General features: G+C 49.7%; 89 protein-coding genes and 1 tRNA gene (1 of these 90 only partly in view). 44 read left to right on the top strand and 46 right to left on the bottom strand.

The annotated features are described in order from the left end of the window. From lipB to AC0KH7_RS08450, 9 genes are all read right to left on the bottom strand, one after another. Positions 1 to 580, bottom strand: the 5' portion of a protein-coding gene (gene lipB / locus AC0KH7_RS08490) for a lipoyl(octanoyl) transferase LipB (RefSeq protein WP_472372513.1). The gene continues 83 nt to the left of window position 1, outside the view; only the first 580 of its 663 coding nucleotides appear in the window; its start codon is at positions 578 to 580; its stop codon lies beyond the left edge, outside the window. 6 nt (positions 581 to 586) lie between these two features. After that, positions 587 to 871 (bottom strand): YbeD family protein, encoded by a 285-nt coding sequence (locus AC0KH7_RS08485; RefSeq protein ID WP_472372511.1) that lies wholly within the window; start codon positions 869 to 871, stop codon positions 587 to 589. A 51-nt stretch (positions 872 to 922) separates the two neighbouring features. Beyond that, entirely contained in the window at positions 923 to 1,804 is an 882-nt protein-coding gene (locus AC0KH7_RS08480) for a D-amino acid aminotransferase (RefSeq protein WP_472372509.1), read from the bottom strand. 14 nt (positions 1,805 to 1,818) lie between these two features. Then, positions 1,819 to 3,012 (bottom strand): D-alanyl-D-alanine carboxypeptidase family protein, encoded by a 1,194-nt coding sequence (locus AC0KH7_RS08475; protein WP_472372507.1) that lies wholly within the window; start codon positions 3,010 to 3,012, stop codon positions 1,819 to 1,821. Between the two features lie 136 nt (positions 3,013 to 3,148). Further along, positions 3,149 to 4,279 carry a rod shape-determining protein RodA gene (gene rodA, locus AC0KH7_RS08470; RefSeq protein ID WP_472372505.1) on the bottom strand — a complete coding sequence of 377 codons (1,131 nt, stop codon included), beginning with the start codon at positions 4,277 to 4,279 and terminating at the stop codon, positions 3,149 to 3,151. After that, positions 4,269 to 6,086 (bottom strand): penicillin-binding protein 2, encoded by a 1,818-nt coding sequence (gene mrdA, locus AC0KH7_RS08465; protein ID WP_472372503.1) that lies wholly within the window; start codon positions 6,084 to 6,086, stop codon positions 4,269 to 4,271. The genes rodA and mrdA overlap by 11 nt, the downstream gene beginning before the upstream one ends. Positions 6,087 to 6,092: 6 nt before the next feature. Further along, complete coding sequence (gene mreD, locus AC0KH7_RS08460; RefSeq protein ID WP_472372501.1) at positions 6,093 to 6,596, bottom strand: rod shape-determining protein MreD; 504 nt, start codon at positions 6,594 to 6,596, stop codon at positions 6,093 to 6,095. Continuing rightward, a complete protein-coding gene (gene mreC / locus AC0KH7_RS08455; protein ID WP_472373794.1) occupies positions 6,586 to 7,425 on the bottom strand; it encodes a rod shape-determining protein MreC in 840 nt (279 codons plus the stop codon). The genes mreD and mreC overlap by 11 nt, the downstream gene beginning before the upstream one ends. Before the next feature lie 69 nt (positions 7,426 to 7,494). Beyond that, on the bottom strand, positions 7,495 to 8,541 hold the full coding sequence (locus AC0KH7_RS08450; RefSeq protein ID WP_029938512.1) for a rod shape-determining protein: 1,047 nt from the start codon (positions 8,539 to 8,541) through the stop codon (positions 7,495 to 7,497). A 376-nt stretch (positions 8,542 to 8,917) separates the two neighbouring features. Here AC0KH7_RS08450 and gatC point away from each other — a divergent pair, with 376 nt between their 5' ends. The 5 genes from gatC to AC0KH7_RS08425 all read left to right on the top strand — a co-directional run bounded on the left by gatC (position 8,918) and on the right by AC0KH7_RS08425 (position 26,424). Continuing rightward, a complete protein-coding gene (gene gatC, locus AC0KH7_RS08445; protein WP_472372499.1) occupies positions 8,918 to 9,205 on the top strand; it encodes an Asp-tRNA(Asn)/Glu-tRNA(Gln) amidotransferase subunit GatC in 288 nt (95 codons plus the stop codon). A 17-nt stretch (positions 9,206 to 9,222) separates the two neighbouring features. Continuing rightward, positions 9,223 to 10,677: an Asp-tRNA(Asn)/Glu-tRNA(Gln) amidotransferase subunit GatA gene (gatA, locus tag AC0KH7_RS08440; RefSeq protein WP_472372497.1), complete on the top strand. Its 1,455-nt coding sequence runs from the start codon at positions 9,223 to 9,225 to the stop codon at positions 10,675 to 10,677. Positions 10,678 to 10,691: 14 nt separating this feature from the next. Continuing rightward, positions 10,692 to 12,122: an Asp-tRNA(Asn)/Glu-tRNA(Gln) amidotransferase subunit GatB gene (gatB, locus tag AC0KH7_RS08435; RefSeq protein WP_472372495.1), complete on the top strand. Its 1,431-nt coding sequence runs from the start codon at positions 10,692 to 10,694 to the stop codon at positions 12,120 to 12,122. 202 nt (positions 12,123 to 12,324) lie between these two features. Beyond that, positions 12,325 to 13,221, top strand: a complete 897-nt coding sequence (gene htpX, locus AC0KH7_RS08430) for a protease HtpX (protein ID WP_472372493.1) — start codon at positions 12,325 to 12,327, stop codon at positions 13,219 to 13,221. A 183-nt stretch (positions 13,222 to 13,404) separates the two neighbouring features. Beyond that, positions 13,405 to 26,424 (top strand): Calx-beta domain-containing protein, encoded by a 13,020-nt coding sequence (locus tag AC0KH7_RS08425; protein WP_472372491.1) that lies wholly within the window; start codon positions 13,405 to 13,407, stop codon positions 26,422 to 26,424. A 128-nt stretch (positions 26,425 to 26,552) separates the two neighbouring features. On the opposite strand, the gene AC0KH7_RS08420 is transcribed toward AC0KH7_RS08425, so the two are convergent. From AC0KH7_RS08420 to exbB, 4 genes are all read right to left on the bottom strand, one after another. Further along, the gene (locus AC0KH7_RS08420) at positions 26,553 to 26,984 is read right to left on the bottom strand and encodes a SufE family protein (RefSeq protein ID WP_472372489.1); all 432 of its coding nucleotides are present in this window, start codon (positions 26,982 to 26,984) and stop codon (positions 26,553 to 26,555) included. An 80-nt stretch (positions 26,985 to 27,064) separates the two neighbouring features. Then, positions 27,065 to 27,856, bottom strand: a complete 792-nt coding sequence (locus AC0KH7_RS08415) for an energy transducer TonB (RefSeq protein WP_472372487.1) — start codon at positions 27,854 to 27,856, stop codon at positions 27,065 to 27,067. Next, entirely contained in the window at positions 27,849 to 28,235 is a 387-nt protein-coding gene (locus AC0KH7_RS08410) for an ExbD/TolR family protein (RefSeq protein WP_472357019.1), read from the bottom strand. The genes AC0KH7_RS08415 and AC0KH7_RS08410 overlap by 8 nt, the downstream gene beginning before the upstream one ends. 17 nt (positions 28,236 to 28,252) lie before the next feature. After that, positions 28,253 to 28,690 carry a TonB-system energizer ExbB gene (gene exbB, locus AC0KH7_RS08405; RefSeq protein WP_472357020.1) on the bottom strand — a complete coding sequence of 146 codons (438 nt, stop codon included), beginning with the start codon at positions 28,688 to 28,690 and terminating at the stop codon, positions 28,253 to 28,255. A gap of 227 nt (positions 28,691 to 28,917) precedes the next feature. Here exbB and AC0KH7_RS08400 point away from each other — a divergent pair, with 227 nt between their 5' ends. Then, complete coding sequence (locus tag AC0KH7_RS08400) at positions 28,918 to 29,922, top strand: MBL fold metallo-hydrolase (RefSeq protein ID WP_472372485.1); 1,005 nt, start codon at positions 28,918 to 28,920, stop codon at positions 29,920 to 29,922. A 90-nt stretch (positions 29,923 to 30,012) separates the two neighbouring features. Here the strand turns inward: AC0KH7_RS08400 and serB are convergent, their stop codons facing one another. Further along, the gene (serB, locus tag AC0KH7_RS08395; protein WP_472372484.1) at positions 30,013 to 30,837 is read right to left on the bottom strand and encodes a phosphoserine phosphatase SerB; all 825 of its coding nucleotides are present in this window, start codon (positions 30,835 to 30,837) and stop codon (positions 30,013 to 30,015) included. After that, positions 30,834 to 31,247 (bottom strand): RDD family protein, encoded by a 414-nt coding sequence (locus AC0KH7_RS08390; RefSeq protein WP_472372482.1) that lies wholly within the window; start codon positions 31,245 to 31,247, stop codon positions 30,834 to 30,836. The genes serB and AC0KH7_RS08390 overlap by 4 nt, the downstream gene beginning before the upstream one ends. Before the next feature lie 122 nt (positions 31,248 to 31,369). Between AC0KH7_RS08390 and AC0KH7_RS08385 the strand changes: the two genes are divergently transcribed. After that, positions 31,370 to 32,035, top strand: a complete 666-nt coding sequence (locus AC0KH7_RS08385; RefSeq protein ID WP_472372480.1) for an energy-coupling factor ABC transporter permease — start codon at positions 31,370 to 31,372, stop codon at positions 32,033 to 32,035. Positions 32,036 to 32,115: 80 nt separating this feature from the next. Here the strand turns inward: AC0KH7_RS08385 and AC0KH7_RS08380 are convergent, their stop codons facing one another. Then, positions 32,116 to 32,451, bottom strand: a complete 336-nt coding sequence (locus AC0KH7_RS08380; RefSeq protein WP_472372478.1) for a putative periplasmic lipoprotein — start codon at positions 32,449 to 32,451, stop codon at positions 32,116 to 32,118. 341 nt (positions 32,452 to 32,792) lie between these two features. Here AC0KH7_RS08380 and guaB point away from each other — a divergent pair, with 341 nt between their 5' ends. From guaB to htpG, 8 genes are all read left to right on the top strand, one after another. Further along, entirely contained in the window at positions 32,793 to 34,253 is a 1,461-nt protein-coding gene (gene guaB, locus AC0KH7_RS08375) for an IMP dehydrogenase (protein ID WP_472372476.1), read from the top strand. Between the two features lie 79 nt (positions 34,254 to 34,332). Beyond that, positions 34,333 to 35,913: a glutamine-hydrolyzing GMP synthase gene (guaA, locus tag AC0KH7_RS08370; protein WP_472372474.1), complete on the top strand. Its 1,581-nt coding sequence runs from the start codon at positions 34,333 to 34,335 to the stop codon at positions 35,911 to 35,913. Between the two features lie 18 nt (positions 35,914 to 35,931). Further along, a complete protein-coding gene (tadA, locus tag AC0KH7_RS08365; RefSeq protein ID WP_472372472.1) occupies positions 35,932 to 36,447 on the top strand; it encodes a tRNA adenosine(34) deaminase TadA in 516 nt (171 codons plus the stop codon). Positions 36,448 to 36,703: 256 nt separating this feature from the next. Then, complete coding sequence (cheD, locus tag AC0KH7_RS08360; RefSeq protein WP_472372471.1) at positions 36,704 to 37,279, top strand: chemoreceptor glutamine deamidase CheD; 576 nt, start codon at positions 36,704 to 36,706, stop codon at positions 37,277 to 37,279. Between the two features lie 10 nt (positions 37,280 to 37,289). Further along, complete coding sequence (locus AC0KH7_RS08355; protein WP_472372469.1) at positions 37,290 to 39,377, top strand: chemotaxis protein CheA; 2,088 nt, start codon at positions 37,290 to 37,292, stop codon at positions 39,375 to 39,377. Positions 39,378 to 39,436: 59 nt separating this feature from the next. Beyond that, on the top strand, positions 39,437 to 40,003 hold the full coding sequence (locus AC0KH7_RS08350; RefSeq protein ID WP_472372467.1) for a hypothetical protein: 567 nt from the start codon (positions 39,437 to 39,439) through the stop codon (positions 40,001 to 40,003). Positions 40,004 to 40,209: 206 nt separating this feature from the next. Next, complete coding sequence (locus AC0KH7_RS08345; protein ID WP_472372465.1) at positions 40,210 to 41,103, top strand: hypothetical protein; 894 nt, start codon at positions 40,210 to 40,212, stop codon at positions 41,101 to 41,103. Positions 41,104 to 41,447: 344 nt separating this feature from the next. Beyond that, a complete protein-coding gene (gene htpG / locus AC0KH7_RS08340) occupies positions 41,448 to 43,340 on the top strand; it encodes a molecular chaperone HtpG (protein WP_472372463.1) in 1,893 nt (630 codons plus the stop codon). Positions 43,341 to 43,437: 97 nt separating this feature from the next. Here the strand turns inward: htpG and AC0KH7_RS08335 are convergent, their stop codons facing one another. Continuing rightward, entirely contained in the window at positions 43,438 to 44,439 is a 1,002-nt protein-coding gene (locus tag AC0KH7_RS08335; RefSeq protein WP_472372461.1) for a 2-hydroxyacid dehydrogenase, read from the bottom strand. A gap of 207 nt (positions 44,440 to 44,646) precedes the next feature. Here AC0KH7_RS08335 and AC0KH7_RS08330 point away from each other — a divergent pair, with 207 nt between their 5' ends. Further along, positions 44,647 to 46,233, top strand: a complete 1,587-nt coding sequence (locus AC0KH7_RS08330) for an ABC-F family ATPase (protein ID WP_472372459.1) — start codon at positions 44,647 to 44,649, stop codon at positions 46,231 to 46,233. Positions 46,234 to 46,329: 96 nt separating this feature from the next. On the opposite strand, the gene AC0KH7_RS08325 is transcribed toward AC0KH7_RS08330, so the two are convergent. The 5 genes from AC0KH7_RS08325 to AC0KH7_RS08305 all read right to left on the bottom strand — a co-directional run bounded on the left by AC0KH7_RS08325 (position 46,330) and on the right by AC0KH7_RS08305 (position 50,765). Then, the gene (locus AC0KH7_RS08325; protein ID WP_472372457.1) at positions 46,330 to 46,896 is read right to left on the bottom strand and encodes a DUF4136 domain-containing protein; all 567 of its coding nucleotides are present in this window, start codon (positions 46,894 to 46,896) and stop codon (positions 46,330 to 46,332) included. A gap of 108 nt (positions 46,897 to 47,004) precedes the next feature. Continuing rightward, positions 47,005 to 47,913 (bottom strand): DMT family transporter, encoded by a 909-nt coding sequence (locus tag AC0KH7_RS08320; protein ID WP_472372455.1) that lies wholly within the window; start codon positions 47,911 to 47,913, stop codon positions 47,005 to 47,007. A 33-nt stretch (positions 47,914 to 47,946) separates the two neighbouring features. Next, positions 47,947 to 49,092, bottom strand: a complete 1,146-nt coding sequence (locus tag AC0KH7_RS08315) for a glycosyltransferase (RefSeq protein WP_472372453.1) — start codon at positions 49,090 to 49,092, stop codon at positions 47,947 to 47,949. Positions 49,093 to 49,273: 181 nt separating this feature from the next. Next, complete coding sequence (locus AC0KH7_RS08310; RefSeq protein WP_472372451.1) at positions 49,274 to 49,600, bottom strand: hypothetical protein; 327 nt, start codon at positions 49,598 to 49,600, stop codon at positions 49,274 to 49,276. A gap of 46 nt (positions 49,601 to 49,646) precedes the next feature. After that, a complete protein-coding gene (locus AC0KH7_RS08305; RefSeq protein ID WP_472372450.1) occupies positions 49,647 to 50,765 on the bottom strand; it encodes a glycosyltransferase family 4 protein in 1,119 nt (372 codons plus the stop codon). Positions 50,766 to 50,966: 201 nt separating this feature from the next. On the opposite strand from AC0KH7_RS08305, the gene AC0KH7_RS08300 reads away from it, so the two are divergent. Together AC0KH7_RS08300 and AC0KH7_RS08295 are read left to right on the top strand one after the other, a co-directional pair. Beyond that, positions 50,967 to 51,809, top strand: coding sequence for a UDP-2,3-diacylglucosamine diphosphatase (locus tag AC0KH7_RS08300; protein WP_472372448.1), 843 nt, complete (start codon positions 50,967 to 50,969; stop codon positions 51,807 to 51,809). A 25-nt stretch (positions 51,810 to 51,834) separates the two neighbouring features. Beyond that, on the top strand, positions 51,835 to 52,215 hold the full coding sequence (locus AC0KH7_RS08295; RefSeq protein ID WP_472372446.1) for a diacylglycerol kinase: 381 nt from the start codon (positions 51,835 to 51,837) through the stop codon (positions 52,213 to 52,215). 62 nt (positions 52,216 to 52,277) lie between these two features. Here AC0KH7_RS08295 and gshB read toward each other — a convergent pair whose 3' ends face one another. The 4 genes from gshB to mutS all read right to left on the bottom strand — a co-directional run bounded on the left by gshB (position 52,278) and on the right by mutS (position 57,915). Beyond that, complete coding sequence (gshB, locus tag AC0KH7_RS08290; protein ID WP_472372444.1) at positions 52,278 to 53,324, bottom strand: glutathione synthase; 1,047 nt, start codon at positions 53,322 to 53,324, stop codon at positions 52,278 to 52,280. A 216-nt stretch (positions 53,325 to 53,540) separates the two neighbouring features. After that, positions 53,541 to 54,395, bottom strand: coding sequence for a DUF5718 family protein (locus AC0KH7_RS08285; protein ID WP_472372442.1), 855 nt, complete (start codon positions 54,393 to 54,395; stop codon positions 53,541 to 53,543). Positions 54,396 to 54,409: 14 nt separating this feature from the next. Then, positions 54,410 to 55,273 (bottom strand): thioredoxin, encoded by an 864-nt coding sequence (gene trxA, locus AC0KH7_RS08280; RefSeq protein WP_472372440.1) that lies wholly within the window; start codon positions 55,271 to 55,273, stop codon positions 54,410 to 54,412. A 20-nt stretch (positions 55,274 to 55,293) separates the two neighbouring features. Continuing rightward, complete coding sequence (gene mutS, locus AC0KH7_RS08275; protein ID WP_472372438.1) at positions 55,294 to 57,915, bottom strand: DNA mismatch repair protein MutS; 2,622 nt, start codon at positions 57,913 to 57,915, stop codon at positions 55,294 to 55,296. Positions 57,916 to 58,100: 185 nt separating this feature from the next. Between mutS and AC0KH7_RS08270 the strand changes: the two genes are divergently transcribed. From AC0KH7_RS08270 to AC0KH7_RS08240, 7 genes are all read left to right on the top strand, one after another. After that, positions 58,101 to 58,601, top strand: a complete 501-nt coding sequence (locus tag AC0KH7_RS08270; protein ID WP_472372436.1) for a CinA family protein — start codon at positions 58,101 to 58,103, stop codon at positions 58,599 to 58,601. 275 nt (positions 58,602 to 58,876) lie between these two features. Continuing rightward, positions 58,877 to 59,914 (top strand): recombinase RecA, encoded by a 1,038-nt coding sequence (recA, locus tag AC0KH7_RS08265; RefSeq protein ID WP_472373793.1) that lies wholly within the window; start codon positions 58,877 to 58,879, stop codon positions 59,912 to 59,914. A 25-nt stretch (positions 59,915 to 59,939) separates the two neighbouring features. Continuing rightward, positions 59,940 to 60,425, top strand: a complete 486-nt coding sequence (locus AC0KH7_RS08260) for a regulatory protein RecX (RefSeq protein ID WP_472372434.1) — start codon at positions 59,940 to 59,942, stop codon at positions 60,423 to 60,425. Positions 60,426 to 60,636: 211 nt separating this feature from the next. After that, on the top strand, positions 60,637 to 63,231 hold the full coding sequence (gene alaS, locus AC0KH7_RS08255) for an alanine--tRNA ligase (protein ID WP_472372432.1): 2,595 nt from the start codon (positions 60,637 to 60,639) through the stop codon (positions 63,229 to 63,231). A gap of 373 nt (positions 63,232 to 63,604) precedes the next feature. Then, positions 63,605 to 64,831: an aspartate kinase gene (locus AC0KH7_RS08250; RefSeq protein ID WP_472372430.1), complete on the top strand. Its 1,227-nt coding sequence runs from the start codon at positions 63,605 to 63,607 to the stop codon at positions 64,829 to 64,831. A 168-nt stretch (positions 64,832 to 64,999) separates the two neighbouring features. Next, entirely contained in the window at positions 65,000 to 65,221 is a 222-nt protein-coding gene (gene csrA, locus AC0KH7_RS08245) for a carbon storage regulator CsrA (RefSeq protein ID WP_472372428.1), read from the top strand. Between the two features lie 120 nt (positions 65,222 to 65,341). Beyond that, positions 65,342 to 65,433: transfer RNA gene (locus AC0KH7_RS08240), tRNA-Ser, on the top strand. 76 nt (positions 65,434 to 65,509) lie between these two features. Here the strand turns inward: AC0KH7_RS08240 and AC0KH7_RS08235 are convergent. The 5 genes from AC0KH7_RS08235 to AC0KH7_RS08215 form a co-directional block, all read right to left on the bottom strand. Beyond that, positions 65,510 to 67,084, bottom strand: a complete 1,575-nt coding sequence (locus AC0KH7_RS08235) for an ABC transporter substrate-binding protein (protein ID WP_472372426.1) — start codon at positions 67,082 to 67,084, stop codon at positions 65,510 to 65,512. A 179-nt stretch (positions 67,085 to 67,263) separates the two neighbouring features. Continuing rightward, on the bottom strand, positions 67,264 to 68,001 hold the full coding sequence (locus AC0KH7_RS08230; protein WP_472372424.1) for a DUF481 domain-containing protein: 738 nt from the start codon (positions 67,999 to 68,001) through the stop codon (positions 67,264 to 67,266). 48 nt (positions 68,002 to 68,049) lie between these two features. Further along, positions 68,050 to 68,883, bottom strand: coding sequence for a mechanosensitive ion channel family protein (locus tag AC0KH7_RS08225; RefSeq protein WP_472372422.1), 834 nt, complete (start codon positions 68,881 to 68,883; stop codon positions 68,050 to 68,052). 120 nt (positions 68,884 to 69,003) lie between these two features. Next, positions 69,004 to 70,278 (bottom strand): 6-phosphofructokinase, encoded by a 1,275-nt coding sequence (locus AC0KH7_RS08220; RefSeq protein WP_472372420.1) that lies wholly within the window; start codon positions 70,276 to 70,278, stop codon positions 69,004 to 69,006. A 57-nt stretch (positions 70,279 to 70,335) separates the two neighbouring features. Further along, entirely contained in the window at positions 70,336 to 71,484 is a 1,149-nt protein-coding gene (locus AC0KH7_RS08215) for a ribonuclease D (RefSeq protein ID WP_472372418.1), read from the bottom strand. Positions 71,485 to 71,654: 170 nt separating this feature from the next. Between AC0KH7_RS08215 and mpl the strand changes: the two genes are divergently transcribed. Together mpl and AC0KH7_RS08205 are read left to right on the top strand one after the other, a co-directional pair. Then, positions 71,655 to 73,031 carry a UDP-N-acetylmuramate:L-alanyl-gamma-D-glutamyl-meso-diaminopimelate ligase gene (mpl, locus tag AC0KH7_RS08210; protein WP_472372416.1) on the top strand — a complete coding sequence of 459 codons (1,377 nt, stop codon included), beginning with the start codon at positions 71,655 to 71,657 and terminating at the stop codon, positions 73,029 to 73,031. Between the two features lie 55 nt (positions 73,032 to 73,086). Beyond that, positions 73,087 to 74,106 (top strand): GGDEF domain-containing protein, encoded by a 1,020-nt coding sequence (locus AC0KH7_RS08205; RefSeq protein WP_472372414.1) that lies wholly within the window; start codon positions 73,087 to 73,089, stop codon positions 74,104 to 74,106. A gap of 109 nt (positions 74,107 to 74,215) precedes the next feature. Here the strand turns inward: AC0KH7_RS08205 and AC0KH7_RS08200 are convergent, their stop codons facing one another. The 8 genes from AC0KH7_RS08200 to AC0KH7_RS08165 all read right to left on the bottom strand — a co-directional run bounded on the left by AC0KH7_RS08200 (position 74,216) and on the right by AC0KH7_RS08165 (position 81,440). After that, positions 74,216 to 74,761, bottom strand: coding sequence for an elongation factor P hydroxylase (locus tag AC0KH7_RS08200; protein WP_472372412.1), 546 nt, complete (start codon positions 74,759 to 74,761; stop codon positions 74,216 to 74,218). A gap of 75 nt (positions 74,762 to 74,836) precedes the next feature. Further along, positions 74,837 to 76,117, bottom strand: a complete 1,281-nt coding sequence (gene hemL, locus AC0KH7_RS08195) for a glutamate-1-semialdehyde 2,1-aminomutase (protein WP_472372410.1) — start codon at positions 76,115 to 76,117, stop codon at positions 74,837 to 74,839. A gap of 51 nt (positions 76,118 to 76,168) precedes the next feature. Further along, entirely contained in the window at positions 76,169 to 76,672 is a 504-nt protein-coding gene (locus AC0KH7_RS08190; protein ID WP_472372409.1) for a peroxiredoxin family protein, read from the bottom strand. A gap of 35 nt (positions 76,673 to 76,707) precedes the next feature. Further along, positions 76,708 to 77,373 (bottom strand): ribose-5-phosphate isomerase RpiA, encoded by a 666-nt coding sequence (gene rpiA, locus AC0KH7_RS08185; RefSeq protein WP_472372407.1) that lies wholly within the window; start codon positions 77,371 to 77,373, stop codon positions 76,708 to 76,710. Between the two features lie 156 nt (positions 77,374 to 77,529). Continuing rightward, on the bottom strand, positions 77,530 to 78,024 hold the full coding sequence (locus tag AC0KH7_RS08180; RefSeq protein ID WP_472372406.1) for a hypothetical protein: 495 nt from the start codon (positions 78,022 to 78,024) through the stop codon (positions 77,530 to 77,532). Positions 78,025 to 78,178: 154 nt separating this feature from the next. After that, positions 78,179 to 78,646 (bottom strand): copper chaperone PCu(A)C, encoded by a 468-nt coding sequence (locus AC0KH7_RS08175; RefSeq protein WP_472372404.1) that lies wholly within the window; start codon positions 78,644 to 78,646, stop codon positions 78,179 to 78,181. Positions 78,647 to 78,654: 8 nt separating this feature from the next. Further along, complete coding sequence (locus tag AC0KH7_RS08170) at positions 78,655 to 79,272, bottom strand: SCO family protein (RefSeq protein ID WP_472372402.1); 618 nt, start codon at positions 79,270 to 79,272, stop codon at positions 78,655 to 78,657. A 59-nt stretch (positions 79,273 to 79,331) separates the two neighbouring features. Then, positions 79,332 to 81,440 carry a TonB-dependent receptor domain-containing protein gene (locus tag AC0KH7_RS08165; RefSeq protein ID WP_472372401.1) on the bottom strand — a complete coding sequence of 703 codons (2,109 nt, stop codon included), beginning with the start codon at positions 81,438 to 81,440 and terminating at the stop codon, positions 79,332 to 79,334. 354 nt (positions 81,441 to 81,794) lie between these two features. On the opposite strand from AC0KH7_RS08165, the gene ilvA reads away from it, so the two are divergent. Further along, positions 81,795 to 83,318: a threonine ammonia-lyase, biosynthetic gene (gene ilvA, locus AC0KH7_RS08160; RefSeq protein WP_472372399.1), complete on the top strand. Its 1,524-nt coding sequence runs from the start codon at positions 81,795 to 81,797 to the stop codon at positions 83,316 to 83,318. A gap of 104 nt (positions 83,319 to 83,422) precedes the next feature. On the opposite strand, the gene AC0KH7_RS08155 is transcribed toward ilvA, so the two are convergent. The 3 genes from AC0KH7_RS08155 to AC0KH7_RS08145 all read right to left on the bottom strand — a co-directional run bounded on the left by AC0KH7_RS08155 (position 83,423) and on the right by AC0KH7_RS08145 (position 84,915). Beyond that, entirely contained in the window at positions 83,423 to 84,004 is a 582-nt protein-coding gene (locus AC0KH7_RS08155; RefSeq protein WP_472372397.1) for a 5-formyltetrahydrofolate cyclo-ligase, read from the bottom strand. Positions 84,005 to 84,348: 344 nt separating this feature from the next. Continuing rightward, positions 84,349 to 84,621, bottom strand: a complete 273-nt coding sequence (locus tag AC0KH7_RS08150) for a cell division protein ZapA (RefSeq protein WP_068649734.1) — start codon at positions 84,619 to 84,621, stop codon at positions 84,349 to 84,351. Between the two features lie 114 nt (positions 84,622 to 84,735). Next, on the bottom strand, positions 84,736 to 84,915 hold the full coding sequence (locus AC0KH7_RS08145; RefSeq protein ID WP_472372395.1) for a hypothetical protein: 180 nt from the start codon (positions 84,913 to 84,915) through the stop codon (positions 84,736 to 84,738). Here AC0KH7_RS08145 and AC0KH7_RS08140 point away from each other — a divergent pair. The 6 genes from AC0KH7_RS08140 (at position 84,914) to AC0KH7_RS08115 (ending at position 91,349) form a co-directional block, all read left to right on the top strand. After that, complete coding sequence (locus AC0KH7_RS08140) at positions 84,914 to 85,483, top strand: UPF0149 family protein (protein ID WP_472372393.1); 570 nt, start codon at positions 84,914 to 84,916, stop codon at positions 85,481 to 85,483. The genes AC0KH7_RS08145 and AC0KH7_RS08140 overlap by 2 nt on opposite strands. Next, entirely contained in the window at positions 85,483 to 86,799 is a 1,317-nt protein-coding gene (gene pepP, locus AC0KH7_RS08135; RefSeq protein WP_472372391.1) for a Xaa-Pro aminopeptidase, read from the top strand. The genes AC0KH7_RS08140 and pepP overlap by 1 nt, the downstream gene beginning before the upstream one ends. 38 nt (positions 86,800 to 86,837) lie before the next feature. After that, positions 86,838 to 88,028, top strand: coding sequence for an FAD-dependent monooxygenase (locus tag AC0KH7_RS08130; protein WP_472372389.1), 1,191 nt, complete (start codon positions 86,838 to 86,840; stop codon positions 88,026 to 88,028). Then, positions 88,025 to 89,263, top strand: coding sequence for a UbiH/UbiF/VisC/COQ6 family ubiquinone biosynthesis hydroxylase (locus AC0KH7_RS08125; RefSeq protein WP_472372387.1), 1,239 nt, complete (start codon positions 88,025 to 88,027; stop codon positions 89,261 to 89,263). The genes AC0KH7_RS08130 and AC0KH7_RS08125 overlap by 4 nt, the downstream gene beginning before the upstream one ends. A 15-nt stretch (positions 89,264 to 89,278) precedes the next feature. Further along, the gene (locus tag AC0KH7_RS08120; RefSeq protein ID WP_472372385.1) at positions 89,279 to 90,247 is read left to right on the top strand and encodes a potassium channel family protein; all 969 of its coding nucleotides are present in this window, start codon (positions 89,279 to 89,281) and stop codon (positions 90,245 to 90,247) included. 142 nt (positions 90,248 to 90,389) lie between these two features. Beyond that, complete coding sequence (locus AC0KH7_RS08115) at positions 90,390 to 91,349, top strand: LysR family transcriptional regulator (RefSeq protein ID WP_472372384.1); 960 nt, start codon at positions 90,390 to 90,392, stop codon at positions 91,347 to 91,349. Positions 91,350 to 91,499: 150 nt separating this feature from the next. Here the strand turns inward: AC0KH7_RS08115 and AC0KH7_RS08110 are convergent, their stop codons facing one another. Both AC0KH7_RS08110 and AC0KH7_RS08105 read right to left on the bottom strand, forming a co-directional pair. Next, the gene (locus AC0KH7_RS08110; RefSeq protein ID WP_472372382.1) at positions 91,500 to 92,912 is read right to left on the bottom strand and encodes a PhoH family protein; all 1,413 of its coding nucleotides are present in this window, start codon (positions 92,910 to 92,912) and stop codon (positions 91,500 to 91,502) included. A 40-nt stretch (positions 92,913 to 92,952) separates the two neighbouring features. Beyond that, a complete protein-coding gene (locus AC0KH7_RS08105; RefSeq protein WP_472372380.1) occupies positions 92,953 to 93,429 on the bottom strand; it encodes a peroxiredoxin in 477 nt (158 codons plus the stop codon). Positions 93,430 to 93,623: 194 nt separating this feature from the next. Here AC0KH7_RS08105 and dapA point away from each other — a divergent pair, with 194 nt between their 5' ends. The 4 genes from dapA (at position 93,624) to soxB (ending at position 101,788) form a co-directional block, all read left to right on the top strand. Next, the gene (gene dapA / locus AC0KH7_RS08100) at positions 93,624 to 94,484 is read left to right on the top strand and encodes a 4-hydroxy-tetrahydrodipicolinate synthase (RefSeq protein ID WP_472372378.1); all 861 of its coding nucleotides are present in this window, start codon (positions 93,624 to 93,626) and stop codon (positions 94,482 to 94,484) included. Between the two features lie 4 nt (positions 94,485 to 94,488). Then, positions 94,489 to 95,679: a hypothetical protein gene (locus AC0KH7_RS08095; RefSeq protein ID WP_472372376.1), complete on the top strand. Its 1,191-nt coding sequence runs from the start codon at positions 94,489 to 94,491 to the stop codon at positions 95,677 to 95,679. A 121-nt stretch (positions 95,680 to 95,800) separates the two neighbouring features. After that, the gene (gene purL, locus AC0KH7_RS08090) at positions 95,801 to 99,676 is read left to right on the top strand and encodes a phosphoribosylformylglycinamidine synthase (protein ID WP_472372374.1); all 3,876 of its coding nucleotides are present in this window, start codon (positions 95,801 to 95,803) and stop codon (positions 99,674 to 99,676) included. 204 nt (positions 99,677 to 99,880) lie between these two features. Then, positions 99,881 to 101,788 carry a thiosulfohydrolase SoxB gene (gene soxB, locus AC0KH7_RS08085; protein WP_472372372.1) on the top strand — a complete coding sequence of 636 codons (1,908 nt, stop codon included), beginning with the start codon at positions 99,881 to 99,883 and terminating at the stop codon, positions 101,786 to 101,788. Between the two features lie 153 nt (positions 101,789 to 101,941). Here soxB and lon read toward each other — a convergent pair whose 3' ends face one another. Next, positions 101,942 to 104,587: an endopeptidase La gene (gene lon / locus AC0KH7_RS08080; RefSeq protein ID WP_472372370.1), complete on the bottom strand. Its 2,646-nt coding sequence runs from the start codon at positions 104,585 to 104,587 to the stop codon at positions 101,942 to 101,944. A 227-nt stretch (positions 104,588 to 104,814) separates the two neighbouring features. Here lon and mog point away from each other — a divergent pair, with 227 nt between their 5' ends. The 6 genes from mog (at position 104,815) to AC0KH7_RS08050 (ending at position 114,450) form a co-directional block, all read left to right on the top strand. Next, complete coding sequence (gene mog / locus AC0KH7_RS08075) at positions 104,815 to 105,363, top strand: molybdopterin adenylyltransferase (protein ID WP_472372368.1); 549 nt, start codon at positions 104,815 to 104,817, stop codon at positions 105,361 to 105,363. 56 nt (positions 105,364 to 105,419) lie between these two features. Next, positions 105,420 to 106,352, top strand: a complete 933-nt coding sequence (gene prmB / locus AC0KH7_RS08070) for a 50S ribosomal protein L3 N(5)-glutamine methyltransferase (RefSeq protein ID WP_472372366.1) — start codon at positions 105,420 to 105,422, stop codon at positions 106,350 to 106,352. 126 nt (positions 106,353 to 106,478) lie between these two features. Further along, positions 106,479 to 107,468 carry a carbonic anhydrase gene (locus AC0KH7_RS08065; RefSeq protein WP_472372364.1) on the top strand — a complete coding sequence of 330 codons (990 nt, stop codon included), beginning with the start codon at positions 106,479 to 106,481 and terminating at the stop codon, positions 107,466 to 107,468. Positions 107,469 to 107,619: 151 nt separating this feature from the next. Beyond that, a complete protein-coding gene (locus AC0KH7_RS08060) occupies positions 107,620 to 111,033 on the top strand; it encodes a DUF748 domain-containing protein (protein ID WP_472372362.1) in 3,414 nt (1,137 codons plus the stop codon). 61 nt (positions 111,034 to 111,094) lie between these two features. Beyond that, entirely contained in the window at positions 111,095 to 113,224 is a 2,130-nt protein-coding gene (gene ovoA / locus AC0KH7_RS08055; RefSeq protein ID WP_472372361.1) for a 5-histidylcysteine sulfoxide synthase, read from the top strand. 32 nt (positions 113,225 to 113,256) lie between these two features. Continuing rightward, entirely contained in the window at positions 113,257 to 114,450 is a 1,194-nt protein-coding gene (locus AC0KH7_RS08050) for a PatB family C-S lyase (protein WP_472372359.1), read from the top strand. A gap of 9 nt (positions 114,451 to 114,459) precedes the next feature. Here the strand turns inward: AC0KH7_RS08050 and AC0KH7_RS08045 are convergent, their stop codons facing one another. Further along, positions 114,460 to 115,164, bottom strand: coding sequence for an AbiU2 domain-containing protein (locus AC0KH7_RS08045; protein WP_472372357.1), 705 nt, complete (start codon positions 115,162 to 115,164; stop codon positions 114,460 to 114,462). Between the last annotated feature and the right edge of the window lie 179 nt (positions 115,165 to 115,343).

The following is a 115,343-nucleotide window of genomic DNA, read 5'->3' as shown; positions in this document are numbered from 1 at the left end:
CGTTCATGTCGGGAACGGCCGTCGCATCTTCTAATTCATCGGCAATTTGAGTCATTTGAATGCCTTCCAAGCCACAGGGGGTGATCCAGTGAAAAGGCGTCATGTCCATCGCGAGATTGAGTGCTAAGCCATGATAGGTGCGTTGTTTTCGGATTTTTAAGCCTAGGGAGGCGATTTTGTCACCGTTAACGTAAACACCAGGCGCATCGGAGCGAGCTGTTGCTTCTATGTGGAGGGTGTCCAGGTAGGCGATAATGGCGTTTTCCATTCGACTGATCAGGTCACGAACGCCAAGTTTGGCACGTTTGAGATCCAACAATAAATAGACGACCGCTTGTCCGGGGCCGTGGTAGGTGACTTGACCGCCCCGGTCGGTTTGGATAATAGGGATGTCGTTTTCGAGGGCGTGTCCGAGCAAGTGTTTGGCATCACCGTTCAAGCCTTGGGTAAAGACCGGCGGGTGGTTGACCAGCCAGATTTGATCGTCCGTGTCATCGGTACGTTCGTTGGTAAAATTTTGCATGGCCTGCCAGGTTTCATTATAAGGTTGCAGGCCGAGTACTCGAATGTGAACGGGCATAACGGATCAGAGCGTCATTAATATTTCAGGGTGCTGTTTCAGTTCACCGTAAACGCCGTGCAACTGTTCGAGGCTGGTGGCGTGAAAGGTAATGTTGACGGAAATAAACCGACTGCCTTTGGAGTCTTTGATGCGGATATTGTCTCGTGAGACATCCGGGGCGTATTTTTGCGTGATTTCAAATACGGTTTCCACCAGTGTGCCGTTATTTCGCCCCATGGCTTTCAGTTCGAAGTCGCAAGGGAACTCAATTAGGGATTCATTGTCGGGAGTGTGTAAATCGACCGTCATATTCAGTGTCTCATGTTGTTTGCTTTTTATCGGCGTTATTGTTCGAGAGGGTTACGCGTTCAATTTTTTATTTATATGGGCTTGTTTGGCTTTTTCAAAGTGTTGTTGCATTTTTTGCCAGGCCTGGCCGGGATGGCCGTTGCCGACAGGACGCCCATTAAGCGATGTAACCGGCAGGGCGTATTTGGTTGAGCTGGTTAACCAAATTTCGTCAGCGGCTTCCAAATTTGAAAGGGTTAATGGGGCTTCGCGATACGCCATATCATGCTCTTTCGCCAACGACAAAATGACTTCTCGGGTAATGCCGGACAGCAAAGAGGAGCTTTGAGGGGGGGTTGCCAGTTTTCCGTCGTGAACAATAAACAGATTACTGGAGGTGCCTTCGGTGACGAAACCGTCTTGTCCGATCAGAATGGCATCGTCTGCCCCTTGTTGTTTGGCGGTCATTTTCATCAGAATATTGGGCAAGAGGGTAATCGCTTTTATGTCGCAGTGCTGCCAGCGCAGGTCGTCCAGTGTGACGGCTTTGATGCCATGTGTTTTGATGTCATCTGAAACCGGTTTCAGTTCATTGGAATAGGCATAGAGTGTCGGACTTAAGTCATCGGCTGGCAAATGGTCGCGCTGCATTTGAATGCCGCGAGTCACTTGAAGATAAATAAATTGATCGGGCCAGGGGTGGATGTCGACTAGTTTTTGCAGCAGTTTGAGCCAGCCTTCATCATTCAGCGGGTTCATGATCCCGGTAGCGGTAAGACTGTTTTTTAAGCGTTTTAGGTGGGGCTCAAATGTGAAGAGTTGCTTTTGGTAGACGGGAATGACCTCATAGACCCCGTCACCAAATAAAAACCCCCTGTCTTGGGGGGAAATTTGAGCTTTTTCAATGGGAATAAAATCGCCGTTTAAATAGGCGATTTGTTGTGATTTTCCCATAGGTTATCCTTTAATTAAAGGCCGAGGAACCCGAGTAAGCTTTGAAACATCAGCTTAATCTGATCCAGGATTTTTTTGAAGAAAGAACCTTCTTCTACCGGCGAGAGGCTGATTAATGGTTTCTGCGTAATCGGTTCGTCATTTAATGAGACACTCAGTTCGCCAAGCGGTTGTTCTTTGCCGACTGGCGCCGTGATTTTTGAGTCAATGGTGGATTCGATTTTTAAGTTTTTATATTGACCTCGTGGAATCGTGACATAAAGGTCATTTGCCAAACCGAGTCCGACGGTATCCTGTTGGCCTTCCCAAACGCGTGCATCGTTCAAACGCTGTCCGGCCTGATACAGTTTATGGGTTTCGAAGAAGCGGAAACCGTAATTCAGTAATTTTTGACTTTCTTGAATACGTTGTTTGGCACTGTTGGTGCCCAGTACGACAGAAATTAGACGCATATCGTCACGTTTGGCGGAGGTGACTAGGCAATAACCGGCGGATTCTGTATGACCGGTTTTCAAACCGTCCACGGAAGGGTCTTGCCAAAGTAACTTGTTACGGTTGTATTGAGTGATACCGTTAAAGGTAAATTTCTTTTGTGCGTACCACTTATACTCTTCCGGGAATTTGGTGATGAGTGCGCGTGCCAGAATGGACAGGTCTTCAGCCGTGGTGTAATGGTCCGGGTTCGGAAGGCCGGTGGCATTCATGTAATGGGTATGATTCATGCCAAGCGATTGGGCGTATTTGTTCATCAGTTCGGCGAACACTTCTTCACTACCAGCAATGTGTTCGGCCAGAGCCACACTGGCATCGTTGCCGGATTGGATGACCATGCCTTTCACTAAGTCGCGGACGGAAACCTTTTTTCCGACTTCGATAAACATTTTAGAACCGGGCATTTTCCAGGCTTTTGGAGAGATGGTGACCATATCGTCTAAACTGATATTGCCGTTGCTCAACTCATTAATCACGACATAGCCAGTCATGATTTTGGTTAAGCTAGCCGGCTCAACGCGCATGTCGGCATTGTCGCTGGCAATGATTTTACCACTGTTGTAGTCAATGAGAATATAGGCTTCAGCCGCTGTTTTGGGCGGTGACGGCACGACGTGCGGAACCGGTTGGGCCGGTGGGGCCGTCTGAATTGTGTCGGCCCAAGCCGGGTTGAGGAATGCGAAACATGCGAAAATAAAACCAAGCGTCTTAACCATGGGATATCAGTATCTTTTTAGCAATTAATAATCACGGTAATTTAACACAAAGCGGGAGAAACCGAAAGAGAGTCCCTTCCGTTATCCCGTTTAAAAGCATGGAAAAACAATGGAGGTGAAACCGTTTTTAGAGCTGTTATGAGGTAAGCAATCTTTTATGGGTGTGGATCGACATGAGAATGCCGAAGCTGACCATTAACGTGACCAGCGAGCTTCCGCCATAACTCAGTAGGGGTAAAGGCAGGCCAACAACGGGGAGGAGGCCACTGACCATGCCGATATTCACGAACACGTAAACGAAGAGGGTCATCACCAGACTGGCGGCCGCCAAACGTGCGAAGTTTTCTTGGGCTTGGTAAGCGATGTAGAGTCCGCGGGCGATGACCAGTAAATAAAGCAGTAGCAAGATGGCGACGCCGATTAAACCGAATTCCTCAGCCAGTACTGAAAAAATGAAATCGGTGGTGCTTTCGGGCAGGAATTCCAGGTGGGCTTGTGTACTGCCCATAAACCCTTTGCCTTCAATGCCGCCGGAGCCGATGGCGATTTTGGATTGGATAATGTGGTAGCCGGTACCCAGCGGGTCGGATTCTGGGTTGAGGAAGGTTAAAACCCGTTGTTTTTGGTAATCGTACATATAAAAGTTCCAGATGATCGGTAAGCTCGCGGCGACCAAGGCCATGGCCGATAAAATGAACTTCCAGGACAGACCGGCAAAGAACAAGACAAATAAACCACTCATGGCAATCAGGATAGACGTTCCTAAATCCGGTTGAACGATAATCAACCCCGAAATCAAACCAACCAATCCAATGCCGACCAGCATTTTTTTGTTGGAGGGCGGTAAGGTGTCGTGCGCGAATAGCCAGGCAATCATCATGGGAAGGGCGAGTTTCATGATTTCCGACGGCTGGAATCGGAAAAAGCCTAAGTCCAGCCAGCGTTTGGCCCCTTTACCGAAGTCCCCAAACAGCAGAACGCTGATCAGCATGAGGGTGCCAATGGCGAAAACCCAAGGGGTGTAAACCATTAGGAGGTTGGGCGGGATTTGGGCAAACAGAATCATGAGTGCGAAGGCAAAGCCGACTCGTACCATATGACGTGAGAGTACTTCTATATCCGCACCGGAAGCACTGAATACAACGAGGCTACCAATCACAATCAAACCGAGAATACCAAGTAGCAACCAACCATCAATGTGCAAAGAAACCAAAAGCCCTTTGTTTTGGCGATAGACTTTTTCCTTGGCGGGTAAATCAATTCTCATCGTGTAGCTCGGTCAGGTAGTATTTAATGATGTCCACAGCCACGGGAGCAGCCTTTAATGTGGAATTTTCTATGATAACACTGATGGCGATTTTCGGCTTTTCAACCGGAGCGAAGCCGATAAAAAGGGAGTGGTCACGTAGGCTTTTTTTGATGTTTTCTTCGTCGTATTCCGCTTCGTTAAGGCTGAATACTTGAGCGGTTCCGGTTTTGCCGGCCATTTTGAATGGCAAGTCACGTGCGTATCGTCTTGCGGTCCCACGTGAGCCGTGCATGACATCGACCATCGCCTGAATGACTTCTTCCCAGTTTTTGATTTTTTGAATTGGAATTTGTTCTTTCTCGGGTTCGGCCATGCCTTTCAGTAGATGGGGCTCGACCACTTCGCCACGGTTGGCCATGATGGAGACGGCTTTGGCTAACTGTAAAGGGGTGGCCAAAAAATATCCCTGGCCGATGGCGGCAATAATGGTTTCGCCCTTATACCAGGATTCGCCTTTGGTGTTTTTCTTCCAGGCCTTGGAGGGCAGGATGCCGATGGATTCATTGTAAAGGTCAATGCCGGTGTGATGCCCAAACCCAAAAGGGTAAAGGGAGTCGTGAATCAGGTCGATTCCCATGTCTAGGCTCAGTTCATAAAAATAGGTGTCGCAAGACTGGGCAATGGCGGTGTTCATGTCGACCAATCCATGGCCTTGTCGCTTCCAATCGCGATAACGATGGTCTTTAAACTCGAAAAAACCGGGGTCGTAGATTTGTTTTTCGGGCGAAATGATGTTGTTTTCAATGGCGGCCAAGGCGACAAAGGGTTTAATGGTAGAACCTGGCGGATATTGTCCGTTTAATACCCGATTGATCAGCGGCCGGTTGTGATTTGTAAGCAGTTTCTGGTAGTTGGTTTGGCTGATGCCGTCTACGAACAGGTTGGGGTCATAGCCCGGTGAGCTGACATAAGCGAGAATATCGCCTGTTTTCGGGTCGGTCACCACCACGGCGGCTTTTTTGCCATCCAGATAGTTTTCAATGTATTTCTGTAAGCGAATGTCGATGGTGAGTTGAATGTCTTTACCTGGTTTGGCGGGCACGGTTTCCAGTTTTCGAATGACTCGACCGCGCGCATTGGTTTCAACCTGCTGTAGACCGGGAAACCCGTGCAGAATCGGTTCATAGAATTTTTCCACGCCCAGTTTACCGATGACATCGGTGCCGGCATAACGGGATTCGTTCAAGCCGGTGTATTCCTTTTGGTTGATTTTGCCGACATACCCCAAGGCGTGAACGGCGGCGGAACCAAAGGGGTAGGTACGTTTTAGTTTTGCGACCAGCGTAATGCCGGGAAACTGATAACTGTTGCCGGCAAAGCGAGCGGCTTCGTTTTCGGAAAGGGTGTAGGGCAAATAAATCGGACGATATTTGCTGGAAACTTTCAGGCGTTTTTCGAATTTGGTTAGTTTCTGTTCCGGCAGGTCTGGCAAAACATCATGCAGTCGATTAATAGTGTCGGAAATACTTTGAATTTTGTCTTTGGAAAACCTAAGCACAAAGACCGGCTGGTTGTCGGCCAGCAATATGTGGTTGCGATCATATATCCGGCCGCGTACAGCAGGAATCGGTTCCACGGAAATGCGATTGCCTTCCGCCATGGAGTGGTAATGGCTGTAGCCAACCCATTGCAGATACGTCATGCGTCCCAATAATACTAAAAAGAAAACAATCGCAAAGGCCAGTGCAAAATAGATGCGCGCACGGAAAAGACGTTTTTGCTGACTGATTTCGTTTTCGGTTTGAAAGTGGTGTCGGCTTCTCATGGCGAATCAGCTGAATACAAATCGTTGTGTTAGACGTTGCATTACCGTTGAGAAAAATGGCCAGATGAGGGCGGCAATAAACGGCTCGGACCAGAAATAAAGGAGATCATGTCCAACAAGAACCGGGTGAAACAGAAACCAATTCATGACTTGAAATAATGCGATATAAGTACCGATGATTAAGGATTGTTGCCAGAGTGGGTAGCCCTTGAATCGCAATCGGGAGCGTAACATTAAAAACGTCAAGGTGATGAAAATTAAGCTGTGTGCGCCCAACGGTGTATTGAGTGAGGCGTCAAAAATCAAGCCGAGCAGAAAAGCCGACAGTAAATGCGTTTTGTCGAGTATTTGCGTGGTCCAGAACAGTAGCATCAACACTGTTAGATAGGGGATGAAGTTAATTTTAAAACTTAAAATCATCATGTTGTCGAGCACGATGCTCAGCAGGTAACTGAACAGCAAAAGCCATTTGATGTCGGATACACGAAGGGAAAACACTTTATCGGACATCGATTTCTCCAATCTGGTTCGACAAGATCAACACCTTTTGAGAGCGGTTTAAATCGGCCATGGGGTCTGCCGCTATTTCATAATAGGGTTCATCTTTGAGATTGCTGATTTTCGAAATTTTCGCCACAGGATACCCTTCAGGGAAAATATTGCCCAGGCCTGAGGTTTCCAGCAGGTCGCCTTCATGAACCGAACTGGAGTTGGGGATGAACATTAACGATAGGCGGTCGTGTCCTAATCCGCTGAGAATGCCGCGTTGTCCGGTGCGTTGAATGCGTACTGGAACTTGAATGTCCGGGTCGGTAATCAATTGCACTCGGCTGGAGGTCGGGGTTAAGTGGGTGATGAGTCCTATAAGCCCCTTAGCGTCGATGACGGTCTGGTTAATGTCGACGTCGTCCAAAGCCCCTTTGTTGAGCGTATAAAATTGCGCATAAGGCGTTTGGCTATAAGCGGTGACGGTGGCGATTTGAATTTTTGAGGCATCCAATTGGCTGGCGGTGCCGAGTAAGCGATTTAAACGATCGATTTCCAGTTTGAGTTTCGCCATTTGCTGTTGTTGGGCTTTAAGCAACAGGTTTTCCGTTTGAAGCTGTTGGTTTTCCAAACGCAACTGGTTGATGGTGGTGTAATCCTTTTGCATCCAGTTGTAGATGTCGAGTGGCAGCGTGGCGGTGCGTTCGATCGGCTCAATGGTTGTGAGCAAAAGATTACGAAAATTAGACAGCAGATGACTGTAATGGTCCATAACCATTAGTGCGATGCAGAGGATGAAAAAGACAACGAATTGAGTGCCTTCTTTTTGGGGTGACGTGGAACTTAGATTGATGATAGCCTCCTTGCGACAAGAAGGCTATTTGAAAAAGCTGAATTGAGGTTGAGGCAGGGCAAAAGCATTTTAATCAAATGAAAAAACGTCAATTCCTTTTTCATCCATGAGCTCCAACGCACGACCACCGCCACGGGCTACGCAGGTTAGAGGGTCGTCTGCGATGATGACCGGAACACCGGTTTCTTCGGACAGCATGGTGTTGATGTTGCGCAACAAAGCGCCGCCGCCGGTTAGAACAATACCATGTTCGGCGATATCGGCGCCCAGCTCCGGTGGGGTATGTTCCAGTGCGGTACGCACTGCGCTGACGATGGCGGAAAGCGGTTCTTGAAGCGCTTCCAAAATTTCATTGCTGTTCAAGGTGAAACGTCGAGGAACCGATTCGGCAATATTAGCGCCGTGCACTTCTAAGGTATCCGGCTCAATTTCATGGTAAGCCGTGCCGATTTCTTTTTTGATTTTCTCGGCGGTGGCTTCCCCAATCACCATACCGTAGTTACGACGCACGTATTTGATAATGGCGTCATCGAAGCGGTCGCCGCCGACCTTGACCGAGTCCGACCAGACAATGCCGTTCAAAGATAAGGTGGCGACTTCAGTGGTGCCGCCGCCGATATCCACGACCATGGAGCCGGTGGCTTCACTGACCGGCATGCCGGCACCGATGGCCGCGGCCATCGGCTCTTCAATCAGGTAGACTTCACGCGCGCCGGCTCCGGCGGCGGATTCACGAATCGCGCGGCGTTCAACTTGTGTGGAGCCACAAGGCACACAAACCAAAACACGCGGGCTTGGTTGAAAGAAGCGAGCTTCGTGTACTTTACGTATAAAGGATTGCAACATCTTTTCGGTGACTTCAAAGTCGGCAATGACGCCATCCTTCATCGGACGAACCGTTTGGATTTTTTGGTTTTCTTTGCCGAGCATTTGTTTTGCGCCTTCACCGACGGCGACAATGGAGCGCGAGTTGGACCCTTGGCGGTTGTTCATGATTGCTACGACGGAGGGTTCGTTCAGAACCATGCCTTTTCCTCTGACATAAATTAGGGTGTTGGCGGTACCGAGGTCGATGGAAAGGTCGTTAGAAAAGAGTCCGATGATTTTACGCAACATTGAGGCAAATCCTTAAAATAGCTTGTTTCGTTGGTTTCAATTTTTATGGGTTTTTCGTCGCCGGGTGGGCGCTTTGTCAAAGTGATTGGTTTTGGTGAAAGCCACTTTTTCAATCGTCTTTGATTGAGCTGGAAAATGAACCCAGAAATAACCCAAACATTTTATATCAAACTCGTTATGAAAAGTCATTTATTTGTCATAGAAATTCGTATAAAACCTTAAATTACCATTTATAAGCATGGGGCTCGGCAAGTTGTGTTTTGTTGAGTGTTTCTTTGCCGGGTTTTATTGGAGTTTTTGTTGCTTGTCTCTTTTTGAAAAGTTCGAAATGTGGTAACTTAATAAGGTTTTAATTTTTGGTTTATGGAGAGTCGATGTGTCCTTGAATAAAACTGATGTCGAGTCAATTTCGCGTTTGGCAGCCATTTCGGTGGAAGCGTCTGAAGTTGAGCCTTTGGCGAATAAATTGTCCAGCATCCTGGATATTTTCACACAAATGCAGGCGGTGGACACCGAAGGGGTTGAACCTATGTCGCACCCGTTGGACCAGGTGCAGCGTTTGCGTGACGATGTGGTCACCGAAGTAGACCAGCATGAAAAATATCAAGCGTTGGCGCCGGCCGCAGAAAATGGCATGTACCTCGTGCCGCAAGTAATCGACTAAAAGAGACAGACATTCAGATGCACACTTTATCTGTTAAAGAAATGAGCGACAAGCTCAAAAAACGTGAGATCACCAGTGTTGAGCTTATCCAACACTATTTGGACCGCATTGAGCGCTATGACGCGGATTTGAACGCTTATGTGACCGTGACGCCGGAATTGGCGATGGAAATGGCCAAGGCGGCGGATGTGATGCTGGACGAGGGCAAAGGCGGACCCTTGACGGGCATTCCGGTGGCGCATAAAGATATTTTTTGTACCGACGGCGTCAAGACGACGTGCGGCTCGAAAATGCTCTATAACTTTATTGCGCCTTATGATGCAACCATTGTGGATAAGCTGAAAGCGGAAGGCATGCCGATTTTGGGTAAAACCAATATGGATGAATTTGCGATGGGGTCGTCTTCCGAAAGCAGTTATTACGGGCCAACGAAAAACCCTTGGAATTTGCAAACCGTGCCGGGCGGGTCGTCCGGTGGTTCAGCCTCTGCGGTCGCAGCAGGCCTGGCGCCTTTGGCAACGGGTTCCGATACCGGTGGGTCGATTCGTCAACCGGCCTCTTTCTGTGGCGTGACCGGGATTAAACCGACTTATGGAGCGGTTTCGCGTTACGGGATGATCGCTTATGCCTCCAGTTTTGACCAAGCCGGACCGATGGCGCGTTCCGCTGAAGAAACCGCTTGGTTATTGAATGCTATGGCCGGTTTTGACGAGAAAGACTCCACCAGTATTGAAATGACCAGGCCTGACTTTGAAGCCGAATTGGGGCAAAACATCAAAGGCCTGAAAGTGGGTGTCCCGGCGGAATATTTCGGTGATGGTTTGGACGCGGGTGTGGAAAAAGTCATTCGAGACGCCATTGCCCAGTTGGAAGCCTTGGGAGCGGAAATTGTCGAGGTGAGTCTGCCGAACAAAGATTTGGCGGTGCCATCTTATTATGTGCTGGCGCCGGCGGAAGCCTCGTCCAATTTGTCGCGCTTTGACGGTGTGCGTTATGGTTACCGTTGCGAGAATCCGCAGGATTTGGAGGACTTGTATAAGCGTTCCCGTTCTGAAGGGTTTGGTGCGGAAGTGAAACGCCGTATTATGGTGGGCGCTTATGCCTTGTCGGCCGGTTATTACGATGCTTATTATTTGAAAGCCCAGAAGCTGCGCCGCATGGTACGTGACGATTTTGTCAAAGCGTTTGAGCAATGTGACGTGATTGTTGGACCAGTGGCCCCATCGCCGGCCTTTAATATCGGTGAAAAATCCGATGATCCGGTCAGTATGTATCTGGCGGATCTTTACACCATTCCTGTCAACTTGGCCGGCATGCCGGCCATGTCCGTTCCGGCCGGTTTTTCTGGCGGTTTGCCGGTTGGTTTGCACTTGGTTGGTCCGTATCACAGCGAACCGATGCTGTTGAAAGTGGCACACCAATATCAACAAAATACCGATTGGCATCAACAAATGCCTGCGGATTATCAATGAGGAAGGAATGGACAATGACTTGGGAAGTTGTGATTGGTTTAGAGATTCACGCTCAATTAACCACTAAAACAAAGATTTTTTCCGGCTCGTCTATTGCCTATGGCGCGGCGCCGAACACTCAAGCCAACTTGTTGGATTTGGGGATGCCGGGACAATTGCCGGTCTTGAATAAAGCGGTGATTCCGAAAGCGATTACGTTGGGGTTGGCATTGAATGCCGAAATCGGTAAGCGTTCGGTGTTTGACCGTAAAAACTATTTTTATCCCGATTTGCCAAAAGGGTATCAGACCTCGCAGTTTTCGTTTCCAATCGTCGATAAGGGCGGTTTTTTGGAAATTGAAGTGGATGGCGAAACCAAAAAAATCGGCGTAACACGCGCGCATTTGGAAGAAGATGCCGGTAAATCGATTCATGATGCCTTTCCTGGGCAGACTGGGGTGGATTTGAACCGTGCCGGGACGCCATTGTTGGAAATTGTGTCCGAACCGGATATGCGGTCGGCCAAAGAGGCGGTGGCGTATGCGAAGAAAATGCATGAGTTGGTGCAGTATCTGGGAATTTGCGACGGCAATATGCAGGAAGGGTCTTTCCGTGTGGATTCCAATGTGTCGATTCATAAGCCGGGCACACCCTTCGGGACGCGCGCCGAGCTGAAAAACATCAACTCGTTTAAGTTTATCGAGCAGGCGATTGAGTACGAAATTCAGCGTCAGATTGATATCGTTGAATCCGGCGGCCAAGTGGTGCAGGAAACCCGTTTGTATGATGCCGATAAAAACGAAACCCGTTCCATGCGTGAAAAGGAAGAAGCGAACGATTACCGTTACTTTCCATGCCCAGATTTGTTGCCAGTGGTGATTACCGATGAAGACATTGAAGCGATCCGGGCCGAAATGCCGGAGTTGCCGGAGGCGAAACGTCAGCGTTATGTTGCGGATTTCGGGTTGTCGGATTACGATGCGGCTTTTCTGACCGGTTCGCGTGCCATGGCGGAATACTTTGAAGCGGTGCTGGCGGAAACCAATGAACCGAAAGTGTCCGCTAACTGGGTGATGGGCGAGTTGTCGAAAGCCTTGAACCAAAACGGTATGGATATTGCCGATTCGCCCGTTTCCGCACCCCAGCTAGCCGGTTTGATTGCGCGCATCCAGGATCAGACCATTTCCGGAAAAATTGCCAAGCAGGTGTTTGACGCTATTTGGGCGGGTGAAGGGGATGCTGATACGGTGATCGAGCAGAAAGGCCTTAAACAAATCACCGATTCGTCGGCGATTGAGGCCATGGTCGATGACGTTTTGGCGAACAACCCATCGCAAGTGGAAGCCTATAAAGGTGGCCAAGAAAAAATGTTCGGTTTCTTTGTTGGGCAGGTGATGAAAGCCTCGCAAGGCCAAGCTAATCCGGCGCAGGTTAATCAGATACTGAAAGAGAAGTTACAGCCTTAAATCATAAAAACCGCCAGGCCTGGCGGTTTTTTACTTTTTAGTGGGTGGAATTGTGAAAAGATTAAGGCAGTTTGAATCTTGTCTAAAATTCGCTTGAAACTCTATAAAAAAACCTTATATTAGTCATTATCTACAGTTAATGTGTTACAACAGAGACTGAACTCTCAACAACAGACGATTTGGTAACCATTGGAGGTTTTGAATGAAGCGAATCGGTTTATTTTTATTAACAAACATCGCGGTTTTGGCTGTGGCCATGATTACGATGAACTTGTTAGGTGTCGGCAATTATATGCAGGGCACCAATTTGGATTTAGGTAACTTGTTTGCCTTTGCGGCCATTTTTGGTTTTGCAGGTTCGTTTGTCTCTTTGGCCATGTCCAAGTGGCTGGCAAAAATATCGGTCGGAGCGCAGGTTATTGAACAGCCTCGTAACGCCGATGAGCAATGGTTGCTGGATACGGTGCGCCGACAGGCGGAGAAAGCCGGTATCGGCATGCCGGAAGTGGCGGTTTACGACTCGCCGGAGCCCAACGCTTTTGCCACGGGGATGACCAAAAATTCCGCACTGGTGGCGGTTTCAACTGGTTTGTTGCGTAATATGCGTCAAAACGAAGTCGAAGCTGTTCTGGGGCATGAGGTCGCGCACGTTGCTAACGGCGATATGGTGACCATGGCGTTGTTACAAGGCGTGTTAAACACCTTTGTCATTTTCTTTGCCAAAATTGTGGCGTACGTTGTGGATCGAGTGGTGCTTAAAAACGAAAGTGAAGGCCATAGCTTGGCGTTTATTGTGGTGGATATTGTGGCGCAGATTCTGTTTGGCATTTTAGCCAGTATTGTCGCTATGTGGTTCTCGCGTAAACGAGAGTTTCATGCCGATAATGGCGGCGCTTACCTGGCCGGTAAAGAAAATATGATCGCGGCCTTGCAGCGTTTGCAAACCATGCAGCCAGGCGAACTGCCGGACCAAATGGCGGCGTTCGGGATTTCGGCAAAAGCGTCCAGCTTTGGCGATTTGTTCCGTTCTCACCCGCCATTGGAAGATCGTATTGCCGCTTTGCGTGCGACCAGTCAGGAACAGTTGAAAATCGCCTGATTTTTAATCACAATCCTTCTTTTTAGAGCCCTCGTTCCGAGGGCTTTTTTATTTCCGTCCAACCACACCCTTCCTTTCAAAAAAACAAGTAAAAATGACCCTAGGGTCAATAGGAATTATTTTCATATCTCCTTATAGTTAGCTTCATATAGAAAATAACAGTATGCGCTCGGGAGAATCATTATGGCGATTGCGGTTGGTGAAGTAATTGGTGTGGAAGGCAATGTTCAGGTTGTTGATACACAAACTGGACAAACCCGCGGGTTGGGACCACAAGGGAAGCTGTACCCAAATGAAACCATTGTCACGTCTGATAATGCATCCATTTCCGTTCAGTTGATTGACGGTAACATCATTGCGTTGGGCCGTGACAGCCGTATGGTGCTTGATAATGATGTCATCCCGGCCAGCTCGATCAGCTCAATGACGCAAGATCAAGCCACTAGCTTCGAAACTTTGCAACGTGCCGTTGAAGAAGGTAATTTTGATGAGCTCCAACAAGCTGGGGATGAATTACCGCCGGAAATTGCTAAGATTCTTGAAGATCGTTCTAAGTCGCTGAGTGAAGGAGATAAGGAAGAGCCGATCAGTTCGTCGAATGGTGAGGCAGAAACCTATGCCCGAACGGCTGCAGAAGGTGAAGTCACCGCGGGTTATGATACAACTACATCAGCCACGATTGTTGAGGATGAGACGGAAGACGACGGGCGGGAAAATGAAGACGCTTACGTGACGAATCTTGAATTGACAGGGGTGTCCGTGGTAACAGAAGGCGGGGTGGCTACCTATACATTGACATTGGATACACCGCCACTGGAACCTTTTACCGTCGTGCTGGCTTTTGCGAATGGAACGGCATCCGATTTAGACTACCAAGCGCCGACTCAAACAGTTACTTTTGAGGCCGGTCAAACGACAGCGACGTTTGTCGTTAATACTAATGACGACGCTTTCGAAGAAGGTGACGAAACCTATCAAGTTTCGGTGCTCTCTACGGAAGGAGGGGGTTATTCAACTCAGCCGGATTTGCCTTTGCCTGTCACGACCACCATTACCGACGGAAGCACTGAAGACGACTCCGGAACAGGCCCTGCGGATACGGCAAATTTTATCCTTTCCGGGGAAACTGCGGTGGCCGAAGGGCGGGGTGCAAGTTATGAAGTAGCCGTGATGGATGGTGATGGGCAGTTGCTTGTCTTAACGGAGTCGGTAGAAATAACGTTGACCTATACCTATCAAACGGCGGAAGGTAACGATATTACCGAAACCGCGAGTGTCACAATCCCGGCAGGGCAATCATCGTTTGGTTTTACCGTACCAGCGCTTGAAGATGTTGTGTTTGAAGGGCCTGAGCAATACGCTATTTCCATTGCATCGGTTAATGAGCAGGGACAGTTTGAAAACGTTCAGATTGACTCTACACCTGTGGAAACCACGATTTATGATAATGGACAATATGGGAGCAACGACGACACCCCGACCTTAAGTGTCAGTGACGTCACGGTTGCCGAAGGCAATCAAGCCACCTATGAAGTCAGTCTCTCCAACGCCACGGAAAACGACGTCACCATCAACCTAGCGTTAAGCAACGGCACGGCCGAAAGCAACGACTACAGCAATATGGTCGTCACCTACGTTGACGGCGGTGGTGTTACACAAACTCTTACACCAAACGGCAGCGGAGACGTCACAGTTCCAGCCGGAATTACCGACCTAAATGTCACCATCGACACCACCGACGACACGGTTTACGAAGGACCGGAAACGGTCATTCTGACCGCCGGCGGCAGTCTGGTCGACAATGGTGGCAACACCGTGACCATCGCCGATGCCAGTGGCACCGCCACGATTCTGGATAACGGCACTTTGGATGACGAGGGTAATAGTAACGACGACACCCCGACCTTAAGTGTCAGTGACGAAAACGTTACGGAAGGAACGGACGATTACATTGAATTCACCGTCAGTCTTAGTAATCCAAGTGACGAAACGGTCGTCTTTACCCCTACTTTGCACGATGGAACCGGTACAGTGGGAACCGATACCGGAACAACGCCACAGCTGGAATATTACGACGGCACCAGTTGGGTAAGTGTGCCAGCGACAGGTGTTGAAATTCCAGCTGGCGAGACCAGTGTGCAAATCCGTACCGAACTGGTGGACGACTACCTGGACGAAAGCGATGAAACGATCACGTTACAAGCGGATGTGACTTCGGGCACGGTGACGAATACGACACCGGCTGAAGGCACTGCGACGATTCAGGATAATGATGCACCTACCGAATTCAGTGTGGGGGACGTGACGGTTCATGAAGGTGGCTTGATGACCTTTACGGTGACGCGTACAGGCGATGCCGAAGCGACACAACAAGTCGACTTTACGACAGGAATTTTGAGTGGTGATACCGCTGAATCCGGCGATTTTACCTCGACAACAGGCACGCTGAGTTTTGCCCAAGGCGAGACGACAAAAACCTTTACGGTACAAACCACACAGGATACGGTTTACGAAGGCCCTGAAACCTTTACGGTGACTCTATCAAATCCAACCAATTCGGCGACCATTTCCGATGCGACCGGTGTTGGTACCATTCTCGATGACGGCACTTTGGACGACGAGGGCAACGGTAACGACGACACCCCGACCTTAAGCGTCAGTGACGTCACGGTTGCCGAAGGCAATCAAGCCACCTATGAAGTCAGTCTCTCCAACGCCACAGAAAACGACGTCACCATCAACCTAGCGTTAAGCAACGGCACGGCCGAAAGCAACGACTACAGCAATATGGTCGTCACCTACGTTGACGGCGGTGGTGTTACACAAACTCTTACACCAAACGGCAGTGGAGACGTCACAGTTCCAGCCGGAATTACCGACCTAAATGTCACCATCGACACCACCGACGACACGGTTTACGAAGGACCGGAAACGGTCATTCTGACCGCCGGCGGCAGTCTGGTCGACAATGGTGGCAACACCGTGACCATCGCCGATGCCAGTGGCACCGCTACGATTTTGGATGACGGCACGGTGGATGACGAAGGTAACAGTAACGACGACACCCCGACCTTAAGTGTCAGTGACGTCACGGTTGCCGAAGGCAATCAAGCCACCTATGAAGTCAGTCTCTCCAACGCCACGGAAAACGACGTCACCATCAACCTAGCGTTAAGCAACGGCACGGCCGAAAGCAACGACTACAGCAATATGGTCGTCACCTACGTTGACGGCGGTGGTGTTACACAAACTCTTACACCAAACGGCAGTGGAGACGTCACAGTTCCAGCCGGAATTACCGACCTAAATGTCACCATCGACACCACCGACGACACGGTTTACGAAGGACCGGAAACGGTCATTCTGACCGCCGGCGGCAGTCTGGTCGACAATGGTGGCAACACCGTGACCATCGCCGATGCCAGTGGCACCGCTACGATTTTGGATGACGGCACGGTGGATGACGAAGGTAACAGTAACGACGACACCCCGACCTTAAGTGTCAGTGACGTCACGGTTGCCGAAGGCAATCAAGCCACCTATGAAGTCAGTCTCTCCAACGCCACGGAAAACGACGTCACCATCAACCTAGCGTTAAGCAACGGCACGGCCGAAAGCAACGACTACAGCAATATGGTCGTCACCTACGTTGACGGCGGTGGTGTTACACAAACTCTTACACCAAACGGCAGCGGAGACGTCACAGTTCCAGCCGGAATTACCGACCTAAATGTCACCATCGACACCACCGACGACACGGTTTACGAAGGACCGGAAACGGTCATTCTGACCGCCGGCGGCAGTCTGGTCGACAATGGTAGCAACACCGTGACCATCGCCGATGCCAGTGGCACCGCCACGATTCTGGATAACGGCACTTTGGATGACGAGGGTAATAGTAACGACGACACCCCGACCTTAAGTGTCAGTGACGAAAACGTTACGGAAGGAACGGACGATTACATTGAATTCACCGTCAGTCTTAGTAATCCAAGTGACGAAACGGTCGTCTTTACCCCTACTTTGCACGATGGAACCGGTACAGTGGGAACCGATACCGGAACAACGCCACAGCTGGAATATTACGACGGCACCAGTTGGGTAAGTGTGCCAGCGACAGGTGTTGAAATTCCAGCTGGCGAGACCAGTGTGCAAATCCGTACCGAACTGGTGGACGACTACCTGGACGAAAGCGATGAAACGATCACGTTACAAGCGGATGTGACTTCGGGCACGGTGACGAATACGACACCGGCTGAAGGCACTGCGACGATTCAGGATAATGATGCACCTACCGAATTCAGTGTGGGGGACGTGACGGTTCATGAAGGTGGCTTGATGACCTTTACGGTGACGCGTACAGGCGATGCCGAAGCGACACAACAAGTCGACTTTACGACAGGAATTTTGAGTGGTGATACCGCTGAATCCGGCGATTTTACCTCGACAACAGGCACGCTGAGTTTTGCCCAAGGCGAGACGACAAAAACCTTTACGGTACAAACCACACAGGATACGGTTTACGAAGGCCCTGAAACCTTTACGGTGACTCTATCAAATCCAACCAATTCGGCGACCATTTCCGATGCGACCGGTGTTGGTACCATTCTCGATGACGGCACTTTGGACGACGAGGGCAACGGTAACGACGACACCCCGACCTTAAGCGTCAGTGACGTCACGGTTGCCGAAGGCAATCAAGCCACCTATGAAGTCAGTCTCTCCAACGCCACAGAAAACGACGTCACCATCAACCTAGCGTTAAGCAACGGCACGGCCGAAAGCAACGACTACAGCAATATGGTCGTCACCTACGTTGACGGCGGTGGTGTTACACAAACTCTTACACCAAACGGCAGTGGAGACGTCACAGTTCCAGCCGGAATTACCGACCTAAATGTCACCATCGACACCACCGACGACACGGTTTACGAAGGACCGGAAACGGTCATTCTGACCGCCGGCGGCAGTCTGGTCGACAATGGTGGCAACACCGTGACCATCGCCGATGCCAGTGGCACCGCTACGATTTTGGATGACGGCACGGTGGATGACGAAGGTAACAGTAACGACGACACCCCGACCTTAAGTGTCAGTGACGTCACGGTTGCCGAAGGCAATCAAGCCACCTATGAAGTCAGTCTCTCCAACGCCACGGAAAACGACGTCACCATCAACCTAGCGTTAAGCAACGGCACGGCCGAAAGCAACGACTACAGCAATATGGTCGTCACCTACGTTGACGGCGGTGGTGTTACACAAACTCTTACACCAAACGGCAGCGGAGACGTCACAGTTCCAGCCGGAATTACCGACCTAAATGTCACCATCGACACCACCGACGACACGGTTTACGAAGGACCGGAAACGGTCATTCTGACCGCCGGCGGCAGTCTGGTCGACAATGGTGGCAACACCGTGACCATCGCCGATGCCAGTGGCACCGCCACGATTCTGGATAACGGCACTTTGGATGACGAGGGTAATAGTAACGACGACACCCCGACCTTAAGTGTCAGTGACGAAAACGTTACGGAAGGAACGGACGATTACATTGAATTCACCGTCAGTCTTAGTAATCCAAGTGACGAAACGGTCGTCTTTACCCCTACTTTGCACGATGGAACCGGTACAGTGGGAACCGATACCGGAACAACGCCACAGCTGGAATATTACGACGGCACCAGTTGGGTAAGTGTGCCAGCGACAGGTGTTGAAATTCCAGCTGGCGAGACCAGTGTGCAAATCCGTACCGAACTGGTGGACGACTACCTGGACGAAAGCGATGAAACGATCACGTTACAAGCGGATGTGACTTCGGGCACGGTGACGAATACGACACCGGCTGAAGGCACCGCGACGATTCAAGACGATACATCTGTGGGTACCGAAGATACGGTGTACGCTATCATTACCGGCGATGCAACGGTAACGGAAGGCGAGCAGGCCGGTTATACCGTTAAACTGGTCGACAGTGATGGTAATCCGGTAACCGTACCGGCTGGTAGCAGCGTTTCAGTAACCGTTGTGTATGGCGTGGATACAGACGCCGGAACAAATGATGCTACGGACGGCGTCGATTACAATCAAAACAGTTCCACGACGACGGTTATCATTGCCGGAGGTACCAGTCAATCGACATTTTCGGTGGATACGTTGGATGATTTTACCGACGAAGGGGCGGCTGGCGAAGTCTATACCGTCACTCTGAACGGAATCACCGATACGGATGGTGAATTTGAAGCCGTCGCCATTGGAACAGACGATTCGGTGGCCACCACCATTTACGATGATTTGTCGGTGGGTGCCAGCACGGCTTCCAATGTCCAGGAAGATGATTTAAGAGATGCGTCCGGCAATGACTCGACCGATACCGACGGCCCTAAATCGTTGGGTGTAACCGTTGCGGGTACGCCAAATTATACCTTGACGTTTGAAAATACGGATACACCTTATCCTTTGGTGACAACGGCCGATGGCACGCCTGTGAATTACACCTTGTCAGCTGATGGTATGACGCTGACCGGGCATACCGGTACGGCTGAAGCTGTGCCAAACACTTCCGAGACCGTGTTTGTTGTGACGATTGATAAAGCCACTCAAACCTATGAATTCGTACTGCACCAGCCAATTGATCATGTAGACGGCAATGGTCAAAACATTGAGCAATTGACGTTCGGTTTCGAGCTTACTGATACCGACAGTGGTGCTTCGACCACCAGTTCTGTCACGGTCAATGTGGAGGATTCCGTTCCTGATGCGGATGGTGTTTCTTTGTCGGTGGATGAAGACAGTGCCGGAACCGTGTTTGAATTGGCCGGTGAAGATGTGGATTCGGCGGCCACGACATTAGGTGGCGTTGCGGTTTCCAGTTTTGATAGCGGTAAGGCATACATCCAAGCGGACGGTTCTTTGAGCAATAATGCGGTGGATGAGGCTTTAGGACGCATTTTTGATAATGGTGACGGTACCTTCACCTTTGTACCAGCGGCCAATTTCAGCGGCACGATTCCACCGATTGCCTACAGTGTGACGGATGCGGATGGCGATACGGCTACCAGTACATTGGACATCACGGTGACGCCGATTTCTGACGCGGCCACGCTCAGCGTGGATGCGGATACGGTGTCGGTCAATGAAGATGAGTCCATTGCATTGGGCTTGAATGCGCCGCAGGTGTCGGATGACACTGATTTGAGCACCGGTGCCGAGGATTATACCGAGAAACTGGGGCCGATTACCTTGAGTGGATTGCCGGATGGTGCTGTCATTATGACCAGCTCAGGAACGCTACTATTTACCTCTACCGGTACAAACGACGAATTTACCATCGAATTGACTGATGGCGAGCACATTTCCGGCGTGTCGGCGGATGCGTCCATGTCCAGTACCGACTTTGAAGGGCTTAAAGTACAGGCGCCCGCCAATTCTGGCGATAACTTCGATGTGACCATGAGCGTGACAGAGTATGAAGTGGATGCCACCGGAACGCCTTTATCCGGTGTCAGCGGCGTGGATAATTCGACCAGCGTCACAGTGGATGTGCAAGCCGTAACCGATACACCAACCTTGACGTTGGATGGTTCGGCCGCGGAAGTGACGCTGGAAACCACGGATAGTGCAAACGATACCATCGATTTGACCATTGAAGAAGACCAAACTTTCGACCTGACATCGACGTTACAGGAAAGTTTTGTTGATGCCGATGGCTCGGAAAAAATGTGGTATGCCATTTCCGGTTTGGAAGAGGGCACACAGGTTCAAATCGGTTCTCATACCTATACCGCGGGCGCGTCGGGCAATATCAGTTCTTCCGGTCATAAAATTACCATCGATGAACTGTCGGAAAATCCGACCTTCAAAATCACGCCACCGGCGGACTTCAGTGGCAATATGGAAGATGTCGTTATTACCCTGAATGTTCAGGATACCGACTCGGACTCGACTGGAAGCGCTTCGGTTGAAACCGCTCAGGTTTATTTGGATTTGCATGTCACGCCAGTAGGTGGGGATGTGTCCATGTCGACGCCGGCGCCAGGCCTGGAAGATTCTGCCATTCATTTGTTTGGAACGGTTACCGTTTCCGATGCGGATACCGGTGGGGAAACGCTGACACGTGCCGGTATTCTGAAGTCCGATTTGGACGCATTTATGACGGATGGCGCGGTGATTTCAGGCTCGACCTATTCAACCGCTACGCTGAACGGTCAAGACTATTATGTCTTCGACGATTACGCAAATGCTCAGATTACGCCGCCGCCACACAGCAGTTTGGATATGGAGTTGGATTACGTTTTCGAGACCGATGACCAAGGTAATCTAGCACTCTCCAACGAAACGCATACGGTGGTCGTGAAACCAATCGCCGAACAGTATGACAAAGACAATAATAATGCCTATAACGATACGGACGCTGACGGTAATGACGATATTGTCACGCAAGGTGATAAAACCTTTGCCGTTATTGATGAGGACAGCGGTTGGCTGGATCTGAACAGCGCCGGTGCCTTGTCGGTAACGAATGAAGACAGTAATGAAACCTTGCAGGTGAAGTTGTGGAATGCACCGGTTGGCTCGACGTTCACTGTGGATGGTGGCGCAACCGTTCTGACCGTGACCGATGCCACTCAAGGTGTCACCATTGATGCGGCAGACTTGGCGACGGTCGAGTTCAAAGCGCCGGACGGTTTCAGTGGTGACATCGCGATTAATATGACAGTGGTTTCAACCGATGTCGATGACGACGCCGCGGACAATTCCGAGTCGACAATCGAATCGACGGAATACGATGTCTTCAATGTCTATGTGAACCCGATTGCCGATGATGTGACCATTGCCATCAAACAGCCATTTGGTTATGAAGACGACGGTCGAGAGGTCGACGGCAGCATTACCTTGGCCTCGGCGGCCAATGGAATCGATCTGTCCGGCTCCATCACTACGTCGGATAAAGACGGCTCCGAGAGTTTTGACGTCAAGTTATCTGTTTTGCCACAAGACGCGGCGATTTACTATGACGGTTATTTAATCGAGTATGGTCAAATCACCGCACCGGGCGGTGCTGTCACAGCGATGGCCTCCGGTGATTCATTTGGTAATTTCACCATTGTCCAGAACGGGACGGAATGGTCGATTCAAATTGACGATTACAGCAATGCAGCGGATTTTAAATTCATTCCGGTGCACGACTTGAACGAAGACGTTGATATCCAAATCGAAGCACGTTCCAATGACACTGCGATGGTGAACGGTTCGAATGTGACCGACACTGGTGCCTGGTCAAATCCGTTGGATATGACCATCAAAGTGACTGGTGATGCGGATGAAGCCATTAACAAAGATCCGGTCGATACCACCACGATTGAGGATACCGATGGTGCGACGCATGATTATCATGCCATCGTCCAAGAGGATTCCGGTGCAATTTCACTTAGTGGCTTGCTGAAAGACCAGGTTGCCAATCCGATTCAATCGGTTGATGGCGATGGCTCGGAAACGGTTTTTGTCACCATCACTAATGTGCCAGACGGGTTTGATATTACAGGTGCCACTTTATTGGATGAGTCGGCCACCGGCGAAGCCCGGGAATGGGTAGTGGAATCCAGCGAATTGTCTGGTGTGTCGATGACCGTTCCAACCCATTACAGCGGTGAAGTGGATTTTGAATTGCAGGTGCAGACCTATGAGAACGACGGAGACAAATCCGTCGTGGATACCATTCCGTTCAATTTATTGATTACGCCGGAATTGAGTGGTGACGGTTCTTTGAATACGTCTGCGACGCAAAATGAAGATACGGTAAAAGCGCTGGACTTTTCGTTCGCCAGTTCGGATTCCGATGAGCTATTGACGGAGGTTTGGATCAATGCGGATACGATTCCGGCCGGTGTTGATTTGGCCATTAACGGTACCCCAATCGGCAGCGGTTGGGTGTCGCTTTCTGTGGATGCGTCTGGAAATGTCACGGATAGTGTGACGGCTTCCATTCCGGCCGATTCAGACGATGATTACAGCTTTGACGTACGTTATAAAACGGTTGATGAAACGGCCGATGGTACGAGTTATCTGGATACATCCGGCGCAAGCGGATATGACGATGCCGATACCGGCTATATTTCAGCCACCTATAACGTGACCGTCAATGGCGTGACCGATACAGCGACGTCTTCCATCGCGGGTATCAGTGCGAACGATGCCGATGCACATCTGTCGGTTTCCGGTGATGATGTCAATGGTTACTCCGTCACTGTCGATCAAACGAATACCACGATTGATGTACCGTTCAGTTTGATTTCGGACGACATGGTTAGTGAAGCCAATGGTGCGGATGTCGATGGCAGTGAACAAGTCACGACCATTACCATCAGCGGCGTTCCAGAAGGGGTCGAAGTGGTTGGCGGTACTTATTCCGGTGATACGCTAGTGGATGACGGTTCGGGGGCTAAAGTCATCGTCAATTCTGGTAATTGGACCGTTAATGCCTCCGACTTGGCGCTGGATGCGGATGGTGCTTTAAACACGATTCAGTTCCTAGTCAATGGTGAAGCGGTTCATTTTAATAACATTACCACCAATGGCGAGATCACCATTACGGTGTCGCATCAGGATGGTAGCTCGACGACCTTAACGAATTCGGAAACGTTCGAACTGATTGCGGATCCTGCTTTTGATGGAACGGGCGCCGGCGGCGTTCAAAACGAGACAGGCACTCCGATGGACTTGGCGCTCACGCCGAAAACCGTTCAGTTGACGGAAGACACTGGCTTTAACTTGAGTGATTTGGTGGTGGCGACCGATGGCGCTACAACAGGCGACAGTTCAAAGTTTGCGATTCTGGTCTCGAATCTGCCGAGTGGTTACAGTGTTTCTGGCACCACCGAAACGCAAGTGGTGGATGGCGAAACCTATTACGTCATTTACGGCGAAGGGGATGTGACAGACATCAACAATTTGTTGGCCTCAGTGGTGGTGTCGCCAAGTGGTAATGAAAATACTCTGGATGTCGAAAAAGTCGATTTTGATATCGAAGTGGTGACTTATGCCAGCGAAAATCCAAGTGACCAAAATGCCTATGGTGTGGATGGTGGTGTCGGCGGCTTCGATGCCGAACTGGCGCCGGTTTCCGATGCGACGACGATTTCGGTCGATGCGACGAATGTCGCGGAAAGCGCTATCCCAGTCGCGGAAACCATTACGTTGGACTTGAACAATGCCGCGGACGGTGCACGCACTATTATTCAGGATGGTAAAGTTTATGTGAAGTTTGCCGAGAGCTATACCGATGGCGATGCTTCTACGCACGGTACCATTACCTATAACGGCGTGGACGTTTCGACTTTGCCGACCAATGGTGACGGCTACATCGAAATCAGTGGTATCAATGACTTGGATACGGATGTGGTCTTTGAATATACACCACCGGCAAATCATTACGGTTCCTTGACCATTGACGCCAAGGTAACGACTCAGGAAGACGCTGGGGCTTCCGGCTATACGACCAGCCCGGAAACGACCAGTATTACACAAGTCGTCAATGTCACACCGGTTGATGATAGAATCAGTGGCTTTACGGCCGAAATGTCCGGTTTGGAAGACCAGATGGCGATGCTGTCGGTCACCAGCGGTACTATGGTAGATGCAACGGAATCGGTTTCCAGTGCAACGCTCAGTGGGGTTCCGTTTGGTTATGAGGTTTACTATGACGGTGTGAAACAAACCGGTCAAGTTTCCGGAAAAGATGCGGATGGTAACTTCATTTACGATTACAGTTTTAATGTATCGGATGTGGCAGACCTGGAAAAAATTGGTATTCAGCCAACGGTTGAGCACGTCAGTGAAACTTTGGACGACATTACGCTCAGCGTTTCCAGTGGTGAAGGCGGTTCCGGCAATACTCAGACGATTGATGTGGATGTCGAGTTCATTGCTCAGGCCGATGATATCCTCAGCATGAACCCAACCGCCACGTTTGGAGACGAAAGTGGTGAGGTCGCCATCAACTTGAATATGAACCTGGACGATGTCGACGGTTCGGAAACCGTGAGCTTTACCTTAACCGGTAATGGCGAGACTTTGCCGGATGGTATGGTCTTTACGGTGGATGGCGTGGCTTACGGCAACGTGACTTATGATTCGGGCGTTTATACGGTGACGGGCGTGACTTATGACAAAGTCAACGATATTGCCGTTACGCCGCCGGTTGGCTTTAAAGGTTCGCATGATATCGATGTCTCCGCCTGGACGGTGGAATCGTCCAATAACCACAATGCCGATGGAAGTGTCAGCTCTACGAGCGGTACTTTCGAAATGCGTTTGGAGTCTAAAGCCAGTGGTGTGACCGGCCCGACGTCGGTAACCTCGGTTGCCGATAAAACGGTTGTCGGTTCGGGTTACAGTATTCCGGTGCTGTTGGCCGGATTGGATTTGTTGGATAATGACGGTTCGGAAGTCTTGGCTATCAAGTTATCCGGCATGGGTTCGAGTGTTTCGACGGTGGATATTTCCAATTTACCGGGCGCGACGCTCGAACAGGACGGTACCGATTGGGTTATTACCTTGGCCGACTCGACCTCGCCGGACTACACGACGGCGATTACCAACCTGCAAACCTCTGGCATTTCCCTGGTGACCGGTTCGGTCGACGGTGATTTCCCAACGGTGACGGTGGAAGCCTATTCTGTCTTGACGGATACGCAGGAGACCTCCGTCGTGTCCTCCACAACGGTCACCCCGGATGTGACGGTAGATTCAACCGGTTCCATTGATGGTTCGGCCGATGGTGAAACACTGGTCGGAGGCGACGGTAATGATGTGATTTACGGCCTCGGCGGTGCGGACTTCCTGTTCGGCGGTGAAGGGGATGATGTTCTTGTCGGCGGAACCGGTAGTGATGAGTTGACCGGTGGCGCCGGTGCGGATACCTTCCGAATCGCTCAGGACGAAGATAGTATGGACACCATTATCGACTTTGAAGACGGTGTGGACGTTCTCGATTTGTCGGAAGTCTTGAAAGATTCCATCGAGCTGGATGCCGCGAACCTGGAGACTTATCTGAACTTCGCCGATGGGGAAGGTGATGGAAACGATTTGAAAGTGACGATTGATGCTTCCAACACCAAAAACGGTCAGGATATTGAAATCATGATCAATGATGTGTCGAAAGCCGATTTCATCGATAATTACGACGAAAACATCAATGACTGATATTTCTGATTTGGGACGCTTGAAAGTTTAAACGTCATCACATTAAAAAAGGGCTCTTAGAGCCCTTTTTTATTATCCGTGGGGTTTAAATGAAAATGGCCAGGCCTGGTGGAAAGGAAGATTTGTGGTTACAGACGGGCCGACGCTTCCGCTTGGATGCGTTTGATCATATGGTACAAGCCGGTGGAGCGGTTGGCGGACAAATGTTGCAATAACCCGATGTCGGCCAGAAAGTCGAGGGGCGCTTCTTTGATTTCTTGAGGCGTGCGGCCATTGTAGATTTTCAGCAACAAAGCAATCAGACCGGAAACGATGGCCGCATCGGACATGGCTTCCATATAAAGTACGCCATCGTTTTCTTCGATGTGAATCCAAACTTGCGATTGACAGCCGTGAATACGATTGTCTTCGGTTTTGTATTCGTCCGGCATTTTCTGCAACACTTTGCCCATATCGATCAGATATTTGTAACGGTCTTTCCAGTTGTCGAAATGGGTGAAGCGTTTCACCAAGTCGGCTTGTACGTCGGCAATCGATTGTTCGGCAGGTTGATAATTCATAGTGTCCACTCGGTATTTGTGAAACGCCATTTTATCAAAAAAGCCGACTGAAACCAGTGGCAGCCGATGAATGAATGTATTTAACGCAAAATGTATTCAATCGGCACTTCAATCACCCTTGGTGAGGTACCCATTTCTTCTGGAAAGGGTTTGTAGCGATGGTTAAGTGAGGTTCGGATAATCTCCAGAGTGGCGTTGTTCAAAAGTCCATAGTGGCTCGGTGTGGCGATGGATTCTCCGGTAATGTGCCCGTCGGCATGTAAGGTAAAGTGCAGTGTCACCATGCCTTGCTGATGACGCCGTTTGGCACGGCGTGGGTAATGCTCTTGCGCCAGCATGGCCAGCCGTTGATTGAGTTCGGCCATATAGCGTTCTTCAGCTTTAATACGTTCGGCCGCCGAATATTTTGGTGGTTGCGGCGCCAGTTCTTTCGCCGGAGGGGACGTTGGCGGCGGTGTTTGGCTGGTTTTAGGTTCTGGCTTAGGTTCTGGCTTAGGTTCTGGCTTAGGTTCTGGCTTAGGTTCCGGTTTGGGTTCCGGTTTGGGTTCCGGTTTGGGTTCCGGTTTGGGTTCCGGTTTGGGTTCCGGTTTGGGTTCCGGTTTGGGTTCCGGTTTAGGTTCCGGTTTAGGTTCCGGTTTAGGTTCCGGCTTAGGTTCCGGCTTAGGTTCCGGCTTAGGTTCCGGCTTAGGTTCCGGCTTAGGTTCCGGCTTAGGTTCTGGCTCCGGCATGGACTGGAACATAGCGGTTGTGACTTCCACCGGCGCCAATTGGGTTTCCAGTGCAGGCGTTTTCAGTGATTTCCACAGAAAAGCGCCCAGCACCGTGTAAAGCGTAAAGGTGATGAAAAATGCCAGACGGCCCGGTTTAGCCATTCTGTTTCCTTGTCAGAATGTTCAAGTTGTGTAGCTGGTGCTTTTTGAGCAAGTCGATTAATTGAGTGAAATAACCGAAGTCGGTGTTGCGATCGACCCGGATTTCAATAGGCTTGTCTGGATTGGCTGTCAATAAAGTACTTTCCAATTCGGTCAATGCAATGGCATTGTCGTTCAGATAAAACCGGTTGTCGGCATCAATGGCCAGGCGGATATCTACCGTGTCGGGTGGTTGATAACTTTGAGTTTCCTGGGTTTCGGGCAGGTCAATGCCCAGTTTGTCTTGCACGATGAAGCTGGCAGATGTCAGCACAATGGCCAGTAACACCAGCATGACGTCAATCATTGGGATGACATTGATTTGATCGAATCGTTTCATAGACTTTGTTCCAGCCGTTACGTTTGGGCTTGACGTTTTTGCATCGCCAGATATTCCAGTTCGATGGTGTCCACTTTACGGAGTAACCCGTTGTAGATGATGATGCTGGGTATCGCCAGGGCAATACCGCCCGCCGTGGCTTTCAACGCCAGTGCCAGGCCCATCATGATCTGGCCGGTTTCGATTTGGTTGTTCAGTCCCAGTTCGTAAAAAGTCACCAGAATGCCGAGTACGGTGCCCAATAAGCCGACATAAGGTGCATTGGAGCCGATGCTGGCGATGGTGGTCAGGTTGTTGGTGGTGGCGATTTTGAGCGCTTCCAAACTGTCGAACTGGGTAAGGTCTAAGCGGGAAAAAAACAGTTTACGTTCGATGGTAAGCCATACCATGATAAAGCTCATCAGTCCCAGTAAGCTGAATACGGAGATATCAAGGTAGGATTTCAGTAGTTCCATAATATTTGCCAATTTTTCGAGTAAGGTTGAATTCTTTAACGCAAGCATTATATAAGATAAGTCATCGAAGATTTTTAAGAAACCTTGAATCCCGGTGGAAGTGGTTGCTAAAAGTGGTGGCTTGGTTAGAAATGGCGATAAAAAACATCAATGGCAGTTGTAAAAAGCATTGATTATAATAGCCACCCTTCGAAAATCGAATTGTAAAAGAACAAAAGGAAGACGATATGAGTTCAATGGGACGTCGTGATTTATTCAAAAGCGCTTTTGGCTTGACGGCCGGTTTGGTCGGTATGTCTGCGCTAAAGCCTTTGTATGCCAGTGATGAAATGGCCTTTCGTGGCCCTGACGTTCCGGATGTGCCGGTGACGAAAGTATCGGATCGGTGTTATTACCTGTTGGCTCAAGACCCGGAACCCTCACCGCAAAACTTTGGTTTTTTCAGTAATCCGGGCTTTATTGTGACGTCGGAAGGGGTGGTTGTGATCGATACCGGTGGTTCGGTACAGATCGGTGAGATGATTTTGCGGCAGATTAAAACCGTCACGGATAAGCCGGTCGTAAAAGTCATTAATACCCACTTTCACGGCGACCATTGGCTGGGGAACCATGCGTTCGTTGCAGCCAACCCGGATGTCGAGATTTATTCTCACCAAGAAGTGATTGATCAAATCAAAAACGGTTCCGGTGAATTCTGGATCGGCTTCATGCAACGCAATACCGATAATGCCGTCAGCGGCACGGTGGCCACCAGCCCGACAAAAGTGTTGAAGGGCGGTGAAGTGATGAAAGTCGGCGATACGACCTTGAAAATCCATCACTTTGGGAAGGTTCATACCGTTGCTGATTTGGCGGTGGAAGTGGTGGAAGACCAGACGGTTTATTCCGGTGATATGATGATGCGTCGTATTGCCAATATGGCGGATGGCTCATATCTGGGCTCCATCAATGCAATGGATCAGCTGTCGGCCTTGCCGGCAAAACAGTTTATTCCAGGGCACGGTAAGCATGACGATCAGAAGTTGATCGGTGACTTTAAAACCTTCTGCGAAGTGGTGTATAACAAGACAGGTGAATACTACGATGAAGGGATGTCGGATTTTGAAATCAAGCCGAAGCTGATGGAAGAACCGTTTATGAAGAAAACCGCCAGCCAGTGGCCTGGGTACGAATCGACTCTAGGAAAATATGTGGTGGTTGCCGTTCAGGAATATGAACAAAACTTGTTTTAATTCTCGGTAAACGTATTGAATCAAAAAAGCCCAACGATTGTTGGGCTTTTTTATATCGGGGGTCACTCAAGCTTAAGAGTTAAGCTGTGTTTAGCCGATAAAATCCAATACTTTGTCCAGGCCGCCGTAGTTGAGTGCGACGTTAGACTGGTCTTGTACCTTAGGCTTTGCATGATAAGCGATGCTGAGTCCGGCTTCTTTCATCATTAATAAGTCATTGGCTCCATCCCCAATGGCAATGGTTTGATTCAGGGATAGACCGAGTCGGTCGCATAATTCTTGTAAAAAATCCGCCTTGGCTTCGGCGCCGACAATGTTGCCTTTGACTTTACCCGTCAAGCGACCCTTGTCTTCTTCCAATAAGTTGGCCCGGGTGAAGTCGATATCGAGTTCGTTTTGAAGTCGTTCCGTGAAGAACGTGAAACCGCCGGACACCAGCGCAAACGCAATTTTGGATTCTTTCAACCCGCTTAACCAAGCTTCGGCACCGGGGTTTAAAAATAACCGTTCGTCGTATACTTTTTGTAAAGCCGATGTTTCCAGGCCAGCCAGTAATTGAACGCGCTGTGTCAATGACGCTTCGAAGTTCAATTCACCGCGCATGGCCGCTTCGGTGATTGCCGCAACTTGCGGCTTGATGTTCATCATATCGGCGATTTCATCGACGCACTCGATGCCGATCAAGGTGGAATCCATATCGCTGATCACCAGTTTAACATCGGTCGGATCAAAGGTTTCCGGCAGAACGTTCATATCCATTTGCCATTTTTCGGACAGATTTTTCAGCTTGTCCAGGTCGATTTGGTCGGCGTGAATTCGAAAGTGGTTTTTGTTTTTTTCCGGCTTGCCGAATGCGCGAGACAGCTCTTTACTTTGTTCATAAGTGAGTGCATTTTCATGGATAATGATCGTCATTGATTGGATTCCGTTTTTTGAGTGGGCACTATTTTAGTCTGTGCGAGCCAATCCTGCAAAGTTTGCTTTTGGGGGCCGATAAACAACCCAATCCAGCCGATCGGGAAGAGTAAAATGCCGGTTAAAAATCGTAGATTAGCATTGTGACGGGTCATGATGTAGCCGTCTCGGCGCAGGATTTGCAGCTGCCAAACGCGTAAGCCAGGTGTTTGGCCGTTGAGTACCCAGAAATAACTGAGGTAGACATAGGTGATGGCCAGTAAGTAGACTTGAAAAGCGAGTAGCTTGACGGCTTCTTTTTCAAAGCCCGGACCTTGCCATATGACGAAGGGGATGGCGGCGACAAACCAGACGGCTAAGAGTAGCAGTAAGTCGTATAAAAAGGCAAAAATGATTTTAAAAGGACGCATTTTGACCCCAGGTTGATTTTGCGAGGGTAAAATAATAATCGATTTAACGACTTTTCTCAGTAAAGTTTGTTGGAAATGCGGCTGAATACTTTAAAACAATAAACGTGGCGACAGGGGGCGATATGAATCTGCAAGATGCGGGATTGGCATGGGAATGGTTGGCCGGAGGCGGCATTCTAAGCGCGGTGGCTCTGTTTTGGGCGGTACGAACGGCTCCTTGGTACAAAATCCAGGATAAGGAAGCTCAGCATGTATTTTTAGGGATGACGGTCATTGTGCTGTTGTTGTGGAATTCCGGTGCTTCGATTGGCAGTGGTATTACGTTTCATTTGTTGCTGGCGGCTTTGACAACTTTGATGTTTGGTGCGCAATTTGCCATTTTGTGTATGAGCATTGCCTTGCTGGGCGTAACGATTCTCGGGAATGCCGGCTGGATGGCTTATGGGATTAATTTGGTCATTATGGCGGTGATCCCGATTTTGATCGTGTGGTGGATTGCGATTTTGGCGTATAAATATCTGGATCGTAATTTCTTTGTATTTGTTTTGCTGAATGGTTTTTTTGCGGCGGGGATCAGTTCGGTGGTGTCGTTGTTGGCTTCGGCTGCGGTTATGGGATTGAGCGGGGCGCAAACCCTGGAAACGTTAGAACGTTCGTTTATCCCGTATATTCCACTGATGGCGATTCCGGAAGGGTTTGTGAACGGCATGCTGATTCTAGCGCTGGTTCTGATGAAACCACAATGGGTCAGTTGCTTTACGGATGAGCAGTATTTGAATGGCAAATAGTTTAGAGTCGAAAACGTTAGATATAAAAAAACCGCCAGGCCTGGCGGTTTTTTTATTCAGTTTGGCTGAAAGTGCCAAGCTTATTTTTTAATCCATCCTGGTTGGATGTCCGCATACTTCACTTCTTGGTTCAGTTCAGCGTTTGCGGATTTAAGTGCTTCTTTCGCATATTTCATTGCTTTAGCGTCGTCGCCTTTTTTCTTGGCTTCTTCAGCGAGTGCAATGTAGTGATCAACATACGCTTTTTTCATCTTTTTCTGCTTCCAGACATAACCGTCTTTAGCCGCTTCAGCATGAACGGAAGCCGCTTCACCGATAATGTCGTCGTAAGAAGTCAGTTCTTTAGTCTGGTTTGTTGAACATGCGGCTAGCGACATAGTGGCAACAACAGCAGCACTCACAAATAATTTTTTCATGTATATCCTCCAGTTCGAAAATAAGCTTGTTTTTGTAAGATTTCTAAGCTCGGTATTATTCTAATCACAAATCTGAACGAATAAAAGCTAAAAAACAGTGAATTTACCCCGTTTTTTTACATTTTTCGTATGGGTGTATAACTTATTAAGTTTACCCCGACACTGTCAATCCTTATAATGTACACTACTCAGCTAAAATTCATGTTTTATTTAGGCTTTTTAACTAATTATTATACGTAACTTGTTGTAATAATTAGTTTAATTGGTGTTTTTTCCCGTTGAATCTGGAGAACGCAAAAAATACTAATTGGCCTATAAAATTTATAAAGGTAGATAAATATATGCGCATCCTGCAAGAAGCCCTAACTTTTGATGACGTTTTATTGGTGCCCGCTCATTCGAATGTGTTGCCTTCCGATGTGTCGTTGAAAACACGATTGTCACGTAACATTGAGTTGAATATTCCATTCGTGTCTGCGGCGATGGACACCGTCACGGAAGCCAGATTGGCCATTTCCATGGCTCAGGAGGGTGGTATCGGGATCGTGCATAAGAACATGACCATTGCCGAACAGGCGCATGTGGTCACGAAAGTGAAAAAATACGAGCATGGTGTGATTTTGGAGCCGATTACCGTACAGGTTGACGATACGGTGAAAACGGTATTGGATAAAACGCAAGAAAACCGCGTGTCTTCAGCGCCTGTTATGGATGGCGAGGACTTGGTTGGGATTGTGACCAGTCGGGATTTGCGTTATGTGGATGATTTGTCGCTACCAGTGTCACAAATTATGACCACAAAAGACCGTTTGGTGACGGTGAAAGAGAAAGAAAAACGCGAAGTCGTGCTGGAACTGTTACACGAACATCGCTTGGAGCGCCTGTTGGTGGTGGATGATGCGTTTAAGCTGAAAGGGATGATTACCGTTAAGGATATGGAAAAATCGTCTGAGCACCCGTATGCCGCTAAAGACTCCAATGGGCGTTTACGCGTTGGTGCCGCGGTCGGAACCGGTGCGGATACACCGGATCGTGTGGCCGCTTTGGTGAAAGCCGGTGTGGATGTCATTATCGTGGATACGGCGCATGGCCATTCTCAAGGAGTATTGGATCGTGTGAAATGGGTCAAGGAAAATTATCCGCAAATTGATGTGGTTGGCGGGAATATTGCCACGGCAGAAGCCGCTGAAGATTTGGTGAAAGCCGGTGCGGATGCCGTGAAGGTTGGGATTGGTCCTGGTTCAATTTGTACCACTCGTATTGTCGCCGGTGTCGGTGTGCCGCAATTGTCGGCCATCGCCAATGTGGCCGCGGCCTTGAAAGGAACGGGTGTGCCAATTATTGCCGACGGCGGTATTCGTTTCTCTGGCGATGTGGCTAAAGCCTTGGTGGCTGGTGCCTCTGCCGTCATGTTGGGCAGCATGTTCGCCGGTACGGAAGAGTCGCCGGGTGAAGTGGAGTATTACCAGGGCCGTGCTTACAAATCGTATCGTGGTATGGGGTCAATGGGCGCCATGTCGCAAAAACAAGGTTCTTCCGATCGTTATTTCCAATCGTCCAATGCGGCCGATAAGCTGGTTCCGGAGGGGATTGAAGGACGCGTGGCTTACAAAGGTGCCTTGGCGCCAATCATTCACCAGTTGGTGGGTGGTATTCGCTCCAGTATGGGGTACACCGGTTGTAAAGACATTGAGGAGTTCAATAGCAAACCAAGCTTTGTACGTGTGACGGGTGCCGGAATGTCGGAGAGTCATGTCCATGATGTCACGATCACTAAAGAAGCGCCGAACTATCGCGTATAACGCCCCGTTTCGCGCGCTCAAGCGCGCGTCACTTCAAATTTGTCTATTTTCTTAGTTTTTAGTTGGATACCCTCTAGATATGTCACAAAACAACATTCATCAAGATCGGATTTTAATTCTGGATTTCGGTTCGCAATATACCCAGTTGATTGCTCGACGCATTCGAGAAATCGGTGTGTATTGTGAGGTTGAACCTTGGGATGTCGAAGAAAAAACCATTACCGATTTTAGTGCGAAAGGCATTATTTTGTCCGGTGGGCCTGAAACGGTCATCGGCAACGATGCGCCGGTGGCTCCGAAAGTGGTTTTCGAACTGGGGGTTCCTGTACTGGGAATTTGCTATGGCATGCAAACTATGGCGGAACAACTCGGCGGTAAAGTGATTCATGCGAATGAACATGAATACGGTTATGCTCAGGTACGCGCTCGTGGTCACACGAATTTACTAAAAGACATTGAAGACCACGTGACACCGGAAGGGCACGGCATGTTGGATGTGTGGATGTCACATGGGGATCGTGTTGATGCCATGCCGGAAGGGTTTAAGCTGATGGCGTCCACTCAGAATTGCCCGGTGGCCGGGATGGCCAATGAAGAAAAACACTTTTACGGTATTCAATTCCACCCTGAGGTGACGCATACCAAACAAGGCCAACGCATCATTGAGCGTTTTATTGTGGAATTGTGCGGTTGTGAAAAACTCTGGACCACTGAGAATATTATTGATGACAGTGTGGAGCGCATTCGTGAGCAGGTCGGCACGGATGAAGTTTTGCTTGGTTTGTCGGGTGGCGTGGATTCTTCGGTCGTGGCAGCCTTATTGCATAAAGCGATTGGTGATCAGCTGACCTGTGTGTTTGTTGATCACGGCTTGCTTCGCCATCAGGAAGGCGATCAAGTCATGGCGATGTTCGCCGAAAATATGGGTATTAAGGTCATTCGTGTCGATGCGGAAGACTATTTCATGGACGCCTTGAAAGGCGAAGCCGACCCGGAAAAGAAACGCAAAATCATTGGGCATTCGTTTATTGAAATATTCGATCAGGAAGCGGGTAAATTGACCAGCGTGAAGTGGTTGGCTCAGGGGACCATTTATCCGGATGTCATCGAGTCGGCCGGGTCGAAAACCGGTAAGGCCAAAGTCATCAAGTCCCACCATAATGTGGGTGGGTTACCGGAAGACATGAAGCTGGAGCTTCTGGAACCCTTGCGCGAGCTGTTCAAGGATGAGGTTCGTAAACTGGGCGTTGCACTGGGGTTGCCATCCGATATGGTTTACCGTCATCCATTCCCAGGTCCAGGCTTGGGTGTCCGTATTCTGGGTGAAGTGAAAAAAGAATACGCCGATATTCTGCGCTTGGCCGACCATATTTTCATTGAAGAGCTTAGAGCGGCGGATTTGTACGACAAAACGTCTCAAGCCTTTACCGTCTTTTTGCCAGTGAAGTCTGTTGGTGTGGTTGGGGATGCTCGTCGTTACGATTATGTCGTATCGCTACGAGCGGTTGAAACAATTGATTTCATGACCGCACGTTGGGCGCATTTGCCATACGAGTTTTTGGAAAAGGTCTCCAATCGCATCATTAATGAAATTCCACGCATTACCCGTGTGACTTACGATATTTCCAGTAAGCCACCGGCGACGATTGAGTGGGAATAAATCTGATCCATTCGATTCATGTTGTGTCCTGATTCTTTATCGCAAACCGAACAAGACCGGTTTTGGATGCAACATGCCATCTCGTTGGCCGAAAAAGCCGAAAGCCAGGGCGAAGTGCCCGTCGGCGCCGTGTTGGTACACCAAAATGAATTGGTGGCCGAAGGCTGGAACCAAACCATTCAAACTCATGATCCTACCGCTCATGCCGAAGTAGTGGCATTACGCGCCGCCGGCCAGGCCTGGCAAAATTACCGATTAGTCGATTTGACCCTTTACGTTACCTTGGAACCTTGCCCGATGTGTGCCAGTGCGTTGGTGCATGCTCGTATCCAGCGCTTGGTCTACGGTGCCGCCGATCCACGCACTGGATCGGCCGGTTCCTTGATGAATTTGGTGCAGCACGAGCAGCTCAATCATCAGGTGGCTGTGACAAAAGGTGTGATGGCCGATGAAACCGGTGAAATGTTGAGCCGTTTTTTCAAAAAGCGGCGACAAGCGCAAAAACAAGCTCGAGAAGCCCGGCAAAAACCATAAGAGAGCTTTGCACAAGATGGATTCACGGCTAAAAATGGCTAAAATCTTCCTGAATGTCGTTGAAAAACTCGTTAATAGCCAGCTATTAGCTTCGTTTTCCGCCTAATTCAGAAAAATTTTATCTCATTTTTCGATCGCGCCCCACTCATGCAAACCTCTCATAAATTTATGCAAGTAATACTTGCCACTTTTTTGAATAAATGCGAGTATTACAGCTATAAAAACAACAAGTACCGCAGACGGGTTTGACCGAATTATGCAAAAAAGTGTGGATCCAGCCGAGGGCATTACAACCTACAAAATTTTACCGGGCGAGTTTTATGTAACCCGAGAACACGAACGGATTGAAACGGTGCTGGGCTCTTGTATCTCGGCGTGTGTACGAGATCCGGTCACCGGTGTCGGTGGTATGAACCATTTTATGTTGCCGGTCGATAAAAATAGTACCGGTGCCTCCGAACTGTCCGATGCCAATCGTTATGGCAACTATGCCATGGAAAACTTGGTGAACGCTTTGCTGAATTTGGGTGCCAAACGTGAACGCTTGGAATTTAAGCTCTTCGGTGGCGGGCGTATCATGAGTTCCACTACGAACATCGGTTGGTACAATATTGGCTTTGCGTTTGATTACATTTATACGGAAGGCTTCAAGATTGTTTCTCAAGACATCGGGGATGTTTATCCGAGAAAGATTTTATACTATCCGAACTCGGGCAGAGTTCGGGTCAGACGCTTGAATGCGATGCACAACCAGACATTGGCTGCTGAAGAAAGCCGCTATATTAATAATATTGGATCGAAGCCTGTTGAGGGTGATGTAGAACTGTTCTGAGGATACCGCTATGGACATGATGGAAACATTTCGCCAGACCTACCTGGAAGAAAGCTTTGAAGGGTTGGATGTAATGGAAGCCGGGCTGCTGGAGTTGGAGCCAGGTACCCCGGATAACGAAAAAATCAATGAAATTTTCCGTGCAGCCCACTCCATCAAAGGCGGGAGCGGTACCTTCGGGTTTAATGAAATTATCGATTTCACCCATGTTCTGGAGACCTTGCTGGATGAAATGCGCGACGGACGCCGCGATGTGACACAGGAAGCGACGGATGTCATGTTACAAGCGGTAGATGTGTTGCGAGACATGATGACGCGTCTGCAAAACCACGAAGACATTGATGAGGCGACAGCATCTGAAGTCCAACAAGCCTTGGAAAATATCTTAAGTAACGGTGCATCTGGTGAAACGGCGCCATCAGCAGATAGCGTGACTGAGTCATCAGCAACGCCTGCGCCAAGCGGCGGTGGTGTTTGGACCATTGAAGTCATTCCTGAAAAAGAATTATTGCAAACTGGTAATGAGCCCATTCGTATATTCCGTGAGCTCGAAACGCTGGGCACCGTTGAAGTGACCGTGGATGATTCGGCACTTCCGCAAGACATTGCTGAGCTGAATCCGGAAGAACTGTTCTTGAAGTGGACGCTGCACCTGTCCGGTGACAACATCAACGAAGAAGACGTTAAAGAAGTCTTTGAATGGATTGATGGTGATGGTGCCGAAATCACCATCACCCCGCCAACGGCCGAAACGCCAGTCGAGGACGTGCCCGCTGAAAAACCAGTTGAAAATGTTGCTTCCGTTCCGGAAGCGCCCGCTGCAACAGCAGCCAAACCTGCTGTTGCAGCGAAAAAGCCCTCCGCTAAGGCCTCAGCGCCTGCTCCGAAACAAGATAGCTCCATTCGCGTTGATTTGAGCAAAATCGATCAATTGGTTAACTTGGTTGGTGAGTTGGTCATTACCCAGTCCATGTTGAGTCAGTTCGGGGAGCAGGCCGAACAAAATGAGGGGGGCACCTCGGATTGGGCGGATAAATTGAAAGAAGGGCTGACACACCTGGAGCGTCATACGCGAGACTTGCAGGAAAGTGTGATGAACATCCGTATGTTGCCGGTGAGTTTTGCCTTTAACCGTATGCCGCGTATAGTGCATGATGTTAGCCAAAAACTGGGTAAAAAAATCGACTTGGTCATGGAAGGGGAAGGCACCGAACTGGATAAAACCATGTTGGAAGCCTTAACCGATCCGCTGGTGCATATTGTGCGTAACTCCATTGACCACGGCGTGGAAGCGCCGGATGTTCGTCTTGCAGCCGGAAAGCCGGAAACCGGTACCGTGAAAATGGCGGCTTTCCACCAAGGTGGCAATATTCTGATTCAGATTACGGATGACGGCGCCGGGATTCACGCGGATCGCATTCGTCAAAAAGCCATTGAAAAAGGCGTGATTGACGAAGACGTGAAAATGAGCGATGAGGAAGTGATTGATTTGATCTTCCATCCAGGTTTCTCTACCGCCGATGTCATTAGTGACGTTTCCGGTCGTGGTGTTGGTATGGATGTGGTGCGTCGTAATATCCGCGGCTTAGGCGGCTCGGTTGAAGTCAAAACGGAAAAAGGGAAAGGCAGTGTCTTCACCATCCGTTTGCCGTTGACCTTGGCGATTCTGGATGGTCAGTTGGCGAAAGTCGGCTCAGAAACCTATGTTTTCCCGTTGGTGTCGATTGTCGAATCCATCCAGGTCGACAAGTCGCTGGTCAAAGGCATTGCCGGGCAGACCGAGTTGTACAAGCTGCGTGACAGCTATATTCCAGTGATTCGTCTGCATGACAAGCTCGGCATATCCGATGCGCGTACCGATCTGGAAGAAGGGTTGTTGGTCGTTGTCGAAGACGGTGGACGCCGTGCCGGGATCTTTGTGGATGACCTGTTGGGGCAACAGCAAGTGGTGATTAAGAGTATGGAAAGTAATTTCATGAAAATCAGCAGCATTGCCGGCGCCACCATTTTGGGCGACGGGACGGTTTCGCTGATTTTGGACATCACAGAAACCTTGTCATCTCATAAGGGCGGTAACCTCCATTCCAATGCGGCATAACCGCGGGAAGGGCAGGCCCCTTCCATTATAAAAATAACAAAGACAGACCAGAGGGAATTATGTCGTTCGCATTAGGCGCCAAAGAAGTTCAAGAAACCATCATGGTTTTAAATTTATCCGTGGCTCAAATCGAGTTGTCGATTACGGATGGGGATAACTCGGTCAATACCCTGATCGATTCGTTTTCCTATATGTCTCAGCACATCGAAGACATTGAGCGTTCCAGTAAAAAAATTGCCGAAATGTCCACCGACGTGGAAGGCATTGAAGAGCATAATCAATCGCTTCTGACTCAGACTGGCGATTTGGCATTAAAAATGCAACAAGCCATTATTGCGTTCCAATTTTACGACAAGCTTAGCCAGCGCTTAAACCATGTTTCGCATGGTTTATCAGGCCTGTCGGAAATTGTCTCTCATGAAATGCACGCCAAAGACGAAGCGCAGTGGGAGGCATTTAAATCGGAGGTTCGTAAGGGAACGACGATGCGTGAGGAAGAAGAGTTGTTCGACTTGATCTTTGACCAGGAGATGCCGGCAGACGAAGCGATTGAGGTGATGAAAGGCCGTATGCGTGATCGTATGACCGAATCCAATGAAGAAGAGGAAGAAATCGAGTTTTTCTGATGTGGAATAACACGTTTGTTGCTGTTTTTAAAAGCGCCTTTTTAGGCGCTTTTGCGTTTTTAGACACGTGATTACGCTTAAAACTCAAAACATATTAGCGTTTTAGTATTTTCTTAATTTAAGCATAAATAAATTGAATTTTAATTCTTACGGAAAATTGATAACAATGATGACTCCGTAAATTTAACAATATAAATGGATCGCTCATGAAATTTAAATCCCTCTTTTTGACTGCTTCTCTGGCGGTGTCGTTATTGGCTTCGGCGACATCGGCTATGGCCGCCGGCTATATGCCGTTTATTTTGGGTTCTTCGTCAGGGGGCAGTGTTTCCGCTGTCGTGGATAAAACGAAGCAAGCCCTCACCGAAAACGGTTTTGAAGTGGTTGGCAGTTATAAGCCAAATGCCGATAGTGAAGTCATTGTTGTGACCAACGATGCGTTGAAAAACCTGGCTGGTCTCTCCAAAAACGGTGGTTTTGGTGCCATGGAACGTGTTTCTGTTGTAAAGCGTGGTAACCAAACCGAGGTGTCTTACACCAACCCAACGTACATGTGGAATGTGTATCGTATGAAAGGTGATATTCAGCCAGTACAAGCGGCGATGGAAAAAGCGTTAGGCAACCAAAAAAGCTTCGGTGCGGAAAAGCCGTTAACGGCCGACGAGTTGCGCGAATACCACTATAAATTCATGATGCCGTATTTCGACGACGTCGATGAAATTCAAGAGTTCGATTCTTATCAAGAAGGTGTCAATACCATTGAAGCCGGTTTGAAAGCAGGGCGCGGTGGGGTGACCCAAGTTTATCGCATCGATATTCCGGGCAAGGACATGACGGTATTCGGTGTGGCCTTCTCCAAAACCGAAGGGGCGGACAAAAACATTCTGACGCAAATCGACGGGGAAGGGCATTCTCACGCGGCGCATTTGCCATATGAGTTGTTGGTCAACGGGGATGAAGCTTTGGCTTTGAACGGGAAGTTCCGTATCGCCATCAACTGGCCAAGCTTGTCCATGATGGGATCCGGCAGCTTCATGTCAATTGCTAATGCACCGGACGAAATCAAACAGTCTTTAGAAATTGTGGCCGGAAACGAATAATTTCCACCGCCTTTCGATAGGTTAAAAAGCGCTCTCCGAGCGCTTTTTTTGGTTTTAGAGCCCAGATATGAAAAAAACATGCGTTCAAGTCTTGAAAAAGACCAGGCCTGGCCCTATTTAATCCCTAACTTTTTAAACCTATAGAGAGATTTGCACGGGTGGGATGCGAGGAAAAAATGAGATAAAATTTTTCTGAATTAGGCGGAAAACGAAGCTAATAGCTGGCTATTAACGAGTTTTTCAACGACATTCAGGAAGATTTTAGCCATTTTTAGCCGTGTATCCATCCCGTGCAAAGCTCTCCAATAAACAAAAGACTAACCTCAATGAAGGAGAAGCTTTAAATGAGCCATACGGAAACTCATGCGTTCCAAACCGAAGTGAATCAGTTGCTGAAACTGATGATTCATGCCCTTTACAGTAATAAAGAGATTTTCTTGAGAGAGTTGGTGTCCAATGCGTCCGATGCTTTGGATAAATTGCGTTTCGAGTCGGTTTCCAATGATGCCTTGTCTGAAGGCGAATCCGAGTTGGCGATTCAGGTCGGTTTCGACAAAGACGCTCGCACCGTATCCATTATTGATAACGGTATCGGTATGACGCGTGACGAAGTCATCGCGAATATCGGAACGATTGCCAATTCCGGCACCAAAAAATTCCTGGAAAGCCTGACCGGAGACCAAGCCAAAGACAGTCATTTGATCGGTCAATTCGGGGTGGGCTTTTATTCTTCATTCATTGTCGCCGATAAAGTCACGCTGACGACGCGTAAAGCGGGGGACGACAAAGCCGAAGGCACACGCTGGGAATCCGCTGGTGAAGGTGAATATACTTTGGAAACCGTCGAAAAGGATGTGAAAGGAACTGAAATCGTTCTGCATTTGAAAGAAGACATGGACGAGTTCCTGGATGATTTCCGTCTGAAGCACATCATCACCACTTATTCCGACCATATCAATTTCCCGATTAAGATGTGGCAAGCCGAAACCGATGATGAAGGTAAGGAAACCGGTGAGAAAACGCTGGAGCAAGTCAACAAGGCCACCGCGATCTGGACGCAACCCAAGTCCGAGTTGTCGGACGAGGATTACAACAACTTCTATCAGACGGTTTCGCATGATTATGAAAGCCCGTTGGCTCACTTACACAATAAAGTGGAAGGGACTTTGGAATACACCTCTTTGCTGTACATTCCAAAACGTGCGCCGTTCGACTTGTATGATCGCGACCGTCGTTATGGCCTGAAGCTGTACGTGAAACGTGTGTTTATCATGGACGACGCCGAGCATTTGATGCCGAGCTATCTGCGTTTCGTCCGTGGGGTCATTGATTCCAATGACTTGCCGTTGAACGTGTCGCGTGAAATCCTGCAAAGCAACCGTGTGGTGGATAAAATCCGTTCCGCGTCGGTGAAACGCGTGCTGGACCAGTTGGCTAAAATGGCTAAGGCCGATGATCAAACCGATTATGAGACCTTCTGGGATCAGTTCGGTAATGTCATGAAAGAAGGGATTATCGAGGATTTTGCCAACCGCGAAAAAATCGCCAAGCTGTTGCGCTTCTCATCAACCCATGAATCTTCCGGGCCGACCCAGCGTGTATCGTTGCAGGATTATGTTGACCGCATGGCGGACGATCAGGAAGCCATTTACTTCATCACGGCGGAAACCTATGCCGCCGCTTCCGGCAGCCCGCACTTGGAAATGTTCCGTAAGAAAGGGATTGAAGTGTTGTTGATGACCGACCGCATCGATGAATGGTTGGTATCGCACTTGACCGAATTCGAAGGCAAACAGCTGAAATCGGTGACGGCCGCAGACTTGAAAGAATTCGAAGACGAAGCCGAAAAGGATTTGTCGGAAGAAGACAAGCAAGCCCGTGAAGCCTTGACCGAAAAAGTTAAAAAAGCCATTGAAGACGCCGTGTCCGACGTCAAAATCACCCACCGTTTGACGGATTCTCCGGCGTGTGTGGTTCCGGCGGACGGTGATGTCTCTGCGCACATGGCGCGTATGTTGGAGCAGATGGGGCAAGCCATGCCGAAACAAAACCCGGTATTGGAGTTGAATCCGGATCATGCCTTGGTGAAAAAACTGGATGGCTTGGAAGATGAGGCTAAAATCAAAGAATGGTCTTTGTTCCTGCTGGAGCAAGCGCAGCTGGCGGAAGGCGACCATTTGGAAAATCCGGCGGATTTCATCAAACGTATGAATGCCTTGCTGAGTGAGGTGATCTGATTGGGTCACTGAACGTTTCCAGAGCGACAAAAGCCCCAGGTCGATTGTGTTCGGCCTGGGGCTTTTTTATGGCGTTCAGAAGTGGTGCTACAGCGGATTACAGTTCACATAGCACGCAGCGACTTTGATCGATGTCGTCGTGTTCAAAGTCTTGAATGTTTTCCAGTGTGGTTTGGCCAATGTTATCCAACGCTTCCGCCGTAAAATAAGCCTGATGCGCGGTAATCAATACATTCGGTAAGGTCACTAGGCGTTCGAAGGTATCGTCGTCGATGATTTCTTCCGAGTGGTCTTCAAAAAACAGGTTTTCTTCCTGTTCGTAGACATCGATGCCCAGGTAGCCGATTTTGCGGTCTTTCACGCCTTGTACCATCGCATCGGCATCCATTAAGGCCCCCCGACTGGTGTTGATCAACATGACGCCGTCTTTCATTTTGCTCAACGCGGTTTCATCGATCAGGTGGTGGGTTTCCGGCATTAACGGCACGTGTAAGGTGATGATGTCGCTTTGCCGATAAAGTTCATCCAGCTCAACGTATTCGGCGCCGTATTCCTCGGCCTGTTGGTTCGGGTAAGGGTCGTACGCCAGAACGTTTAACCCTAGGCCGGTGAGAATGCGGGTCATTTCCAAACCGATGCGGCCGGTCCCGATGACGCCGGCGGTTTTGCGAAACATATCGAACCCCAGCAAGCCTTCCAAGGTGAAGTTGCCGTCGCGTACGCGAATGTAAGAACGGTAGGTTTTACGGTTCAAACTCATCATTAACGCCAAAGCGTGCTCCGCCACCGCCATCGGCGAATAGGCCGGCACACGCAAGATGGTGAGTTTGTGTTCACGAGCCGCTTGTCTGTCGACGTTATTAAAACCGGCACACCGTAATGCAATCAGCTCGGTGCCGCCGGCCGCTAATTGTTCGATGACCGGGCGTGACAAAGCGTCGTTGACGAATACGCATACCGCGCGATAGCCTTTGGCCAGCGGCACGGTTTTCTCGTTAAGGTGCACATCAAAGTAGTCGATGTCCACCGGGTAATCGGGTGAGAGTCTGTCAAAGAGAGCTTTGTCGGTTTTGGTGGTGCTGAAAAAGGCGACTTTCATGGTGGCTTCCATTTTGGATGATTGAGTAACCACTATAGCATAAGGGGTTTTATCGCTGTCAAGTGACCCTTTTAAAACAAGGTAACATAATCGAAAACCGCCAGGCCTGGTCGTTTTTTGTGGTGTTTTGTGCCACAATAGCGCCTTCTTTAACATTCGGTTTTTAAAGCCGATTTTTGATTCCAGATTCCTAAAAGGGTACCCATTTTGATTTCAACCGCGAACATCACCATGCAATTCGGCGAGAAGCCGCTTTTCGAAAACATCAGCGTTAAATTTGGCGACGGCAATCGTTACGGTTTGATTGGCGCCAACGGCTGCGGGAAGTCCACCTTTATGAAAATTTTGGGTGGGGACTTGGAGCCGACCGGCGGTAACGTCAGCTTGGACCCGGACGATGTGCTGGGTAAACTGCGTCAGGATCAGTTCGCGTATGAAGAATTCAGCGTGATCGATACGGTGATTATGGGAGACACGGCGCTGTGGGAGGTCAAAAAAGAGCGTGACCGCATTTACAGCTTGCCGGAAATGTCGGAAGAAGACGGCATCAAAGTCGCCGACCTGGAAGTGGCTTTTGGTGAAATGGACGGTTACACCGCTGAAGCACGTGCCGGGGAGTTGTTGCTGGGACTGGAAATTCCGGTGGAGCAGCATTTCGGTCCCATGTCGGAAATCGCACCGGGCTGGAAACTGCGGGTATTGTTGGCGCAAGCCTTGTTTGCCGATCCGGACATTCTGTTGCTGGACGAGCCGACCAACAACCTCGATATCAATACCATCCGTTGGTTGGAAAGCGTGTTGAACGAACGTAAAAGCACGATGATTATCATCTCGCACGACCGCCACTTCCTGAACTCGGTTTGTACGCATATGGCGGATTTGGATTATGGTGAGCTGCGTGTGTATCCGGGCAATTACGACCAATATATGTTTGCCTCCACTCAAGCGCGTGAGCGTTTGTTGGCCGATAACGCCAAGAAAAAGGCGCAAATCAATGAACTGAAATCCTTTGTCAGCCGTTTCTCGGCCAATGCCTCCAAAGCCAAACAGGCCACCTCGCGCTTGAAGCAGATTGATAAAATCGAGTTGGAGGAAGTGAAGCCGTCCAGCCGAGTGAATCCATTTATCCGTTTCGAGCAGGATAAGAAGTTGTTCCGCTTGGCGCTGGAAATTGAGCATTTGAGCAAATCTTACGATGACCTGACGATTTTCAAAGACTTGAACTTGATGTTGGAAGCCGGTGAAAAAATGGCGGTCATTGGGCCGAATGGTATCGGGAAAACCACTTTCTTGAAAACCCTGGTCGGTGATACGGATATCGATGCCGGGACGATTAAATGGTCGGAAAACAACCAGATTGGCTATTATGCTCAGGACCATGCGCATGAATTTGAAGAAGATTTGAATCTGTTGGATTGGATGTCGCAATGGAAGCAGCCGGAAGACGATGAGCAGGCCGTGCGTTCGGTATTGGGTAAAATGCTGTTTTCCCAAAAAGAAATCGATAAGTCGGTGAAAGTGCTGTCCGGTGGTGAGCAAGGGCGCATGCTGTTCGGTAAGTTGATGTTGCAGAAGCCGAATATTCTGATTATGGACGAACCGACCAATCACTTGGATATGGAATCCATCGAGTCTTTGAACCAGGCGTTGGAAGATTTTGAAGGCACGGTCATTTTTGTGTCTCATGACCGCGAGTTCGTTTCCTCACTGGCCACACGCCTGATGGTGATGAAGTCGGATGGTGTGGAAATTTATCACGGTGATTATGAGGCGTATCTGGCCGAAAACGAATAAGCTTTCGTTGAGATTTGTCCATCGCCTGGCTTTGAATGTCAGGCATAAAAAAAGCCGTTCCAATGAACGGCTTTTTTATTGGCCCTGTCGAGAGGCTTATTTAGCTTTTTTGGGCGGATATTGCGCCAGCAGTTTTTGTACGATTTCATTCACCTGTTCGGTAATTTCTTTCGGGTCGGCGTGCTGATCCACATCCGAGGTGCTGATGCCGCGCCAGACCAGTTTTTTGTTGCTGTCCAGAATATCCAACACCACTTTACCTTGCTGATATTCTTCGATATCGGAGCCGGTTTGCACGCCTAAACCGCCGTAGCCCCCGTAAAAACCGGTGCCAAAGCCGATGGAAGTCGTGACCGGTGTGGAACGGATTTTAGAGCTGACGCCGACATGGTAGGTGATGTAGGCATTCGGCTGTTTGGATACGAACTGATAACCTTTCGCTTTCATATTGGCCAGAACCGCATTCTGAATGCGTTCGGCGATGAGAGGGTTTTTCTTTTCAAACTCTTCAGCGGTTGGTTTGACTTGGTCCTTTGCCGGTAGCCAGTCGTAGGTTTTCAGCTGACTGAAGTCCGTGTTGGTGTCGTAGTCGTCGCTGACCTGAACCGTGGAGCAGCCGCTCAACCCGAAAACCAGCAATAATGTCCAAAGTGTCTTTTTCATAAGGTGCGTCTCTTTCAAGTAATAATAATTCTTATTTTAAAGGTAAATTCATTTATAGCAAGTGTAGCACTTCTACTTAGCGAAAAACAGCCAGGCCTGGTGATTTCTTTAGCGTTTCAGCCCAGCCGGTTTCGGCTTTTGGGTAATGAAATAACTGCCGATAATAATGGGCAGAGCGCCGAGAATCTGCGACCAGGTTGGGATTTCGTTCAGATAAAAATACGCCAACACCAAGGTGAGCAACGGCGAGAAGGCAAACAGCGCATTCACCTTGGTGATGGGCAAAAGGTGTAAGGCTTCCACCCAGAAAATTTTTGAAATGAAAAACACCAGAAAACCGGTCAGGAACAGCCAAAGCCACTGTGCTTCAATCGCTTCCCAACTGGGGGTGGTTTCGAAGGTGACCGCCAACAGATAGACGAACGGCAAAGCGATGAGGCTGCGTGTCATCAAAATGGTTTCGGACGAGACTTGTGCGCGGGCGCGTTTCTGGAAAAAGTTGGCAATGGGTGCAATGGCCGCGGCCAGTAAAGCCAAGCCGTCGCCGAGCACCAGGATGAATTTGTCCGGGAACAACACAATCATGGCCCCGCCGGTCATGAGAATGACACCGATTAAGTGGGTGCGGTCTAGGGTTTCGCCCGGGCGGCGACCGAGAAACAGGTAGCTGAATAAGACTTGCAGGAACAGAATAATGGCCACATGGCTAGGCGAGGTGGTTTGCAACGCCAGAAACACCAGCGCGAACAGGGTGGTGAGAAACAGGCTGGTCAGCGCCAGATTTTTATAGGCTTCGGTGCGTTTGAGTTCGTGCCGTTTGCCGCGCGCCAGAAACCAGATGATCAGTACCACTGTGGCCACGAGCAAGCTATAAAAATAGGCATGCAGCGCGCCGAGTGCGGCGACGGTGAAAAACGCGAAAATCGGAAAGTGCGCTTCCAGAATGGACAGAGCCAAACTGTAGGCTTCGCCTTTCAGTTGGTTTTTGTGTTGCAAGGGTTTCAGCGGTCGGGGCATAGTCGTTCGGTTAAAAGCATCGCAAGCGCGACACTAGCTTGTCAAGTGCGTCGCTCGAAATTGTCGGAAAGATTTAACAATATCATATTGCTCGATGTTCGGTCGACTATTCTGTGCCCAATGACGAAGAATGTCATCTTTTGTCAAAGCATCGTGTAGGGCGTTTTTCCAAGTGTTCAAGTGATTGGCTTCGAGCACCTGGCCGGTTTGTTGCGGTTCGATTAGGGTTTGCGGGCCGCCGACATTGGAGACCAGACAGCCCAAGCCGCTGGCTTGGGCTTCCATAATGACCTGCCCCAAGGTGTCGGTGATGGACGGAAACACGAATAAATCCGAGGACGCATAGAGTTCGGAGAGGGTTTGTGCATCGCGAACCGGGCCGAGAAAGTGGATGTGATGCGGTTTCATTTTTGGGGCCCATTTGCGGAAACGGCCTTCGCCCACCAGAATCAAGTCGGCTGGAAGCTCGGGCGTTTCCGCCAACAAGGCTTGCCAGGTTTCCAACAGAAACGGTATATTTTTTTCGATATTGATGCGTCCGACATACAGCACTTTTAAACGCTGTGGGTCTAAGTTGAAATCCGACCAGACCTGGCGGCGTTGGTGTTTGGGATGGAACTTGGCTAGATTGGTGCCGGGGAATAGGGTGGAAATACGCTCTCTCGGCAGTTTCAAATCGTGCTGCATAATGCCGAGATAGGCATCCGAGCGCGAGAAAACATGCTGGAAGGAACGGTAGAATTTGGCCATGGTTTTGTCGGTTTGTTTTTTCACCCAGCGGGATCGGGTCAGGTCGTACAGATAGGCCGGAAAATCGGTGTGGTAAGTGCCAAATAGCGGTAGCCCAAGCTTTTCCGCCTGACGCTTGGCGGCCCAACCAAACGGGCCGGGGGTGGAAATGTGGACATGGTCCGGTTGATAGCTTTCCAGAAACTGGCGGATGGCGCGCGTATCCGGATACACCAAATCCAGTTCCTGATAAAACGGCATCGGAAGACGAAAGCGGCAGGGAAGATTGTGGATATACGGGGCGTCCGGAATGGGTTTGGCGGTGGCGGTGACGATTTGCAGGTCAAAGTCTTCGTCGGAATGTTGCGCGGCTTGTTCGCCCATGTCTTGAATAAAGCGTGAGACGCCGTTTAAATCCCCGAGCGTATCGGTAAAAAGGCAGACCTTCATCGTCGTTCCTTATGGTTTTGTTTGGATGAAAGTCTTTATTCTAAAAAGCGCCTTCAATCGTAGGATGACAGCTTATTGAAGCCTTTATGACGGTTTGATGTGATGATTGAATGGACGATGGTTGTTCTTTTAAAAACCACCAGGCCTGGCAGGTTTGAGGATGTAACGGCTAGGGCGTGACTCAGTAAGGCGGCAGCATTAAATCGCCGAAGCCCCAGATCAAGGTGCCGATGATAATGGCGATATGGGTCATGCGGAATTTTTTGCGGTGCCATTTCGAGGGGCTGAGATCGGGAATGTCGTCTTCCGCATCGATTTGGTCCAAGCGACCGTAAAGGGTGCGCAACTCCACCTGAAGCAGGCTGAATTCGCTCATCACGGAAAACAGCACCACCAAGCTGCCGAAGCGAGCAAACCATAAAGGGTCAAATACCAGCCCCATCACAAGACCGATCAAGCCCATCAACCAGGCGATGATCAACAATAATAAAGCTTTATTTTTAGGCACGGTATTTTCCTCGATAAACGGTTTTGTGGAACAGCTTATCGGTATTTTAAGAGATTTTGACCGTCTTGTCTGCCGGTTGCCGGGAATCGACCTGCTCAATGAACGCCAGGTGGTCGACGAATTGCTGCGCCGCACCTTGCCAAGTGTACTGTGGAATGGACTGCGCAATCTTGCTTGGGTGTTGTTTCAGTTGCGCGGCCTGTTCGATGGCCGCTTTCAAATCCCAACTCAGTACACCGTTGACGCCGTCGGTAATAATGTCTTTGGGGCCGGTGACCGGAAAGGCGGCCACCGGCGTGCCGCAAGCGATGGCTTCCAGATTGACCACGCCGAAGGTGTCGGTCAAGGATGGAAATACGAAGACGGTGGCCGAGGCATAGTATTGCGCCAGTTCCGCGCCGTATTTAGGGCCGGTGAATTCCACATCAGGGTAAACCTGTTTCAATTTTTCCAAATCCGGTCCTTTGCCGACCACAACCTTGTGACCGGGCAATTCTAAATCCAAAAAAGCGGCGAGGTTTTTTTCCGGCGCGATACGTCCGACGTAGAGGTACATCGGCGTGTCTTTTTCGGAAGGCCGGGCGCGGGTCGGGTTGAAAATGTCGGTATCCACGCCGCGCGTCATCAGCACCACGTGTTGGAAATGCCGGTTTTGCAGTTCCGTCAAAATGGACTCGCCCGGAACGAAGGTGTTTTGCGCCGGGCTGTGAAAACGGTGCATGATTTTATAGACCCAGTCCGTCGGCACCGGAAAGCGTTCGTGAATGTATTCCGGATACTTGGTGTGATAAGCGGTGGTGAAAGGTAAACCATGTTTGCGGGCAATACGGCGTGCCTTCCAGCCCAAAGCGCCTTCGGTAGCGATGTGGATGGCATTGGGTTGGAATTCCAGCAGGCGTTGTTCCAATCCGCGCGCGCGCCAGACCAGCGGAATTTCCGGGTAGGTCGGTAAGGGCACGCAATCGTAATCGTTGGGATGGATGACATCGACTTCAATGCCTTGCTGGCGAAGGTGAGCGATCAATTGCGACAGGGTGGTGACCACGCCGTTCACTTGTGGTTGCCAGGCATCGGTAACCAGCGAAAGACGCTGAATGCCGCGCGTGTTGAAGGGCGCTTGCGCGTAAGGTTTGGCGGTGTTCGCGGCGGAATCGGGTGTGTTCATATCATCGGACGCTGCTGTTTTATGTTATATGTATGTTGTATGTGAGTCTTACGATTACCTTAGAGTGCCTTGTTGACGCCTGTGTGAACTTAATATGAAAAAGGCTGTTTTTTCAGTCATTTAATTGTCACTAAAGCGTCATGTATCCATCAAGTGCCCCCTTTAAACTTGCCCGAAACAAGGTTAACGATGGGATGGAAAATGAAAGACACGCCTTTAGCGATTATGCCGGATTGGATGGAATCCATAGAAGCGGACGATTTGATTGTTGCGGAAAACAATCATCAGATGTCGAACTACCGAAGCATATTCATTTCCGACGTACATCTGGGCTCTAAAGGTGCGAAAGCCGAGTTTCTTTCCGAATTCCTGAAATACAACCAATGTGACAAACTGTATCTAGTGGGCGATATTATTGATGGCTGGCGTTTGAAAAAACGTATTTTTTGGCCGCAGGAACACACCAATGTGATTCGCCGTATTCTCACCAAAGCCAAACGCGGCACCGAAGTGGTGTTTGTGACCGGTAATCACGATGATTTTCTGCGCCGTTACTCCGGTGTCGATTTCGGTAATATCCGCCTGACGGATGAGGCGGTGCATGTGACCACCAGCGGGGAAAAGTTGTTGGTGGTACACGGCGATAAATACGACAGCGTCATCCAAACCCAGAAATGGTTGGCGGTCATCGGCGATTGGGGTTACGAAAGCCTGGTGGTCGTCAACCGTTATTTCAATCGCATTCGTCATAAGTTCGGCATGGGGTACTGGTCCTTGTCGGCGTTTATCAAACAAAAGGTCAAATCGGCGGTGTCGTTCATTTCGGCCTATGAAGACGCGGTGGTGGAGGACTGTAAAAAACAGGGCTATAAAGGGGTGATCTGCGGTCATATCCACCACCCCGAAATCCGTGAAATCAACGGGGTGGAATACCTCAATTGCGGTGACTGGGTGGAATCCTGCACCGCGATAGTCGAAACCCGAGACGGCGAGATGAAGCTGTTGCAATGGGTGGAAATCAGTCACCAGACCAACGCCGCTTAACGGCTGAGCTTTCAAGGAGCATTGCATGAAGCCCGGGCACAGAGGTTTGGTTCGCATTGTCAAAGCGGCCGGTTATTCCTGGCAAGGCATTAAGGCCTGTTATCAAAACGAAGCGGCATTCCGGCAGGAATTGGTATTGTTGGCGGTGTTGACGCCGATTGCCATGTGGCTGTCGAACGATGCGGTGGAGTTTATTCTGTTAATCGGTTCGGTGATTCTATTGCTGGTGGTGGAGTTATTGAACACCGCGGTGGAAATGGTGGTGGATCGCCACGGTCAGGAGTGGCACGAGCTATCCGGTTTGGCGAAAGACATGGGCTCGGCGGCGGTGTTTGTGATGATGGGGTTGTGTCTGCTGGTTTGGTCGACGCTGATTATCTCGCGCCTGAACTGGAGTCTGTTTTAGCCGAATCCGAGTTTTTGCCAGGCCTGGTTAAAATTCGGATTCGTGTTTGAGGGGCGACCGAATTATTCGTTTTTATCGGATTGGCGGAATTCACTGAGACGTTTCAGTAAGAATTCCAGCTCCGCGCGTTTCTCTTCCTTTTCATTGACTTTTTCTTCGATGAAATCGACCACATTTTTGTGCAGCTTGAGCTTGTTCAGGGCATTGATATTGGTGATGCCGCCCGGGTTCAACACATTCACTTCCAGAATTTTGTCGCCAATCATGTCGACGCCGACGAAATACAGGCCGTCTGCCGCCAGTTTCGGGCCGATTTTGCGGCAAATCGCCATTTGCGAGTCGGTCATTTTGTATTTGTGCGCCGTACCGCCGACTTGAATGTTGGCGCGCACATCGCCTTCCGGGGGTTTGCGGTTGTATGCACCGATGAATTTACCGTTCAGCATCAATACGCGCACATCGCCTTCTTCCGCGCCTTCAATATATTCCTGCACGATGACATAGCTTTTTTCCTGGGTGTGGATGTAGAAGTCCAGAATGGAGTTGATACTGGTTTGAGCGTTTTTCTCCAAGACAATCACACCGTGTCCGCCGGAGGCGTTCAGCGGTTTTAAAATGACTTTGTCGCCGGGCATCTCATCAATCATCTGGCGAATGTATTCCTTGTTTTTGGACACATGTGTAATGGGCAGAAAACTGTTGCTTGGGTCGTTGAAGGTTGTGGTGTAAAGTTTGTTATTGGCTTTACGAATACCGTCGATGTCGTTGATGATGACGACTTCGCTTTTGACCGAGTCGAGAAAATTGTAGACCATGGCATCAATGGGCGGATCGCGGCGAACCATAATGGCATCCAGACCGTGTAACGGCATCATTTTCTGTTCGAATTTGACCTTCTTGTAGAATTGCAGAATATTGTCCGGAATTTTGTCCATCGGCAGAATTCGTTTGACGTAACCATGCGTGACATTGTTGCGCACTGTCAGGTTGCTTGGGTACAGAATGGAGACCTTATGACCGCGTTCCAAGCACTCCTTGATGATTCTCACGGTGGAGTTTTTGGCCGGTGTAATGGTGTTCCAATCTTCAAAAATAAAACCAATATTCATAATCACGTCCTTAAGAGTCGGGGCGATGGTCGGGCGGTATCCGGGGACTATTCCCAGGTCGGAGAATCGCCGAGATGATTCGGCGTCCATGTGGCGAATTCTGACGACTTTTCGCGCAAAAGTAAACCTTTAAAATCGGGAAAATACGCGGTGGGGGTGTTGGCACTTCAATGTTCATAAAAACGCCCAGGCCTGGGCGTTTTGGATGAGCTTAGATTATTTCGCGTCGGTGACGGATTGAATCAGAGCGGAACCTTTGAAGTTGTCGGGGAGGGTTTCGTTTTGAAAGCCGTTTTTCACCTCGGCTTCACTGACGGCATTTTTGTCGTATACAAACACGCCGATGCGGTCGCCGTTTTTTAAGTAACCGGTTTCACCAAACGAAGTGTAACGGGTGGCGCCAAGAGTCACGATGATTTGGGTTGGGTGGCCGGCTTCGGCTAACATCGGCGATAGGTTTTCCAGTGGGCCGAAGTCGGTTTGTTGGTTGAAGGTTTTCACCATCCAATCTTTTAAGGTGCTGTAAAAATAGTTGTACCCCAGTACCGGGCTGTCCATGCCGTAGGCTTCGACGTCGTTGGCGCGTTTTAGGAAAGAAGTGATGTGGTAGTGATCGAGAATGCCGCCTTTGTCGAAACGGTCGATTTCCACCCATTGGTTGGAAATACCGGTGCAGGACTCGCCCCAGTTTTTCTTTTGGCTGATTTTTCGGGCGTTGGGGCGACGGATCGAGCAGTCGTTAAACGCCGAAAAAGCCTTGGCATTCAATTGGGTGATGTCATCGTCGTCATTGTAAACCACATCGAACAGCACGCAAATTTCCGGCTCCATTTGCACGTTGATCGGGTTGGAAAAGTCGGCCTGAATCCGTTCGTTGGAGAGAGGATAGGTGCCAAGAAAAGACGGGTGGCCGGGAATGTAAATCGGGAACATGCCTTTTGGCGCGTTATCGTTTTCGGTTTTGACCTGGACGAAGTCGGCGTCTTCACCGGCTTGGTTCAAGTGTTCGGCAAAGTTTCCCGCAATGCCGAAAACAGGGGTTTGTCGTAGGGTTTCCTGTGTCAGTGTCATGTGTCATTTAACCTTTAAAACAATAGGTTTTGCAATTTTCGGCGATAGGCGTTGACCAGCTGTGGATGTTCTTTATGCAAGAGGTCGAAAATTTCCAGCAGGGTGGTTTTGGCAATGCCATCCCGAAAATCGCGGTCCACGGTGAAAAGTTTCAGCAAGCAGTTCATGGCTTCTTCCACTTGCTGGTGCAGCATTAAGTAACCGGCCAGGTGATAAAGCGCTTCGGGGTCGTTCGGATTGGTTTGCAGGTTTTTCTGCACGGTTTCGATGTCCGGCGCTTCGGCCACCATCTGACTGAACTTGAACAGCGCCAGCAGTGATTTACCTTCGTCGGAATCTTTGGCTTCGTCTGGCAATTTTTCCAGTAATTGCTTCGCCTCGTCCACGTGGCCGCGTTGAAAGTACATTTTCGCCAAATCGAGGTGAATGCGATAGTTATTGGGGTTGGCTTGTGAGGCCTGGCCCAGCAGTTGCATCGCGCGGTCGTAATCACCTTCGCCAAACGCCTGTTGGGCTTGAGCGCGGAGTTCTTCGGACTCGTCCGGCTTTAGATACGGTTTCAGGGCTTCTTGGAAGGCGGACAAGGGTTGGCCGCCTTGCAGTTCTTCCACCACATGCCCTTGGTGGAAAATCTTGAAGCTGGGAATGCTGCGAATCTGAAAGTGGTTGGCCAGTTCTTCCTGTTCTTCGGTATTGATTTTTGCCAGAATGAATTGCCCGGCCATGTCTTTGGCCAGTTTTTCCAGCATGGGCATGACTTGCTTACAGGGGCCGCACCAAGGGGCCCAAAAGTCCACCAACACCGGCACGTGCATGGAGTTGTTCACCACCATTTCATTGAAATTTTCCTGGGTGACGTCAATAATCATCGCTTCCATATCATTGCTCTCATAATGGGTTATCCTCGAAATTCTTTTACGATATCGGTCAATTCGTATAATTTATCCAGCGCTTTTCTGGGGGTGAAGTCGTCGACTTTCAAGTCCGCCAGTTCGTCCAACAAGGTTTCGATTTCTTTCGGGTTGGCCGGGCCGCTCGCGAATAAATCAAATTGCTGCACCGAGGCTTCATGCTCGCCAGCGGTTGTTGTCACTCGGCCACTTTGCGCGGCGGTTTGGTTTTCCAGGCGATGCAGATGGGTTTTCGCTTTTCGAATCACCTCATTCGGCACCCCGGCCAGCGCAGCGACCTGTAAACCGTAACTCTGCGATGCCGGGCCTTCCTGTACCTGGTGCATAAAGACGATTTTGTCTTGATGCTCGATGGCGTTCAGGTGAATATTGACGGTGTTGTTGAACTGTTCCGCCAAGGTGGTCAACTCGAAATAATGGGTCGCGAACAAGCAGTAACCTTGAATGCTTTGCGCCATCTGTTCGGCGATGGCCCAGGCCAGTGCCAAACCGTCGAAAGTGGAGGTGCCACGGCCGACTTCGTCCATCAAAATCAAGGATTCCGGCGTGGCGTGGTGCAAAATATTGGCGGTTTCGGTCATTTCCACCATAAAGGTCGAACGCCCGGAGGTGAGGTCGTCCGATGCCCCGATGCGGGTGAATATGCGGTCGATGGGCCCTAAGGTCGCCGATTCCGCCGGGACGAAACTGCCCATGTAAGCCATAATGGCAATCAACGCGGTCTGGCGCATGAAGGTGGATTTACCGCCCATGTTCGGCCCGGTGATGATTTGCAGGCGACGCGCATCGTCGAAACAGGTATCGTTGGGGATAAACGGTTGGTCGGACAAGGCTTCGACCGTCAGGTGACGGCCTTGCTGAATGTCCAATCCGGGTTCGCTGGTCAACACCGGGCGGGTCAGGTTCAATGCAATGGCCTGACGCGCCAGTGCATTCAGTACATCGGTTTCCGCCAACGCAGCAGCGGTCTGTTGCAGTGGTTTCAAGTCCTCGTTGAGGCGTTCCAATAATTGCTGATACAGCCATTTTTCGCGGGCCAGGGCTTTTTCGTTGGCACTGAGTACCTTGTCTTCAAAGCCTTTCAGTTCCGGTGTGATGTAACGTTCCTGGGCTTTCAGGGTTTGGCGACGGACGTAGTCGGCCGGCACCTTGTCGGACTGCAGTTTGCTGACTTCGATGTAATAACCGTGTACGCGGTTATAACCGACTTTCAGGGTTTGGATGCCGGTGCGCTCTTTTTCACGCTCTTCCAGTGCCAACAGATAATCACCGGCCTCGTTTTTCAAATTGCGCAGTTCGTCGAGTTCGGCGTCGTAACCTTCGTCGAACACGCCGCCGTCACGCATGACCATGGGCGGATTTTCCACCAGAGCGTTATCCAACTGAGCCGCCAGTTCCGGGTATTCGCCGAGGCGCTGGACGATTTGCTGCCATTTCTCGGCAGCCTGGTTGGCCAGTAAGGCTTGCAGTTCCGGTAACTGGTTGAGGGAGCGGCCAAGGTGCAACAGGTCGCGTGGTCGGGCGGAATAAAGCGATACTCGGCTGAGAATACGTTCCAAGTCGCCGATGGGTTTCAGAACCTGCTGAAAATCGTCGGTACTGTGTTGTGCAATCAAATCTTCGATGGCGTCGAGACGGGCATTGAGGATGTCGCGATTGCGCAGCGGCTGATTGAGCCAGCGGTTCATCAAACGACTGCCCATGGCCGTGGTAGCGTTGTCGAGGATCGAAAACAGCGTGTGGTGTTTGCCACCGTTGAGGTTGGTGTCCAGTTCCAGGTTACGTCGGCTCATGGCGTCCAGCACCAAGGCGTCGTCGGTGCGGTAGGTTTGTAGGCTGAACACATGCTCCAAATCACTTTGCAGCATGGCGCGGGCGTAATGCAGAATGGTGCCGGTGGTGGCGATGATGGTGGGTAATTGCTCGCAGCCGAACGCCACCAAATCCTGTGTGCCGAAATGGTCGGTCAGGCGTTTACGACAGGCATCGACATCAAAGTGCCAAGCGGGATAACGCACCAGGCCTGGGCGTTTTTGAATGGCTTCCGGCAAATTCTGTTCAAGTAACGGATCATCCGGCAAGATGATTTCCGCCGGTTTGAGACGCTCCACTTCGGCGGTCAGTTGCACAGCATCGTCGAGTTGTGTGGCTTCAAAACGGCCACTGGCCACATCCAAATAGGCCAGACCGTAAGCGTCGTCGAGCTTGGTAATGGCGGCCAATAGGTTTTCCGACTTGTCTTCCAATAAGGCGTCTTCTACCAAGGTGCCCGGTGTGATGATGCGAACCACTTTGCGCTCCACCGGACCTTTTGACGTGGCCGGGTCGCCGATTTGTTCGCAGATGGCGACGGATTCGCCCAGTTTGACGAGTTTGGCAAGATAGCTGTCTGCAGAGTGATGTGGAATGCCCGCCATCGGAATCGGTTGTCCGCCGGATTTCCCACGTGCCGTCAGGGTGATTTCTAACAGCTCGGCCGCTTTGACGGCATCGTCGTAAAAGAGTTCGTAAAAATCGCCCATGCGATAAAACAGCAAATGACCTGGATGCTCGTTTTTAACCGCTAGGTATTGTTGCATCATAGGGGTGTGGGTGGTTTTTTCGGCCATAATTGTTTGCGGTCGGTTCCGGTTGGTTGAAGTTTCTTGTCGGGGTTCGTTGGGCGAGTATTTTAGCGGAAAAGCCATGTGTGAATGGCAGAAAGTGAGATTTCGCCAACGTCGCCACTGTAAAAAATGTGTAAAAAAAGGTATGCTAATCGATAAAACACTTTCTATCAATAAGGAGCCCTTTAATGATGAGCCGTTCGAGCCTTGAATCCTTAGTGGCCGAGGTGGGTGATGCCCTGAAACAGCACGATAAGTTGATCGTGACGGCGGAATCCTGCACCGGTGGTTTGATTGCCGAGGCCTTAACCAGTGTGGCGGGCAGTACCGCCTGGTTTGATCGGGCGTTTGTAACTTACAGTTACGAGTCGAAAAACGAAATGCTGGGCGTTAAGGAAGTGACTTTGCAACATAAAGGCGCGGTCAGCCAAGAATGTGTTGAAGAAATGGTGATTGGTGCCTTGCAAGAATCACATGCCGGCATCAGTGTGGCTTGTAGCGGTATTGCCGGGCCAGGTGGCGGCACGCCGGATAAACCGGTGGGCACGGTATGGATTTCTTGGGCGATGCAGGGGCACGATGAAATTATTTCCAAGCTTTACCATTTTGACGGTGATCGCAATGCGGTTCGGTTAGCTTGCACAGTGGAAGCGTTGCAAGGAGTGTTACGTTTGCTCAAAGAGGATTGAAGGGCCAAAACGTTCGACCTTTATGGTTTTTTTGGTTTTTTTCTGGATTTCTTCCTGAAATTCCGCAGGCGCTGACAGCCGATAAAAAAAGTGTTAAATCCACGGAATTATGGGATAATCATGCCCCAATAAAATTTCAACCTTTGCCTCTGTTTTTTTCGTGAATGGCGTTTGCGGGAGAAGGAAAGCAAGGGTTTTTTAATGTAATTTGAATGGTTCTGAAGTCGCCTCCGGCGGCCTTCGGTACCGGATGTAATGAAAAAACGGTGATGTTAATGGATGAGAATAAGCGTAAAGCGCTCGAGGCGGCGTTAGGACAAATTGAAAAACAATTTGGTAAAGGTTCCATCATGCGCATGGGCGACCAAGGTGTGGTCCGCGACATTGACGCTATTTCAACCGGTTCACTTGGGTTGGATATTGCATTGGGTATCGGTGGTTTGCCACGTGGCCGAGTGGTTGAAATCTACGGCCCGGAGTCGTCCGGTAAAACCACTTTAACGTTGCATGCTATCGCCGAAATGCAGAAAGCTGGCGGTACCGCCGCCTTCGTGGATGCCGAGCACGCTTTGGACCCGATTTACGCTCAGAAGTTGGGTGTTGATGTGGATAACCTGCTGGTGTCGCAACCGGACACGGGGGAGCAGGCGTTGGAAATCACCGATTCGTTGGTGCGTTCCGGTGCGGTCGATATCGTGATTGTCGATTCGGTCGCCGCCTTGACACCGAAAGCGGAAATCGAAGGCGATATGGGCGATTCCCACATGGGCTTGCAAGCTCGTTTGATGTCGCAGGCATTGCGTAAGTTGACCGCTAACATTAAGCGTACCAATACATTGGTGATTTTCATCAACCAGATTCGTATGAAAATCGGGGTGATGTTCGGTAACCCGGAAACCACCACTGGCGGGAATGCTTTGAAATTCTACTCCTCGGTGCGTTTGGACATCCGACGTATCGGAGCGATTAAGAAAGGCGAAGAAATTTTGGGGAATGAAACCCGCGTGAAAGTGGTCAAAAACAAGGTTTCGCCGCCGTTCAAGCAAGTGGAATTCGATATTCTGTACGGCCAGGGAATTTCCCGTGAAGGGGAAATCATTGATTTGGGCGTGAAGGAAAAGTTGATTGATAAGGCCGGTGCCTGGTACAGCTATGAAGGCCAAAAAATCGGTCAAGGCAAAGACAATGTCCGTCAATTTTTGAAAGACAATCCGGAGATTTCCGAAACCCTTCAAAAAGAATTGAAAGAGCGTTTGATGCCAAAGCCGACCTCATCGAAGGCTGCTCCGGAAGGGGATGAAGCCGAAGCCTGATTGATAACGGGGAGCCAAACGACGTATGGATTCTTTGGGGTCGGAAGACGCGCAAACGCTGGCTCAGGAAATGGAATCGCGCGCGGTGTATTTGTTGTCGCTTCGCGAGCATGGCCGTAAGGAGTTAGGGTATAAGCTATCGCAAAAATTCCCGCACTCCGAAGATTACCCAGGCCTGGTGGATATTGTATTAGACAAGTGCGAAGAACACCGTTGGTTATCGGATGAGCGGTATGTCGAAACCTATGTCCGGCAAGCGATTGAGAAACAGCAAGGGCCTTATAAAATCAAACAGGCTTTGCAGATGCGCACCGATCGACAGGATTTGGTGGAAGCTTTTTTAGCGATGGAAGAGGCCGACTGGGCTGATATTGCGATCCAGGCTTTGGAGCGAAAATATGGCGACAGTGCCAAGCCTTCAGAAGCTAAAGAGCAGGCACGTCGAATGCGATTCTTACAATCACGGGGCTTTTCCCAGTCTCAGATTTGGAAAGCATTTCGTGGTGCCTGAAACGAGATAGAACACAACGAATAAACAAGACGATACTGTCACAATAATACATAACCATAGCAAGACAAATCGTCTCTTAAACATGCACCTGAACAGTTGGAATGGCCGCCGGAAAAGGACGAGCGGCGGTCATGGAATGTCTGTCATCGGGTGCGTGAAACGGAACTGAAATTTTAGACCTGATTTTTGACTTTTTAGGAACTTTATTTATATGACCAGCGCAGAACTCAGAAAAGCGTTTTTAGACTTTTTTGTAAAGCAAGGCCATACCGCCGTGCATTCCAGCCCTGTGGTGCCCGGCAACGATCCGACATTGTTATTCACCAATGCCGGGATGGTGCAGTTTAAAGAAACCTTTTTAGGCCAGGAGCCCCGTGATTACTCTCGTGCGACCAGCGTGCAACGCTGTATTCGGGCCGGGGGCAAGCACAACGATTTGGAAAACGTTGGCTACACGGCGCGCCACCATACCTTTTTTGAAATGCTGGGGAACTTCAGTTTCGGCGATTATTTCAAGCGTGAAGCCATTCAATATGCCTGGCAATTCCTGACGGAAGAGTTGGGGTTGCCGGAAGACAAGCTCTGGGTCACAGTGTTTGAAGAAGACCAGGAAGCCGAAGACATCTGGTTGAAAGACATGGGCGTCAGTGCCGAGCGCTTTTCGCGTTGCGGCGCTAAAGATAATTTCTGGTCGATGGGAGACACCGGGCCATGCGGGCCTTGTTCGGAAATTTTCTATGACCATGGCCCGGACGTCGCCGGTGGGCCTCCTGGGTCGCCGGATGAAGATGGCGATCGTTACATCGAAATCTGGAACCTGGTGTTCATGCAATTCGACCGTTCCGAAGACGGCACTTTGACGCCGTTACCGAAACCGTCGGTCGATACCGGTATGGGCTTGGAGCGTTTGGCGGCGGTGATGCAAAATGTACATAACAACTACGACATCGATCTGTTCCAGGCGATTGTCTCCAAAGCCGCCGAACTGACCGGTGAAAAAGACCTGGCCAACAGTTCCTTGCGTGTGATTGCCGACCATATCCGTTCTTGTGTCTTTATGATTGTCGATGGTGTGCTGCCGTCCAATGAAGGTCGCGGTTATGTGTTGCGCCGTATTATCCGTCGCGCGATTCGCCACGGTTACAAACTGGGCCAAAAAGACGTTTTCTTCTATCGTTTGGTACCGACCTTGGTCAAACAGATGGGGGAAGCCTATCCGGAATTGGTGAAAGAACAGGCCAACGTTGAGCGTGCCTTGAAACTGGAAGAGGAGCGCTTTGCCGAAACTCTGGAAAACGGCATGAAAATCCTGGAAGACGATATTGCGCAATTGAACGGTAAGGTCATCAGTGGCTCAACGGCGTTTAAATTGTATGACACCTATGGTTTTCCGCTCGATTTGACGGCCGATGTGGCGCGTGAACGGGGGTTGTCCGTGGATGAGGCCGGTTTTGAAAAAGAAATGGAAGCGCAGCGCGCTCGTGCCCGTTCCGCCAGCAATTTTGCCTCACAAGGTCAGCATAAAGTCGATTACAACGAACCGACTCACTTTGCCGGCTACGATCAGGACGAAGCCAATGCCAAGGTGATGGCGATTTTTACTGGGCAGAAGTCAGTAGAACGTTTGGAGGAAGGGCAGGAAGGCATTGTCATTCTGGATGCCACACCGTTTTATGCTGAATCCGGCGGACAGGTCGGTGACCAGGGCAGCTTGACCGAAGGTATGAACAGTTTCCACGTCGACACTTGTCAAAAGCAAGGCGGGACCTTCCTGCACATCGGTAAAGTGACCGCTGGAGCGATCAGTGTCGGCCAAACGATTTGTGCTCATATCAATACCAAAGCGCGTCGTGCCTCTGAACGCAACCACTCGGCCACGCATTTGTTGCACGCCGCCTTGCGCCAAGTATTGGGTACGCATGTTGGCCAAAAAGGATCTTTGGTGCAACCGGAAAGATTGCGTTTTGACTTCTCGCATTTTGAACCGATTTCGGCGGAACAGCTGTTGGAAATAGAACGTTTGGTGAACCATAACATTATGTTGAACGCCGATGTGCAGATGGAAGAAATGGACATCGAATCGGCCAAAGCGAAAGGTGCTATGGCCTTGTTCGGCGAAAAATACGGTGATGTGGTTCGTGTCGTTGATATGGGCGATTTCTCCATCGAACTGTGTGGTGGAACACACGTCAACTCGACGGGAGAGATTGGGCCTTTCCGTATCACCTCAGAAAGCGGCATCGCCTCCGGCGTCCGTCGTATTGAGGCGGTGACCGGCGAAGCGGCTTGGCAGACCATTTATGATACCGAGCAGGTGTTGCTGGATATTGCTGGGCGCTTGAAAACCGATAAGGCGCAAGTGGACGCTAAAGTGACGCAGTTGGTAAACGACCAGAAAGAACTGGAAAAACAGTTGAAGCAACTGCAGTCTAAAATGGCCTCTTCACAAGGCGACGATTTGGCAAGTGCGGTCGAGAAAGTGGGTGAGGTCAATGTCCTGGCCGCTCAACTCGAAGGGGCCGACGTGAATACCTTGCGTGAAACGTTGGATAAATTGAAGGATAAGCTGGAACCGGCCACCATCGTTTTGGCCGCTGTGGACGGCGAAAAAGTCAGCTTGGTGGCCGGGGTGAGCAAAGCTTTGACGTCACAATGGAAAGCGGGCGAACTGGTAAACCACGTCGCGCAACAAGTGGGCGGTAAAGGCGGTGGGCGTCCGGATATGGCGCAGGCCGGCGGTAAAGATCCGAGCAAATTAAAGGAGGCCTTGGCTTCCGTAAAAGAGTGGGTAGCGAGCAAAGCTTAACCCGAATACTTCATAAATTTGTGCCGAGATTGCGCTGAATCTTTGTTTTCACAAGACAATTTTCGAAGAAGTGTCTTATCGACGATTACGACCGACTGAGAAAATATGGGGTGTGGAATCAAAGAGCCAGCAAGGTCAGTGAAAATTTGTGAAATATTCGGGTTTATTTCGGCCAGGCTTGGTCGAAAACGGCAAAGGCGCCGTTACCCTTGGTTTCAAACAAATCCTATCCGAATCGTTCGATAAGCGATCGAAACCTCAAGATTAACCGCACATGGGCGTTTTGCCCTGTGCGGTTTTTTGACTTGAGGCGAGTCGATTTACGGCGGCAAGGTGGGCAGAACATGGTTTCGTTAAGAAGGCAAAATCATACATGGCATTAATTGTTCAAAAATATGGCGGGACGTCGGTCGGGAATGTCGAACGTATCCAGAATGTCGCGAAAAAGGTCGCGAAATTCGTGGATGAAGGGCATCAGGTCGTTGTTGCGGTCTCCGCTATGAGTGGTGAAACAAACCGGCTGACCGCGCTGGCACATGAAATTCAAGAGCAGCCTTCCCGCCGGGAAATGGACGTGTTGCTGACAACGGGCGAGCAGGTCACGATTGCGCTGCTGAGTATGGCGTTACAGCAAAATGGTTACGCCGCTGTTTCCTATACCGGCTGGCAAGTGCCGATTATGACTAACGATATTCACTCCAAGGCGCGTATCGAGGAAATCGATTCCGATAAGATTAAGTCGCAACTGAATCAAGGTAAGGTCGTTGTAGTCGCCGGGTTCCAAGGCGTGACACCAGAAGGGGATATTACCACGCTGGGACGCGGCGGTTCCGATACCACGGCTGTGGCCTTAGCGGCGGCTTTGCAAGCGGATGAATGTCAGATTTACACTGATGTGGACGGCGTTTACACCACCGACCCGCGCGTGGTACCGGAAGCCAAACGTTTGGATGTGGTGACCTTCGATGAGATGTTGGAACTCGCCAGTTTAGGTGCCAAGGTATTGCAGATTCGCTCGGTGGAATTCGCCAGCAAATACAAAGTGCCGTTGCGCGTCTTGTCGTCTATGAAAGAAGGGGGTGGGACGCTTCTCATCTCGGAAGAAGATTTTGAGGATTTAGATATGGAAAAACCTTTGATATCCGGCATTGCCTTCAGCCGTGATGAAGCAAAATTGATGGTGTTAGGGGTGCCGGACAAGCCGGGTGTAGCCTTCCAGATTTTGGGGCCAATTTCCGATGCCAATATTGAAATCGACATGATTATTCAAAACCAGAGTGTCGATGGCACCACTGATTTCACCTTTACGGTGGCACGTGGTGATTTGCATGCCGCGAAAAAGGTTTTAGAACAGCATGCGATGGCGCTGGGAGCCCGTGAGGTCATATCCGACGATACCATTGTTAAAATTTCCATGGTTGGCGTGGGGATGAAATCACACTCCGGTATCGCAAGTACGATGTTCAAAACGCTAGCGGACCATGATATTAATATCCAAATGATTGGAACCACCGAAATCAAGATTTCCGTGGTGATTGGAGAAGAGCATTTGGAGGAAGCGGTTCAATCCTTGCACGAAGCCTTTGAGTTGGATAAATAAACGCAGCGATTAGTAGCAAAGCCCGGTTTATCCGGGTTTTTTATTGCCTGAAATAAGTAAACCTTATTAGTTAGTCTTAATGATAGTGATAAGAAATATAAATAGAATTTGGGGTGCAATAAGTTTAAACTATAGCCTTTGAGAAATGCATAACAAAGGAATTGAATCATGCTGGTATTGACACGACGTGTTGGAGAAACGCTCATGATTGGCGACAACATCAAGTTGACCGTAGTCGGCTTGAAAAGTGGTCAGGTACGCTTGGGAATTGAAGCGCCAAAGGAGGTGCAAATTCAGCGAGAAGAACTGTTGATCAAAGAAAAAGAAGCTCAAGACGTCCAGCAAGACGCGACCCTAATTGTCGAAGACAAGATCGCTGCGGCGAAGTAATGGCAAGGCATTTAAAAAATTGACGCCAAACCGCCAAACGCTGTTTACAAGCACCCTAAATCAGGGTATCATACGCGCCACAAACTACAGGATTAAAGCTCTTTTAATCCGAACCATTACGGTGAAATGGCCGAGAGGCTGAAGGCGCTCCCCTGCTAAGGGAGTATAGGGTTTATCCCCTATCGAGGGTTCGAATCCCTCTTTCACCGCCATTTTTCTTTATTTAAATTCCTTTTAGACGCTTTATTTTCGGTCCATACATCTGTATCTGGTGGTGTCGCTACGCTGTTAAGCGATGGAAATTTGATTACGTCCGCTCGACTTGGCATGGTAAAGAGCCTGGTCGGCTTTATGCCAAAATGTTTCCAGTTCGCCTTCGGCTAAGGCAATGCCGATGCTGGCGGTGATGGAGAATTCGGTCCGGCTATTCGGGCATTGAATAACCGAATTCTGGATGTCTTTTAAAATTTTCTGTGCAACGCTTTCTGCTTCGTCCAAATTTGTATCCACCAACAATATCGCGAATTCTTCGCCCCCGAGACGAGCGACGATGTCATGTTTTCGTCGGTTCGCTGAAATGATCTTCGCCAAGTTGATTAAAGCGGCGTCACCGGCTGGGTGGCCGTAATTGTCGTTGATGCGTTTGAAGTTATCGATGTCGAGCATTAGAAAACTGCAGGGCGAGCCATTTCGGCGCGTTTGGCTGAGCACATAGGCCGATTTTTCCAGTAGTCCACGGCGGTTTTTGACTTGTGTGAGTTGATCAATGACGGTCAGTTCTTCTAACTGTCGGTTGGTTTTTTTCAGCTCAAGCGATAACTTATGAAACTTGATAATGACCAGGCCTGCAATCAATAAAAGTATGGCGCTGGCCAACGCGATTTTAAGCGCCAAGGTGTAGTCAGTTTTTTGATGTTCTTTGAATAGGAAGCCGTCCAAATCGGTGTCGGCGGCGGTCATGTTCAGTTGACGGTAGCTGTCGGCGATAAACTGCCAACGGCCCGGGTTCATGTGGCCGATTTGAACCAGCTCGGGCATGATGAGCTTTTTGAGGGTTTGAGCTTCAAATTGCAGGTGCTCAAGTGCCTTTTGCGGAGCGTATTTTTGATGGATGAGTTGGATGGTTTCGTCAATGTTTTTTAGGGCATATTCCCAACCCTGTAAAGTGGCGTTAATAAAGTGGCTGACCTGTTCCGGGTTGTTTTCCACTTTTTGTTCGCTGGTAATGAGCACGTCGCTGTAAAAATTGATGCCGTAGTCTCTGGGGTTGATGATGTTGTATTCGACGCCTTTTTGTTTGAGGTAGTAGGGCTCGTTGGAGATGTAGCCATCGTAGGCGTCGGCTTTGCCGTCAATGAGATCTTCGATGCGGTAGCTGGTGTTTTGGATGTTGAGTTTTTCTGTGCGGATGCCTTCGCTTTCGAGCATGGTTAATAGTTCGGCGCTTTCCGGCGGCGGCATGATGAGCAGCTTGCGCCCGGCCATATCATGTGGGCTGCGGATATGTGAGGATTTTAAAGTAATCCACACAATTGGCGAGGTTTGCATAATGGCGGCCAAAGCCACCACTGGTTTGCCTTCCATTCGGTCAATGACGACGCCGGAACCGGTGATGGCGTAATCGACTTTGCCGCTTAAGACATCATCAATCGGTTTTAGGGCGTGCGGCCCGCCGGCAATCAATTCGACATTCAAGCCCTGTTCGGCGTAATAGCCTTTTTCCAATGCGATATAGTAGCCGGCGAACTGAAACTGGTGCAGCCAGCGTAGTTGCACTTTAACCGTTTCGGAAGCAAAAATTGAAGCGCTTAACGTCATCAAAAGGAAAAAAGAGAACAAGCGCTTAAAGGAAGGCAGATTCATTTTTTTTGGTCTTCGTTTACAGGATTTGTTTATATCGCTGGCTTTTAATACTAGAGTAATTTGTAAGGTAATACAAAATTTATTTCATCGGGTTGTGTTTCAACTTTGGTTAGATGGTGATTTGAAGACATAAAAAAACCGGGATGGTCCCGGTTTTTTTAGTGGAAGTGATGAATGACTTAGAAGTCGTACATCAAGGTTAACATTGTTTCGGTATCGTCTTTTTTCTTGCCAGCGGCGGGGTTGTCGTTGTGACGGTATTGGTAGTTGAGTTTCAGGTTAAGGTTACCGTTCAGTTTAACTTTCAACCCGGTGTTGCTTTCATATTTGGTCTGCTTTTCACCGGTGAATACCGTCAGGTTCTGTAAGAAGCGAACATTATCGTTAAAGCCGTATTCGAAGTTCCCGTAAAGCTTTCCAATTACTTGCGAAAAGTCTTTTTCGCCACTGTCTTTGGTGTAATCCTGGGTTTGGTTACCGATACCGGCTTCACCCGTTAGAACCAAGTCCTTTTCTTTAATGAAGTTGTAACCCAAACCGACCAGAGTGTAGGTGTTGAGGTCAATGTCTTCGAAACGGTTGTTTTCCGCACGGAATTGTCCGAAACCGTAGGCTTTTTGGTAGTCGGAAAAATACAGGTTTCCTTGCAGGTCTCCCACATAACGTTCTTCGGTGCGGTTGCCGTCTTCTTTTTTATTGGAGGCGTCGATTTTGCCTTTCAGCTTGTACATCTCCTGAGTGTAATCCAGCTTCAAGGAAGCGTAAATGGCTTGTGTATTGGTGTTGCCGGAGGTTTCGGAATAACCGGCTTCACCGGAACCGTGCAGGCCCTTGTCGGTCTTCGCTTCAGCGGCCATGACCTGGCTGCTGGCAAACAGTGATGAAAGGGTTAGGAGTGCGAGGGTTTGTCTTGTCATTTTTTACTACCTTTAATACTTTTAATGCTTAATTCTTAGATGAAATCGTTATTTGGAGTCGGTTTCTTGAGAATGCAGGTGTACATCCATTTGCGGATAAGGGATGCCGATACCGGCTTCGTCGAAGGCGTGTTTGACCTTTTCGTTCATACCCCATTTCAAGCCCCAATAGTCGCCGGATTGAACCCAAGGACGCACCACGAAGTTGATGCTGGAGTCGGCCAGCTCGGAGACGGCGATGGTCGGAGCCGGGTCTTGCAAGACGCGTTCGTCGGATTCGACCAAATCCGTCAGAATTTGTTTGGCTTGCTTAATGTCGTCGTCGTAACCAATGCCGAACACCATATCAACACGGCGGGTTTCACGGGCCGAGTAGTTGGTGATGGTGCCTTTATAGATATTGCCATTCGGAATAATGACTTCACGGTTGTCGCCGGTGCGGAAAGTGGAGCTGAAAATGCCTACGCTTTCGACGACACCCGAAGTGCCGGCGGCTTCCACGAAATTGCCGACTTTGAATGGTTTGAATAAAATCAGCATGACACCGGAAGCAAAGTTTTGCAAAGAGTCCTTCAAGGCCAGGCCGATGGCCAAACCGGCGGCACCGATTAAGGCGACCAAAGAGGTGGTGTCGATACCTAATTGGCTCAAGGTGGCAATGATGATGAACAGTAGCAGGACGGCGTTTAGAATCGACATGATGAAATTAATCAGCATGTCATCCATTTTGCCGCGTTTGAGTAGACGTTGAACAATACCGGAAATCAGTTTAGAGGCCCAGCGTCCGACAATGAAGATAATCAATGCCAGAACGATATTTGTACCCCATTCAATGCCATAGGTTTCCCATAGGCTTTTTAAGTCAATGCTTGAGAAGTCCATAAATTTGCTTCCTGATAAAAATGAATCTTGTTTTTATAAAAGTGCAACGGGCGCTATTTTAAAAGAATCGTGACGGTTTTTGGTTGAAATTGACCAGGCCTGGTCAATTTCTCGGTTTGTTTATTTGACGGCTTTGTATTTGGGGAGTTGTTGTTCGACCAAGTCAAAATGCATCGGGTAAATATCCGGCAGTCCGTTTCGATATTGGATAGGACGTTCGCCTTTGATGAGGGGTAACAAATAATCAATGGCGGCGGGGGTGATGTCCATACCATCTTCGGTGAGGAACTCGTCCGGGACGCATTTTTCCAAATCGGCGACTTCAAATAAGTCGACGTTTTTGTAACGCCACACCAGGGGTTGGGTGTCGATGACTTCAATTACCGGCAAGACGCCGTGTTGTCCATCCAGCGCAGCTTGTACAGCTGCTTTGCCGGCTCGGTAAGCCATTTCCCAGTCGGTTTGCGACACTTGGTGACTGGCGGAACGCTGCAAATAATCGGGTACGGCACTGTGGGTTTTGCAATTGAAGGTGTTGGCTACCAGGCCGGATAAGGTGTGGGCCACACCGCCCAGTTGGGTGTAATCGTTGTTGTGAGTGTGTTCAACGTTTTCGATGGATATGTAATGGCCGTCCGGATCCATCAGTCCTTCGGAAACGATGCAAACGCAGTAGCCTTTGCTGTCGATCAGGTGCTGGACACGTTCCAGGAATTTGTTGCGTTCGAAAGGGCGTTCAGCGGGCAGAATCAGTAAGGGGACGTCCGGCATGGCGGTTTTGATGAGTCCGCCGGCGATGGTCAACCAGCCGACATTACGGCCCATGGCTTCCAATGCAAAAAATTTGGTGGACGTATTATGCATTGAAAACAGGTCCATCGTTGCTTCCAGTAAGCTGGTGGCAATGTATTTGGCCGCACTGCCGAACCCTGGACTGCAATGCGACAATGCGAGGTCGTTGTCGATGGTTTTTGCTACACCAATGCATGTGACCGGATGACCGTGGGCTGAACAGTAATCGGCCACTTTTTGCGCCGTGACCATGGAACCATTGCCGCCGTTGTAAAAAAAGTAGCCGATGTCGTAGGTTCGGAACACTTCCAGCACCCGTTGGTATTGCCCCGGGTTTTCATCAATGCTGTCGAGGTCGAAGCGACAAGCCTGAAAAGCGGCCCCGGGTTGGGTTTTTAGACGGTCCAAAGTGTCTTCGCTGAAGCGCGAAGCATCGGTCAATCGCTCTTCCAATACGCCGACGATGCCGTTGATGGCGGCATAGACTTTACCGAATTTTTCCGGGTGACGTTTCGCCATTTCGATGACACCTGCGGCACTGGCGTTAATGACGGCCGTAACCCCGCCGGCTTGTGCGTAAATGACATTTCTCGGGTGCGACATAGACTGCGATCCTTTCACATTTTTGATATGAAATGATTATAAGAGATATAGTGCAATTTATGGGATGAAAGTTTTTTGAATGAGGCGGTTATCCTCAACGGCTAAGCCACCTTTGCCGTTTAAAAAGTCGGTAAATGGCTGACCAAATAAGGCGTGACGCCACCCGGAAAGCGTGTTGTCCGGATGGCGAATCAGGTGGAGCAAATCAGTTTTTCCGGCAATATTCGGTGGGTTAATGTGGTAATCCTGAGCCACTTGTTGCAATAACGCAAAACCGATATTGATGAAAATATCTTCTTGGGGCGTAGCTGGAGCCGGTTTGCTGGCCGCTTCGGGCCAGGCGTCCGGATTGGCAAACACCTCATCGATGATTTCAATCCATTCGTCACCAAAGTTTTTCACCGAAGACGATTTGATGTTCGGCACTTTATACAGAGCTTCGCGTGCTTTCGGTGGGCGTTTGGCAATGGCGACGAGCGCATCGTCGGACAGCACCCAACGTTTGGGTTTGTTATGATTGATGGCGTAAAGTTCCCGCCATTCGGCTAAACGACAAGCAATGGCTTTGTTCTTACGAGGCAGTTTTTGTATGGGTTTAATTTTTTCACCGGCGTTTTCAGGCGCGAGACGGTAGAGGTCTTCATTCAGTAGGGCATCAAAATCTTCCGAAAGCGCGGCTTGTTGTGATTCGGTCAGTTTGTCTTGGTAGCGTTCATATAAAGGGGCCAAATATCGTACGTCGTTGATGGCATATTCCAGCTGTTTGTCGGTCAACGGGCGGCGGCTCCAATCGGTTCGAGTTTGGTCTTTTTCCAGCTCGGTACCCAGTTCGGCTTTAATGACTCTCGCCAACCCCGCCAGGTCTCCATGACCAAGAAAAACCCCGGCAATTTGAGTGTCGTAAATCGCCACCGGCATGCGGCCGGAAACTTGATACAATACCTCAATGTCTTGACGGGCGGAGTGGAACACCTTTTGGATGTTTGGATTTTCCAGTAATCGCCACAAGGGGTCCAAAGTTTCAATGACCATCGGATCGATAATGGCGGCATGCCCTGAACGGCTTTGAATCTGAATCAAACACAGTTTGGGAAAATAGGTATCGGTACGCACGAATTCGGTATCGATGGCGAACCAGTTGTCGGCTTGAATCAGGTCGCAGAAAGCCGCTAAGTCCGCTTGAGTATCAATAAATGTATAGGTCATAAAATCAGTTTAAGAGGTTGTTTGTCGTTCGGCAAGCAAAAGCATTGCTTTTTCAGAAATCTTCAATAAGATAACCAAATGCCGCAAAGATTGTTAAAAAATTTACTCCTACAGCCGTTAAACGGTTTAGGAATGCAGTCTTTCAGGTTGGCATTTGACAGGGAGTGTACTTGAAAGTTCATATTTTAGGTATTGCCGGAACCTTTATGGGAGGAATTGCCCAACTGGCAAAAAGCATGGGGTTCAATGTTTCCGGGTCGGATCAAGCCATTTACCCGCCGATGAGCACGCAATTGGAACAAGCCGGCATTGATGTTTCCAATTACGATGACAATTTTCTCGCCCGCGAGCCGGAAACGGTGGTCATCGGAAACGCCTTGAGTCGAGGTCACCCTGCGGTGGAACAAACGCTCAATGCTCAGCAGTTCTATACGTCCGGTCCGCAATGGTTGGCGGAAAATATTCTGAAAGATCGTTGGGTGGTCGCGGTGGCGGGTACACACGGTAAAACCACCACCGCTTCAATGGTCGCCTGGATATTGGAAGAGGCCGGTTTGTCGCCTGGGTTTTTAATTGGTGGTGTGCCGGAAAATTTTGGGGTATCCGCTCGGTTGGGGAAGGCACCGTTTTTTGTCGTCGAAGCGGATGAATACGATACGGCGTTTTTCGATAAGCGTTCAAAATTCGTTCATTATCATCCGAGAACCTGCGTGCTGAATAATCTGGAGTTTGATCACGCCGATATTTTCGATAATCTGGCGGCCATTCAGAAACAGTTTCACCATCTGGTGCGAACCGTGCCGGGGAATGGCATGATTATCCACCCCAAGGCCGAGGTGGCGATTGATGATGTTCTGGCACAAGGGTGCTGGACACCACTGGAATCGCAGGGCGAAAGCGGCTCTCAAGCCGATTGGTATTTTGAATTGACAGAAGCCGACGGGTCGGTGTTCGAAGTGTTTTTCCAAGGTGAATCCTGCGGAAAAGTCGGTTGGGGGATGACCGGGTTGCATAATGTGCGTAATGGCTTGAGTGCGATTGCCGCCGCTCGTCATTGCGGTGTGCCGGTGACCGACTGCGTGCAAGCTTTGAGCCGTTTTAAAGGTGTGCGCCGCCGCATGACTCGCTTAGGCGAGGCCGATGGGGTGTTGATTTACGATGATTTTGCCCATCATCCCACGGCCATTGCCACCACGCTCGACGGCGCACGGGCGCAAATGCAAGCCGATGGTCAGGCGGGCCGCTTGATTGCGGTATTTGAACCGCGTTCCAATACCATGCGAATGGGGATTCACCGCTCGACCTTGCCAAAAGCCTTTTCGCAAGCGGATGCCGTTTATGCCTTTATTGACCCGGCCTGGCAATGGCGATTGGAAACCGACGCCTTTGAATGCCCGGTAACGGTTGAGGAATCTTATGATGCCTTATTGGCACGGTTGGTGGCGGAACTTGACCCCGGCGACCGAGTTGTGGTGATGAGTAATGGCAGTTTCGGCGGCCTTCATCACCGTTTGTTGGAGATGTTATCGGAGCGTGCCGAAGCCTAAAACAGGGACGTTTTATTGGCTTCGGGTCATGGGTTAACTTTACGGGAAGATATATATGAATCACCAAATCGTCGCACGAAAAGCGATAGAACACCTCACTAAGAATAATATCGAACCGTCACCGGTCACGTTCAGTATTTGGTTTTTGTATTATTTGGGCGAAAATAAAGCATTAATTGCCCGCATGAAATCCTTTCTATCGACCGGGCAGCCCATTTCCGATGCGTCTTACGAAAAACTCTATGAAGTGTATGTCTTGAAAGAACATTTCCGAGAAAGCCTCGGACTGAATCGCAATACCACGCAAATCATCGATAAAGCCAATGACCTGAAGAAAAAGATTTACGATTTTGTCGAAAGTGTGCGTTCGCATCAGGACACTCTGGGGGATATGCGCGAAAGCCTGACCATTGCCGAAACGCGGGAAGCGATTGAGATTATTCTTTCAGAAGCGGTGATGGAGTTAAAGACGGTTGAATCCAGTTCGTTGGAAACGACTTTATGGATGCAGAAAAACGTTCAGTCACTGGAGAACGTCCAAAACGAAGTCATTGAAATCGAACAAAACATGAGTCGCGACTTCCTGACGGGGTTGCCGGACAAAAGTTATTTCAAAAAAACATTGGGAGAATTTCTCAAAGAGTCCATGTCGGGTGTTATTTCCAAGCGCCACTTCATTGTTTTCGACATCAAGAATCTGGATTCGTATAACGAAGCATTTTCCTGGCTACTGGGTGACAGTATCATTCGATTGGTGGTGAAAATCATTCAGTCGGAAACGGAAGAAACCTGGCAAATGATGCGATTGCAGGAAGATGAATTTGCTGTTTTCCCGCCACCGTCTTTCCCAATTCATCAAATTCCGGATTACATTGAAAAAATCCGTAAGGTGGTTAGCAGCAAAAAGCTGGTGGTGAAAGACAAACAACAGGAAATCAAAAACATTGAATTGAACGCCGTGATCGTCAAGGTCGCGGTGTACGACGATATCGAAACCATCGATCGTAAAGTTTCCACCGGTTTAGCGAAGGTCACCGATGGCAAACACGGTTCCGTGGTAAAGATTGAAGAGTGATTTGAGCCATGTGGGCGTTACTGGAAATGGGTTTATTGTTGGTTCTTGTCTTGGTGATTGTTTGGGCAGTGGTGCCGCGCCGTAAGAAATAACGAAAAAATAACCTGTTTCAACGAACTTGGGATAAATCGAATTCCGATGCCTGCAGCGCCAGGCCTGGCCGATAATGCTGTAATAGGACATTTGACCAGGCCTGGGCATCTTCCGGCAACCCTTCCGATAAATAGGCTTTCACTTGGCGCAGGACGTTTTCTTTGAAAGTGTCCGAAGCCCCCACGCCACCACTGAGATTATCCGCACTGAAAACAAACGGGAATCCCGCAGAAGCGGAAAAAATCCATTCCAAGGCCTGCGGCTTGATTTCCACCCGCTCAAATTCGGCTTGTTGCTCGGCTGTCCGCCCATCCGGCTGATACCAATAGCCGAAATCCTCCAATAAACGTCGTTCCGGCCCGGCAATGCACCAATGGGCAATTTCATGCAAAGCCGATGCAAAGAAACCGTGCGCGAAAATAATGCGATGGTGTGGGTGCGTCTGATCCGCTGGGCGATAAATCGGTTCAGGCTCGCAGCATACCAGCTTGGTATTCCGGAGCGGAATAAAGGAGGCGTTGAAGAGTTCGATTAGGGTTTCTGCTTGAAAACTCGATGACATTTCGGATGAGGATGGTCGTATTTTGGATGTGTGTGGAGCGCCAACGGAAGCGTTGACGCGCCTTGGTAAGTCAGGTTACAGCGTCGCCATTACCTTGCGAGCGGCCTCGATGGTGGCTTGGATGTCGGCTTCGGTATGCGCACTGGAAACGAATCCAGCCTCGAATGCGGACGGTGCCAAATAAATGCCTTCGTCCAGCATGCCGTGGTAAAAACGTTTGAAGCGTTCCATATCGCCTTTGGCAACCTGAGCGTAGCGTCGGATGTTTTTTTCTTCGGTGAAGAATAAACCGAACATGGCGCCGACCTGATTGGTGGTAAAGGGAATGCCGGCGTCATCGGCGGCTTGTTGCAAACCTTCCGTTAACTGCTTGGTTTTGGCTTCAAGCGATTCGAAAAAACCGTCTTTGCTGATCAGGTGCAGGGTTTTCAGACCGGCCGACATCGCAATCGGGTTTCCGGAAAGTGTCCCGGCTTGATACACAGGCCCCAACGGAGCGATGTGTTCCATGACTTCGCGTTTGCCACCAAAGGCGCCGACCGGCATGCCGCCACCGATTACTTTGCCGAAAGTGGTTAAATCCGGGGTGATGCCGTAGCGGCCTTGTGCACCGGTTAAACCGACACGGAATCCACACATGACCTCGTCGAAAATTAACACCGCACCCGATTCGTCGCAAACGTCACGCAAGGTTTGTAGGAAACCGTCTTCCGGCGGAATGCAGTTCATATTCCCGGCCACCGGTTCAACGATAATGCAGGCGATTTGATCGCCGATTTCACTGAAAACGCGGCGGACTTCATCGGAGTCGTTGTGGGTCAACGTCAGGGTTTCTTCCGCCAGGCAGGCGGGCACACCTGGAGAGGATGGCACACCTAGTGTGAGGGCACCGGAACCGGCTTTGACCAATAAAGAGTCGGAATGGCCATGGTAGCAACCCTCGAATTTGACGATTTTATCGCGGCCGGTGTAACCACGGGCCAAACGAATCGCGGTCATGGTGGCTTCGGTGCCTGAGCTGACCATGCGCACCATGTCGAAGGATGGAATCAAATCGCAAACCAGGTCGGCAATGGTGGTTTCCAGTTCTGTGGGCGCGCCGAACGACAAGCCTTTTTCGGCCTGTTTTTGAACGGCTTCAATCACTTCCGGGTGAGTATGCCCTAAAATCGCCGGCCCCCAGGAAGCCACGTAATCGATATATTGCTTACCGTCTACATCCGTTAGATAGGCCCCTTTTGCCGATTCGAAGAAAACCGGTTCGCCACCGACCCCTTTAAACGCTCGGACAGGCGAGTTGACGCCCCCCGGAATGTGAGTTTGTGCGGCTTGAAAAAGGGCGTGTGAATGTGACATAGAATCGGTTCCTATCAGTTGATTGTGGCGGGTGAAAACCGGAAATCTGAATTACAGATCCGGTGTCATTTGTCGAATGCGTTCGGTGACCAGTTTGAAATCGACCTCACCGACTTTTTGGTAAACGATGTTTCCGTTCGGGGCAATCAAAAAATTGGTTGGGGTCAGCAAGACTTCGCCAAATGCTTTTGACATTTGGCCGTCAGTGTCGCGAACAAAAGAGAAAGGGTAAGGGTTCTTTTCGATGAATTTGGCGACTTGTTCCGCCGGGTCGTACGACATGGCAATGGCAACGATCTCGAACTTATCCCCGAACTTTTCTTTCATTTGGGCCAGGTGCGGCATCTCGGCAATACAGCCAGGGCAGGTGGTCGCCCAAAAACTGACCAATACCGGTTTGAGCGGTTTGCTGAGTTGGAGTGTTTCACCCTGCGCGGTTTTGACGGTGATGTCCGGCGCTTTGCCCAACCCGTCGGAGAAGACGGTGAGGTAGAGCAATACGCCAATGAGAATCACGACGAGAAGACCGAAAAGTTTGCTACCGATGTTGTTCATGGCTGTCTCTTACTGTTAAACAGTTTGTGGGTGGATTAAGGGCGTTTAATGGTTTCAACACCATTTGACGTGCCGCACAGGAAGATGTCCGCATTGCGTGCCGCGAACAGTCCGTTGGTCACGACACCGACGATGCTATTCAGTTCGGCTTCCATCTCCACCGGGTTAACAATTTCCAACCCGTGGATGTCCAGAATCACGTTACCGTTATCGGTCGTAAAGCCTTCGCGCAAGACCGGTTCACCGCCGAAACGTTTGACGACTTCGCGAGCCACATAGCTGCGCGCCATAGGGATGACTTCAATCGGTAGGGGGAATTGACCAAGTACGTCGACCTTTTTGCTGTCGTCGGCGATGCAGACGAATTGTTTGGCGACTGCCAAGACGATTTTTTCGCGCGTCAATGCGCCGCCGCCGCCTTTAATCAGGTTTAGGTTTGGATCGGCTTCATCGGCACCGTCAATGTAAACCGACAGTTCGTCCACGGCATTCAGTTCCAAAACCGGAATGCCATGACCTTTCAAACGCTCGGACGTCGCTTCGGAGCTGGCCACGGCGCCTTTGATTTTGCCTTTGATTTTAGCCAGTTCATCAATGAAGAAGTTCGCTGTGGAACCGGTTCCAACGCCGATGTACGTATCCGGTACAACATAATCGATGGCGGCTTTAGCCACTTCTTGTTTCAATTCGTCTTGTGTCATTGTATCCATCCTGAATCATAAAAATAAAGATGACAGTATTCTAATCACTTTAAAGAAAAATGTATAGCGTGTGGTGCGCGAAGCCTATGGAGAAAGGGTTGAGCTGAGGAGAGCGGCTTTCAAGCCGAAAACGGCTTGAAAGAAAACGATGCGGTTTTAGTGGTGCGGACTACCGCCCGGGGCATTAAATATAACCGGAGGTGGTTGAACGGCCGGTTTGGTTTCCGATAACTTCGGTGGCAGTTCGCCAGGCTTGCGGTCATAGGATGCAACCACCATACCCACTTGGGTGACGTAATAGTTTTTCGGATAAACGTGTACGACTTTGTAAACCATTGGTCGAATCTGCATGCCTTCTTCTTGAAGAGGTTTGCCAAGCATCATGTACATGCCGCACATGGTGGAGCCATTGACGACGTGTTTTGTCTTCAGGTTTTCATGGTCTTTAACGCTGAGTTGCCCTCGACGGTCCAGTTCTGTGATATAGGCTTGTTTGTCGTCATCGGAAGTCAACCCATTATAGTCGACACACAGTTTCAGTGTTTTCTGGTCTTTGATCGATTGCTTGGCGTCTTCGGCCGCCAGTGACGCTGAAGAAAAGGTCAGGGCGCCAACAATCAATGCATAAAGGGAAAGGTTTTGGCCTGTCATTGTTTTATAACCTGTTTTATTTGAAGTCATTTTGTTCGGGGGATTTTATAGGGATGATTGACAGGTTTTCAAGCCTGAAAGGTGGAAAGAGTATGGAAACCGGTTTTTTACAATGGGGCTGTAAAAAAACCGATAAAGGCTGAATGCAGATCGCTTAATGCGACATCATATGGCCGGAGTGCGACATCACCGATTTGACCGGCACGGAAATCGATTTTTTGCTACCGTCTTTAAAGACCAATGTCATGTCGATGGTTTGGCTGGCTTTAAGCGTGTTTTTCAACCCGATGAGCATGATGTGCAATCCGCCGGGTTTCAGGTGGGCCTGTCCGTCGGCCGGTACTTTGATGGATGGAATTTGACGCATTTTCATGACGCCGTCATCGTGAATGTGGGTGTGCAACTCGACCTTTTTGGCGGCGTTGGATTTTGCGTTGACCAATTCAATGTCGTGATCGCTCATATTGGTGAGCGTCATGAAGCTGCCGGTGGCCATGGCTCCGGGTGGCACTTCGCGAACATACGGTTGTTCGACTTCGATGTCGGCGGCGTTATCGGCAAATGCATTGACGCTGATGAGCGAAAAGGCTGTGGCCAGCAGGGCCAGAGAGGACTTAAGCATGTAAGCTCCTAAGGTTGTGTTTGGTTTAAATAGGTTCGAATGGTTTTCACAAAATCATCCGGGCTGGTGGCGTGTGGCAGTTGTGTCGCCAGCTTGCCGCCGGGCGTGATGACATAGGTAAAGGCCGAGTGGTCAACGGAGTAGTGTTCGTCTTTCGGGTCGTCTTGGTGAATCATGTAAACAACGCCGTAACGGTTGGCTATTTCATCCAGTTCGGTTTTGGTCCCCGTCAGGCCAATAATCCCGCTGTCAAAATAATCGACGTATTGTTTGAGGCGCTCTGGTGTGTCACGCTTCGGGTCGACCGAGATAAACAGGATTTGCAGTTTGGCTTTTTCCTCGTCCGTCAGTTGGCGGTAAGCGACGGCCAAATTGCCGAGGTTCGTCGGACAGATGTCCGGGCAGAAGGTGTAACCAAAGTAGGCTAATACCAGCTTGTCATTGAAGTCGCTAAGCGATACCGGTCCATCTGTGGATTGTAAGGTGAAGTCGCCGCCAACGGGTTTTTCGTTCAGAATCAAGTGAGCGGTGGTTTGTTCCGAGTTGTGTTGGGAAAACGGCCAGGCCAAGATAAACAGACCGATGAGGATGCCCAGTAAAACGGTGAAGAAGATAAATTTTTTCATAATACCTACAAGTCAAAAAAGGAGCCGGAGCTCCTTTGGGTTACGTGATGTTGAAAAGCTTAGAATTTGGCCGTCACTTTCGCCCAGAAGTTACGTCCCGGTTCATTGTATTTATAAACGTTGGAACCTTCGGTAATATCATAGTTCAAGTGGTCATAATAGGCTTGGTCGAACAGATTGTCCACACCGGCTTTGACAATCCAGTGGCGATTGATTTGATAGCCACCGAAGACATCGACTGTGCTCCAGGCCGGGGTGTCGCCGTAGTCAGACGTTGGTGTGTAGTCTTTATCGATATTGGTTTGTTCCAGTGCAAAGTTAAAGCGCCCGCCAAGGTGCCAGTTACTTGGTTGGTAAGTGGCGCGCAATTGCCCGGTCGGAGCTGAAATCATCGCAATATTACGGTTGTCGGTGGTGTTACGACCTTGGGTGATGCTGAACTGACCACCGAAAGTCAAAGCGCTGGTCGCGGCGTAATCGGCTTCCAAGTCCGCCCCGTACAGGTCGGCATCAACATTCACATAAACTTCAGTTTTATCTTTGGCAGAGGTTTTGACGCCGTTGTCATATTGATTAGTTGCCAAATCACGCAAGATATAGTTGTTGACACGGTCATACCAAACAGATGCATTCCACTGCAAGGTGCCGGTTTGTTGGCCGATGCCGAAATCGATTTGATTGTGCTCTTCCGGTTTGATATTTGGGTTACCAATCCATGAAGCTTGTTGTGGCGGGGTTGTGCTCATGTTCATGCCCCATTTCGACATGAAACGTTCGGTGGCGTCGGCCGTACGCATGGTGCGGCTCGCCCCCAGGTACCAGTTGTAACCGGCACCAAATTGGTTTTCAAGACGAATCAGAGCATTGAAATTCCCCTCGCTGGCCGAGTCTTCGCCATCGTAATCCGAATAGGCTTTGGCATAAACATCGTTCGGAACGTTGGCAGGTTTACCGGAGGGCGCGTCGTTTGTTTTATCGGCTTTGGCGTAGACGTCGTCGTAACGAACGCCGACAATTAAGTTGGTGTTGGGTGTAAATTCGGTATTGGTTTCAGCGAAGACACTTTTGGTGGTGTTGGTGACATCCGGCCACATATAGTTCAAAGACGTGTTTGGATTGGCGTAACGGTTCCATAAAGTCGCGTCTTTATTGACGCTTTCATATTGCACCCCGTAATCGACTTGAGTGTTGCCCATGTGGCTGGTCAGTTTGATTTTGGCACCATTGGTTTCCGTTGAGGTCGGTGTTTCGCGTAGCATCATCGGAGATGGTGGGGTGCGCAAATCATAGTTGTTCATGGTGTGATCAACGGTGGAACGGTACAAATCGATGTCCACATCGGTGACGGCTTTGGACAATTGACGACCTTCATATTGCAAACGTAGCATATCGGCTTCTGTTTCCGGCGCATCCATTCCCGCGCCAGGGTAAAGGGCATCTTCGGTACGGCTCTTTTCAGCCGAGAATTTTAAGTGGTGGTGTTCATTCGGTGTCCAGCCCAGATCCACATGGCCTTGGTTGGTATTGTAGCTCGATCTGACGACATCACCGTTGCCGTCTGTATAGTTGTTGGCGTCTTTGCGAGAGCCTTGTAAAACGACATAGCCTTTTTGTCCGACGGCACGAACCGTGGCATCGGCTTCGTAATTCATGACATTGGATTTTCCAACGGAGATTTCACCGGAAATCATTTTATTCGGATCGTATTGCGGTTTATTGCGTTTGAACAGAATCGTACCACCGGAGCCGCCCGCGCCTTGCGTAACGGTTTTCACGCCACGAATAACTTCGACTTCATCAAAGGATGACATTTCGGCGTATGAGGAGGGCGGGTCCATTCGATTCGGACAACCACCCGCGACTTTCGCGCCATCCAACAGTACATTTAATTGTGATTGCATTTGCCCATGAATTTGTGGATCAAGCCCATGACCGCCTTTGCGGGACGCCGTGACACCGTTGATTTCGCGTAGCACCGCACCGGTTTCGCTGTTCCCTGTGTTCAGTAGAGATTCGGTACTGACGGTATCGGATTGCGGGGTGATTTCATCCTGTGCTTCCACGGTGATTTTGTCCAGCTTGGCGGTTTCGGCTGCCATGGCCGTTGGAATGAATGCCGAAGAGGACAGGGCGCTGAGGATAGCGAAATAAAGCGGTGTAGGCTTCATGGTTGGTTCCTTACGTTAAGGTCAGAATCACACTCTAAACGGTGTGTGTCTGACGACAGTTTTTAGATTTATAATTTCGACGTATTGTATGTAAGAATTCGTACCAGACTCTTGAGAAATCTTTGTGTAAGTCTGGCAATAGGATGGTGGAAAAGTTGAGAAAGCATTAACCTTACAAAATTTACGGAAAAGTGTGACAGAGGTGTCTCATGAATCACCAGGCCTGGCCGTTTTTGAATTCCTGACGGGATTTCAAAACGGCGAAGGCTGGCTTTGATATAATCGAGCTTTGTTTTTCGATCGGGCGCAGGCCTGGTCAATATTCGATTTGAACCAACGCTGTAAGGATGCACCATGCCAGAAACCATATTACGCCGTGTTTTGAAAGCGCCCGTTTACGACGTGGCCGAGCAAACGCCTTTGGAGAAGGCGCCGCTGATTTCTCAACGCATGCGCAACAATATTTGGTTGAAGCGTGAAGACTTGCAACCGGTGTTTTCGTTCAAGTTACGGGGTGCCTATAACCGTTTGTACCAACTCACGGATGAAGAAAAAGCCCGTGGGGTGATTGCGGCATCCGCCGGTAACCATGCGCAGGGCGTTGCGTTGTCGGCCACTAAAATGGGCATTAAAGCCACGATTGTAATGCCGCGCACCACGCCGATGATTAAAGTCAATTCGGTTCGGAATTTCGGTGGCGAAGTAGTATTGCACGGTGATGCCTACGATCAGGCGGCCGCCCATGCGGCCAAGCTCTGTGAAGAGAATGGTTATACCTATATCCCCCCTTATGATGATTTGGATGTGATTGCCGGTCAGGGCACGATTGCGCTGGAAATGTTGCGTCAAAGCAAACCGTTCGATGTGATTTTCGTGCCGGTGGGTGGGGGCGGCCTGATCGCCGGTGTGGCCGCGGTGATTAAGCAAGTCGCGCCGGAAACGCGGATTGTCGGTGTGGAGCCGGAAGATGCCGCCTGTATGACTGAAGCTTTGAAAGCCGGTGAACGAGTCAAACTGGATTCGGTGGGCATTTTCGCCGATGGCGTCGCCGTGGCACAGGCCGGTGAAATTCCGTTTCGCATCGCGCAAACTTGTGTGGACGAAATGGTGACTGTCAAAACCGACGAAATCTGCGCCGCCGTGAAGGATATTTTTGAAGACACTCGTGCGATTGCCGAGCCAGCAGGGGCCTTAGCCTTGGCGGGGATGAAAAAGTTCGTCGAGGAAAAAGGCGTGGCCGACAAAGACATGGCTGTCATTGTCAGTGGCGCGAATATGAACTTTGATGGGTTGCGTTATGTTTCCGAGCGAACCGAAATCGGGGAGAAGCGCGAGGCGATTTTTGCGGTGACGATTGACGAACGCCCGGGTAGTTTCAAGCAATTCTGTGAATTGTTGGGTGACCGTCGTGCCATTACCGAATTCAATTACCGTTATTCCGACGCCAATAAGGCGGTGGTGTTTGTCGGTGTTCGCACCGAAGGCGGCCAGGCCGAGAAAGACCAGTTGGTCAAGCAGTTGCAAGCCTGCGATTATCCGTTGGAGGATTTGAGCGACGATGAAATGGCGAAATTGCATTTACGTTATATGGTCGGCGGTCATGCCAAGGGCGTGGATAATGAAATGTTGTATCGCTTCCAGTTTCCGGAGCGCCCGGGAGCGCTGTTGCAGTTCTTGATTAAAATGAGCGAAGAATGGAATATCAGCCTGTTTCATTATCGAAACCACGGCGCGGCTTACGGTCGGGTATTGGTCGGAGTGCAGGTGCCGCCGTCACAAATCGAGCAATTCGAATCCTATTTGCAGAGCCTCGGCTATCGTTTCTTCCCGGAACAGGATAATGTCGGGTATCAGTTGTTTTTGCGGCCGATTGAATAATTCAGATTGAATTGTTTAAGGCCGATGATCGATGGCCGATTTCAAGCGCTCTGTTTGTCTTATATAAAAAACGCCCAAGCCTGGGCGTTTTTTATTTTAAGAGGTCAACGAAACCGGTACAGGTGTTTTTCGGTGACCAGGCCTTCCAGCGGAATGTCCCAGGGTTCACTGGGAATCTGTGTCACTTTCTGACATTCATGCGCCCAGCCAATCAGCTTGGGGCGGGAATGTGATGTCGGTAACCAGCGCTTGAATTGGAAGGTTCGATCGTAAAAGCCGCCGCCCATGCCGGTGCGATGGCCGTGTTCGTCAAAACAGGTGAGGGGCATTAAAACGACATCCAGTTGATTGCCCGTCAAGTGCTGATGGTTCGGTACGTCCGGTTCCAGTATGCCGAATCGGTTTGGCGTCATGAGGGTGTCCGGCGTGTAGCGGGCAAAGGCCATATGGCGACCGCGCAAGGTTTTCAAAACCGGCAGGTAAACGTGATGATGACTTTTCCAAAGTTGGTGGGTCAAACGTTCGGTGCTGAGTTCGCCGTCTTGGGATAAATACACGGCAATGCGTTTTGGGCGTTGTAGCCAGGAACTTCTGAGGAGTCGAGCCGTTGCGAGACGTGCGTGTTCGAATTGTTGTCGAGGCGTTAATTGGTTGCGCTGTTGGCGGCAGGTTTGTCTTAGATTCATGTCAGCCGGTAATCTCGGTTGGATAAAAGCGCGACCTTGACGACGTTGTCAATAAAAAGGGAACGGACTAGGCCATTTATCCCTGAACCGTAAAGTTCAGGTGGCAGCCTCCTCTAAAGACTTAGGCTTCTCGGACATAAGCGAGATGCTCACCGTCTAAAGTTTCTGGCCCCAAGGTCATAGCTATCGGCAGGGGATTTGAACCTAGCCCGTGTGAGTACATTATAACAATTTATAAGGTCATTGATAGGGGATGTCGGGTTTTGTTGATTGGATGTTTTGATGATAAGCCGGAGAGGGATAAATGGCTTCTATCGCATGAGTCGGATTGGGGCCGGGAATCGTTAGTCTTTGCCGTCCTGGCTGTTGGCAATTTGAGTCATGGCGTCTTCCAACTGATCGTCTAAACGCAGGCAATACTGTGTGGTGTCCTGCTTCATTTGTAAATAGTCATAACATAAGTTCAGTGCCACCATTAACACTTTGCTTTCACCTTTTAACGTGGTGACCTGGTCGAGTTTGTCTTCCAGTAGCGTCGCGGCTTCGATGAGGCGTTCATGGTCTTCCGGTTCGCAAGGCACTTCAAACGTGTGGTTCATTAAAGATAACGTTAGCATGACAGTTCTCTCATCCAAATAGAATTCAAAGTGGCGACAGCCGAATGTGGCTTTATTTTGGCCGCTTATTTATATGGTACGCATTTCAATAGGGTTTGTCACCCGGATTAATCCTTAAAACGACACCGCTAAGAAGGCTTGTATGCGTTCATCTTGGTTCAATGAGTTGCTCATGGTATGATTCCCGTCATAATGTAAGGCCTTGTGGTGTCGAGTGATGCGGTCGCTTGAAGCTTGCCAGGCCCCTTCCTCTTTTTTAATGAACTGATGAATCAATAGGACTGAACCGAACATGGATTTTGATCAAATGAATGAGGCCTTGAAAGCCCACCCGGAACTGGAATCGCCTTCTTTTTTACAGGGCATGCTGGTCGGGTTGATGTGTGGCGATTCGGATTTGAAAGAAGCCGCTTGGATTAAGCGTATTCTGGAAGAGGCCGGGGTCAAATCCGTGAAAGAAAGTTTTTTGGTTTTGTTGCATGAACTCTATCTGGAATCCGACAAAACTCTGAACGGGTCCGGTTTTGAGTTGACCATGTGTTTGCCGGAAGAAAACGAAGGCCTGCCTTGGCGCGCAGCAATGCTCGGCCAGTGGTGTGAAGGGTTTTTGTACGGTATGGGGTTGGCGGGCCAGTCGGAGCAGAAACTAAAAGGCGATGTGGCTGAGCTGTTCCGTGATTTCGGTGATATTGCCCGTATTGAAATCGATGGTTTGGATGAAGCCGGTGACCAGGAAGAGTCCGATTTTATGGAGTTAATCGAATTCGTTAAAATTGGGGTTTTGACCATTAACGAAGAGCTGAACCCGGTGGAAGGTTCGCCGATTATGATGCAGGATGCACCGACGGATACCTTGCACTGATGGCACACGATTACACTCCGTTTATAGAGCGCCGCCAAGCGGTATTTGATCAGCTGCCGGAACAGTCTGTCGCCTTTGTGGCCGCCGGCGAAGAGCAGATTCGTAACCGCGATGTGGAATACCCGTTTCGTCCGTCGTCGGACTTTTTCTATCTGACCGGTTTTGCCGAACCCGATTGTGTGTTGGTGTTCGTCAAGCAGGGTGAGCGCCGTCAAACTCACTTGTTTTTACGGCCGAAAGATGAAGAGCAGGAGATTTGGCAGGGGCGTCGATTGGGCGTTGACGCTGCGGCACCTTACTTGAAAATTGACCAGGCCTGGTCAATTGACGATTTTGAAGAACAAATGAACGAACTGGTGGAAGGGGCGGAACACTTGGTGTTCAGTTTCGCCGAGTTGGCGCATTGGTCGGACTGGGTATCCGGCTGGATCGGCGCACAAAAAGCCAAAGCCCGCAAAGGCGTGCAAGCGCCAAGCCAGTTGCAAGACCTGGATACCCTTTTGCATGAAATGCGTTTGTTTAAATCCGCCCGGGAAATCGAGTGGATGCGTGATGCGGCACAAATGTCGGTGGCCGGACACTTGGCGGCCATGAAAGCCACCGCGCCTGGGCGTTATGAATACCAGGTGCAGGCGGAATTGGAAAACGGTTTCAAACAAGCCGGATCGCCGCGCGTCGGCTTCAACAGCATTGTGGCGGCAGGAGACAACGCCTGCATTCTGCATTACACCGAGAATGACGCCTGCATCGAAGACGGTCAGTTGGTGTTGGTGGATGCCGGGGCGGAATACGCCGGTTATGCCGGAGACATTACCCATACTTTTCCGGCGAATGGTCGTTTTTCGGCCCCGCAAGCCGAGTTGTATAATCTGGTGTTAAAGGCGCAACAATCGGTCATAGACGCGATTCGACCCGGTGTGCCCTACAATCGTTTGCATGAAATTTCGGTCGAGGTGCTGACCGAAGGACTGGTGGCGCTGGGCATTTTGAGCGGTTCGATCGAAAAGTTGATTGAGCAGGACGCTTACAAGGCGTTTTTTATGCACGGCACTGGCCACTGGCTGGGGATGGACGTGCATGATGTCGGCGATTATAAACAAGACGGCGAATGGCGCTGTTTGCAGCCCGGCATGGTGCTGACCGTGGAGCCGGGGCTGTACATTTCCAAAACCGCCGAAGCGGTGCCGGACGCCTATCGCGGCATCGGTATTCGCATTGAAGATGATGTGGTGGTGACCGAGCAGGGGCACGAGGTTCTGACGCAAGGGTTACCGCGCACGGTGGACGAAATTGAAAGCTGGATGGCACAGCGTTAAGCCGGGTTTAATATCAATAGCATAAGAGGAAACAGGTCATGGCGACGAATCAAACCGATGTATTGATTTCCGGAGGCGGGCCGGTCGGGTTGTTGTTGGCTATTGGCTTGGGTCAGGCGGGGCATCCGGTTGTCGTGGCGGAAAAAAACGCTTTTGAAAAAGGCGAAACCGGCTCCTTCGACGGGCGAGTGCTGGCCTTGACCTATGGTTCCGTTCAGGTGCTGAAAAGGCTGGATATATGGCCTGAGTTGGAGCCGATGACCACGCCGATCACAGATGTTCATGTATCACAAAAAGGGTATTTGGGGTTGACGCAGTTGCATGCCGAGGAGATGCAGGTTCCTGCGTTGGGCTACAGTGTGACTGCATCGGATTTGGGACGCGTTTTATGGCAAACGGCGCAAAAAGCGCCGAACGTGACGTTGCTGTCCGAGTCAGGCCTGGTGGATTTGTCTATTCAAGGGAATCGCCGTCGAGTAGCGTTGATCACGCCGGACGGAAACAGCCATTATGAAGCGGCCTTGGTGGTGGGGGCCGACGGCACCGAATCCACGGTGCGAAAATGTTTGAATTTACCCATTGAGACCAAGGCGTATGAGGCCTTTGGTGTGATTGCCAAAATTGAATCCGAACAACATCCGAGCGGCTGGGCGTTCGAACGGTTTACCGAGCAAGGGCCGGTGGCGTTGTTGCCGATGCACGGTCATGAAAGTAAAGCGGTCTGGGTGGTGTCGAAAGACGATATTGACCGTGTGCGGGCTCTGAGTGATGCCGACTTTATCAGCGAGTTTACGGCTCGCATGGGTGAGCGGTTCGGTGGTTTTGTGCGCGTCAGCGAGCGAGTGGCTTACCCGCTGACGGAAACCTATGTGCCGACATTTTACGCCGAGCGAGCTGTGTTGATGGGGAATGCCTCACACACTCAGCATCCGGTGGCGGCACAAGGTCTGAATCTGGGCATTCGCGATGTGGCGGTGTTTCTGGAAATGATGCCAGACGGTGAAATGGAGGTCGCCGATTTGGGGGATGAAAATTTCTTGGCGCTTTATGCGCAGGAACGCGCCCAGCATCATGAAAAAATCATGGGGCTGACCGATGGTTTGATTCAGCTGTTTCAGGTGGCGTCGCCTGTGGTGGGGCACTTACGCGGCTTAGGCTTAATGGCGATGAACGCTTTGCCCGGTTTACGGAAACGATTTACTAAAATGACCATGGGGGTGTCGTCGTGACCCAGCCATCAAAACCGAACAATGCTCCAATGCAAACCGATGTGGTGATTGTCGGCGGTGGCATGGTGGGGGCCTCTGTGGCACTGGGGCTGGCTCAAGCCGGTTTTGGCGTCACTTTGTTGGAGCGCCAGGCACCTTCGCTGGAATGGTCCGAAGAGATGCCATACCAGACGCGGGTCAGTGCTTTGACACGTGCGTCGGAAAATGTTCTGAAACATTTGAATGCCTGGGAAGGCATCGAGCGCCGTCGCTGTCATGCGTTTACCGATATGCACGTCTGGGAATCGATTTCCGATGCGGAAGTGCATTTCGATGCGCGGGATGTTCAGGAATCGAATCTGGGCTATGTGGTTGAGAACAATGTGATTCAGTCCGCACTTTGGGAACAGATGCCTTCCTACCCGAATCTGCATTGCATTGTGGGTCAATCCATACAGGATTTGAAACTGGAAAATGACCAGGCCTGGGTGGAATTGGATAATGGTGATTGCCTGCAAGCACGTTTAGTGGTGGGGGCGGATGGTGCTTTATCGAAAACCCGTGACATGGCCGGGATTGCGGTTCAAGCGCATGATTATCAGCAATGTGCGGTGGTCGGCTGTGTGAGAACCGAGTTGTCGAATCAGGATACCTGTTGGCAGCGTTATCAATCTGACGGTCCTTTCGCCTATCTGGCGATGGACAATAATATGAGTTCCATTGCTTGGTATTTGCCGGTGGAACAAATGCAATGGGCTTTGTCGCTGTCGGACGACGCCTTTGCGGAAGCGATTACCGAAGCGTCCGGGCGTAAGTTGGGGAAGGTGGTTGAAGTCGGTGAGCGTTCGGCGTTTCCGTTGGTGCGTCGCCATGCCGAGGCGTATGTGAAACCGCATTTTGCACTGGTCGGCGATGCCGCTCATACTGTTCACCCGCAAGCCGGTCAAGGAGTCAATCTCGGTCTGCTGGATGCAGCCGCGTTAGTGGAAGTGTTAACCGAAGCAAAGCAGGCGAGTCCCGATCATTGGGATCGTTTTGCGGTGTTGCGCCGTTATGAACGCTGGCGCCGTGGTGACAATTTCATCGTTCAGCGTTCCATGGAAGGGTTTGATTGGCTGTTTAAACAGGATCAGGGTGTGAAAAATCAAGTGCGGCAATGGGTGTTGCCGTTGGCGGATCAGGCCAAACCTTTGAAGCGCTGGTTGATGAGTCAGGCCTTAAATGGCCGGGAAGTTTTACCGGCGTTGGCAAAATAACGGAAAGATGGAGTCATGAATTTAAAAGCCATTATCGGTGTTGAAGGCGTCAGCCAGTTTGAAGGCGAAAAGGCGGTTCGCGTTGGGCGTTATTTTTCTTATGCCGTCTTTGTTGCATTGTTGGTGGTCGTGGTTCAGTTGGTGTTGGATTACGCGGACCATGATCGCGACAGTATTTGGATATCCGCGATGGTGTGGGGGGTGTTTGCTTCCGAGCTTGTGGTGAACCTTTGGCTGGTGCGCGATAAAAAACGCTATTTATTACATAACTGGCTGAATGTGTTGATCGTGATACTGGTGTTCCCTTGGATTGATTATGGCGGGCACTGGGCCGCTATTTTCCGAGCGTTGCGGTTATTACTGTTCCTGCGCGTGATGTCGGATGTTTTCATTGATGTTGTTCTGCTGTTGAAGCGTAATAACTTCGGTGTGGTCCTGGTGGTGTATGTGGTGTTTGTTGTTGTATCGGGCGCTATCTTCGCGGCATTGGAAGACACGACCTTTTCGAATGGGCTTTGGTATTCGTTGGTGACGGTGACGACGATTGGTTACGGGGATGTGGTACCGGTGACCGAAAAAGGGCGTGCTTTCGGAACGGTATTGATTGTGTTCGGTGTGGTGTTATTCTCGTTGGTGACGGCGAATATCTCGGCCTTTTTGATCGGTTCCGATCAAAAAGAGCGCGAAAAGGATATTTTAAAAAACGTCAAGTTGCTACAGAGCCATTTGGACAAGCAAACGGAATTGAACAAAGTGCATAGCGACGAAGCCTTACAAAAGGTTTCGGAAAGTGTGGAGGAAGTCGAACGACGCATGAAGCAATTCCACACCGAAAATATCGGTCACGGTTTGGATCGTTTGGAAGTGAAGCGGCGCGAGGAACACGACTTTTTATTGCAACAGATTCGCCGCGAAAATGAGCGTACTTTGGCGGAGGTGAGATCCCTTGTTTCCGACCTGAAGAAGGATAAAAAAAATCAATGAATTCATCAGGTAATATTTTAAAGCATCTCATAATATAAGGTGCGGTGGGGGCGCGGCTATAAAATAAATTTTGACATTTTTGAATGATAGAACTATAGTCTAAACACTAAAAAAATTTATAGACGACAAAGGCATTTTAAGAATGGCTGATAGACGGCTTCAAGTATTTTACACGGTTGCAAAAGTATTGAGCTTTACTAAGGCAGCGGAAACCCTTCATATGACCCAGCCTGCGGTCACCTTCCAAGTCAAACAACTTGAAGAATTCTTTAACACTCGCTTATTCGACAGGACGCACAACAAGATTACGCTTACCGAGGCGGGTAAAATTGTGTATGACTATGCCGAAAAAATACTCGATCACTATGAGAAAATGAACAGTGAGGTGAGGGAGCTCACCGGTGAGGTGACGGGCAGTCTTCTTATCGGGGCCAGTACCACCATTGCCGAGTATATGTTGCCGAACTTATTGGGTGCCTTTAAAAAACAATTCGAAGACGTCAATATTCGTTTGCAGGTTGGGAATACCGATGCCATTGTGGCCATGGTCGAAAACAATATGATCGATCTGGGTGTGGTGGAAGCGCCGGTTTATAATAAGAATTTGGAAGTCGATGTCTGTCGTCTGGATGAGATGGTGTTGATTGTACCGGAAGGCCATCCTCTGTCGAATCGTGACAAGATTTCCATCGAGGATGTGCGAAAGTATCGTTATATTTCGCGTGAGGAAGGCTCCGGGTCGCGTTCCGTCATTGATAACTATATTCGTGAACAAGGGTTGAGTTATTCCGACCTGAATGTGGTCATGGAGCTGGGTAGCCCGGAAGCCGTGAAGATGGCGGTGGAATCGGATGTGGGGATTGCCATTGTCTCTCGTACCACGATTGTCAAAGAAATGAAATTGGGGACTCTCAAAGCCCTACCGTTGGATCCGCCGTTGACGCGTCCTTTCTCTCATGTGCGTCAGAAGCACAAATTCCGTCATCGTGCGGTGGGCGAACTGCTGGACTTTGCAGTGGAATACTGTAAAGAAAAAGCTGTTGAGCAAGGCTTTCAGTTGCCGACCGAAGAGGATATGAAAAAGTATACTTCACGCGGGTAAGTGTTGCTTTAAAGCGCTTTTCGAAAGCGCCATTGACGATACAGCCAACTGAACGTAAAAAGCCAATAATGACCAGGCCTGGTCATTATTGGCTTTTTTGTTTTTGGGGCAAGGAAAGGCAGCGGATAGAGGGTATCCGCTGAAAAGGCATTAGAGGTTTTCGGATGCGTATTCCGCCAAACGAGAGCGTTCGCCTTGTCTTAACGTAATGTGCGCACTGTGTGGCCAGTCTTTGAAGCGGTCGACAATATAGGTTAGGCCGGTAGTGGTTTCCGTTAGGTAAGGGGAGTCAATCTGCCCGATGTTCCCGAGGCAAACAATTTTGGTGCCTTCGCCGGAGCGAGTGATGAGGGTTTTCATCTGCTTGGGCGTCAGGTTTTGCGCTTCATCGAGAATAATGAATTTGTTTTGGAAGGTGCGGCCGCGCATGAAGTTTAAGGATTTGATTTTAATGCGTTTGTTCAGCAATTCCTGAGTGGATTCTTTTTCCCAATCCGTGGTATGACCATCGGATTGAGTCAGCACTTCCAAGTTGTCCATTAAAGCACCCATCCAAGGTGTCATTTTTTCCTCTTCCGTTCCCGGTAAAAAACCGATGTCATCCCCAATTGGAATGGTGGCACGGGTCATGATGATTTCGTTGTAGATGCCTTCGTCCAGCGTCTGCTCCAAGGCGGCGGCCAAAGCCAATAGGGTTTTACCGGTTCCCGCTGTGCCAAGCAAAGAGACAAAATCGATTTCAGGGTCCATTAGAAAGTTCATGGCCATGTTCTGCTCTTGGTTACGTGCGGTGATGCCCCAGACGCTGTTTTTGGACTGTTCGAAATTGTGCATGTATTCCAAGACAGCTGAATGGTGGTCTTTTCGGCGGACAATGGCGCTGAAGCCTGACTCGTTTTCACTAATCAAGCACTGGTTTGGATACCAGTGTAGGTTATCGTCAGTGACTTCCAGCTCGTAGAAGGTTTTGTTGTCTTCCTGCCAGGATTTCATTTTGCTGAAGTTTTCTTCGAAAAAATGTTCCGGCAGCACTTCCCAGCCAGTGAATAATAAATCCGCATCTTCCAGAACCCGGTCGTTGTAATAGTCTTCGGAATGCAACCCGACGGCCGACGACTTGATCCGCATATTGATGTCTTTCGTCACCAAAGTGACGTTGCGGTTCGGGTAGTGTTCTTTTAGGGCGAGGCCGGTTTGCAGAATGTGGTTGTCGGCTTTGTGGCTCGGTAAGGACTCCGGTAGCATGGCGATGAGCGGCTCGGTTTCGAAAAACAGTTTGCCCAGGTGCAGCGTTTCCGATTCTTTATTGGGGTGAATGCGTTCCAAATCCAGCCCTGCTTTGATGTCGTCAAAGCTGGCGTTACTGATGATCTGGTCAATGAGTCGGTTGGTTTCACGAACGTTTCGAGAGACTTCCGACATCCCTTTTTTGCCGGCATCCAGCTCTTCCAGTACGGTCATGGAAATGAAAATATCGTGCTCTTCAAAATTGAATAGCGCCATCGGGTCGTGCATTAACACATTGGTGTCGAGAATGAATAATCTGTTTGGACTGTTGGTCATCGATGGAATCCTATGGTATACGAGGCAATTTGCTGGTTCGTTATTCTGAAAAGGTTTTGAGTGTGTCCATGACCTCCTTGACGTGTTCTTTTACTTTGACTTTTCGCCACTCGTGAACCAGTTTACCTTCCGGGTTAATCAGAAAGGTACTGCGTTCAATGCCCATGTATTCGCGGCCGTAATTCTTTTTCAATTTAATGACGTCGAACAGGTTGCATAAGGTTTCGTCCGGGTCGGAAATCAACTCGAAAGGAAAGTCGAATTTGGCTTTGAAATTTTCGTGTTTTCGAATGGAGTCTTTGGAAACGCCGAAAACTTGAGCGTTGAGTTGTTTCAGTTCATCGTAAGCGGCGCTGAAATCCTGGCCTTCGGTGGTGCAGCCGGGCGTGTTGTCTTTCGGGTAAAAATAGAGAATGGTGTAATGGCCGGAAAAGTCGGAATCGGTGATGGTTCGGTCGTTAGTGGCGAGTAAAGAAAAAGAAGGGATGCTCTCGCCAAGTCGTGCTTTGTCAGTCATTTTTGCTCCTTTTTTTAATCAGTATGCAGGGTTTGAAAAAATTGTTCAATGAAAAAATTATGAAAAGATGACGACAGCTTTAAAAGCACATGAGGAGCAAAATAATCGCTTGAAGAAAAGGGGGTTAGAAGGTAATATTACTCTTTTGTTTTTACATTCATTTTTTGGAGAAAATCATCGTGTTTAGAGGGAGTATGGTTGCCTTGGTCACGCCGATGCGGGCGGACGAATCAGTGGATTTTGATGCGCTTGAAAAATTAATTGAGTTTCACGTCAAATCCAAGACCAAGGCCATCGTCGCCATGGGCACGACCGGGGAATCGGCCACTTTAGACTTTGAAGAGCACCGTGAAGTGGTGCGTTTTGTGGTCGATAAAACCGCGGGACGGATTCCGGTCATTGCCGGAACCGGTGCCAACTCCACGACCGAAGCGATTGAGTTGACCGAATATGCCAAGCAAGTGGGAGCAGATGCCTGCTTGTTGGTGACGCCTTATTACAATAAGCCGACTCAGGAAGGGTTGTACCTGCATTATAAAAAGATTGCCGAGACGGTCGATATCCCTCAAATTCTTTATAATGTTCCGGGCCGCACGGCCTGTGACCTTTTACCGGAAACCATCGGCCGCTTGTCTGGCATTAAAAATATTGTCGGCGTGAAAGAAGCAACGGGTGATGTCGAACGTGTGGCACAAATCAAAGTGTTGACGGGTGATGATTTTGATCTTTACACCGGCGATGACGGTACGGCCGTTGATTTTCTGCTGGCCGGAGGCCATGGAGGCATTTCCGTGACGGCGAATGTGTGTCCGCAGCAGGTTTCCGAAGTCTATGATGCGGCGATTGCCGGTGATGCCGAAACGGCGCGTCGCCTGGATGCGCCGCTGGCTGAATTGCATCAAACCCTGTTTGTTGAAGCCAACCCGATTCCGGTTAAATGGGCTATGATGGAAATGGGGTTGATGGGCGGAGCCATTCGTTTGCCGTTGACGCCGCTGTCAGAAAAGTATCACGAAGTGGTGCGTCAAGCATTGCGAACGGCAGGAGCCCTGTAAACGAATGAAATTAAAGATCCTTTCTCAAAAACTATTGAACGTAGCTGGGTACGGTATTGTGATGGTTGCTTTGCCCGCTCTAATGGTCGGGTGTTCTTCCACGCCTTCAAGTGGGCAAAACGCCAAAGAGGTGTTGGATTACGATGCCGACACCGATTATCGCAAAACCGAAAAATCCCTTTCTCAGAACCTAGACGTTCCGCCCAACCTATTTGCTCCGGCCAAACGCCAGGATCGCTTTGATGTGACGTTGGAAAATTCCGCCAATCAAACCGCTCAAGAAGAGTATCGTTATGTGCCGACCTATCGCGCCAATAATTTGACCGTGAAATCGAATTTGTCCGAGCGTTGGTTGGAAATCAAGGGCATGAGCAGCGAGAAAGTCTGGGATGGCACGCAAGCGTTTTTGGAATCCTTGGGGATGCCGATTGCGGAAGCTCGAAAAGATACCGGTTTCATTCGTACCGAATTCGTACCGCGTAAGGAGCTGGTGCCGTTGGACGATCAGGGGCCTTTAACGAAGCTTTTGAACAGCTGGCGACCTGAGCAGGCAGAAGGGCTTTATGACCGCCTGATCGCTCAGGTCGAATACGATAAAGAACGCCAGGTGACGAAAGTGTATTTCCATCACTACATGGTGGCCGATCCAGATGCGGCGGAATCGGAAAACGGAGCCATGGTGGTGTCCTCCGGTTGGCGTGTTCGCCCTTATAACCCGATGGTTGAAGCGGAAGCCATCTATCAGTCCATGATTTTCTTTGGGGCTTCTCAGGAAGAATCCTTGAAAGCCATAGAATCCACCGAGGGATTGGTCTCTGTTGAAGGCGACGATGAATATGAAGGGTTGCGTGTCAAAGCCGACGCGGCGGAAACCTGGAGCTACTTGAAGGCGATGCTGTACCGTGCCGATTGGCACTATGACCGTATTAAAGCGGATACCCGCGAAGTTTGGGTGAAAGTGCCGGATGAGGCACGAAAAGAAAACACTCTCATGTCCAAGCTGGCCTTCTGGCGAGACGATAAAGAGGCTGGGAAGTATTTGCCGGAAATCGTCAAATTCTCTGTCTCGCCGATGGCCGAGGACGGTACGACGAAAGGCAGTCTGTTGAAAGTGGAGTCGCCGGAGGGCAGTGAGCCGCTGACGGCTGAGAAGCGCCACTACATCTTCCAGTCGTTGGGCTTGTTGGCCGAATAGGACGAATTCGAATTTATTCAAAATTGTTTTAAGATAGCCCTTGGTGTTTCCGAGGGTTTTTTATGAGGCTTTTAGTCGTGTCATCGATTCACGCAAAGGCCTTTTTGTATAGGAAAAAAATATGCACGTTATCTGGGGAAAATCCGCTCATTCCGATTACCGCTTGAATCAATTGCTCAATAAGCTGTCTGACAAAGGCGTCATTGAGGGGTTGGCTTCGCAATATGTTTATTTCGTTGATCTGAATGAGGGCGTTGCGGATTTACAGCCAGATGAGTGGCGTAAACTGCGCGTGCTTTTGAACGGCTCTGAAGACGTTTTGAGCGAACAAGGTGATAACGGCTGCATTATTACACCGCGTCTGGGCACCATTTCCCCTTGGGCTTCTAAAGCAACCGATATTACCCATACCTGTGGCCTGGATTCGGTTCACCGTATTGAACGTGGCGTCGTCTATTATTTGAATGGAGCCGATGGGGCCGCTCATGAAACGATGGTTTCGGAATTGTATGACCGTATGATGGAACAGGTCAGTTACGATTTGCCGACTTTGGAAGCCTTGTTTTCGCATCAACCCCCTAAGCCATTAAGTACGGTTGATGTCTTAGGTGGTGGACGAGCGGCGTTGGCAGAAGCCAACGGTAATATGGGGCTGGCCTTGTCGGAGGATGAAATTGATTATTTGGTTGACGCCTTTATCGGTTTGAACCGCAATCCATCGGATGCCGAGTTGATGATGTTTGCTCAGGCGAATTCCGAACACTGTCGTCATAAAATTTTCAATGCCGATTGGACGATTGACGGTGAGGATAAACCGAATTCTTTGTTCGGCATGATTCGCAATACCTACCAGAAGAATCCACAAGGCGTGTTGTCCGCTTACAGTGATAATGCCGCTGTGGTGGAAGGCTATCAAGCGACACGTTTCTTCCCGGATGCTGAAAACCGCCGTTATCAATATAACGATGAAAACGTCCACTTCCAAATTAAAGTGGAAACCCATAACCACCCGACGGCCATTTCCCCTTGGCCGGGTGCGGCCACTGGGTCCGGTGGTGAGATTCGAGATGAAGGTGCGACTGGCCGTGGTTCCAAACCTAAAGCCGGTTTGACCGGGTTCACTGTCTCCAATTTGAATATTCCGGGGTTTGAACAACCTTGGGAACGTGCTTACGGCAAGCCAAACCGAATCGTTTCGGCCTTCGATATTATGATGGAAGGCCCTTTGGGCGCGGCCGGGTTTAATAACGAATTCGGGCGTCCGGCGATTAACGGGTATTTTCGGACTTATGAAAATGCGTTGATTACCCACGAGGGCGAAGAAATTCGAGGGTACCATAAACCGATTATGCTGGCCGGAGGGTTAGGGAATATCCGTGAAATGCACATTGAGAAAAACGATATTCCAGCCGGTGCGAAACTGGTGGTGCTGGGTGGACCGGCCATGTTAATTGGTTTGGGCGGCGGCGCGGCGTCTTCGGTGGACAGTGGGGCCGGTGCGGAGAATCTGGATTTTGCTTCCGTTCAGCGTGAAAACCCTGAAATGGAAAGACGGGCCCAAGAAGTCATCGACCGTTGTACCTATTTGGGCGAAAATTCACCGATTGCCTCCATTCACGATGTGGGTGCCGGTGGCTTGTCAAACGCCTTCCCGGAACTGGTGAACGATGCCGGTAAAGGCGGGCGCTTCCTGTTGCGTGATGTGCCAAATGACGAACCGGGTATGTCGCCAATGGAAATTTGGTGTAACGAGTCGCAGGAACGGTATGTCATGGCCATTTACCCGGATCAAATTGAACAGTTTGAAGCCATCTGTCGCCGTGAACGGTGTTTATATGCGATTGTCGGTGAGGCGACCGCCGAGCAAAAACTGGTGGTGAATGATACGGAATTCGACAACAATCCAGTCGATATGCCATTGAATGTGTTGCTGGGTAAACCGCCTAAGATGCACCGTCAGGTAACGTCCCGCCGAGTGCCGCAACCAGGGTTTGAACCGGCGGTACTGGATTTTAACGATGTCACCGAACGTTTGTTGAAGTTGCCGACCATTGCCAGCAAAAGCTTTTTGATTACGATTGGTGACCGCACCATTACCGGCATGGTCACACGCGACCAAATGGTTGGGCCTTGGCAAGTGCCGGTCGCGGATGCGGGTATTACCTGTTCGGATTACCAAGGTTATACCGGTGAAGCGATGGCGACGGGTGAGCGTCCGCCGGTGGCGTTGATTAATCCGAAAGCATCGGCCCGTTTGTCGATTGCCGAAGCGATTACCAATATCGCTTGCGCTAAAATCGACAAAATGAGTGACATTAAAATTTCCGCTAACTGGATGGCCGCCGCCGGTCACCCGGGGGAAGATTCAGCCCTGTACGACGCCGTTGAAACCGTCGGGTTGGAACTGTGTCCGGCGTTGGGCATTGCCGTGCCGGTCGGTAAAGACTCCATGTCGATGAAAACCGTTTGGCAAGATGGGGACGAATCTAAGTCCGTCACCTCTCCGGTGTCCTTGAATATCACCACTTTTGCACCGGTACAAGATGTTCGCAAAACGGTCACGCCGCAGTTGCGTACCGACTTGGGGGACACCCAACTTTTGGCGATTGACTTGAGTCGCGGCCAAAACCGTTTGGGCGGTAGCTGTTTGGCACAGGTCTATAACCAAATCGGTGATGTCTCCGCAGATTTGGATTCCGCCGACGATTTGTTGAGGTTGTTCGACTTTGTTCAGGCCTTGATGGCCGATGATTTGATGTTGGCTTACCATGACCGTTCCGACGGTGGTTTCTTGATTACTCTGTTGGAAATGGCCTTTGCAGGACACTGTGGGTTGACGTTGGATACCAGCGCTTTGGGTGACGAGCCGGTATCGGCCTTGTGTGCCGAAGAAGTCGGTGCGGTGATCCAGGTGTCATCGGATGACGAAGCGGTGATTGCCGGTTTGTTGGAAGCGCATGGCTTAGCCGATATGGCTCATTGGATTGGAACGACAAGTGACGACGACGCCATTCAGATTGTCGCCCATGGACGAACTCTGTTGAGCGGTGACCGCAAAACTTACCAGGCCTGGTGGTCGGAAACCAGTTATCGTATGCAAGCCTTGCGCGATAACGAAGCCTGCGCTCAAGAAGAGTTTGACGCCATTCAAAAAGATGCCAACACCGAAATTCGTCCGGTGGTGACGTTTGATCCGAATGAAGACATTACCGCAAGTTTCAGTCGCAGCCAGCGTCCGAAAGTGGCGATTTTGCGTGAACAGGGCGTGAACGGTCAGCAGGAAATGGCCGCCGCGTTTGATCGTGCCGGGTTTGATGCGATTGACGTGCATATGTCGGATGTTTTATCCGGTGATGTGGCGTTTGATGATTTCCGTGGTCTGGTGGCCTGTGGTGGTTTCTCTTACGGTGATGTCTTGGGCGCTGGTCGCGGTTGGGCCAATTCCATTTTATTCAATGACACGGCGCGCCAAACGTTTGAGCAGTTCTTCCAGCGAGCAGACACTTTTACACTGGGTGTCTGTAATGGTTGTCAGATGTTGTCGAATTTGAAAGAGATTATTCCGGGCGCGGAGCATTGGCCGGCGTTTGTTCGTAACCGTTCCGAGCAGTTTGAAGCGCGTTTCTCGTTTGTGGAAATTCAAGAGTCGCCGTCGATTCTGTTGCAAGGCATGGCTGGAACGCGCATTCCGGTGGCGGTGGCGCATGGTGAAGGACGTATGGACTTCGGTGTAGGTTCCGCAGCGGATGTGTCAGGCCTGGTCGGTTTGCGTTATGTGGATTCGGTGGGGAATCCAACCGAAACCTATCCGTTTAACCCGAACGGTTCCGAGGGCGGGATGACCGGTCTGACCACGCAGGACGGACGTGTGACGATTATGATGCCACACCCTGAACGTGTTTTCCGTACGGTTCAAAACTCCTGGCATCCGGATGACTGGCAGGAAGACGCGCCTTGGATGCGTTTGTTCCGAAACGCCCGTAAGTGGGTCGGTTAAGGGGTATTGGATAAATAGATTAGAAAGTGCTTATATAAAATAAGCCTATTGTCGATAAATAAAATTTTATCAAGCATTATTTTAGTTTATTTGACTTTACAGGGCGCTTTCCAGTAATGTTACACAACTTTATTTTTCGCTTTTGTTTCAGGTAGTTTGTGATGCCTGAAATCGTTTTTTAAATTTCAAACGGAGTAGGACAATATGTCTTTAAATCGTCGTGAATTTCTTCATGTAATGTCTATGGCTGCCGCCGCCGGGATGCTTCCTGGTACAGCGAAAGCGATGTCTTCAAGCCCAAGCAAGGGATCCGCTGTCTCTTCCGATATGTACAATGTTCCGATGAAAGGAAAAGTACGTTTGTTACACCTAACGGATACACACGCGCAGTTAAAGCCGATCTACTTCCGTGAACCAAACGTTAACTTGGGTACCGGTCCTGCTTACGGTAAATTGCCGCACGTTGTTGGTAATTATTTCTTAAATGAATTAAATATTCCTGAAAACACGCCTTTGGCGAATGCATTCACTTACTTGAACTTCCAAGACGCTTCTGAGCAGTATGGTAAAGTGGGCGGTTTCGCACACGTTAAAACCTTGTTGGACAAGTTGCGTGAAGCGGCCGGTGGTCGTGAAAACACTTTAACGATGGACGGTGGTGACTTGTGGCACGGTTCCGGTACCGCTTTGTGGACGCGTGGTCAAGATATGGTTGAAGCGTCTAATCTGTTGGGTGTGGACATTATGACAGGGCACTGGGAATTCACTTACCATGAAGACGAAGTCCTAACCAACCTTGGCAAGTTCAAGGGTGAGTTCTTGGCGCAGAACATCCGTATCAAAGAAGATTCTTTGTTTGGTGATGCTTACCGTGAAATGACGGAGCGTCACAATGGTTTGGGTATGTATGATGAAGATGATGCACGTCCATTCAAACCTTATTCAATTAAAATCGTTAACGGTGAGCGCATCGCGGTCGTGGGGCAAGCTTTCCCACGTACAGCGAACGCTAACCCACAGTCCAACTTCCCGGATTGGTCTTTCGGTCTGCGTGAAGATGCTTTGCAAGAAACCGTGAATCACATTCGTGAAAACGAAAAAGTGGCGGCGGTTGTGATGATTTCCCACAACGGTATGGACGTGGATATCAAAATGGCTTCTCGCGTTACCGGTATCGATGCGGTCTTCGGTGGTCACACTCACGACGGTATTCCTAAGACAATCAACGTGAAAACGCCAGATGGTGGTGTTTGTTACGTAACGAACGCCGGTTCTAACGGTAAGTTCGTTGGTTGCATGGACTTGGATATCCAAAACGGTAAATTGAGAGGTGTTGACTACAAATTGTTGCCAGTTTTCTCTAATGTTTTGGCGGCCGATGAAAGCGTTAAGACCTTCATCGAACACTTAGGCACCAAAGTCTATAACAAAGACATTATTGAGTCGCGTAACCCGAAATATTATTACAACAAAGATCGTCTAGGTAAGACTTACGACGAAATCCTAAATGAAGAATTGGCTGTGGCGGAAGATACTCTATACCGTCGTGGTAACTTCATGGGGACTTGGGACCAAATCATCGTAAACTCACTGCGCGAAGAGCACGACACGCAAATCGCTATGTCGGCCGGTGTACGTTGGGGTACGTCCGTATTGGCGGGTGAAACCATCACCATGGCACGTGTTATGGACGAAACGTCTATGACTTACGGTGAGACGTATAAGTCTGAAGTGACCGGTGCACAGATGAAAGATATCCTAGAAGGTATCTGTGAAAACCTATTCCAAAAAGACCCATACCTACAATCCGGTGGGGACATGGTTCGTTTGGGTGGTATGGACTATACCTGTGAACCGAATGCGTCTTTGGGTAACCGTATCTCCGACATGCGTTTGGACGACGGTACGCCGCTTGAAGCCAGCAAAACCTATACGGTTTCCGGTTGGGCTCAAGTGGATTCCGTTGGTGACGGCCGCTTGATGTGGGACGTTGCTGCGGATTACCTACGTAACCACAAAAACGACATGAAGCTGAAGAAAGTTAACCATCCTAAGTTGGTTGGCGTGAAAGGCAACCCAGGTATTGAAGCTTACCCAGGTGAAATGGCTTAATCGAACGAACGATTAGTCAAATAAAAAGCCCGCTTATGCGGGCTTTTTTTATGAGCGTTTTAAGCGCTTTATGGCTTTATGTCACAACACGGTGGCAATAAAAAAACCACCAGGCCTGGTGGTTTTTGCGTTTCCGGGAGCTCTGGGTGTCTGTTAAGAGGCTGAGTCTCCGTGCTTGTCCGTTTCGGTTTCCGAAGTTGTGGACGGGGCTTTATTCAAATAGGCTTTCAAGGCCTTTGACTTGCTGCGAATCTGGAACGTCAGTTTTGCCACGTCGTCAAAGTGTTTTGCAAAGTGAATTGTCATGCCTTCCTTGAGGTAATCCGGCAGTTCGTCGTAATCTTTGCGGTTTTCTTCCGGCAGAATCAGTTCTCGAATACTGATACGGCGCGCCGCAATCACTTTTTCTCGAATCCCGCCCACCGGTAGCACCTGTCCGGTCAAGCTGAGTTCGCCTGTCATGGCCAAAGGTTTTTGAATCGCTTCGTTACGAGCCAGAGACAGGAGGGCCGTCGCCATGGTGATACCGGCACTCGGGCCGTCTTTTGGCGTGGCGCCGTCTGGTACGTGCAAGTGGACAAATGCTTTGTCGAAAAATTCCGGGTCGGCTTTGTATTTATCCAGGTTGGACGCAATGTAGCTGTAAGCGATGCTGGCGGATTCCTGCATGACTTCACCGAGCTGACCGGAGAGCTTGAAACCGCGGTTCAAGGTATGAACACGACTGGCTTCGATGGTCAGGGTGGCGCCGCCCATTGACGTCCACGCCAGACCCGTGACGGTTCCCAGTTGTTGATTGGTCTTTTCCGGCGAAAAACGCGGCTGACCCAGCATGGATTCCAAATCGTTCACATGAATGGATGTTTGTTCCAACTCGCCTTTGACAAAACGAATCGCCAGTTTACGAATCAACTTCGCCAGCTGTTTTTTCAGGTTTCGCACACCGGCTTCCCGTGCATAGCCTTCAATGACATGACGGATGGTGGCCGGGGTGATTTGCACCTGTTTTTTATCCAAGCCGGCGTCTTTCAATAAGCTTGGCCACAGGTGGTGTTTGGCAATCTGCACTTTCTCTTCGGTGATGTAACCCGACAAGCGAATCACTTCCATACGGTCCAGCAATGGGCCTGGAATGGTGTCCAGTGTATTGGCGGTACAGATGAACAAGGCTTTCGACAAATCGAAGCGTACGTCCATATAATGGTCCATAAACTCAGTGTTCTGTTCCGGGTCCAGCACTTCCAAAAGCGCCGATGCCGGATCGCCTTGATAAGAGGAACCGATTTTGTCGACCTCGTCCAGCATAATGACCGGATTGGCGGTGCCACAATCTTTTAAGGCCTGCACGAATTTTCCCGGCATGGCGCCGATGTAGGTGCGACGGTGTCCTTTGATTTCCGCTTCATCACGCATGCCACCGACCGAGAAGCGATAGAATTTACGCCCCAATGTATCGGCGATCGAACGACCGATGGAGGTTTTTCCGACCCCCGGTGGTCCGACCAGACAAATAATGGAACCGGAAATTTCGCCTTTCAAAGCGCCCACCGCCAAAAACTCCAGAATGCGGTCTTTAACGTCGGTCAGGCCGTCGTGGCCTTTATCCAGAATTTTCTTGGCGCGCTTCAGGTCCAGTTTGTCTTTGCTGTATTGACCCCACGGCAGTTGCGTTAGCCAATCCAGCCAGTTGCGCGCCACGCCGTATTCCGGCGATTGCGGGTCCAACATATTGATTTTGTTCAATTCTTCTTCGGATTTCAGTTGCGCTTCTTCCGACAGCGCCAGTTTTTCGATGCGCTCTTGGAAGAGGTCGGCATCAGCGGTGCGGTCGTCTTTGACCATGCCCAGTTCTTTTTGAATTTCCTTAAGCTGCTGATGCAGGAAAAACTCACGCTGTTGTTGCGTCAGGTTTTCTTCCACGCGTTCGCGAATATTGAACTGCAACTTGGTCACTTCGATTTCATGCTTGAACAGGTTCAGCACTTTTTCCAGGCGTTCGCTCAAGTCGAGCGTATCCAGCAAGTCTTGCAGTTTATCATTGCTGGCCGCCGTTAAGCTGGCCGCGAAATCGGCCAGATGGTGGGAATCGGATGCGCTGTAACGGTTCAGAAAGTATTTCAGTTCTTCGCTGTACAGCGGGTTCAGCGGCAACAGTTCTTTGAAGGCGTTCATAATCGCCAGACCGTAGGCTTTGTACTCGCTTGGGTTGCCATTTCGAATGTCGGCCGGATAGGTCACGCGGGCACGGTAAGGCGGTGCTTCGTGCACCCATTCGGAAATTTGAAAACGGCAAATGCCTTCCGCAATTAACTGAATGTAATCGGGTTTGACCTTTGGATCGTGGATACGCACCAGTGTTCCGGTTTGGGCGAAGTCGCTCGGGTCGGCTTTGAAGTGGTCGTCGGTATCGACATAAATGATGCCGATGTACTGAATTTTATTGTCAATGACGCTTTGAATGGTGTCTTGCCAGATGTCTTTGTCCAGAATAATAGGCAACGTTTGACCCGGAAAAAACGGACGTTCTTTCACCGGCAGTAAAAACAGCGCTTCCGGACGTGACATATTCGCTTTCACCAGCATATGGGCGGAGCTGTCTTTTGCAGCATCACCGTCGTGTGCGATATGTTCGCCGTCCAGTGCATTATTGCTCCCAGCTTGATCGGACAAGTCATACTCGGCGGTATGGTCAACGAATTCGCTGAAGGTGATGTCTTCGTCGTTCATCTCCGGGGTCGCTTCCTCAAGGGCTTGGTCGAGCAAGTCTTTTAGGGCGTTTGCATCGTCGTTTTTTGTCATATCACTCGCGTCTTTTTGAAATTAGATGTTGTGTTAATAGGGTGTCGGTGTGGAAATTCAAGGGCTCGCAATAGAAATTTTGCATTTCCGTGACGGGTGCATTTTGTCGTGGAGTTTCGGTTCTCTGATTTGACGAGATGCAGTATCATATGAGCAATTAAATTTAGATAAAACGAAATATTCACCAGGCCTGGTGAATATTCAACGTTATCAACAGGAAGTACAGTATGAAAAAAATCAAAGTGGGATTTGTCACAGTCTCAGATCGAGCCAGTCGAGGGGAATATGAAGATTTAGGGGGGCCGGCCATGCGTGAATGGATTGGCAAAGCTCTGGTGTCGGAATGGGGCGCGGTTTCGCGAATCATTGAAGACGAACAATCCTTGATCGAATCCACTTTGATTGAGTTGGCGGATAAGGAACTCTGCGATTTGATTTTAACCACCGGCGGCACGGGCCCGGCGAAACGCGATGTGACACCGGAAGCGACTGAGGCGGTGTGCGATAAAATTCTGGATGGGTTTGCCGAGCAGATGCGCGCCGTGTCGCTGCAATATGTGCCGACCGCGATTCTGTCGCGGCAAATTGCCGGCACGCGCGGCGCGTGTTTGATGATTAACCTGCCCGGAAAACCATCCGCCATTGGCGAATGTTTGGAAGCCGTGTTCCCGGCGGTGCCTTATTGCATCGACTTGATTGAAGGGGCTTATATGGAAACGGACGAATCCTTTGTGAAAGCCTTTCGCCCTAAGCATGCCAAAAAACCGAGCGCTTGAATTGAACCGACGCCATCGGATGGCATGCCTGAATTCCACTACCAAGAGACGACAAGATGACAAACTTTAATTATCAGTATGAACACTTGGAAACCGTGACCGATTTCGTACGGTGGGGTGGTACCTTGTTTCAGAAAGCCAACCTCGCGTTTGGCCATGGAACCGACAATGCGTTTGACGATGCGCGCGTACTGGTCTTTCACGTTTTGCGTTTGCCTTGGGATATTCCCGATAATTATTGGTCGGCTCGTTTAAGCATTACTGAAAAGCGCGAAGTCACGGAATTGTTCCGACAGCGAATCGAAAGCCGGAAACCCACCCCTTATTTGATCGGCGAAGCCTGGTTCGCCGGGTTGCAGTTTTACGTTTCGGAAGCCACTTTAGTACCTCGTTCACCGATTGCCGAATTAATCGCCGAGCAATATCGCCCCTGGGTGGAGCCGGAAGCGGTGACCGATATTTTGGATTTGTGTACCGGCAGCGGTTGCATCGGCATCGCCAGTTTGCAGGCTTGCCCGAATGCTCAAGTGGATTTGGCGGATATTTCCCCGGATGCGCTGGCCGTGGCACAGCAGAACATTGAGCGTTATGATTTGCAGGGCATCGCTCGTGCGGTCGAATCGGACTTGTTCAGCGCTTTGGACGGTAAGCAGTACGATTTGATTGTGTCCAACCCGCCGTATGTGGATGCCATTGAAATGTCGGCCTTGCCGGAAGAGTTTCATCAGGAGCCGCGTTTGGGGCTGGAAGCCGGAGAGGATGGTTTGGACCTGGTTCGCCGAATTCTGGCGGACGCGGCACAATATTTGAAAGAGGATGGTACCTTGATTGTGGAAGTGGGCGTGTCGCAATTTTATTTGGAACAAGCGTACCCGGAAGTGCCGTTTTACTGGTTTGAATTTGAACACGGCGGCGAAGGGGTGTTTGCCCTGCAAAAATCCGAACTGGACACCTTTCAAGATCTGTTTGACGACCGCAAAAACGGGTAAATCGGTACGATAAATTTTCAACGAAACGACTTTTTGTGTTTAAAAGAATGGATTTGGTTAGGTATTTGCTTAGCCTTTTCCGATGTCTAATGATTTATCCAATTATGAGATAAAGAAGGAAAACGAATGAACACAAGGTCCAGTTTTTTGATTCTGCTCGGTTACCTCGTCTGTCTGCCGTTGTATGCGGCCGACAACAAGGTTCCCCCCTTGATTGATTTGGGCGCCGAAGCGAAAAAACAGGCGGAGAAGCAGAAAAAGATTGCGGTGAGTCAGCCAAAACCCGCTGAAAAACCGAAGCCGAAAGCCGCCGATCAGGACACGTCTGAGGCGAAAGTTGCCGCCAAATCCAAAACGGATGAGTCACAAGCCAAGCCGAAGGAAACCAAGCCGGTGGATTGGAGTTATTTCGGCCAGGACGGGCCGAATCATTGGGGCAAGCTGTCGATCGCTTACGCGACCTGCCAATTCGGACAGAACCAGTCGCCCATCAACTTTAAACGCGACGATGCCGTGGGCACCACTTCTCTGGACGGCTTTGATGTGTATTACCGCAAAACCATTTTGAAGATGATCAACGACGGGCACGTTTTGAAAGTGGAGGTGCCGTTGGGCAGTTACATTATGCTGAACGGGCAACGCTATGAATTAACCGAATACGAATTCCATACGCCATCCGAACATCAAATCGACGGTTTCAGTTACCCGATGGAAATGCAGCTGGTGCATAAGAACGGCGATGGTCATTATGTGGTGGTGAGTATCCTGTTTCAGGAAGGCGAGGCCAATGAAGCCTTGGCGGCGTTTTTAGACCGTTTGCCGAAGCAACTTAACAAACTGGATGTACACGACAAAGTCCTGGTGCATCCGGCAAAAGCGTTTTTTCCGACGGATAAACGTTTCTACAAATACAGCGGTTCCATGACTCAGCCGCCGTGTGATGAAGGTGTTTACTGGATGGTCTTCAAGCAGCCGGTGGAAGCGTCTGCCGAGCAGTTGGCGCAAATGAAAGAATATTTAGGCACCAACGCGCGCCCGGTGCAACCGCTCAATGCCCGTACGCCGCTCAAGTCCTGGCCGGATCGTCAAGCACAGGATAGTTTCTATCTGTATTGAACGGCACACTCGGATGTGACCCAATATAAAAAACCGCCAGGCCTGGCGGTTTTTTTATGTCTTCGGATTTCGTGACACTGAAATACCATTGTCATCTACTGGCTTTAGAATCTTTCTGCTACAATGAAAGAAATCCCTTTTTGAGGCCCGTATGACCGCATTATATTCACGTTGGAAGTCGCTTAAAACTCGCTATAAGGTACTCATATACACATTCTTATTGGTTGGTGTCTTTTTATTGGCATTGCCCTGGATGTTGCAAAAAGGCTTGGAAGAAGCTTTGTTAAAACAGGGTGCGGAGTCAGTGAGTATCGAGAAGGTATCGGTGAACCTCTTTACCGGTCGTCTGGAAATTTTCAACCTTAATGTCGAAGTCAAAAACCACCAATACCTGCATTTGGGGCACTTAAAAGTGAACCTTTCCTGGGCCGCGCTTTTCCAAAAAAACATCAAAATTCAAGAGCTGGCGATTTTCGATACTCGAATTGAAATCGATTACCAGCCCGGCGAACGCATTCAGGTGGCCGGATTATCGTATTCGCTGGACAAAAAGACACAAGAACCCCCGCCTGAAGAACACCAAGATCCGTTTTCGTGGGGACTGGGTATTCAGTCGCTGGAACTGAACAAAGCCGTGTTGGAACTGAAAACACCGGAACTGGATAAACGCATCGAGTTCGACAAGGTGCTGCTTGAAAAAGCCATCAATTGGCAGCCGGATGATGCCGCCGAACTGACGTTTGAAATTCAAGAAGATCAAAACAATCTGGTGGGCGATTTTCAGGTCTGGCCATTTGCGGAAAAGCAACGTTTAAGTGGTGATATTGTTGTTAAAAACCTCGACTTGGCGACCTACCGAAAATACCTGCCGCCGGAAATTTTAGAGCTTTCCGGCTTGGTGTTCGGCGATGTGAAACTGGATGTCGTCAATGAAGGCGGAGAGCTTAAGGTCACTCAAAAAGGACGCCTTTCATTCCAAAAGCTGGCATTTGAGCAGGCCGATTTACGCATGACCGGCGCGCTTGTTAACTGGGACGGCGATATTCAAGCTTTGGTTCGAAAAGGGCACGCGGCGGTGCAAACTCAAGGCGAATGGCACTTAAAAGATATTGGTTTGCACGCCCAGACGGCGGATATTAATTTGGGCGAAGTGCACTGGAATAACCACAGTCAGGTTGACGTGACGGACGGAATCCCGAAAGTAAAAACCAATGGCGAATTGAAAGTGTCGCACTTGGCTTTGGCCGATCAAGCCATGACGTTGGGCAATCGTCACCTGAATTGGCAAGGCGAACTCAATGTCTCTCAATCCGACAAAAACGGGCTGGTGATTACGCTTCCGAGTAATGCTCTGAAATCGGAGCAGTTTTTGTTCAAACAACCCGGCACGGAAGCCAAATTGAAGGATTTGGATTGGAAAGGGCCGATTAAGGTCACGATTAAATCGGGCGAGAAAGCAACCGAATCAGAGAAAGCGGATACACCCATCAATATTGCTTTATCCGACAATCACCTTGCCATTTCTGAGCTGGCCGTGAACGCGGACGATGCCAAAGCCGATGTCAATCAATTGGATTGGCAAGGCGGTTTGGACATGAACCAATCGCACAAAACCGGGTTGGTGGTTTCATTGCCAAGCAGCGCTTTGAAAATGGCGCGGCTTGGGTTCTCGCAACCGAAAACTCAAGCTAAAATAGAAGATTTGGATTGGGCCGGACCGGTCAAAGTCACGGTTAAACCGACCGAAAAAATGGATGAAAACTCCGCCAAGTCGAAGAACACGAAAACACCGGTTGATATTGTATTAACCGACAACCGCATTGCCTTGACGGCGGTTGGGGTGAATGCGGATGGTTCCAAGGCCGACGTCAGTCGTTTGAATTGGCGGGGCGGCATTCAAGTCGGCACCTTGCCGCATCCTACGGTGCAAACCGATGGACATCTCGACGTAAAACAATTGGCGGCGGCGTATCAAGATTTGTCCGCCAGTTTGAAAGCCTTGGACTGGAAAGGCAAAACCGATGTCACCGTGGCGGATTCACCTCAAGTGGAAACCGCCGGACAACTGGCGTTACAGTCGGTCAAACTTGACAATACGCGTACCAAAATGACGGTCGCCGATGTGGCTCAACTCAATACCCACCTAGCCTTTACCGCGCCACAAGCCGTATCGTTGAAAGGGTTGAATGTAAAAGAACTTAAGGTGGCCTCCAGCCAGGAATACACGCAACCTTTGTTATCCACCGGCGCTGTGACGATTGACCGAGCCAGTGTGAAAAACAATCAAGCGGTGGATGTCGGCCAAGTGACCTTGCAGGATATGAATGTGACGCTGGCCTTTAATGAACATACGAAATTAGGGCAAATCGAAGCTTTGAAGGCCGCTTTGCAGCCGAGTCCAAAACCGAAATCCGAAAAAGCGGAGTCAGAACCAAAAGCGGCTAAGAAAGACGCGGCTCAAGCTTCCAAGGAAACAGCACCGCCTTTCCGGTTGCAGCAGTTTGATATCACCGGCGACAGCCATGTCTATTTGACCTCCACGGGCATTACGCCGCCATTGCATCAGGATATGCGGATTCAAACCGGGCACTTGGGGCGTTTGGATTCGACACAAGCCCACGAAAAAACCCCGCTGGACATCAAGGCGGCGATTGACCAATTTACCAAGGTGACGGTAAAAGGCGATTTCCAACCGTTTTCGCCGAAAGTGAATGCCGACATTAAGGCGAATATCCAAGATATGGATTTGTATGCTTTCTCGCCTTTGATTCGTCGTTCGCTTGGCTATCGCATTCAAAGCGGCTCCTTGAATATGAAGTCGGACATTCAAATCAAACAAGATATTCTGGACGCCGATAACCGTTTGAAACTGGTCGGGTTTGAGATGGAAGCCGATTCCGTCCCGGTCCCGTCGGAAACGACTAAAGGCAATGACATCGAGAAGGCCGCTTCTGACGTGGATAAGGCGGCCAGCGATCTCGGAAAAGCGACCAGTACCGGTTCCATGAGTCTGGCGCTGAATCTGTTACGCGACGGTGATAACAACATCAATTTGAACGTGCCGGTTAACGGCGATTTGTCCGACCCCGGTTTCAATATTGCACAAGTGGTTTCGGTTGCTTTCTTTAATGCGATGAAAGGCGGTTCGAAAGCCATGCTGGCAATGACGTTACAACCATACGGCGCGATTTATCTGGCGGCGGAATACGCCTATAAAAAAGCCGGGGAAATGACGTTGCAGCCGGTGCAATATAAGCCAGGCCTGGATGAATGGCGCGCGGATATGCCGGAGTATTTGAAGAAAATCACCAAGCTGTTGAAGGATAAAAAATCCGTCACCTTGAAAGTGTGCGGTTTCTACAACCAAGCCGACCGCGATTACTGGGTTAAACAAGGGCTGAAGGGGTCAGAGTTGGAAGACAAACTCTATCAATTGGCGCGTCAGCGTCAGATTCAGGTCAAAACCTGGTTGGTTGAGCAGGGCGGCATTGCCTCCGGCCGTTTGACTACCTGTTATCCGAGTTTTGAGGATTTGCCGGATAGCGGCGTCATGTTGTCGATGTAGGTCGAGTCATATTATTTTAAGTTAGTTCAAACCATAAAAAGCAGTTGTTCACGGAGTATTCATGTTAAATCGAGATGATTTGATTTCAAAACCGGTGTATTTGAATCACGGTGAAATCGAAGCCAAACGCGCCGAAATCAAGGCCTATTTCAACGTCACTTACGATACTTATGAAACCCTTTTCGAAACGCTGGTGTCGGACGACGCTTATTACGAGCGCCCCTGTGAACTGCGCCATCCGCTGATTTTCTATTTCGGGCACACGGCTACTTTTTTCACCAATAAACTGGTTCTGGCCAAGCTGTTGCCGGAGCGTATTAATCCGCAAATCGAATCCATGTGCGCCATCGGCGTGGATGAAATGTCCTGGGATGATTTGGACGAATCGCATTACGACTGGCCGAGTGTCCAAGCCGTGCGCGAATACCGCCAGCAGGTGCGCGACGCGGTGAACCATTTGATTGATACCGTGGATTTCCACCTACCGATTGATTGGGAAAGCCCCATGTGGCCGGTGATGATGGGGATTGAACATGAACGTATCCACTTGGAAACCTCGTCGGTGCTGATTCGCCAATTGCCGATTGAATCGGTCAAGCCGCACCCGCTGTTTCCGGTGTGCCCGGACAGCGGTCAAGCACCGGAAAACATTTTGTTTGACGTCCCCGGCGGGCGGGTCACCATCGACTATCAAGACCCGGCGGAAACCTACGGTTGGGACAACGAATACGGTCAGCATCAAGCCGATGTCAACGACTTTAAAGCCGCCGCCTTTTTGGTGTCCAATCATGAATATCTGGAGTTTGTCGAGGCCGGCGGTTACGACAACCCGGAATATTGGACCGACGAGGGCAATCGCTGGCGTCAGTTCACGCCGGACAAGCATCCGACCTTTTGGGTGAAAAAAGACCAGGCCTGGTATTTACGCTGTATGACCGATGAAATCCCCATGCCGTGGGATTGGCCGGTGGAAGTGAATTATCTGGAAGCCAATGCCTTTTGTAACTGGAAAGGGCATCAGACTGGTCGTCCGATTCGTTTGCCGAGTGAAGATGAATATTTAAGGCTGCGAGACCATACCCGCGCGTTGGAAAAACAGGGTGAGGCCAATATCAATTTGCAGCAATACGCTTCGTCGGTGCCGGTGAACCGTTTTGAAACCGGCGATTTCTTCGACGTGGTCGGTAACGTCTGGCAATGGACGCAAACGCCGATTTATCCTTATGACGGTTTTAAAGTGCATCCGTTATACGATGACTTCACCACGCCGACGTTCGATAACCAGCATAACCTGTTCAAAGGCGGGAGCTGGATTTCCACCGGCAACGAAGCCAACGGCCATTCGCGCTATGCGTTCCGTCGTCACTTCTTCCAGCACGCCGGTTTCCGTTACATTGAGTCGGACGAAAGCGTTCAAACCCATTTCTCCACTTATGAAACCGATGACCTGGTGTCGCAATACTGTGAATTCCATTACGGCGACGAATATTTCGGCGTGGCGAATTTCGCGCAGGCTTATGCCGAATTGGCGATTAAAGCGGCGCGCGACGATGACGACTTGGCCGGTCGCGACGACTTGAGCGTGTTGGAAGTGGGCTGTTCGGTCGGCCGTGCCAGTTTTGAATTGGCGCATCATTTCGCGCAGGTCACCGGTTTGGATTTCTCGGCGCGTTTCATTCAGGTCGCCAACCAATTGAAAGAGTCCGGCAATGTGCTCTACACCATTCCGACGGAAGGTGAAATCATGGATTTTAAAGAGCAGACGTTGGCCGATTTAGGCTTGTCCGACGTGGCACAACGCTGTGAGTTTATGCAACAGGATGCCGCGAATCTGAAACCGCATTTCACCGGGTACGACATGGTAGTGGCCGTCAATCTGATTGATCGTTTGTACGAACCGAAGCGCTTCTTGAGCATGATTCACGAACGCATGAACGACGGCGGACTGCTGTTGTTGGCATCGCCTTACACCTGGCTGGAAGAGTTCACCGCTAAAGAACATTGGCTGGGCGGTTACAAGGACGCGCAAAGCGGTGAAAACGTCACCACCTTGGAAGGCTTGCACGCCGTGTTGGATTCCGAATTCGAGCGGGTTCAAGAACCGTTTGAGTTGCCGTTTGTGATTCGCGAAACCCAACGCAAGTTCCAGCATTCTTTGTCCGAAGTTACGCTTTGGAAAAAGAAATCCTGAGACGTGTAAACAATCGTTTAAAAAGGGCAACTATGTTTCCAGATTTTGAACACGCCATTTCCCGTTTAGGCACCGATTCCGAAAAATACGAGTCGCGGCAACGTTTGTTCGGTTCCGAATCGGTGTTGCCGATGTGGGTGGCGGATCAGGATTTGCCCACGCCGGATTTTATTCTGGATGCTTTGAAACGCCGTTTGGAACACCCGATTCTGGGCTACAACGTCATGCCGGACAGCCTGTATCAATCGATTATCGATTGGCAAGCGCAATACGGTTACGAGGTGAAGGCTTCGGACATCCTGTTCACGCACAATGTCGCCAATGGTTTTTTTATGGCGGTGTCCGCCTTTTCGGAACCGGGCGATGCCGTGTTAGTGCAACCGCCGATTTACCCGCCGTTTTTGCACGCGCCGGAAAATAACGGTCGCCGTCTTGTAGAAGCGCCGTTGGTGTTGCAAGACAATCGTTATCAAATCGATTTTGACGCGTTTGAAGCCGCCATTACCGAAAACGAGGTGAAGCTGTTTTTGTTCTGCAATCCGCAAAACCCGTCCGGCCGCGTTTGGCGGCGGGAAGAATTGCAACGCTTAGCGGATATTTGTTTGAAACATGGTGTGACGGTGGTGTCCGATGAAATCCATGCCGACATGACCTTTCCGCCATTGCAACACACGCCCATGGCGTCGTTGTCGGAAGCGGTGGCGCAAAACACAGTGACGCTCAGTTCACCGGGTAAAACCTTTAATCTCGGTGGTCTGCAAAGCGGTTACGCCATTATCGCCAATCGCGCCCTGAAAGCGGCTTATCTGAAAGTCTGTCGCGCCAATTCCATTCACGACTTAAACCTGTTCGGCAAAGAAGCCATGCAAGCCGCCTATTCGGAAGCGGGAAAAGCCTATCGCGACACCTTGCTGGTGCATTTGCAACATAATATTGACCGACTGGAACAAACTCTGGCCGACTGTTTGCCCGCGGTACGCGTCATGCGCCCGGAAGCGTCTTTTCTGGTATGGTTGGATTTTTCTGAACTCTTTGGCACAAAGTTTCAAAACCAAGAAGACTTAAAACGCTGGCTCACCGAAACTGCGCAACTAGGCTTGAATGACGGCGAAAGCTTTGGCGAAGTGGGTAAAGGGTTTATGCGGATTAATATTGCAGTGCCGACGGAAACAATGGATGAAGCTTTGAAGCGTTTTAAAACTGCGGCCGAAGTCTTAAGGAGATAATATATCCGTCTATGTTTGTGCTAGATTGTTCCAAAAGCTTTCTGCCTTCTTCTTAGCGCTTTGCTCAACTTCCTCGACAACGTATGTGTATGAGAATTTTTGCATTAGTTTATTAAAGGATAGAGTGATTGTTCGCATTTTTTCGACAGCTTCAATAGCCTCACCAATGTAATGTCCATTATCTTGGGTAGAATAAACACCTTCTTTATGTGCCAATAGCTTACTTCTAATTCCGATAATCCGCTTACCAAACTCTGAATTTAAAAAGCTTTGATATGATTCCAAGCATTGGGATAGCAACTTATTAAACTCCTGTTCTTTTTCTTCTTTGTATCTATTCTGCCATGAACTTGACGTATCCATACTTAGGGAAATGGTCGAAGGGGGGCGAATATAGTATTTTTTAAGAAACTCTCTAAAATCCTCACGTTTAGGGTCTTCCATTTTTTTTAATAGCTTACGTATGCTTAAGTTTGAAGACTTTTCCGAAGGATCAAAGAGCCAGGCGTGAACATCAATTAATATAGATGAATATAGGGTTTCTTGAATAACCTTTACCGAGCTTAAAGTGCAGGGGGTCAAGTTATTCGTCATATCTCTTGCGGAAGTTATCGACTGCTCAAGCAGTGATTTCTTTTCTAAGATTTCCAAATAACCTTTTAAAGCGCTATCGACAATCTTATGACATTTATTCAGTTCATTATCCAATTTCATTGGAAGCTCTCGAAATACATAACCTGTGAATGATACCTTGCATGGTTTTGCTCATGAAAAATTAATATTTCATTTGTAACAGGTCTAACAAATAAATAGGTATTTGAATCTACGGATTTATATTGCTCATAATAGTAATTATTAATTATAAAGTAATACCTAAAAATCACCAGGCCTGG

Origin of the sequence: Hydrogenovibrio sp. (genome assembly GCF_965140365.1) — a bacterium.
Lineage (GTDB): Bacteria > Pseudomonadota > Gammaproteobacteria > Thiomicrospirales > Thiomicrospiraceae > Hydrogenovibrio.
Note: the sequence above shows the minus strand (reverse complement) of the source record. Positions and strands in the feature narration are given on the sequence as shown.

What these genes read in the sequence shown, in the direction of transcription:
- guaA (WP_472372474.1), top strand. Translation starts at nt 34,333, where the DNA reads ATGTCACAAAACAACATTCATCAAGATCGGATTTTAATTCTGGATTTC.
- AC0KH7_RS08140 (WP_472372393.1), top strand. Translation starts at nt 84,914, where the DNA reads ATGGATTTTGATCAAATGAATGAGGCCTTGAAAGCCCACCCGGAACTG.
- htpX (WP_472372493.1), top strand. Translation starts at nt 12,325, where the DNA reads ATGAAGCGAATCGGTTTATTTTTATTAACAAACATCGCGGTTTTGGCT.
- AC0KH7_RS08155 (WP_472372397.1), bottom strand. Translation starts at nt 84,004, where the DNA reads ATGAATCTAAGACAAACCTGCCGCCAACAGCGCAACCAATTAACGCCT.
- AC0KH7_RS08175 (WP_472372404.1), bottom strand. Translation starts at nt 78,646, where the DNA reads ATGCTTAAGTCCTCTCTGGCCCTGCTGGCCACAGCCTTTTCGCTCATC.
- alaS (WP_472372432.1), top strand. Translation starts at nt 60,637, where the DNA reads ATGACCAGCGCAGAACTCAGAAAAGCGTTTTTAGACTTTTTTGTAAAG.
- rodA (WP_472372505.1), bottom strand. Translation starts at nt 4,279, where the DNA reads ATGAGAATTGATTTACCCGCCAAGGAAAAAGTCTATCGCCAAAACAAA.
- AC0KH7_RS08480 (WP_472372509.1), bottom strand. Translation starts at nt 1,804, where the DNA reads ATGGGAAAATCACAACAAATCGCCTATTTAAACGGCGATTTTATTCCC.
- rpiA (WP_472372407.1), bottom strand. Translation starts at nt 77,373, where the DNA reads ATGACACAAGACGAATTGAAACAAGAAGTGGCTAAAGCCGCCATCGAT.
- AC0KH7_RS08345 (WP_472372465.1), top strand. Translation starts at nt 40,210, where the DNA reads ATGAAATTTAAATCCCTCTTTTTGACTGCTTCTCTGGCGGTGTCGTTA.
- AC0KH7_RS08355 (WP_472372469.1), top strand. Translation starts at nt 37,290, where the DNA reads ATGGACATGATGGAAACATTTCGCCAGACCTACCTGGAAGAAAGCTTT.
- AC0KH7_RS08475 (WP_472372507.1), bottom strand. Translation starts at nt 3,012, where the DNA reads ATGGTTAAGACGCTTGGTTTTATTTTCGCATGTTTCGCATTCCTCAAC.
- guaB (WP_472372476.1), top strand. Translation starts at nt 32,793, where the DNA reads ATGCGCATCCTGCAAGAAGCCCTAACTTTTGATGACGTTTTATTGGTG.
- AC0KH7_RS08235 (WP_472372426.1), bottom strand. Translation starts at nt 67,084, where the DNA reads ATGAATCTGCCTTCCTTTAAGCGCTTGTTCTCTTTTTTCCTTTTGATG.
- AC0KH7_RS08120 (WP_472372385.1), top strand. Translation starts at nt 89,279, where the DNA reads ATGAATTTAAAAGCCATTATCGGTGTTGAAGGCGTCAGCCAGTTTGAA.
- AC0KH7_RS08065 (WP_472372364.1), top strand. Translation starts at nt 106,479, where the DNA reads ATGAACACAAGGTCCAGTTTTTTGATTCTGCTCGGTTACCTCGTCTGT.
- prmB (WP_472372366.1), top strand. Translation starts at nt 105,420, where the DNA reads ATGACAAACTTTAATTATCAGTATGAACACTTGGAAACCGTGACCGAT.
- AC0KH7_RS08260 (WP_472372434.1), top strand. Translation starts at nt 59,940, where the DNA reads ATGGATTCTTTGGGGTCGGAAGACGCGCAAACGCTGGCTCAGGAAATG.
- AC0KH7_RS08220 (WP_472372420.1), bottom strand. Translation starts at nt 70,278, where the DNA reads ATGTCGCACCCGAGAAATGTCATTTACGCACAAGCCGGCGGGGTTACG.
- AC0KH7_RS08170 (WP_472372402.1), bottom strand. Translation starts at nt 79,272, where the DNA reads ATGAAAAAATTTATCTTCTTCACCGTTTTACTGGGCATCCTCATCGGT.
- htpG (WP_472372463.1), top strand. Translation starts at nt 41,448, where the DNA reads ATGAGCCATACGGAAACTCATGCGTTCCAAACCGAAGTGAATCAGTTG.
- AC0KH7_RS08045 (WP_472372357.1), bottom strand. Translation starts at nt 115,164, where the DNA reads ATGAAATTGGATAATGAACTGAATAAATGTCATAAGATTGTCGATAGC.
- AC0KH7_RS08225 (WP_472372422.1), bottom strand. Translation starts at nt 68,883, where the DNA reads ATGGACTTCTCAAGCATTGACTTAAAAAGCCTATGGGAAACCTATGGC.
- AC0KH7_RS08050 (WP_472372359.1), top strand. Translation starts at nt 113,257, where the DNA reads ATGTTTCCAGATTTTGAACACGCCATTTCCCGTTTAGGCACCGATTCC.
- exbB (WP_472357020.1), bottom strand. Translation starts at nt 28,690, where the DNA reads ATGGAACTACTGAAATCCTACCTTGATATCTCCGTATTCAGCTTACTG.
- AC0KH7_RS08180 (WP_472372406.1), bottom strand. Translation starts at nt 78,024, where the DNA reads ATGACAGGCCAAAACCTTTCCCTTTATGCATTGATTGTTGGCGCCCTG.
- AC0KH7_RS08150 (WP_068649734.1), bottom strand. Translation starts at nt 84,621, where the DNA reads ATGCTAACGTTATCTTTAATGAACCACACGTTTGAAGTGCCTTGCGAA.
- AC0KH7_RS08485 (WP_472372511.1), bottom strand. Translation starts at nt 871, where the DNA reads ATGACGGTCGATTTACACACTCCCGACAATGAATCCCTAATTGAGTTC.
- mrdA (WP_472372503.1), bottom strand. Translation starts at nt 6,086, where the DNA reads ATGAGAAGCCGACACCACTTTCAAACCGAAAACGAAATCAGTCAGCAA.
- gatA (WP_472372497.1), top strand. Translation starts at nt 9,223, where the DNA reads ATGCACACTTTATCTGTTAAAGAAATGAGCGACAAGCTCAAAAAACGT.
- AC0KH7_RS08060 (WP_472372362.1), top strand. Translation starts at nt 107,620, where the DNA reads ATGACCGCATTATATTCACGTTGGAAGTCGCTTAAAACTCGCTATAAG.
- AC0KH7_RS08095 (WP_472372376.1), top strand. Translation starts at nt 94,489, where the DNA reads ATGAAATTAAAGATCCTTTCTCAAAAACTATTGAACGTAGCTGGGTAC.
- AC0KH7_RS08130 (WP_472372389.1), top strand. Translation starts at nt 86,838, where the DNA reads ATGGCGACGAATCAAACCGATGTATTGATTTCCGGAGGCGGGCCGGTC.
- AC0KH7_RS08400 (WP_472372485.1), top strand. Translation starts at nt 28,918, where the DNA reads ATGAGTTCAATGGGACGTCGTGATTTATTCAAAAGCGCTTTTGGCTTG.
- recA (WP_472373793.1), top strand. Translation starts at nt 58,877, where the DNA reads ATGGATGAGAATAAGCGTAAAGCGCTCGAGGCGGCGTTAGGACAAATT.
- AC0KH7_RS08300 (WP_472372448.1), top strand. Translation starts at nt 50,967, where the DNA reads ATGAAAGACACGCCTTTAGCGATTATGCCGGATTGGATGGAATCCATA.
- mog (WP_472372368.1), top strand. Translation starts at nt 104,815, where the DNA reads ATGAAAAAAATCAAAGTGGGATTTGTCACAGTCTCAGATCGAGCCAGT.
- AC0KH7_RS08285 (WP_472372442.1), bottom strand. Translation starts at nt 54,395, where the DNA reads ATGACACTGACACAGGAAACCCTACGACAAACCCCTGTTTTCGGCATT.
- AC0KH7_RS08420 (WP_472372489.1), bottom strand. Translation starts at nt 26,984, where the DNA reads ATGAATTATCAACCTGCCGAACAATCGATTGCCGACGTACAAGCCGAC.
- pepP (WP_472372391.1), top strand. Translation starts at nt 85,483, where the DNA reads ATGGCACACGATTACACTCCGTTTATAGAGCGCCGCCAAGCGGTATTT.
- ovoA (WP_472372361.1), top strand. Translation starts at nt 111,095, where the DNA reads ATGTTAAATCGAGATGATTTGATTTCAAAACCGGTGTATTTGAATCAC.
- AC0KH7_RS08415 (WP_472372487.1), bottom strand. Translation starts at nt 27,856, where the DNA reads ATGGCTAAACCGGGCCGTCTGGCATTTTTCATCACCTTTACGCTTTAC.
- AC0KH7_RS08110 (WP_472372382.1), bottom strand. Translation starts at nt 92,912, where the DNA reads ATGACCAACAGTCCAAACAGATTATTCATTCTCGACACCAATGTGTTA.
- soxB (WP_472372372.1), top strand. Translation starts at nt 99,881, where the DNA reads ATGTCTTTAAATCGTCGTGAATTTCTTCATGTAATGTCTATGGCTGCC.
- AC0KH7_RS08230 (WP_472372424.1), bottom strand. Translation starts at nt 68,001, where the DNA reads ATGACAAGACAAACCCTCGCACTCCTAACCCTTTCATCACTGTTTGCC.
- mreD (WP_472372501.1), bottom strand. Translation starts at nt 6,596, where the DNA reads ATGTCCGATAAAGTGTTTTCCCTTCGTGTATCCGACATCAAATGGCTT.
- AC0KH7_RS08145 (WP_472372395.1), bottom strand. Translation starts at nt 84,915, where the DNA reads ATGTTCGGTTCAGTCCTATTGATTCATCAGTTCATTAAAAAAGAGGAA.
- serB (WP_472372484.1), bottom strand. Translation starts at nt 30,837, where the DNA reads ATGACGATCATTATCCATGAAAATGCACTCACTTATGAACAAAGTAAA.
- AC0KH7_RS08250 (WP_472372430.1), top strand. Translation starts at nt 63,605, where the DNA reads ATGGCATTAATTGTTCAAAAATATGGCGGGACGTCGGTCGGGAATGTC.
- AC0KH7_RS08105 (WP_472372380.1), bottom strand. Translation starts at nt 93,429, where the DNA reads ATGACTGACAAAGCACGACTTGGCGAGAGCATCCCTTCTTTTTCTTTA.
- AC0KH7_RS08115 (WP_472372384.1), top strand. Translation starts at nt 90,390, where the DNA reads ATGGCTGATAGACGGCTTCAAGTATTTTACACGGTTGCAAAAGTATTG.
- AC0KH7_RS08165 (WP_472372401.1), bottom strand. Translation starts at nt 81,440, where the DNA reads ATGAAGCCTACACCGCTTTATTTCGCTATCCTCAGCGCCCTGTCCTCT.
- dapA (WP_472372378.1), top strand. Translation starts at nt 93,624, where the DNA reads ATGGTTGCCTTGGTCACGCCGATGCGGGCGGACGAATCAGTGGATTTT.
- AC0KH7_RS08305 (WP_472372450.1), bottom strand. Translation starts at nt 50,765, where the DNA reads ATGAACACACCCGATTCCGCCGCGAACACCGCCAAACCTTACGCGCAA.
- AC0KH7_RS08315 (WP_472372453.1), bottom strand. Translation starts at nt 49,092, where the DNA reads ATGAAGGTCTGCCTTTTTACCGATACGCTCGGGGATTTAAACGGCGTC.
- AC0KH7_RS08295 (WP_472372446.1), top strand. Translation starts at nt 51,835, where the DNA reads ATGAAGCCCGGGCACAGAGGTTTGGTTCGCATTGTCAAAGCGGCCGGT.
- AC0KH7_RS08205 (WP_472372414.1), top strand. Translation starts at nt 73,087, where the DNA reads ATGAATCACCAAATCGTCGCACGAAAAGCGATAGAACACCTCACTAAG.
- AC0KH7_RS08410 (WP_472357019.1), bottom strand. Translation starts at nt 28,235, where the DNA reads ATGAAACGATTCGATCAAATCAATGTCATCCCAATGATTGACGTCATG.
- gshB (WP_472372444.1), bottom strand. Translation starts at nt 53,324, where the DNA reads ATGAATATTGGTTTTATTTTTGAAGATTGGAACACCATTACACCGGCC.
- tadA (WP_472372472.1), top strand. Translation starts at nt 35,932, where the DNA reads ATGTTGTGTCCTGATTCTTTATCGCAAACCGAACAAGACCGGTTTTGG.
- trxA (WP_472372440.1), bottom strand. Translation starts at nt 55,273, where the DNA reads ATGGAAGCGATGATTATTGACGTCACCCAGGAAAATTTCAATGAAATG.
- AC0KH7_RS08390 (WP_472372482.1), bottom strand. Translation starts at nt 31,247, where the DNA reads ATGCGTCCTTTTAAAATCATTTTTGCCTTTTTATACGACTTACTGCTA.
- hemL (WP_472372410.1), bottom strand. Translation starts at nt 76,117, where the DNA reads ATGTCACATTCACACGCCCTTTTTCAAGCCGCACAAACTCACATTCCG.
- AC0KH7_RS08450 (WP_029938512.1), bottom strand. Translation starts at nt 8,541, where the DNA reads ATGTTGCGTAAAATCATCGGACTCTTTTCTAACGACCTTTCCATCGAC.
- AC0KH7_RS08325 (WP_472372457.1), bottom strand. Translation starts at nt 46,896, where the DNA reads ATGAAAAAGACACTTTGGACATTATTGCTGGTTTTCGGGTTGAGCGGC.
- gatB (WP_472372495.1), top strand. Translation starts at nt 10,692, where the DNA reads ATGACTTGGGAAGTTGTGATTGGTTTAGAGATTCACGCTCAATTAACC.
- AC0KH7_RS08335 (WP_472372461.1), bottom strand. Translation starts at nt 44,439, where the DNA reads ATGAAAGTCGCCTTTTTCAGCACCACCAAAACCGACAAAGCTCTCTTT.
- purL (WP_472372374.1), top strand. Translation starts at nt 95,801, where the DNA reads ATGCACGTTATCTGGGGAAAATCCGCTCATTCCGATTACCGCTTGAAT.
- ilvA (WP_472372399.1), top strand. Translation starts at nt 81,795, where the DNA reads ATGCCAGAAACCATATTACGCCGTGTTTTGAAAGCGCCCGTTTACGAC.
- AC0KH7_RS08385 (WP_472372480.1), top strand. Translation starts at nt 31,370, where the DNA reads ATGAATCTGCAAGATGCGGGATTGGCATGGGAATGGTTGGCCGGAGGC.
- AC0KH7_RS08270 (WP_472372436.1), top strand. Translation starts at nt 58,101, where the DNA reads ATGATGAGCCGTTCGAGCCTTGAATCCTTAGTGGCCGAGGTGGGTGAT.
- mutS (WP_472372438.1), bottom strand. Translation starts at nt 57,915, where the DNA reads ATGGCCGAAAAAACCACCCACACCCCTATGATGCAACAATACCTAGCG.
- AC0KH7_RS08350 (WP_472372467.1), top strand. Translation starts at nt 39,437, where the DNA reads ATGTCGTTCGCATTAGGCGCCAAAGAAGTTCAAGAAACCATCATGGTT.
- csrA (WP_472372428.1), top strand. Translation starts at nt 65,000, where the DNA reads ATGCTGGTATTGACACGACGTGTTGGAGAAACGCTCATGATTGGCGAC.
- cheD (WP_472372471.1), top strand. Translation starts at nt 36,704, where the DNA reads ATGCAAAAAAGTGTGGATCCAGCCGAGGGCATTACAACCTACAAAATT.
- AC0KH7_RS08215 (WP_472372418.1), bottom strand. Translation starts at nt 71,484, where the DNA reads ATGACCTATACATTTATTGATACTCAAGCGGACTTAGCGGCTTTCTGC.
- lon (WP_472372370.1), bottom strand. Translation starts at nt 104,587, where the DNA reads ATGACAAAAAACGACGATGCAAACGCCCTAAAAGACTTGCTCGACCAA.
- AC0KH7_RS08320 (WP_472372455.1), bottom strand. Translation starts at nt 47,913, where the DNA reads ATGCCCCGACCGCTGAAACCCTTGCAACACAAAAACCAACTGAAAGGC.
- AC0KH7_RS08200 (WP_472372412.1), bottom strand. Translation starts at nt 74,761, where the DNA reads ATGTCATCGAGTTTTCAAGCAGAAACCCTAATCGAACTCTTCAACGCC.
- AC0KH7_RS08380 (WP_472372478.1), bottom strand. Translation starts at nt 32,451, where the DNA reads ATGAAAAAATTATTTGTGAGTGCTGCTGTTGTTGCCACTATGTCGCTA.
- AC0KH7_RS08425 (WP_472372491.1), top strand. Translation starts at nt 13,405, where the DNA reads ATGGCGATTGCGGTTGGTGAAGTAATTGGTGTGGAAGGCAATGTTCAG.
- AC0KH7_RS08190 (WP_472372409.1), bottom strand. Translation starts at nt 76,672, where the DNA reads ATGAACAACATCGGTAGCAAACTTTTCGGTCTTCTCGTCGTGATTCTC.